The sequence below is a fragment of the Halogeometricum rufum genome, assembly GCF_900112175.1.
Classification (GTDB): domain Archaea; phylum Halobacteriota; class Halobacteria; order Halobacteriales; family Haloferacaceae; genus Halogeometricum; species Halogeometricum rufum.
Map to the genome: position 1 here is coordinate 1,157,425 of NZ_FOYT01000001.1, position 109,176 is coordinate 1,266,600.

Below are 109,176 nucleotides of genomic sequence, written 5' to 3' on the forward strand. Positions count from 1 at the left end.
GAGGTCGAAGAACAGCGCCGTGATCACCACGCCCGTCAGAAAGCCAGCGAGGCGAGCCAATTCGAGCGCCGAGGTGGGATCGTCAGGCATCGGGCATCACCGCCGTCTGAGTGCTTCGCCGACGCCGAGCGTCCCGAGGATGATCGAGACGAACGCCATTACGACGGTCTGTGAGACCTGGAAGTTGCCGTACCGGGCGCCGAGGAACGCGTAGCCAACGAACACCGCGCACATGGCGATGCCGAGCGCGCGTGCGAGAGGATCTTGCTCGTCCATGCATGGTATCAAAGGTCGCTGCGGCGCCGTCGCGCAGGCAACGATTCGGGTACGCGCGGGAGGGGAATCGAACACCCTCACGTCGGGGTGGCCGCGTCGTCGATTGTCTCGACGCTTACAGCGGCGTCCGACGCCCAAGCCAGGCGCGCAAGGCGGGCGGATTTGGGATTGACTACTGGATATGGTCGAACCAGACGATAGTGAAGGACGAACGAGTACGAGGGTCTGCAGGAGCGCGTGAGCGGTCCCATCCACTCACGGACAAGCAAGCGAACTCGCGTCAGTTCCGTCGCCGACGGTAGTGTGCTGACCGCCCGCTCAGAGTCCGGTACAGGTCCCTCGCTCCTCGCTCTCGCAACTCATCAGTCATCGGGACCCGTATCGTGTCACAGTCAGACGTCGATCGTATCGCGATCGAGGACGCGATACGTTTCCCCGCCGACGTCGACGCGGAGTGTCGTCCGGTCGATGTCTGCGATGTCCGGCGTCGGGATCTCGTCGACGACGTCGCCCTCGAGAACGTCGTCGCCGAAGTGAAAGCAGACGCGGCGCTGCTGTGTCGACATGGCTCAGACTAAGGCCGGGTCGTCCGGGAACGGCTCGTCGAACGCGCGTTCGTACAGTTCGGCGACGCGGTCGTGAATTTCCTCGTTCACGCAGCCGTGTTCGCTGGGTGCGGAGGCACAGACCGCCTCCTGGTAGCGGTCGCTCGGGAACTTGACGTCGCTCGTCGAGGCGTATCGGGATTCGCGCGCGCAGACCGGGCACTTCGGCGAGCAGAACTCCCGCATCCACTGGACGTCGAAGCCCTTGGTGGCGAGGCGCTCGGCCAGCGTCAGCCAGACCGACGCGTCGAACGCCCGGTCGTCGGCCGCCTTGATCTTCTTGATCGCGATGTGCGCCCGGCCGACCGACTTCGGGTCGGCGCCGGCTTTCGAGTAGACGCGCTTGTAGTACGTCTGGAGCGCGCTCGCTTCGGAGCGGAGTTCGCCGTTCGTCAGTGCCCCCTCGCGGGTGGCCCAGTCGCCGGCGGCCAGTGGATGTTCGACCGGCGTGCGAACGCGGACGCCGTGGTCGGGGTGCCACGACGAGGCTTCGCTCAGCGGTGCTCCTGACGCTGGATCGAATGCTAAGTCTCCCTTCATGAGCGACGAGAAAGCCGATGCTGTCAGTTCGGGTTGCCCATCATCCCCGCCGTGGGTCGGGCCGCCCGTGCGATCGGAGTTACCCTGTGCTACTGGTTCGAACTACAAAAACTCAACTTCGCTGGTTACTCCTTGCCGGCTGGTGAGAGTCGGTACAGTGGCGTCCGCGTCGCCGTTGGGTTCGCGACGCGTTCTGCCTCGCCGGCGTCGATGAGGTTCTGGATGGCGTTGCGGACTGATCGATCGGGCGTACCGGTCGCGTTGGCGATCTCTCGTCTGGACAGTGGTTCGTCGGCCGTGCGGAGGATGTGGTAGACGAAGCGTGTCGTCGGGCCCTCGTCCTGGACAGTCGGTGGGAGTGGTTGGAGTGTCATGCCGGCTTCCCTCCTGGAAGGTAGCTGTAGTCAATCTCGCGCGGTGCTTTCTCGCAGTCGTACTGAAAGTGCGTATCGTGACGCTGGTTCTCGCCGAACGGTTTCTCACAGAACGGACACGCGGTCATCACGACCGTCCGACCGTTCCGCTGGTTCTGGCGGTACTCGATCGCCATCAGTGATCCTCCAATCGCTGCAGCTGTTCGTAACAGTAGGCGACGACGTCCTTCGGCACAGGGTCCCACTCTACAATCGTGTCGACGATCGTCTGGACGTACTCGACGTCGCCCACGTACGCGTACCACTTCTCGCCGTTCTTTCTCACGCGAATCAGGTCACGCTTTTCCATTCCTCGCGTCAGCGCTGTCTGGAACGCTGAGCGTTCGTTCGGTTTCGAGGCGTGATAGTCCGTGTCTCCACCGCCGAAGCTGAGGAGCATCGCGAGGCGGTCTTCGGCGATGAACGTCGGTTGGTTGTGTACCGTGTTCTTCTCGACCGTCCCGACCACGCGGTCGTACGCCCGCTTCGTATCGATTCCGTCCTCGTCTGTGTTCTCGTTCTCGGTCTCGTTCATCTGAACCGTGGTGTCGGGAACCGCACCTCGTCTCGGGACGCCCGACCACGCCCCTCGTCATCCCCCGCCCCGCTACCACCCACCTTACAGGTGTTGTAAGTAGGGTATTCCACGCCTCTGTTCTTCTAACGCCGAAGACGACGCCGAAGAACGACGTACCTTACAGTAGCGAAGCGAGCTTGTACAAGCTCAGCTTGGTACGTCTCCAAGCGAGGTTTAGTTAGGCGGTGGGATGCCGCGGAAGATTACTGTCGAGAGAGCGTGAGACGGCGGCGGCTGACACCCCACCCCCACGGCCCGCCTTACAACACCTGTAAGGCCGGTGTGAGCCGAGGTCATTCCGCGTTCACCCCGAGCGAGAGCCGATAGACGCCGTCTTTCTTCTTCACCTGCGAGTAGCGGGTGGAGTCAGCGGCCCAGGTGTCGACCTGGTTGAACACGCGCTTCACCTGCGTGGTCTGCAGGGATTCGTTCCGCGCGGTCTCCAGACGGCGCCGGACCTCACCGGCGTGCAGGAGGACGCGAGCGCCGTTCGCGTCGTTCTTGAGCTGTCCCCAGTCGGCGAGATTGTGTAGCAGTAGTTCGGCACGTTCCTTTGTCGCCGAGACATCGTCGACGACGGTCGCGACGCCGTCCTTCACGACCTTCGCGATTTTATCATCGCCGGGGACCGAATCCAGCAGGTCGACACCGGTCTCTTCGGCGACGTGGTTCATCTGCCGCCGGATGCGGGCGACGTCGCGCTTCACCGACTGGTGGTTCGTGATCTGTTTCTCGCGAATGGCGTCGATCTGCTCGGACTGAACGCGGTCGACGAGCGGGTCAGTGCTGTCTGCGCGCTCTTCGACGGACTCGACGACCGTGGGGGAGGGCTGTTCGCCGAACAGGAACTGGTAGAGCGCTTCGCTCTCGTCGCGGCTGTTGTCGAGCATCAGGCCGATCGGGTGATTGCCGATCCAGAGGTTCGCGGGGTTCCCGCCGTTCCCGCGGAACTCGACGGTGGGACGTTCGTGGATGCGTCGGACATGAGCGACGGCGGCGTGGGCGGCGTTCTCCGCGCACTCACGGGCGTCGCGCTCGGCATCGAGTTCGTCCTGGAGGCGCTCGTTCTCGGCCTCCAGGTCCGCGACACGTTGTTCGAGGCGCTCGGTTTTCGATCGCTGGCGGTCGAGTCCGTCCTCGAGGTCGCGAACGCGGTCGAGCACTCGCTGCAGCGTGTGGGTGTCGGTCGCCTGCCGCTCCAGGTCCGGGGTGCTCACGTCCCGTCACCCCCCGTGACGGCGTCCAGTCGGTTGAGTAGCGGAACGAACTCCTCGGCGTCGGCGTCGACGCTGTCGATACGGTCCTGGCCGGTGAGCGCGCGGTTCTGGGCCTTGACCTGCTTGTGGAGCGCCTCGACGAGCGCCCGGAGTTCGTCGACCTCGCTTTCGAGGGCGTCGATGCGTTGCGCGGCGTTGGTGTCGGTTGCCGTCTCGGCGGGCAGGTCGATGTCGGCGGCCGTCCCCTCTTCGAGGTCGGTGGTCGTCGCGACGACCTGACCCGCCGATTCGGTCTGGGCGTGTGGCGGTGTCCGCTTCGACTCGGTGGTATCGTCGTTTGAGGGTTCGGCGTCGAGGCGGTCGGCGGCGGTCGCGAAGTGGTCCATCGTGATCCGGTCGGCGTGCTCGTCGAATGCGACCATGACCGCCTCGCTACAGAGGTCGTCGACGTAGTCTGGCTCGCCGCCGTACTCATCGGCGAGGGCCGCGGCGGTGGTGTCGTCGGCCAGCTTCGCCGAGGCCTCGTCGAGTTTCTGCTCCCAGACGAGTTCGGCGCCGGCGGTCTGGCTCATGCCGCACACCACCCGGTTTCCGCTGCAGAATGTACAGACTTCTCTATCGCGGAATGTGGTTCATTCGACCGAGAAGGGGCGTTTCCCTGGCGTCCACGGGGGTTGAACCGTGGGATTGTCAGGGTTTTAGTTGAAGCCGGTGGAGGGATTTGAACCCTCGGCCTATTCCTTACGAAGGAATCGCTCTGCCAGCTGAGCTACACCGGCGCGGTGGGCTTTCGAACGCATCCTATCGTATTCCGATGACAAAGAAAAGGCTTCCGAATCAGCGCGCAGTGAGCGTCACGTCAACACACACGTTGTGCTCGTGCGGCGCGTACGACCGGACGATCCGCTCGGTGTCCACCCGGACGTCGTACTGCGGTTCTGCCGCCTCCCGGATCGCTTCGATACCGGGGCCGAACGGGTCGTCCTCGTGCTGGATGTCGTAGTAGTGGAGGACGCACTCGTCGCCTGCGAGTCGGACCGCGGTGTCGAGGAAGTCGTCGGCGCTGTGGGGGAGGTTCATCACCAGACGCTCGGCCCAGCCCTCGTAGTCGTCGACCACCTCGCGCACGTCGCCCTGAATCGCGGTCACGCGCTCTGCGACGCCGTTGCGCCGCGCGTTCTCCCGGAGGTAGTCGACGGCGACGGGGTTGAGGTCGCATCCGACCGCCTCCGCGCCGCGCTTGGCCATCGGGACGACGAACGGCCCGACGCCGGCGAACATGTCGAAGACGCGTTCGCCCTCGTGGACCTGTTCGACCACGCGGTGGCGTTCGGTCGCCAGTCGGGGAGAGAAGTAGACCTCGGCGATGTCGAGGAGGAACTCGCAACCGTACTCGCGGTGGACCGTCTCCGTCGCGGTCGAGTGCGCCGAACGGTCGCTCGGCGAGTCGTCCTCCGCGGCGGCGTCCACGAGGACGTCCCAGTCGCGGACCCGGAGTTCACCCTTCACCTTCGAGGCGCGGTTGACGACGGTCCGCGCGCGGAGGTCCGAGGCGGCGATGGCGTCGGCGATACGCCTGGCGCGTTCGGGGTCGTCCTCGTCCAGAATCACCACGTCGCCGAGGCGTTCGTACGTCGGTTCGAAGCCGAGGACGTCTTCGGGCATCGTCTGCGTCTCGCGGGGCGGCGCGTCGAACTCGACCACGTCGTACGCGTCTTCGGCCGCAGTCGCGTCCGTCACGGGGATGTAGAGCGACCCCTCGCGGGCGGTGATCTGGAAGGACTGGTCCACCAGGTCCCGGTCCGCGAGGGCGCGCCGCGTCGCCTCCCCCTCGTCGGTCGAGACGCGGACGCACGGAACGTTCATGCGCGATGCTGACGGTGCGGCGGAGTAAGCGTGACGCTTCGGCGGCCGGCGACTGGCGATTGGCGACGGACGACCGGGCCGCGGCGACGAGGGGGCGTCGGAGGGCGCACGGGGGGCCGTCAGCAGACGACGACCGGTTCGGACGCGCGGCGGCCCTCCTCTACCCGACCCAACCACTCGCTCACGGCGACGGTGTGGCCGCCGCGGACGTGCGGGACCACGTTCGTCAGGACGCCGTCCTCGTAGACGGCGACGACGATGGGCGGCAGATACTGCGCCTCGTGTTCCGGCCCCATCCGTCCCGTCCCGACCGTCGCCTCGCGGTCGAACTCCGGAAGCCTCGCGCTCGTCACCCGCGCCCACTCGCGGAAGTCGGCCACGCGCCGTCGTGCGAGTCGCTTCCGCGGTTCGACCGGTTCGCCGAGGAACACCGTGCGGTCCCACTCGCGGACCACGACCCTGTCGGCGTAGCCGTCGCGTTCGAGACGGCGAATCCGGCCGACGCAGGGATGCTCGCGGTGCGCTTCGTCCGGGGTGTGTCTCGTCCACACCTCGATAGTGCGGCCGTTGGCGGGCACCGCCGTCGCCGGCGTTCGAGTCGTCACCTCCTTCGAATGTTTCATCTCTGACACCTCCTCGTTCGAACCCACGCGCTCGGCGCGCATGAACCGCGTGACCGGTTCCCGCGGCGTGGGAACGGGGCCCGCATCGACCGGGAGGCGGCCGGCCTGCGAGTCACCGCGGCGTTCAAGCCCCGGCCGCCCGTCACGGCCCCTGTGTCACCCACGCGCGTTCGACCGACGACCGCAGACGCACGGACGACGGGGCGGGAGCGATGACGCCGTCGCTCCCCGACGCCCTCGGAATCGGCGACGACTCCGTCCTCGCCGTCGTCGGCGCCGGCGGCAAGAAGACCGCGCTGTACCGCCTCGCGACCGAACTGTCCGACGCGGTACTCACGGCGACGGTCCGCATCCCCATCTTCGACGACCACGTCGAACGCGTCGCCGTCACCGACGACCCCGCGTCGGCCGCGACGGCCGTCGCCGAACGACCGCTCGGTCTGGTCCCCGAACGGGAACGGGCGGACCGCTACCGCGGGTACGACCCGAGCGTCGTCGACGAACTCGCCGCGGCGGGCGAGACGCCGCTTCTGGTGAAAGCCGACGGCGCGAGAAATCGCCTGTTCAAGGCCCCCGGCGAGGGCGAACCGCAGATACCCGACGCCGCGACGGTGGTCGCGCCGGTGGTGTCGGCCCGGGTCGTCGGCGAACCGCTCTCGGCGGAGGCGGTCCACCGGCCGGAACGGGTCGCCGAACTCACCGACTGCGCGCCGGGCGAGACGGTCCGCCCCGCCCACGTCGCCGCGGTGCTCGCCGACGCGACGGGCGGCCTGCGGGGCGTCCCCGACGGCGCGTCGGTCGTGCCCGTCGTGAACATGGCCGACACGCCCGCACTCGAATCGGTCGGCCGGGAGGTGGCGGCGGGCGTCCTCGACCGGGCGCCGGCCGTCTCGCGCGTCCTCGTCACTCGGCTGAACGCCGAGGCGGCCGTCGTCGACGTGGTCGAACGCGACCAGACCGCGTCGTCACTCTAACGCTCGCTCCGCGGCCCGCAACTCCGCTCGCGTGTTGACGTTCTCGAACGTAGCAGGCGCGGCGCGGTCCCTGACCTCCGCTTCGGTCACGGTCACGCACGACGCCAGTTCGTCCACCGCCGCGAGGACCTTCCGGTCCCCGCGGTCGAGCGCGCGTTCGCACGCCGCGACCATCGCCGCGGTCCGGTAGACCGCTTGTGTCGGCTGGTACCACTCGCCGTCGGGGCGCGGGACGGCGGCGTCGTGACCCGCCGCCCGGTCGAACAGGTACGAGACGAACGCGGGGTCGACGAACGGCATGTCGCAGGCGACGACGGCGGCGTACTCGGACTCGACGGCCGACAGGCCGGTGTGGATGCCGGCCATCGGTCCGCGGTCCGGCACGGGGTCGGTGGCGAGGGCGACGGGGACGTCGCAGCCCTCGACGGCCGTCCGGAACGCCGCCCGCTGGTCGTCGCGGCAGTTCACGACGAGTCGGTCGCAGACGCGGGCGAGTCTGTCGGCGACGCGTCGGACGAGGGGACGGCCGGCCAGTTCGGCCAGCGCCTTGTCGCCGTCCCCGAAGCGCGTGGAGTAGCCGCCGCCGAGAATCACTCCCTCGCGCGTCGATGCCTCGCTCATACCTCGTCACTCTCGGCACGCACAGAAAAATCCGGAGGCAGAGTCGGTGGGGGACGCGGCGGCGCTCGGGACTCGACGCCGGTCGGAGCGACCACTCTTGGAAGTGGCGACCGTACCGGAGGTATGGCCTACCGTGCCGTCCTCGCGAACCGCGACATCCGCTGTGAGGGGTACACGATGACCGACCACGGCGTCGAACTGTACGACGAGGAGGAGACGTTCCTGGCGTTCGTCCCGTACGAACACCTGCACTCGCTGTTGGACGAAGAGGCGACGACGGAACCGGACCCGGCGATACTCTGAGTCGGACGCGGAGGGCCGCTCCGCCCCGGACCGTCGCTACGCTCCCGCTTCCGACTCGGCGCTGCCGACGAACGGCGTCGCGTCCCACACTTCGAGCAGTTCCTGATAGCGGTTGCGGATGGTCACTTCGGAGATGTCGGTCACCTCGCTGACCTCGTGTTGGGTCACGTCCTCGTTCGTCAGTTGCGCGGCGGCGTAGAGAGCGGCCGCCGCGAGGCCGACGGGCGACTTGCCGGAGTGGACGTTCGCCTCCTTCGCGTTCTCTATCAGTTCCCGAGCGGTGCGTTCGGTCTCCTTCGGAACGTCGATGTCGGAGGAGAACCGCGGGAGGTACTCCGTCGGGTCGGCGGGCTTGATCTCGAGGCTGAGTTCCCGGACGATGTAGCGATACGCGCGCTCGAACTCGTCCTCGTCGACGCGGGAGACGCGCGCCACCTCGTCGAGCGACCGGGGGACCTGCGCCATGCGCGCGGCGGCGTGTAGCGACGCGGTGGCGATGCCCTCGATGGAGCGGCCGGGGAGCAGGTCGTCCTCCAGTGCGCGCCGGTAGATGACGCTCGACGTCTCGCGGACGTTGTCGGGGAGTCCGAGCGCCGACGCCATCCGGTCTATCTCACCGAGCGCCTGCTTCAGGTTGCGTTCTTTGGAGTCGCGCGTGCGGAACCGCTCGTTCCACGTGCGCAGTCGCTGCATCTTCTGACGCTGGTTCGACGACAGGGAGTTGCCGTAGGCGTCCTTGTCCTGCCAGCCGATGTTCGTCGACAGCCCCTTGTCGTGCATCATGTTCGTCGTCGGCGCGCCGACGCGGGACTTCTCGTCCTTCTCGGTGGCGTTGAACGCGCGCCACTCCGGTCCGCGGTCTATCTCGTCCTCGTCGACGACGAGGCCGCAGTCCTCGCACACCGTCTCGCCCCGGCCGTCGTCCGTGGCGAGGTTCGTCGACCCGCACTCGGGACAGCGAAGCGTCTCCTCGGTCGCCTCCGCGCGTTCGTCCGCCGTCTCGTCGCGTTCGCCTGCCGCCGCCTCGCGTTCGTCCGCCGTCTGCTCGCGGCGGTCTGTCCGACGGTTCTCCGAGTCGGTCTGGACGCGCTGACGCGCGTTCTCGGTAGCGGTGTCACTCATTATTGGGTTCCAGGGCGGGGAGAACGGGTGTCCCGACCCTCGCTCGATATCACGTAACGGCTCCGCGCTCAAAAATGTGTCGCGGTTGTGCCGACATTATTCTCGCTAATCACGTTCGTCACGACAGTTCGTGAGGAATCGGCCGCGTCCTCAGTCGGTCGCGAGGCCGTCGAGGGGGTCGCCGGGCGGCGACTGCGCCCCGACTGCCGCGTCGCCGGCGACGGCCGAGAGCACGTCCGCCGAAGAGACGACGACGCCGCGTTGGCGGAGTCGGTCGTACGCCTCCCGGCCGGCGCGTCCGGCGTAGTTCCGTTCCGCGAACGGCCGTTCCTCGACGAGGACGACGCGGTCGGCGGCCGCGGCGGCGCGGAGGTTCGCGAGGTTGCCGGTGCCCACCTCCACGTCGGCGACGACGACGCAGTCCGCTTCGGCGACGCGCTCCGCGACTCGCTCGCTCGCGTCCTCGCCGACGGCGGAGAAGGGATCCACCGTCACCGCGTCTATCCCGAGGCTCCGGGCCGTCTCGGTGTCGGTGTCGCCCTCGTTCAACGCGCCGACGCTGACCTCGTAGCCGGCGGCCGAGAGGAGATAGAGGTGTCGGGCCGCGGTGCCCCCGCCGCCCACGACGTGGACGCGCCCTCGCGCCTCGTCGGCGTCGGTGGGGCGGTCCGGGAGCGCGGTGACGTACACGGACCCGGTGACCGGGTGGCGCGCGACGACGGCGTTCGCGCCGAACGCCCCCTCCAGGTTCGCCTCGGTGAGGACGGACGCGGGCGGCCCCGTGGCGACGACGCCCCCGCCCGACAGCAGGACGAGTTCGTCGCAGTAGTGCGCGGCGAGGTTCAGGTCGTGGATGGCCGCGACGGCCGTCTTCCCGGCCGAGACGGACTCGCGGACGAGTTCGAGCGTCCGCACCTGGTGGTTGATGTCGAGGCTGGCCGTCGGTTCGTCCAGCAGGAGGACGGGCGTCTCTTGCGCGAGGGCCCGCGCGATGAGTACGCGCTGTCGTTCGCCGCCGGACAGGTCACCCACCGACCGGTCGGCCAACGCGGCCGTCTGCGTCCGTTCGAGGGCGCGTTCGACCGCCGCGTCGTCGCCCTCGCGCCAGCCACCCAGCCGCGAGCGGTGGGGCGTCCGACCCATCCGCACCGTCTGGCGCACGTCGAAGTCGAACGTCAGCGTCGTGTCCTGCGGGACGGTGGCGACGAGGCGACTCGTCTCCTTCGAGGAGAGCGACCCGACGCGTTCGCCCGCGACGACGACGACGCCGCGCGAAGGCGAGAGCGCGCCGTTCATCGCGCGGAGCAGCGTCGTCTTCCCCGCGCCGTTCGGGCCGATGAGCCCGACGAACGACCCCTCGTCGACGGACAGGTTCACGCCGGAGAGAATCGACGCGCCGCCGAGTTCGACGTCGAGGTCCGAGACGCGAATCGTCGGCTCGGCGGCACGGCCGGCGGTGTCGCCGTCGACGCCGTCGTCTCCGGCGTCCCCGGTGACGCCGTTCGCCCCGCTCGGTCGCTCGGTCACAGCCGATGCACCTCCCGCGTGCGGAGGAGGTAGAGGAAGAAGGGGGCGCCGATGGCCGCGGTGACGATGCCGACGGGTATCTCCGTCGCGCCGGACCGCGCGAGCGTGTCCGTGGCGACGAGGAAGGAGGCCCCCGCCAGCGCACTCGTCGGCAGGAGGACGCGGTGGTCCGGGCCGACGAGGAGGCGCATCGCGTGGGGGACGACGAGTCCGACGAAGCCGATGACGCCCGAGACGGCGACGGCCGCCGCGGTGACGACGCTCGACACCGCGAGGAGGACGCGCTTCGTGCGCTCCACCTCGATGCCGAGGCTGTGGGCGTCCGCCTCGCCGAGCAACAGCACGTTCATGTCGTTCGCGTAGCCGAGGAGGACGAGAAACAGCGGCGGGAGGATGGCCGCGACGACGCCCACCTCCCCCCACGTCGTCCCGCTCAGGTGCCCCATCAGCCAGTAGACGACGCGGCGGAGGCTCCACCCGCTCTGGAGCATCATGAAGGAGATGACCGCGCCGAGGAACGTCTGGACGGCGACGCCCGCGAGGAGGAGCGTCGCCGTCGGCGTGTGCCCATCGCGCGTGGCCAGCAGGTAGACGCCGAAGCCGGTGAGCACCGAGGAGACGAACGCCGCCCCCTGCAGTTCGAGTCCGAACGGGAGGGCGAGCGGAAAGACGATGGTTGCGACGGCGCCGACGGCCGCGCCCGAGGAGATGCCGATGATGGAGGGGTCCGCCATCGGGTTGCGGAAGAACCCCTGCATCACGACGCCCGCGGTGGCGAGGGCGAACCCGACGAGGGCGGCGAGCAGAATCCGCGGCAGACGCACGTTGACGACGATGACGCGGTGCGCCTCCGACACCGCGGGGACCACCGCGGGCAGGAGTTCCGCGACGACGGCCCGCGTCACCGTCGCGGGCGGGATGGAGACGGCGCCGACGCCGGCGCTCCCGAGGACGACGGCGACGAGGAGGACGCTCAGGCCGCCCGACCACGCGACGACCCGCGTTCTGACGCTCATGGTTCGTTATCCAATCCAACTTGGATTAGGTAAATACTTGTTGCAATAGTCGCACGGTTGGGCCACATGCGACGCAGCACACTCACGCTCGTGACGCTTCTCCTGGTCGTCGCCGCCCCCCTGGCGGGCGCGACGACGGTCGGAGCGGCGTCGGCACAGGCAGACTCGTGTACGTTTCCCTACTCCGCGACGGACGCGACCGGAACCGAGGTGACGGTGGACTCGGACCCCGAACGCGTCGTCACGCTGAGTCCGAGCGCGGCCCAGACGATGTGGGAGCTAGGGGCGTCGGACGAGGTGGTCGGCGTCTCGCAGTACGCCGCCTACCTCGACGGCGCGGACGAGAAGGCGAACGTCTCGGGCGGCGGCGGTCCGAGCGTCGAACGCGTGCTGGCCGCGAACCCGGACCTCGTCCTCGTCCCGAACTCCACCTACGGGTTCGCCCGGGACCGCGTCGAGCAGATTCGCGCGCAGGGCGTCCCCGTGTTCGTCTTCGGCGCGGGCACGTCCCTGTCGTTCGTCGCGGACAAGACCGAACAGATCGGCCGCCTCACCGGCAACTGCGAGGCGGGGCGCGAGTCGGCGGCAGAGATTCGCACGTCCGTCGACCAGATGCGCGAGGTCCTCGCGGACGAGGAGAAGCCCGTCGGTCTCAACTACTTCTACGGCTACACCTCCGGCGCGAACACGTTCATCGGCGACGTGATGACCACGGGCGGCCTGCGGAACGGGGCCGCGGAGGCCAACATCACGGGCTTCGCGCAGGTGAACACCGAGACGGTGGTCGAGATGAACCCCGAGTACGTCGTCGTCCCCTCCGGCGCGTCCGTCCCGAGCACGGCGGCGTGGAACAGCACCACCGCCGTACAGGAGGGTAACGTCGTCGCGGTGAACGAGAACTACCTCCAGCAACCCGCGCCGCGGTCGGTCGACGCCGCCGAGACCATCATGCAGGCGGTCCACCCCGAGGCGTTCGAGGAGTACCGGGCGATGCAGACCCAGTCGAACGCGACGGCGACGGCGGCCGAGACGGAGATGGCCACCACGACGGGCGACGCGCCCGAGACGACGGCGCAGGCGACGACGACGGTGGCCGTCGACGACACGCCCGCGGCGTCGCAGACGGCCACGGGGACGAGTACGCCCGGATTCGGCGTGCTCCTCACGTTCGTCTCCCTCCTCGCGACGGCCCTGCTGGCGACGCGTCGCTGAACGCGGGAACGGCCGCACCGAGACGCGACACTCTCGTCTGTCGACGGGTCCGTACCGTCTTGTCGCGGCGGCCGAATCGGGAGACATGGACGTTGGAATCCTCGGCACCGGGAGCGTCGGGACCGCACTCGCGACCGGACTCGCGGCGGCCGGTCACGACGTCGTCGTCGGGTCGCGCGACCCCGAGTCGAACCGAATCGAGGGCGTCACGGTCGTCTCGCAGCGTGCGGCGGCCGAACGGGGCGTCGTCGTCCTCGCACTACCGGCCGGCGCGGTCGTCGACGTCGCGTGCGAACTCCGAGACGCACTCGCCGGAAAAACGGTCCTCGACGCGGCGAACGAGTACCCGACCGCTCGGGGAGACGGCTCCCTCGCCGAACGCGTCGCCGACGCCGCGCCCGAGGCGCGCGTCGTGAAGGCGTTCAACACCATCGGGGCGAACCGCATGACGGACCCGGTGGTGGCCGGCGACCCGGCGACCATGTTCGTCGCGGGCGACGACGCCGACGCCGTCGCGGCGGCCGAGACGCTGGCGGCAGACCTCGGCTTCGACCCGGTGGCGGCGGGGGACCTGACGGCGGCGGTCCATCTGGAACACCTCGCGCGGTTCTGGATCCACCTCAGTCGGGAGTACGGCCGCGACGTGGCCGTCCGCTTCCTCCGGGAGGGCGACGGACGGACCTGAGGACGAAGCGACGCGCGTCGCTCTCGGCGTCGCTCCGACGACGAGCGCGGACCACAACCGTATTACGGGCGCGTCGCGGTCGTTCGACTATGGCTGTGGAGAACGTCATCTGGCCCCGCTATCTCGACGCGTCGACGTCGCGGTCGGCGGGCCGACGCGTGCCGCTCGGAGACGCCGTCGAGGAACCGACCGTGGACGAGATAGCCGAAGCGGTCCAGCAGATCGGCTACGACGCCGTCATCGAACGCGACGTGAGACACCCGCAGGAGTGGGACGCGCGCGGCCGCGTCGTCGTCAAGGGAGCCGACGACTCGACGAAGAACGACCTCGTCCAGGCCGTCGCCGCCTACGTCGGCATCCTCCGGGACTGATGGCGATGCAGCGAGTGGGGACCGTCTCGCGGACCGCACAGAACCTCGCCATCGCCCGCTGTGAGGGTGCTGAACACCCGGACATCGGACGCGAAGTGGTCGACGAGTCGCTCTCGTCGGTCGGCCGCGTCGTGGACGTGTTCGGCCCCGTCTCCCGACCGTACGTGGCCATCACCACCTCTGGTAACCCCGCGTCGCTGGTCGGCGAGAAGCTCTACGCGCGCTGAAACACAACCCCCATAGCCTCCCCACCAGAACGTCCGCCCATGCGAACACGCGTCGCCTTCGGCATCGGCCTCGCTACGCTCGTCTTCCTCCTCGTCCAGTTGGGCGCGCTGGCGCTCGTCCCCACGTTCTACGACGCGGGCTACCAGACCGTCGAGGACCCCACCGACCCGACGAACAGCCTCGTCTACATCGGCGCCATCCTCGTCGCCACCGCCGTCATGCTCGCGGCGTTCAAGTACGACTTCGACTGGGCCGTCCGCGCCCTCGTCGTCGTCACCAGCGGGATGCTCTCGTGGTACGTCTTCTCGGTGTTCCTCCCCGGTCTCGTCGCCGTCGGCGCGGCCCTCGTCGTCGCCGGCGCACTGGTCGCGTACCCCGAGTGGTACGTCATCGACACCGCGGGCGTGCTGATGGGCGCCGGCGCGGCGGCCCTGTTCGGCATCAGTTTCGGTCTCCTCCCGGCCGTGGTCCTCCTGACAGTCCTCGCCGTCTACGACGCCATCAGCGTCTACGGCACCGAACACATGCTCGACCTCGCCGAGGGCGTGATGGACCTCAACATCCCCGTCGTCCTCGTCATCCCGACCACGCTGTCGTACTCGCTGCTCGACGACGACTTCGCGGACGCGAACGACGTCCACGAGGACGACGCGGACGCCGCGGCCGCGACCCCCGCCGGTGATTCCGTCGAATCCGCGGCCGGGACGGGCGGCGACGACGAACCCGCGGCCGCCGCCGACGGCGACGCCGCCCCGGACGAGGACGGCGTCCGCGACGCCTTCTTCATCGGACTGGGTGACGCCGTGATGCCCACCGTGATGGTCGCCAGCGCCGCGTTCTTCCTCCCGAAGACGCTCGCCCCGTCGCTGGGCGTCCCCGGACTGCCGGCGCTGACGCTCCCCGCGTTGACCGCGATGCTGGGGACGTTCGCCGGCCTGTTCGCCCTGCTCGCCCTCGTGCTGAAGGGCCGCGCGCACGCCGGCCTCCCCCTCCTGAACGGCGGCACCATCGGCGGCTACCTCATCGGCGCGACGCTCTCGGGCGTGCCGGTGCTGACCGCACTCGGACTGTAATCGGCGGCCGCCGGCGAACCGGCGGGGACGGCCCGCGAAAACGAGTTACCGCTCGCCCGCGCCGTTGCGGACGAACACGGCCATCCCCGTCTCGAAGTCCGCCATCGCGTCGGCGGACAGTTCCGCTCGCCCGACGCCGACGACGTCGTCCTCGGGGGTGACGACGGCCACCTCGTCGCCCGGTCGAACCGCGGGGTCGACCGCTCGGACGAACTTCGCGAAGGCGTTCTTGCCGTCGCGGACGAACGGTTCGCTCTCCTCGCCGACGGTGACGCGGTTCGACGGCGCGGAGAGCGACTCGACCAGTCGGACGCCGCCCTCGACGCCGAGCGTGAACCGGCCGTCGGTGCCGTAGGAGACGATGCGCCCCTCGTCGGCCAGCACCTGTCTCGGTCGACCGCTCGTCGACCGCCGGACGGTCAGGTCGTCGTCGGGGAACAGTGCCGCGCCCGCGCCCGCGCCGAACTGGTAGTCGGCGACGGTTCGGAGGTCCGCGAGCGTCGCGTCGCCCCCGCCCGTCGTCTCGTCGGTGTCGTCGCTCATACCCCGTCTACCCCCGGCGACGTGAAGTCAGTCGCGGTCTGGGACGGCCGGCGCGCGACGCCATCCGCTCCGCGCGGACGTTGTGGGCTGTTAGCACGGTCGTCGCACGAAGAAACGCATAAGTGACGGACGCCTCTCCGAGACGAGTATGTCGATCGACGCGCGGCAGACTGCGGTCGGAACCTCCCTCCTCCTCGCCAGCAGCGTGCTGTTTCTCACGACGGGCGTGGACGGCCGCGTCTCCGTCCTCCTCGCCGCCACCGCCGTCGCCGCCGGTGCCCTCGCCCTCGTCCGCCTCCTCGGGTCGGCCGACGGACGGGCGGCCTGACCGAGGCGCGCCGGCGACGGCCGCCGCCTACCGTGTGTTTTTAACAGGCAGTTGGTCCAATCGGGGGACATGTCAGCTCTCCAGTCGCTCCGCACCGCGGTCGGATCGCTCGGCCGGAACCCCGTCCTGTTCCTCGTCGGTCTCGCGTACGGTCTCGTGACGCTCCCGCAGTCGGCGTTGCAGTTGGCCGGCGTTCCGCTCGCCCCCACGGTGTTGCAGGCGGTCACGTTCTTCGTGACGCCCTTTCTCATCGCGGGCATCATCGGGATGGCGTCCGAGTCGCTCGACGGCGAGACGTCGCTCGAGACGCTCACTCGCGTCGGCCGCGACCGGTACGTCCCGCTCCTGGTCGCCAAGTTCGTCGAACTCGCCATCCTCGTCGGCCTCGGCATCGCGGCGGGCATCGTCGGCGTCGTCGGTGGCCTCGTCGCCTTCGTCGCCCTCGGCAGTCCCGTCGTCGCCGCCATCGTCGGCGGAGTGGTGCTCCTCGCCTTCGTCGTCGTCTTCTTCTTCATCCAGTTCTTCCCCGTCGCCGTCTCGCTCGGCGACGCGGACGCCATCGACAGTTTCCGCGTGAGCATCCGCCTCGTGCGTCAGAACCTCCTCAGCACGCTCGGCTACTCGATAATCGGCTTCGTCGTCAGCACGGTGGCGACGCTCCCCGTCTCCGGTCCCATCTACTTCCGCGTGTTCCAGAACCTCGACCAACTCCAAGACCTGCCGGCGCAGGGACAGGGGATGGCCCCCGGCGCGACGCCGCAGGCGTTCCAGTCGTTCCAGTTCTCCACGCAGGAGGTACTGCTCCTCTCGGCCATCTCGCTGGCCGTGACGATGCTCCTGTTCGCGTTCCGACAGACGTACGCGACGGCGTTCTACCGGGACCACGCGCCGTCGCCGGCGGACGCAGACTTCGACGACGACGCGTTCGACGACGAGACGGGCGGCTTCGACGACAGCGCGTCGACCGGTGACGAGACGACGGGCTTCGGCGACGGTCCGACCGACCGGGACGACGGCGCGTCGGGCGACGACCGGTTCTGACCCGGCCCGCAGGGGCGCTCAGAGCAGGAACGTCTCCTGTCGCTCGGACATGTCGAGGAAGTTGTCCGCCGCCGCCACCAGTTCGTCGGCGGTGGACTCCTGGAACGCGATGACCTCGACGCGGACGCCCTCGTGCCGGAGGTGCGAGCAGAGGCGCGAGAAGTCGCCGTCGCCCGTGCAGAGCACGATGGTGTCGACGTGGTTCGCCAGCGTCACCGCGTCGAGACTCATCCCGACGTCCCAGTCGGCCTTCTTCGACCCGTCGCCGAACGTCTTGATGTCCCGTATCTTCGTCTCGAAGCCGATGTCGACGAGGGCGTCGAAGAAGCTCTCTTCGTCGGGCGAGTCCGCGCGGACGACGTACGCGATGGCGCGCGTCAGGTCCCGACCGGAGACGGCCTTCTCCAGCAGCGACGAGTAGTCGATGTTTCGCGAGTACAGGCTCTGAGCCGAGTGGTAGAGGTTCTGTGCGTCGGCCAGAATGGCCACGCGCTGCCCGGGGTGGATATCGGTCATGTTCGAATCCCCGGGAGCATCCCTTATGAATTGACGTGGCTGGCGCGCCGGTCGGTCGCACGGCGGTTCTTGCGACCGACGTAAGGTATTTGAGCGCGTGGCGCAGTCAGACGAGTGTGACGCACACCACGTCGTCCTCGTCCGGTGGCCGCCGGTCGATAGCGACGCGTGGCGCTCTTCTTCCGAAAAAACGCGCGCCGTAACGCTCTGGGCGGGAGTGGCGACCTCGTCCCGGGCGACTCCCGGACTCGGCGCGCAGGCGACTGACCGACCACGCGATACGCAACACAAATGACGAACTTCGACTTGACAGGGGTTTACCCGGCGATGACGACGCCGTTCGCCCCGGACGGAAGCATCGACCACGAAACGCTCGCAGACGACGCCCGACGCCTCGAAGGCGCCGGCGTCGCCGGCCTCGTTCCCGTCGGCTCCACCGGCGAGAGCGCCACCCTCACCCACGACGAACACGTCGCGGTTGTCGAGACGGTGGTGGACGCCGTCGACGACGTGCCCGTCATCGCGGGTTCGGGGTCGAACTCGACCCGCGAGGCCCTCGAACTCTCCAGACGCTCCGCGGCCGTCGGCGCGGACGGACTCCTCCTCATCTCGCCGTACTACAACAAGCCCGAACAGGAGGGAATCGTCGAACACTACCGAACCGTCGCCGACGAGGTGGACGTTCCGCAGATCGTCTACAACGTCCCCTCGCGCACGGGGAGCAACATCGAACCGGCGACGGTCGAGGCGCTCGCCTCCCACGACAACATCGCGGGCTACAAGGCCGCCAGCGGCGACATCGGCCAGATATCCGAAGTCGTCGAGCGCACCCGCGAGGAGGAGTTCTCGGTGCTGTCCGGCGACGACGCCCTCACGCTGCCCGTCATCTCTGTCGGCGGCGACGGGGTCATCTCCGTCACCGGCAACGTCGAACCCGAGCGCATGGTCGCGCTGGCGGACGCCGCCCTCGGCGGCGAGATGGACCGCGCCCGCGACCTGCACCACGAACTCGGCCCGCTCAACCGCCTGCTGTTCGCCGAGACGAACCCCATCCCGGTGAAGGCGGCCATGGAGATTCGCGGTCACTCCTCGGGGGCGCTCCGCCCGCCGCTGACCGACCTGACGGCGGAGAACCGCCAGGCGCTCGAAGCCGCCCTCGACGAACTCGACGCGACGCGCGAGGAGTCGCTGGGACTCGAACCGGCGGAGGGCGCGTAGATGGGTGACCCCGTCCGCGTCGCGGTCACGGGCGCGGCCGGTCGGATGGGCCGCGAACTCCTCGACGTGGCCGCCGGGCGCGACGACGTGTCGGTGGTCCTCGCGGTGAACCGGAGCCCGGTCGAATCGGTGTCGGGGGTCGACGTCCGCGACGCCGCCGACCTGTCCACCCACCTCGCCGAGACGAACCCCGACGTGTTGGTGGACTTCACCGGCCCCGAGTCGAGCACAGACTACGCCGCCGCCTGCGCCGAGGCGGGCGTCGGCGTCGTCGTCGGCACCACCGGCTTCGACGCGGACGGGCGCGCGGCGCTGGACGAGGCGGCAGAGTCCGTCCCGCTCCTGCACGCGACGAACTTCTCGCGGGGCGTCGCGGCGCTTCGTCGCGCCGTCCGAGAGGCCGTCGCCGCCCTCCCCGACTACGACGTTGAGGTCACCGAGACGCACCACAACGGCAAGCGCGACGCGCCGTCGGGGACGGCGACCACCCTGCTCGACGAGGTAGACGACGTCCGCGGCGCGTCCGACCGCGTCTACGGCCGCGAGGGCGACCAGCCCCGAACCGAGGGCGAGATAGGCGTCCACGCCCGCCGCGCGGGCGGCGTGACCGGCGAACACGAGGTGCTGCTCGCCGACGACCACCAACTGCTCTCCCTGACGCACCGTGCGGGGTCCCGCGGCGTCTTCGCCGCCGGCGCCCTCGACGCTGCCGTCTGGCTCGCCGACCGCGACGCCGGGCGGTACGACTTCGACGAGGTACTCGACGCATGAGCATCCAATCCGAGATAGACGACCTGTGGCAGCGCTACGAAGACGACGAGATAGACGCGGAGACGGCCGGCTCGGAGACGCTGGCGACGCTCGACGCCTTCCTCGTCTCCCTCGAACAGGGCGACGTGCGGGCGGCCGAACAGGTCGGCGACTCCGGCCCGGACGGCTGGGTGGTCAACGAGTGGGTCAAGCGAGGCATCCTGCTGAACTTCGGGCTGCGCGAGACCATCGCCCGCGACTACGGCGGCGTGACGTACTACGACGTGCTCCCCCTCCGCGGCACGGCCGACTTGGGCCAGCGAGGGACGCGAAACACGCCGGACGGCACCACCATCCGCCGGGGGGCGTACCTCGGGTCGGACTGCATCATGATGTCGCCCTCCTTCGTCAACGTCGGCGCGCACGTCGGCGACGGGACCCTCGTGGACTCCTGCGACACCGTCGGCTCCTGCGCGCAACTCGGCGAGAACGTCAAGCTGGGCGCGAACACCCTCGTCGGCGGCGTCCTCGAACCCGTCGAGGACGCGCCCGTGATAATCGAAGACGGCGTCTCGCTCGGTGCGGGCTGTCGGGTCACCTCGGGCTTCCACGTCGGCGAGAATACCGTCGTCGGCGAGAACACGCTCCTGTCGCCGCGCATCCCCGTCTACGACCTCGTCGAGGAGGAGGTGCTGTACGGTCACCTGCCGTCGAACCGCAGAGCGTTCACCCGCTACGTGGAGTCATCGCTCGGCGACCACGACATCTTCGCGGGCGGCGCGTACAAGCCCGCCGTCGTCGCCCTCGACATCGAGGACGACACCCTCGACAAGACGCGGCGCGAGGAGGCACTGCGCGGATGACGCCCGCCGGTGGCGGGGGAGGAGAGGCGGACCCGCGGATTCGACGGCTCTCCGAGTGGGACGGAGACGAACTCCTCGCACTCGCGGAGGAACACGGCACGCCCCTCTACGTCGTCGATTTGGACCGCGTGCGGGAGAACTGCGCTCGTCTCGACGCGGCGTTCCCCGACGCCGAAGTGCGCTACGCGCTGAAGGCCCACACGGGCCGCGCCGTCCTCGAAACCGTCCGCGAGGCGGGACTCGCCGCCGAGTGCGCCTCCGCGGGCGAGGTCGAACGCGCCCTCGCCGCCGGGTACGACGGGAGCGATGTCCAGTACACCGCCGTCAACCCGCCGGGACGTGACCTCGACCACGTCGTGGACCGCTGGCGCGACCATCCGGAACTCACCGTCACCGTCGGCGCGGCGGACACCGTCGACCGCCTGCGCGAACGCGGGTTCGACGGCCGCCTCTGCATCCGCGCCAACCCGGGCGTCGGCGCGGGCCACCACGAGAAGGTCCAGACGGGGGCGAACGCGAAGTTCGGCGTCCCGTACGACGACGTGGCCGAGTTGGCCGAGTCCGTCGCCGACGACTTCGAACTCGTCGGCCTGCACGCCCACGCCGGGAGCGGTATCTCCGGCGACGACCTGTCGAACCACCGCGAACTGGTCCGACGGATGGGCGAACTCGCCCGCGAGGTGGCGTCCCGCGTCGGCCCCCTCGAGTTCGTGGACGTGGGCGGCGGGTTCGGCGTCCCCTACCGCGAGGACGAACCGCCCCTCGACCTCGAGAGCGTCGCCGACGCGACGCGGGAGGCTCTCGGCGACGTCTCCGGCACCCTCGCGGTCGAACCCGGCCGGTACGTCGTCGCCGACGCGGGCGTCCTCCTCACGCGGGTCAACACCGTCAAGGAGGCGCCCGACGCCACCGTCGTCGGCGTGGACGCGGGGATGACCACCCTGCTCCGCCCCGCGATGTACGACGCCTACCACGAGATTCGGAACCTGTCGGCGACCGAGGACGTTCAGGCGATATCTGCCACCGTCGCGGGCCCTATCTGTGAGTCCTCGGATGTGATGTGTGAGAACAGGTTACTCGCCGCTCCCCGTCGAGGACATCTCCTCGCCGTCGGGAACGCGGGTGCCTACGGATACGAGATGGCAAGCACCTACAACTCGCGGCCTCGACCGGCCGAAGTCGCACTCTCGGGCGGCGACGCCCGCGTCGTGCGGCGACGAGAGACCCTGGCTGACCTCACGGAGTTAGAAGAATGAGCGTACTTCACGAACGAATCCCTGTCGCAAAGTATCACGGAACCGGAAACGACTTCATCGTCGTGGACGCGGAGGAGTCGGTCCCCGACCGACCCGCGTTCGCGTCGACGCACTGCAACCGAGACTCGGGCATCGGCGGCGCGGAGGCCGAACGGCGCGGCGCGGACGGCGTCCTCTTTCTCGCACTCGAACGTCGCTACTCGCCGCCCCGCGTCGTGATGACTCTCGTCCAACCCGACGGCTCCGTCGCCGCGATGTGCGGCAACGGCGCGCGGTGCGCCGCCTCGTGGGCCGCCGGGCGGACCGGGTCGTCGGAACTGATGATAGACACGCCCGCCGGCACGCGCCACGCCATCGTCGAGGGCGACCGGGTCACCATCGAGATGGGCGACCCGTCGTTCCGCCCGCGCGACGTCCCCCTCGCCCGGGAGTCCGAACTCGTCGAGGAGGACGTCGAAGGACTGACCGTCACCGCCGTGAACACGGGCGTCCCGCACGCCGTCGCGTTCGTCGACGACGTGGACGACGTCGACCTCGACGCCGTCGCGCCCGCCGTCCGTCACGCCGACGTGTTCCCCGAGGGCGCCAACGTCACCGTCGCCTCTCCGAACGACGACGGGTCGTTCAGTCAGCGCACGTTCGAACGCGGCGTCGAGGGCGAGACGCAGTCCTGCGGCACCGGCGCCGTCGCCGTCGTCGCCGCCGGCAAGCGCGTCGGACTCCTCGACGGCGACGCCGCCGTGACCGTCTCGCCGCCCGGCGGCGACCTCGAAATCACGGTCCCCGACGACGGTCCGGCCACCCTCTCCGGGCCGACCGAACGCGAGTTCGAGACCGAACTCGACGTGGACGTCCGCTCTCCCTGATGGGGTTCGACCCGGTCGCCTTCCTCGAACGGGCCGTCCCCGTCGCCTCGAACGACGGCGTCTCGGAGATGCGGACGCTCCTCGTGGAGACGCTGGCGTCGCACGGCGCGGACCCCGCGGTGGACGACGCGGGCAACGTCGTCGCCGCGAGGGGTGCCGCCGACCCCGAGACGCATCTCGTCTTCAACACGCACATCGACACCGTCTCGCCGCACGTCCCGTTCGAGCGAACGACCGACGCCGGCGACGACGTGATTCGCGGCCGCGGGTCCTGCGACGCGAAAGGTCCCCTCGCCGCCATCCTCGCGGCGTTCTTCGCCGTCGAACCCGCCGACGACGCGCGGGTGACGCTCGCGGTCACGCCCGACGAGGAGGTGCTCTCGACCGGCGCGGCGGCACTCGACCTCGACGCCGACATGTACGTCGTCGGCGAACCGACCGGTCTCGACGTCTGCACCGCCGCCAAGGGTCGGTTTCAGGGCACGCTCACGCTGTCGGGCGTCGCCTCGCACGCCGCCGAACCGCAGTCGGGCGTCAACGCGGTGTTCGCCCTCGAACGGGCCCTCGCGGCGATTCGCGCGTTCGACGACGGGCGCGCCGCCCACCCGCAGTTGGGCGCGGCGACGCTCACGCCGACGACCGTCGAGGGCGGCGCCGCGACGAACCAGGTGCCCGCGACGTGCGAACTCGTCCTCGACCGGCGGAGCGTCCCGCCCGAGACGGCCGCGGCGTTCCGAGACTCGCTGGAGACTGCCGTCCGCGACGCCGTCCCGGACGACGTGGGCGTCGCGTTCGACCTCACCGAGCGACCGACGCCGTTCCTCGAAGCGTTCGCCACCGACGAGGACCACGAACTCGTCCGCACTCTGGCCGCGGCGTCCGACCGCGCGGGCGGGTCCGGGGTCGTCCGGCCGTTCACCGCGGCGACGGAGGCGTCGTACTTCGCGCCCGCCCCCGTCGTCGTCTTCGGCCCCGGCGTCCTCGCGGACGAGACGGGCGCGGTGGCGCACGCCGACCGCGAGTACGTCCGAGTCGCCGACGTGCGCCGCGCCGCGGACGCCCTCACCGACGCCGTCGGCGAACTCGTCGGAGCGAACTGAGCGCCTCGTCCGTTCGACGGCCGCGTCGCCGTCCCGCGGAAGCGTAACTGCCATACACGTCCGCGGAGTCGAGTCGAGTATGTACGAGGCGGTCCACGCGCACCCCGACGGCGACAGCACGGCGGCCCGATTCGCGACGACGGCCGCCCGCTACGGGTACGACGGCGTGGTCGTCCGCGGCGACGACGCGAGCCCCGACTACGAGACGCTTCGCGAGGAGGCGCCGTGCGACGTGGTCGACGCCGTCGAAATCGTCGCCGAGGGACCGGAGCAGGCCAGCGGCGCGGTCGGCAACTACCGCCCGGACCGGACGCTGGTGCTGGTCCGCGGCGGGACGGACCGCCTGAACCGCTTCGCGGTCGAACAGGACCGCGTGGACGTGTTGACTCGGCCGTTCGCCGGCGACGGCGACGTGAACCACGTCCTCGCGAAGGCCGCCGAGCGGAACGGCGTCGCCGTCGAGTTCGACCTCGGGCCGGTCCTCCGTTCGACCGGCGGCCACCGCGTCCAGCATCTCGACTCGCTGCGCAAACTCAAGCGCATCCTCGACCACTACGACGCGCCGTACGTCGTCAGCGCCAACGCCGCCTCCCACTTGACGCTCCGCGCCCCGCGCGAACTCGCGGCCGTCGGCGACGAAATCGGCCTCGGGGCCGAGTGGGTCCGCGACGGACTCGCCGCGTGGGGTGACGTCGCCGCCCGCAACCGGGAGCGCTTGTCCGAGTCGTTCATAGCCCCGGGTGTCGAACGTGGCAGATATGAAGAAGACGATTGAGGAACACGCCGCCCGCTTCTCCGACGCGGCCGCCGACTACGACGAGTCGCAGGACTCGGAAGCGTACCGCGCCTGCGCGAACCTCGTCATCGACCACGCCGAACCGACCGACGAGGACGTCGTCCTCGACCTGGGGACGGGGACGGGCGCGATAGCCCTCGCCCTCGCGCCGACGGCGAAGCGCGTCGTCGGCCGCGACGTCAGCGAGGGGATGCTCGAACGGGCCCGCGAGAAGGCCGAGCGCGAAGGTATCGACGACGTCGAGTTCGGCGAGGGTCGCTTCCGCGACCCGAACTACGACGGCGAGGTGGACACCGGGTCGTCGCAGACGCCCCGAGCCGACGCTCACGGCGCTCGCGTCGACGTCGCAGTCTCGAACTTCGCCATGCACCACCTCTCCGACGAGGAGAAACGCGAGGCCATCTCGGTCGTCGCCGACCTGGACCCCCGCCGGTTCGTCCTCGGCGACCTGATGTTCTTCGGGGAGCCCGACCCCGAGGAGCCGTTCTACAGCCCCGATGTCGACGACCCGGCGACGGTGGGGACGCTCGCTGACGCCCTCACCGACGAGGGGTTCGTCCTCACCGCCGTCGAACGCGTCCACGACCAGGTGGGCGTGCTGGTGGCCGAACGGTTCGGCGACGTTGTCGAGCGAAGCTCGACAGCCCACCAGATGAAATCTGGTGACGCGAGCGACCGACTCCCGGTCGACGAGTAGATGAAACACCTGCCGAAACACCTCCAGCCCCGGTGGCGCTACCTCGCCGTCGAACTGGAGTCGTGGCCCGACGCGTCGTTCGACCGGGGGGACTTCCAGCGCGAACTGTGGTACGCCGCGCAGAACCTGTTCGGCGACAGCGGAAGCGCCGCGGCCGACCTGACGGTGCTGTCGTTCTCCTTCGCCGACGGGGAGGGCGAGACGGTGGTGCGCGCCTACCGCGGCGCGGAGGACCGGGCCCGGGCGGCGCTCACCTGCCTCTCGACGGTCAACGGGTCGCCCGTCGGCGTCCGCGTCGCCGGCGTCTCCGGTACGGTGCGTGCCTGTGAAGAAAGGTATTTAGGACGCCGGGCCGGAACTTCCGAAGAGAGAGACGTCGTGTTCGAGGACGAGTCGCGGCCCGCCGTCATCCGTGATTCACGGGTCGACGTTCGCGGGGCCGACGGGTTCGTCGGCGCGGCGCAACTCGATTTCGAGTGATAACTTATGCAGGGACAAGCCCAACAGCAGGCATACGACCGCGGGATTACCATCTTCTCGCCCGATGGTCGTCTCTACCAGGTAGAGTACGCGCGTGAAGCAGTCAAACGAGGGACGGCGAGCATCGGGGTCCGGACGCCCGAGGGCGTCGTCCTCGCCGCCGACAAGCGCTCCCGGTCGCCACTCATGGAACCGACGAGCGTCGAGAAGATTCACAAGGCGGACGACCACGTCGGCATCGCCTCGGCCGGCCACGTCGCCGACGCGCGCCAACTGATCGACTTCGCCCGCCGGCAGGCGCAGGTCAACCGACTGCGCTACGGCGAACCCATCGGCATCGAGACGCTGACGAAGGAAGTCACCGACCACATCCAGCAGTACACGCAGGTCGGCGGCGCACGCCCGTTCGGCGTCGCCCTCCTCATCGGCGGCATCGAGAACGGCACGCCGCGCTTGTACGAGACGGACCCCTCGGGGACGCCGTACGAGTGGAAGGCCGTCTCCATCGGTGCCGAACGAGGTGACCTCCAGGAGTACCTCGAAGAGAACTACCGCGACGACCTGACTCTCGACGAGGGCATCGGGCTCGCACTCCGCGCCATCGCCTCCACGAACGAGGGCCAACTCGAATCGGGCGGCGTCGACGTGGCCACCGTCACCACCGAGACGGAGGCGTTCGTCGAACTCACCAACGACGAGATAGACGAGTACATCGTCGAGAACGACCTCGAACCGACGGACGAGGACGAGACGGACGAACCGGCCGAGTAGTCCCGCACTCGCTTCCCGCGGACTCTCCTCGACGCTTCGACGCGCAGTTTTCACGGAGTCGCGTCGCCCTCGACTCCGGACGGTCCCGACGCCGTCACCGACGCTCACGAGCGATGCGTCTCGCGGGTCGAAACGACGGCGGTAGGGGCCGCGGACGACGGTGGAGGCCGCGACGGCGGCGGTTCAGTACTCCTCGTACGCGAGGTTCATCAGCCACTGCGAGAAGGCGTTGCTGTTGGCGTTTATCTCCTCCTCGCCGATGAACGGCGACAGCATGTCGCCGGCCATCAGCATCGAGAAGTCGAGGTCGCGCGCGGTCGGTTCGAGGTAGTAGGTGTTGTGTCCGTTGTACACCGTCTCTTCGCGGTTGATGAGGTCGAGCGAGAACAGACGCTCTGCGATACGGCTTCCCTTCCGGGAGGTGATGTCGAGTTCCTTCCAGAAGTCGCTCTGGTGGATGCCGCCGGTCTCTCGGATGAGTTCGAGTCCTGCACGTTCGTCGTCCGAGAGGTCGGCTTCGGCCTCGCCTGCGCTCATATCCCGTGAGTCGTCCGCGTGCCGTTTAAACCTGACTTTCGACGGGTTCGTACGCCGTCTCGCAGGGCGGCCCCGGGGCGAAGGCGTAGTCGGCGTCGCCGTCGGCCCGCAGGGTGACGAGCGACGACGACCGGGTGCCGTACCGGCCCTCGGGGTCGTGGACGCAGACGCCGTAGTCGTGGTCGCGCAGCACCGACGCCGCACGCTCGCGCCACGCGTCGGCGGACTCCCGGTCGGACCGTTCGCGGGGTTCGAGCGCCTCGCGCACGCGTCGGGCGTTGTCCGCCTGTTCCCGCCCCGCCTCGGGCCGGCGCGCGGGTTCGAAGTAGTCGCCGTCGGCCCCCACGTTCACCACGACGTGGACGCCCGGCGTCAGTCGCGTCGTCGACAGCGTCCCGTCCCACTCGAACAGGAAGGCGTCGGCGGCGTCGGCGACGACGAGGTTGAACCCGTCGTACGTGTCCGCCGCGACGGCGGCTTCCACCGTCTCGCGCGCGGCCGCGGCGCTCTCTGCCCGCAGGGCGTCGCGGACGAGTCGGCCGCGCGAGCGTTCGCCGCCGCCCGCCACCTCGACCCAGCGGTTGGTGACGCCGACGAAGACGCCGCGCTCGTTGTATCCGACCCACGTCCCCCCCGCCTCCGCGTCGCGCGGGGCGACGAACGCCGGGTCGCCCTCGACGACGCTCGGCGGTTCAGACGGCCGGTCGGTCAGTTCGTCGCGGTTGGCCGCGACGACGACGGGCGCTTCCTCGAACACCTGCCACGCGATGGTCAGCGTACACACGGGTCGGAGTAGGCGCGGCGGCGAGAAAACGGTTGGGCGCTCGGGCGACGGGCGGGCTACTCCTCGAACCGCACCGCGTCCCGCGTCGCCAGCGCCACGTTCACGGCGGCGACGTTCTCCGGCACGTCGTGGACGCGGACGACGTCCGCACCCCGGTCGGCCGCGAGGGCCGTCGCCGCGAGCGTCGCCGGGAGGTTGTCGCCCGCCTCGCTGCCGACGTGTTCGAACATCGACTTGTGCGAGTGGCCGAACAGGACGGGACAGCCGAGGGCGTCGAACTCGCCGAGTCGGTCCAGAAGCTCGAACTCCTCGGGCTTGGACTTGCCGAACCCGATTCCGGGGTCCACGATGACGTTCTCCCGGGGGACGCCAGCCTGTTCCGCGAGCAGGATTCGCTCGCGGAGTTCGTCTATCACGTCGTCCACCACGTCGTCGTACGTCACGTCCTTGCCGGGGACGACGGGCGCGTCGATGCTGTGCATCACGATGACCGGCACGTCGCGTTCGGCGGCGAGAAAGCGCATCTCGGGGTCTTCGAGCCCGGTCACGTCGTTCAGGATGTCCGCGCCCGCGTCGAGTGCCGCCTCGGCGACGGCCGCCTTGCGCGTGTCCACCGACAGTAACGCGTCCACGTCGGCGAGCGCCTCGATGACGGGGACGGTGCGGCGAATCTCCTCCTCGACGGGCACTTCCTCGGCGCCCGGGCGGGTGGATTCGCCGCCGACGTCGACGATGTCGGCGCCGGCGTCTATCATCGCCTCGGCCTGTTCGAGGGCGGCGTCGGCGTCGAAGAACTCGCCGCCGTCGTGGAAGCTGTCCGGCGTGACGTTGAGGATGCCCATCACCGCCGTCCGGTCGTCCCACGGGTAGTCGTTCGACCGGTCCGCCGTCGCGTCGGCGTCGGTGTCGGCGGTGCCCACGTCAGCGTCGCCGTCGGCGTCGCAGTCGAGGCCGACGCACGCTCGCACGTCCGCGGCGACGGCCGCGAGGCCGTCGGATTCGGCGGCGAGTCGCGTCGTCAGGCGGTCGAACGCCGCGAGCGTCCCCGACAGCACCACGTCCGCGAGTTCGCCGTTGCCCGCGTCGCCGGCGGTGGCGCAGTCGCCGCCGGCGGTCAGCATCGCCTCCGTGACGGTCCGGGCGTCGCGTCGCTGCAGCGACAGGCGGACGACGCGGTGGACGCTCTCCTCGCGCGCCTCGGCGGCGTCCCTGTCGGCGACGTGCGCCCGTTCGAGCAGGTCGGTCGCGTCGGTTCGGTCGCGCACGTCCACCGGCGTCACCGTCCGCGTCCACGTCTGACGCGCCTCGGCGACGAGGAACAGCGAGCCGAGTGCGAGGACGCAGTCGCCCTCGTCGGCGCGTTCGCTCGCCGTCGCGACGGCCGAGGCCACGTCGTCGCCGACGGTCACGTCGTCCGCGCCGGCGTTCTCGAACACGCGCGCCAGCGTCTCGGGGTCCTCCGAGCGCGGGTTGTCCGGGCGGCAGGCGACCACCGAGTCGGGGTCCGGGAGGGCGTCGACCATCGCGCGGTGGTCCTTGTCGTGCATCGCGCCGAAGACGAGGTGCAACGCTCCGAAGTCGAAGTCGTCGAGGACCGTCGCGAGAGACTCGCAGGCGCTGGGGTTGTGCGCGCCGTCGAGGACGACGAACGGGTCCGTCTCCATCACCTCGAACCGGCCGGGCCAGTGGGCGGTCCGCAGGCCGCGTTCGAGCGTCGTCGCGTCCAGCGCCACCCCGAGTTCGTCGGCGACCTGTCGCGCGAGGACGCACGCGATACCGGCGTTCACGGCCTGATAGTCGCCCACAAGCGGGATTCGCCCCTCGACGCGCCAGTCGTCGGCGACGACCGAGACGGCCGACTCCTGGTGGGTGACGCGTTCGCCCGCGCGGACGGTCACGTCGGCGTCGTCGGTTCCGACGGTGACGACGCTCCCGGCGTGGTCGCGGATGGTCGCGAGGGCGTCGCCCGTCGCGCCCGTCACGAGCGGTTGGTTCGCGGGCGCGACGGCGGCCTTCTTCTCGGCTATCTCCGCGACGGTGTCGCCGAGGACGGCCGTGTGTTCGAGCGAGACGTTCGTCACCGCGGCGGCGACGGGGTCGACGACGCTCGTCGCGTCCAGTTTCCCCCCCATACCGACTTCGAGGACGGCCACGTCGGTCTCGGCCTCGGCGAAGTACCAGATGGCCATCGCCGTCACCACCTCGAAGAACGTGAGCGGGTCACCCTCGGCGGCGCGTTCGACCAGCCACGGCTTCGCCCGTTCGACGAACTCGCGGACGGCCGACTCGGGTATCTTTCGCCCGTCCACGCGGGCGCGTTCGCGGACCGTCTCGAAGTGCGGCGACGTGTAGAGTCCGACCGTCAGCCCCGCTTCCCGGAGGACCGCCTCGGTCATCCGCGCCGTACTGCCCTTCCCGTTCGACCCCGCCACCTGCACGAACGTCACGTCCTCGTGGGGGTCGTCGAACTCGGCGAGGAGCGACCGAACGGACTCGGTGCCCGGCTTGACCTGGAACCGGCGGAGGTCGAGGAGGAACCGCACGGCCTCGTGATACTGCATACCAGATGGTCAGGAGGACTGCGCTTAGGAGTGTCGGACCGTGGAGCGACGACGGGGGGTACGCCGGGACTGAAGTTGATTACCCCGGGCGTCGAATCGGGGGACGATGTACGATTCGATTCTGGTTCCGACCGACGGTAGCGAGGGGACGGAGAAGGCGCTCGAACACGCGATGGAGGTCGCGTCGCTCTCGGGGGCGACGATTCACGTCCTCTCGGTGGTGGACCGCCGCCTCTACCTCGCGGCGGGCGAAGACCAGAAGGACGAGTTGCAGGAGTCGCTGCACGAGGACGCCGTGACGGCCGTGGACGGCGTCGCCGAGACGGTCCGCGACGCCGACGTCGACTGCACGACGGCCGTCCGCGACGGCGTCCCCTACCGCTGCATCCTCGACTACGCCGAGGAACACGACGTGGACGTGGTCGTGATGGGGACGCACGGCCGCACCGGTCGCGACAAACTCGCCAGTCTCGGCAGCGTCACCGAACGGGTGGTGCAGAACACGAGTCGCCCCGTCCTCGTCGTGAGCATCGGGCGGGACTGAGGGCGAGAACGGGACCGGTTGGCCGGTTCGAGAAGGGACTCAGCGCGCCGGGAGGACGTTGAGGTTGCTGTCGAGCAGGTTCTCCGGGTCGTAGACGGCCTTCAGTTCGGCGAGGCGGTCGTAGTTGTCGCCGTAGGCCATCCGTCCGCGCGCCTCGCCCTCGACGAACCCGGGGAAGCCGGGGTAGAACGCCGACAGCGTCGCGTCGGCGTCGCGCAGGTCCGACCAGGCGCTCTCGGCCCACGCGAGGTGTGCCTCGTCGTCGGCCGGGTCGCGCCACCCGGCCTCGACGGAGACGAGGAACGCCGCGTCGCGGTGCGCGTACGCCGTGGCGTCGGCCGCCACGTCGCGCACGGCGCCGCCGAGGTGCCAGAGCGTGAGCGACGACTCCGGCCCGGGCCGGGCGGTGCCGTGGGCCGCCAGTCGCGCCAGCAGGTCGTCGGACGCCGCCGTCGCGTACAGCGAGTGCCACGAGTAGCGGTTTCCGGTCGGGAACAGTTCGTTCGCCACCTCGTGGAGCGCGAGGAATGGCATCCGGTCGCTGACGTCCATCGCGGGGTCGCCCATCTCGCGGAGGGGGCGGAGCGCCGCCTCGCCCGCCTCGGGGTCGCCCGCGTAGACGGCGTAGTACATCACGATGGGGGCGCCGTGGAACTCGGGAGGGACGAACGGGAGCGGCGGCACCGAGGTGACGACGGCCATCGACGTGACCTCGTCGGGCGCGTCGGCGGCGTACGCGCGGTAGTCGCGGAGCAGGCGTTCGACGGACGCCGCGTCGGGGGCGGGGTAGGCCACCTGCGCGACGGCCACCTCCGGACCGACGGGGACGCAGTCGAACTCGAAACTCGTGACGACGCCGAAGTTGGCGCCGGCGCCGCGGAGCCCCCAGAACAGGTCGGCGTTCTCGTCGGTGCTGGCGGTCAGTACCTCGCCGTCGACGGTGACCACCTCGGCCGACCGGAGCGAATCGACGCCGAGGCCGTGAGCGCGGCGGAGCCACCCGATGGCCCCGCCGAGCGTCGACCCGGCGACGCCGTTGTGCGCGGCGCTTCCGCAGACCACGGCGAGGCCGTGTTCCTGCGTGACGGCGAGCACGTCGCTCACGCGGCATCCGGCGCCGACGCGGACCGTCCGGCGTTCGGCGTCGAGTTCGACGGCGGTCAGCGACGACAGGTCGACCACCAGACCGCCGTCGACGAGTGCGCTCCCCGTGACGTGGTGGCCGCCGCCGCGGACGGCGAGTCGCAGGTCGTGGTCGCGGGCGAAGCGTACGGCGGCCGCGGCGTCCGCCGTCGAGGCGACGCGGACGACGAACGCCGGGTAGCGGTCGACGCGACCGTTCCAGAGCGTTCGGACGTCGTCGTAGGACGCGTCCGTCGGCGTCACCACGTCGCCGGTGACGGCGGCGCGGAGTTCGGCGACGAGCGACGGGTCGGGGGTGGGTGTGACGGTGCTCACGGGTGGTCGGACTGGTGATTCCCAGTACGTGCCGGGAGGACGCTCGCTCGGGAGATAAAGGTAGATTGACACTCCGTGACCGACGGCGGGACGCCGCCCGCGTCGGACGCCCCCGTCAGTCGTACCCGAACCGCCGTATCACCGCTCTGCGGTGTCGTCCGCGTCGACCACCGCTCGGCCGCGCCCGAACCGCCGCGTCTTCGCTTCGCTCAGATGCGACCGTCCGTCACTAATCGTGACGGAAACACCGCGTCTTCGCTTCGCTCCGACGCGAGCGTCCGTCACTAATCGTGACGGAAGCGCCGAAAGACTCACTCGCGCTCGTCTTTCGAGCTTCAGACACGCTTTCGCTTCGCTCAATCGTGACGGAAGCACCGCCGTCCGGTGAACGCCATCGCGATGCCGCGTTCGTCGGCGGCGGCGACGACGTCCTCGTCGTTCACCGACCCGCCGGGCTGAATCACGGCTTCGATACCGGCCTCGGCGGCCACCTCGATGCCGTCCGGGAACGGGAAGAACGCGTCGGAGGCCATCACGGCGCCCGCCGGTCCCTTCCCCTCCGCGTGCTCTTCGGCCTTCATCGCGGCGAGTTTGACGGCGTCCACGCGGGACACCTGTCCCATGCCGACGCCCACCGTCTCGGTGCCCGCGGCGAACAGGATGCCGTTGGACTTCACGTGCTTCAGCACCTTCCACGCGAACAGCATCGTCTCCAGTTGCTCGTCGGTGGGTTCGGTCTCCGTGACGATTTCGAGGTCGTCCACGGTCGGCGCCCACAGGTCGCGTTCCTGCACGAGGCGGCCGCCGACGAGGGGTTTCTCGGTCAAGCGGTCGGTTCGCTCGCCGAGTTCGCCCACGTCGAGGACGCGGAGGTTCTGTTTCCCGGTGAGGACGTCGAGGGCGGCGTCGGTGTAGCCCGGCGCGACGACGACTTCCTTGAACGAGTCGACTATCTGTTCGGCCGTCTCGGCGTCGCACTCGCGGTTGAGCGCGACGATGCCGCCGAACGCGCTCATCGGGTCCGTCGAGAGCGCTCGCTCGTAGGCCTCCGCGAGGGAGTCGGCGGTGGCACAGCCCGCGGGGTTGGTGTGCTTGATGACCGCCGCGGCGGGTTCGTCGAACTCCTTGACGAGGTTCAGGGCGCCGTCGGCGTCGTTGTAGTTGTTGTACGACAGCGCCTTCGCTCCCTCGTTCAGTTGGGGCGCGCGGACGACGGACGCCTCCTCGCAGGCGTCGTCGGCGTAGACGGCGGCGTCCTGGTGCGGGTTCTCGCCGTACCGCAGTTCGGTCACTCGGTCGTCGGAGACGAGGCGGCGTTCGGGGAAGTCCCCGCCGTCGTCGCCCTCGACGGTCACCGAGTCGTCCGACACGTCGAGGCGGCCCTCGGCGAACCAGCGGACTGCACGGGGGTAGGCCGTGAACTCGGCCTCGTGGAGGACGCGGTCTTTCAGCGACGCCTCGTCGTCGCTCTCGTAGACGGGGACCGACTCCTGCGTGACGATGGGGCCGTCGTCCACCGCCTCGGTGACGACGTGGACGGTACAGCCGGTCATCCGGACGCCGGCGTCGAGCACCTGTTCGTGCGCGTCCGTGCCGGGGAACGAGGGGAGCAGCGACGGGTGGACGTTGAGCGTGGTGGGCGCCTCGTCGACGAACGTCTCCGTCAGGACGCGCATGTAGCCGTCCAGACAGACCAGGTCGAAGTCGTAACTCGACAGGCGGTCGAGGATGCGCCGTTCGTGGGACTCCCGGGACTCCTCGGCCTCGCGTTCGACGACTTCCGTCGGGATGCCCCGTTCGGCCGCCGCGTCGAGGACGGGCGCGCCCTCCTCGTTCGACAGGACGACGGCGAGTTCGGCGCCGCCGGGTGTCCGCTCGTCGATGTGCAGGAGGTTCCGCCCGCGATTGCTCGCCAGACCGGCAATCTTGGTCATGTGAGAACAGCCACGGGCCGGGAGAAAAACAGTTGCGGTATTCGCGGGGTAGATATGCACGTTCGAGGATACAAACGGCGCATTATTCCCGCGAAAACCGACGAGGTATGCACGAGAGTGGGATACGCCATCGATACGCTTTTGGAGCGCCCACGGGCATCCTCGCGCATGGACGACCTCTCCCGCTCGGACCCGCTCGCCGCCGTGTCGCCGCTGGACGGCCGATACGCCGGTCGAACCGCACCCCTCGTCCCGTACGCCAGCGAGGCCGCGTTGATGCGCGCCCGCGTCCGGGTCGAAGCCGAGTATCTCGTCGCTCTCGCGGACCTCGACGCGACGCCGCTCACCCTCTCGGACGCCGAACGCGAGACGGTTCGCGACCTGTACGAGTCGTTCGACGGCGACGACGCCCGCCTCGTCAAGCGCCTCGAAACCGAGGGCGCGGCGGGGTACTCGGCGACGAACCACGACGTGAAGGCCGTCGAGTACTTCGTCCGGACGGAGACGCCCGAACGCGTCCACCCGTGGATTCACTTCGGACTCACGAGCGAGGACGTGAACAACCTCGCACACCGCCTGCTGGTCAAGCCGGCCGTCGAGGATGTTCTCGCCCCCGCCGTCGCGGACGTCAGCGACGAACTCGCGTCGCTGGCGCGCGAGTACCGCGCGACGCCGATGCTCGCGCGCACGCACGGTCAGCCCGCGACGCCGACGACGTTCGGCAAGGAGATGGCCGTCTACGCCGCCCGCCTCGGCCGGCAACTCGGCCGGGTGAAGGAGGCCGCCGCCGGCCTGTCGGGGAAACTCGCGGGCGCGTCGGGGACGTACGCCGCGCACGTCGCCGCGTACCCCGACGTGGACTGGCGCGCGTTCTCCCGGTCGTTCGTCGGCGGACTCGGATTGGAACACACCGCGCTGACGACGCAGGTGAACCCCTGCGACGACCTCGCGGCCCTGTTCGACGCGCTCCGCGGCGTCAACAACGTCCTCCTCGATTTGGACCGCGACGTGTGGCTGTACGTCTCCCAGCGCTACCTCGGGCAGGAGGCCGCCGCGGGCGAGACGGGGTCGTCGACGATGCCGCACAAGGTCAACCCCATCGACTTCGAGAACAGCGAGGGCAACCTCTCGAAGGCGAACGCCGACCTGACGTTCCTCGCGGACTACGTGACGAACTCCCGACTCCAGCGCGACTTGTCGGACTCGACGGTCAAGCGGAACGTCGGCGCGGCGTTCGCTCACTGTCTCATCGGCTACGGGAAGACGGCGGCGGGCCTCGACAAGGTGGTTCCCAACGAGCAGGTGATGCGCGAGGAACTGGACGCCCACCCGGAACTCGTCGGCGAGGCGGTGCAGACAATCCTCCGGCGCGAGGGCGACACGGAGGCCTACGAACGGGTGAAGCAACTCACCCGCGGCCGCGACGTGACGCTCGAAGACTTCCGCGACCTGTTCGACGAACTCGACGTGAGCGAGTCGGTCCGCGACGAACTGCGGGCGCTCTCGCCCGCGACGTACGTGGGCCTGGGCGACGAACTCGTGGACGACCTGTAGACGCGGCTCCCGACTCGAAATCGGGCTACAGACGCGGCTCCGCGGCTTTTCTCTGCCTCTCCGGGGCGAAAACTGGCACGGGTAGCGGTGAGCGCCGACACGTTCGGGCTGGACAGACTGTGATTGAGCGCGTGTACGTCGTGGGCTGGCACGACGGGGCGCTCACCGTGTTCAATGCTTTACTCATGATAGAATAAATCTTTTGGTGGGGTGGGTACTACCGACAGTACATGAGAGCTATCGCAGTGAAGAAGGGGGAGAGACGACCGGTCCTCGTTGACAAGCCGCGGCCGGACCCGTCGGCGGGTCAGGCCCTCGTTCGCACCCTCCGCGTGGGCGTCGACGGAACCGACCACGAGGTCATCTCCGGGGGACACGGGGGGTTCCCCGAGGGAGAGGACCACCTCGTCCTCGGTCACGAGGCCGTCGGGGTCGTCGAGGACCCGAACGGGACCCGCTTCGAGGCCGGCGACGTGGTCGTCCCGACGGTCCGGCGCCCGCCGAACGGCGGCAACGAGTACTTCGAGCGTGGCGAACCCGACATGGCGCCGGAGGGGATGTACCACGAACGCGGAATCGTCGGCGACCACGGCTTCATGGCCGAGTACTTCGTCAGCCACGAGGACTACCTCGTGAAGGTTCCCGAGGCGATGGCGGACCTCGGCTTCCTCGTCGAACCCGTCTCCATCGCCGAGAAGGCAGTCGAACTCGCGTACGCCTCGCGGTCGAGTTTCACGTGGGAGCCCGAGTCGGCCATCGTCCTCGGTAACGGCAGTCTCGGCCTCCTGACGCTGGCGCTTCTGCGCGACAAACTCGACTACGAACGCCTCTACTGCCTCGGCCGCCGGGACCGGCCGGACCCGACCATCGACGTGATGGAGGAACTCGGCGCGACGTACGTCGACTCCCGGCAGACGCCCGTCTCCGCCGTCGCCGACGAGTTCGAACCGATGGACTTCGTCTTCGAGGCGACGGGGTACGCGAAGCACGCCTTCGAGAGCATCTACGCGCTGGCACCGAACGGCGTCGCCGCCCTCCTCGGCGTCCCCGGGTCGTGGGAGTTCGAGGTGGACGGCGGCGAGATACACCGGGAGATAGTGCTGCACAACAAGAGCGTCGTCGGCAGCGTCAACTCCCACGTCAAGCACTTCGAGTCGGCGGTGGACACCCTCGCGGAGTTCCCCGAGTGGTTCACCGACGCACTCGTCACCGGCGTCTACGACTTGGACGAGTTCGCGGCGGCATTCGAAGACGACGACACCACTATAAAAACCGCCGTACAATTCAGCACGTATGAAGAACGTCGATGACCTCATCGCGAGTGCGGCCGAACTCGCGGACCGAGGTCTGTCGAAAGGTGAGATCGCCGACGAACTGAACGTCTCTCGCGAGACGGCGAGTTGGCTCGTGGACCGAAGCGGCGCGTCGAGTCCCGAGCAGACGGACGACGCCGGCGGGACGAGCGGTCCGCAGGACATCCACGTCGACTGGAGCGCCATCGGCCGGGACTCCAAGCGCATGGGGTACATCGCCCACGCGATGGCCGACCTGTTGCAGAAGGAAGGCGAGGACGTGGACCTGACCATCGGCATCGAGAAGGCCGGCGCACCCCTCGCCACCGTCGTCGCGCGGGAACTCGACACGGACCTCGGGTCGTACGCGCCCGCGAAACACCAGTGGGACGAGGGCGACATCGACGAACTCGGCGGGTCGTTCTCGCGCAACTTCGCGCAGATTCGCGACCGGGAGTGCTACGTCGTGGACGACACCGTCACCTCCGGCACGACGATGACGGAGACCATCGACGCCATCCGCGAGGAGGGCGGCGAACCGGTCGCCTGCGTCGTCATCGTGGACAAACAGGGACTCGAAGACATCGACGGCGTCCCCGTCTACTCGCTCATCGACGTGGTCGGCGTCGGCCGCGAGTCGTAGCGCTCCGGCCCTCGCCTCGGCCTCCTGCGACGCAACCCCTTTGTCGCGTCGTCGCCTACCCCGGGACATGACCTTCGAACCCGGGAACGACCTGTCCGAAGCGGACGTTCGAGAGCGAGTCGAGGAACTCATCGAGTCGAACGACGTCGTGTTGTTCATGAAGGGCAACCAGTTGATGCCGCAGTGCGGCTACTCCGCGCGCGCCCTCGAACTCATCGGCAAGCACCGCGAGTCGTTCGAGACGGTGGACGTGCTCCCCGCCCTCGACGCCTACCGCGCGGCCCTGAAGGAACACAGCGGCTGGGAGACCATCCCGCAGACGTACGTGGACGGGGAGTTCGTCGGCGGGAGCGACATCCTCTCGGAACTGGACGAACGCGGCGAACTCGGCGAGACGCTGTCCGCCTGAGACGAGGATTCGACGCCCACGACAGACGCTGAGGCGACCGAAAACACCTTCAGACGCCCCGGAACCGAAGCCCCGTCCGGCGGCGTTCGGAACGACTTCTATTTCGACTCGATACACCGAATCAAAGAGTAGGCCATATATGTTCGCAGGCCCTACATGCACACAGGTATCGACGTCGCGCCGCCGCGCGTCACAGCACTCCGATACTGTTTCCAACAATGTCAGGCCGCGTATACCGACTTCATTCGACGCTCGAACTGCCACTGGAAGATGTCATGGAGTACTTCGAGAACGACCCCGACCTCCCGCCGGAGGTCGAGGACGTAGAGGTGACCCGCCGGAACAACACGCTCATCCTCAAGGCCGTCGCGGCCGACGACAATCTCAGCAAGTACACTCCGACGGCGCAGCTCAAAGCGAGCGTCACGGAGAACCGCGTCTACGAGGAAGAACCTCCGCGTGCGGGTGCCCCGAAGTGGGGCGAAGAGGAGGAGGAGATTCCCTCCGAACTCGTCGAGTTCGCCTGCTTCAAAGGCGACCGCGAGACGGTTCTCCAGAACACCGCCCTCCAGTACCCGATGTTCCTCGTACTCACGGAGATCGCCAAAATCTCCGAGAAAGGGACGCTCACCGCCATCACCGAGGCGGACGGCGACCTGCACGCGACGCGTATCGTCGAGGGGGAAGAACGACCGGCGAGCATCGAGGTCGTCGAGAACCCCTCGAAGGGCGGGTCCGGCGGCGGCGGCGTCAACTGGCGCGACAACAAGTTCATCAGCGACTGACGGGACGTAGGCGCTAAACACTTAGCCACTACAGTTTACGGCCGTGTCTGCTTCTCATACCCTATTCAGTAGTTTGTGCAGATTCTGTTCATTCTCTGCTCTCCTGTTCTCGTAGTGCGACAAAATCGGAAATGAGGTATTCTGCGAAGTATCGTTTGTAGGAATAGGCAGTATAGCCGAATAACAAAGCCCCTGCTATACAGAGTGGAATAACGACTTCCATGAAATCTGCATAACTAGGGAAGTACAGGAGGTACTTCGGTGGTCTGGCAATCGTTCCGTTTTGTCGGAAGTAAAAATGAATGGCGTAAAGAACTGGAAGGCCAGTCAGGAGTACAAACATACTTCGAGCGAAAGAGAAGATCGATTGAAACATTCTTGACCGACCCACCTCACTATTGTAGATGTAGCTCTGAACAAGTGGATACAACTCACTCCACTTCTCTGTGCAAACCTCACTCCCGATATCTATGAAGGCTGGGTCTCTGAACATCAGACTACATTCTTCTTTAAACAAACTGACTACTCGCTGGTCTACATCAGAAATTTGACTTAGAAAGTGGTCCCGGTGACTGCTTGAGAAACGCGTTCTCCCGGCAACGGATTCTAGCCACGCTGCGAACCCATGAAGTGCCTGCCCAAAAACGAACGCAAATACCAGCACTGGTACTATTGCGCCTACAACGCTAATATTGATTGGTTTTGGGAGTAATAAATAAAACCCCATCAGCGTCGCCAGTCCGGGGACAAAGACGCTAAAGAAATCGTAGTGTGAGAACAACCGGAATGGACGAGGCATCGTGACTGTAGAATGATATTATATTCGTTATAGTTGTGTCGCTTTTAAACGTTTCCAGAGCTACGAATCGCCTCTCAGGTTGGCGACTTAATGCCTTCCGTTGGTCGTTCAGAACAGGTGCTTCGCAGACTCCTGAACCACCATTCAATCCGACTTATTACAGTTGAACGTGCAGGATTATTAATGTCGAATCCATGATTCTCATTCGGGATTGCTACCTCATGGCGGTCACTCCCACGGCGTGCGCAGGGCAAAAGACACTTTACCCCGCTAATTAGATGTAATTACTGTATGGCAGAAGGCTTCCCCGACTATCTCGACGTCGACTACAGCGACGGCGAAGGAGAGACTCCCGAAGACTATCCGAGCATCCAGCACAAGATAGAGAAGGCCATCGAAGTCACGAAGAAGGGCCTCGAAGAGTACGAGAACCCCGTCGTGATGTGGACCGGCGGGAAGGACTCGACGCTCTGCCTCTACTTCATCAAAGAGGTCGCCGAGAAACACGGCTACGACGTGCCGCCGGCGGTGTTCATCGACCACTACCAGCACTTCGACGAGATTCACGACTTCGTCGACAAGTGGGCCGACGAGTGGGACCTCGACGTCATCTACGCCCGCAACGAGGACGTGGGCGCGTACGTCGACGAACACGGACTCGAACCGGGCGACGACATCCCGGTCGACGAACTGTCCGAGCACAACCAGCACCACATCCGCAACCTGCTGGAGTACGAGGACGACACGTTCCCGTTCCTGCTGGACACGTACGTCGGCAACCACCTCCTGAAGACGGTGGCGCTGAACGACGCCCTCGAAGAGTACGACGTCGACGGCGTCATCTCCGGCGTCCGCTGGGACGAACAGGAGGCGCGCGCGGACGAGACGTTCTTCTCGCCGCGTCACGACCCCGACATCTACCCGCCGCACGACCGCGTCCAACCCATCCTCCAGTTCGACGAAGCGTCGGTCTGGCAGGCCTTCTGGAACTTCGTCGTGCCGGACACCGTCGAGGACTTCCCCGAGGACGGCTACGTCCCGCAGTCGGCCGAGGACCTGCCGAACGGTCTGACGCAGGACGACATCCCCGTCTCGCCGAAGTACTTCGCCGGCTTCCGGTCGCTCGGCAGCGAAGTCTCGACGGACAAGACCACCGAGGAACCGGCGTGGCTGCAGGATATGGAGAACACGACCGAGCGCGCGGGCCGCGCACAGGACAAAGAGGACCTGATGGAACGCCTGCGCGACCTCGGCTACATGTAACTCGGCGGCACGCTTCCGGCACCCGCCGGCGTCCGTTCGGTCGGACGTGACGTGCGTGCGCCGACTCGCCCGCAGAACAGACGTTCTCGAAGCCCAGACCGTCGCGGTTCGCCGACTGCAGCGACGTGGTCGGTCGATTTTTCTTCGAGAGTCGCGGCCGACGCGACTGACCCGTGCGAACAGATAGCCACGCAAAGGTAGATATCGTGGTCGCGCGATATACGTTCACGATGTCTTCCACGTTCCCCTCGTACGTCTCGCTCGATTACGACGCCGGCCGCGGCGAGAGCGCCGCCGACTACCCGACGCTCGAAGACAAGATTGCCAACGCCGCCGAGGTGACCCGGCAGGCACTCGAACAGTACCGCCGCCCCGCGGTCATGTGGACCGGCGGGAAGGACTCCACCGTCGTCCTCTACGTGGTCCGCGAAGTCGCCGCCGAGATGGGCGTCCCGGTGCCCCCCGTCGTCTTCATCGACCACTTCGAGCACTTCCCCGAGACGGTGGCGTTCGTCGAACGCTGGGCCGAGGAGTGGGACCTCGACCTCGTCTTCGCCCGCAACGAGGACTTCGTCCGCCTCGACGCCAGTCCGGGCGACGAGATTCCCCTCGCGGACCTCTCGGAGACGAACCGCCGCGAACTCGAACGCCTCGACTACGAGGGCGACACGCTCACCCTCGACGCCGACACCTTCGAGGGCAACCACCTCCTGAAGACCGTCGCGCTCAACGACGTCATCGCGGACCGCGGGTTCGACGGCATCTTCTCGGGCGTCCGCTGGGACGAACAGGAGTCCCGCGCCGAGGAGACGTTCTTCTCGCCGCGCCACGACTCCGAGAAGTACCCCCCGCACGACAGAGTCCACCCCATCCTCCAGTTCGAGGAGGCGGACATCTGGGCCGCGTTCTGGGAGTTCATCGTCCCCGACGCCGCGCCGGGCTACCCCGTCGGTCACGTCCCCGAGAGCACCGACGACCTGCCCGAGGGGGTCGCGGCGACGGACATCCCCGTCTCGCCGAAGTACTTCGAGGGCTTCCGGTCGCTCGGCACCGAGTCCGGGTCGGCGAAGTCCGACGACCGGCCCGCGTGGGTCCAGGACCTCGGCGCGAGCACGGAACGCGAGGGGCGCGCGCAGGACAAGGAGGACCTGATGGGCCGCCTCCGGGACTTGGGCTATATGTGACGCTCACGAACAGGCGGCCGTCGCAGGGTCGTACGACCACGCCGGTCCGGTCGGTTCGACGACGGGCGCGCCGCCGCTCGACCGTCCGGACTCTCCCAGCGCGTCGCCGAACGCCACGGCGACGTCGGACCCGACGAACGAGACGGATGACAGCCCGTCGGTGAGTGCCGCGACCCGGTTGTCGGTCGACCCGTCCCGCATGTAGACGACCCACCCGCCTCCGCCCTCAACGGAGACGTTCTCCGCGCAGTTCTCGCTCGACGCGTACAGCCAGAGGTCGCTCGGCGCGTCCAGTACCGGCCGACGTCCGGTCGTTCCGCCGACCCGAACGTCCCGGATGCGGTTCCCGTCCGACCGCACGAGTCCGACGCCCGCGAACTCGTTCCGCTCGGCCACGAGGCCGGTCACCGCGACGCCGTGCGAGTCCATCAGCAGGAGGCCGACGCCGTTCGCCTCCGCGCGGGAGGAGTCGAGAGCGACCCCGTCCGACTCCGCCACGAGCAATCCGTCGCCGTCGTTGCCGCGCGCGCGGACTCGCGTGAGACGACCGTCTTCGACGGATTCGAGGACGACGCCGGCGACCAGACCGTCCTCCACCGTCGTGTCGGCGACGACGACGCCCGTCGAATCTCGGACGACCACGCCGTCTTCGGCGCTCCCGACGACGACCGAGTTGGTCACGAAGACGTCCCCCGACGACGTCACGAGAATTCCCGTGGCGACGTCTTCGGCGCCGACGCCGCTGATACGCACGTTTTCGGCGTTCGAGACGGAGACACCGACGTCGAGGCCGACGAACCGGACGTTCCGCACGGTCACGGCCGCGACGGGACGCCTCGACCCGACGCGGACGCCGACGCCGACGTGGTCGGGCGTCGGCATCGCGAGACGGACGCCCAACTCACGCAGGCCGTCGCTCGGCGTGATTTCGTGGCCGCCGCCGTCGAGGACGACGCCGTCGCTCTCTATCCGGAAGCAGTCGTACCTCTCGCTGACGACGTCCCGCGTGAGTTCGTACTCTCCGGGGTCCGTGATGGCCGTGCACGTCGTCACGAGCGCGGGACCGCGTTCGTAACCCGCCTCTCGCACCGATTCTGTGCCGACGCCGGCGACGAGTACCGACACGGCGAACAGCGCTGCCGCTATCTTGACTGTGAACATCGAATCTCCTCGGACGGTCCCGCGGTTACGAGCGACGCCCTCGGTACGGCCCCTGCGCGCGGTGCGGGAACAGGCCGGGTGGACACCCCTCCGTGCGGGCTTCCGTGCTTCGAGTTACGACCGCTGCGACCATAAGTGACAGCTGAATATTATTTCTGTCTACGAGACGAGTGAAACTCCCTTCAGTTCGAATGCTCACCCGTCGCCGGACTCGACCATCGAGTCGGCGTCGATGGCGAGCGTCTCGTCCGCGACGAGTTCGAGCGTCGCCGCGCCCGCGGTGTAGCGAACGCGGAACGAGAGCGGGCGCGTCGCGCGGAGTTCGGCGTTCGCGTCGACGCGTCGCGGGCGGAGCCAAATCGGAACCTCCTCGAGGTCGACGCCGTTGTCGCGGTGGAACGCCGCGACGCGGTCGTTGTGCGTGAGCAACACGTCGACCCGTTCGGACGCCCACAGGCCGCACACGTCGCACCGGAACCGGACTGCCAGCGCCTCGTACTGGGACGGGTCCGGTTCTCCGGCCCGTCGGTCGGCGTCGTCGTCGACGAGCGACACCGTCCCGTGCCCCGCACAGCGCGGGCACACGTCGTGTACGACCTGTTCGTATATCGGTCGGCTCCGACGGTCGAACGCGACCAGTACCTCCTGCTCCGTCCGATCGACGAACCCGCTCGGTGGAAACGGCGCCATCGAGTACCCGCGGCCGCAGTCGGCGCACTCGACGTAGAACAGTTCGTCCTCGTACCGGGCGCGGAGCGGTCCGCCGCAGTCCTCGCAGTCGCCGGTCGCCGGGAACGTCTTCGACTCGGCACCGGGGGTCAGTTCGCCCGAGACGACCGCCCAGACGACGTTCACACCCGCCATCCTGATGTCGTAGCCGTCGTCGGACTTGGTGACGTACGGTCCGACGAGTCGGTTGAGGTGGTAGGCGAACTGGCCCGGGTCGCGCATCCCGACCCGTGCGCGGAGCGTCGAGAACCCCAGCGGCCGGTCGTCGGACTCCCACAGTTCACGGAGGATTCGGAGCCGCGTCTCGCTCCCGAGGACGGCGAACGCGGCCGCTGGTTCGGGTCCGTCGGCGTCGGTGGTCTCGGGTTCGTCGGACGGCGACACGTCGTTCACCACTGCGAACCGGGACGCGCGCGACGGAGTAAACAGTACCGTCGCCGGGCGGGGCGTTCGCGACGCCCGACGAACCGGAGGCGATATACGAACCAGCGCTGTACGGTCCCCTGATGACCGAATCCGGCGACTGGGTCAGTCTCTTCTCGGGCGGAAAGGACTCCTCGTGGGCGCTGTACCGCGCGCTCGAAGCGGGCCTGAACGTCACTCGACTGCTCACCGTCCACCCCGGCGACGACTCCTACATGTACCACGTCCCGGCGACGCACCTCGCGGCACTCGCCGCCGAGAGCATCGGCATCGAACTCGTCGAGGTGACGCCCGACGACCTGGGGGCGGCGGAGGCGACGGACTCCGGCGACCAGGGCGACGCCGAACTGGAACCGCTCGAAGCGGCACTCGAAGACCTCGCCGCGGAGATGGACCTCGCGGGCGTCACCGCGGGGGCCGTCGAGAGCGAGTACCAGACGAACCGCATCCAGGGCATGTGCGACCGGCTCGGAATCGACCTGTTCGCACCGCTCTGGCAGGAGGACCCCCGCGAACTCGGCGTGGCCATGATAGACGCCGGGTTCGAGATACGCATCGTTCAGGTCGCCGCGCACGGACTGGACGAGTCGTGGCTGGGGCGGACGCTGGACCGCGACGCACTCGACGAGTTGGTCCGACTCAACGAGGAGTACGGCGTCCACGTCCTCGGCGAGGGCGGCGAGTTCGAGACGTTCGTCACCGACGGGCCGCACATGTCCCGCCCCGTCGAACTGGAGTACGAGACGGTGTGGGAGGGGACGCGCGGCCACCTCGAAATCACGGACGCGCGTCTCGGCGAGTAGGGTCGAGAAAGAACCGGGTCGTCGCTCGGCTATTCGAGGTGCGAGTGCGCGCCGATGAGGGCGTTCGAGAGGTCGAGGTTCTCGATGTGCGTGTCCTCGTCGACGATGGTGCCGCGGATGTCGGCGTCGCGGATGATGGAGTCGCGGAAGATGACCGACCGCTCCAGCGTCGAGTGCTCGACGACGCTGTTCTCCATCACGTAGACGTTCTCGCCGAGTTCGGAGTCCGTCACCGTCGCCGTGTCGTGGACGAAGTTCTCGCCGTCGAGGTACCACGACACCGCGTCGAGGTAGCTCTCGGCCGTCCCGATGTCGAACCACGCGCCGTCGAACGTGAACGCGTGCACGTCGCCGCGGTTCTGCAGCCACTGGAGGAACCAGCCGGGTTCGTCGGGGTTGTTGCCGTCTTCGAGGTACTCGTCGAACTTCGGCAGCGTCTCCGCCGGGAACGCGTAGCAGGCGATGGAGACGAGCGTGCTCTTGGGGTCGTCGGGCTTCTCCTGGAAGTCGACGACGCGGTCACCGTCGAGTTCGACCAGTCCGTACGACTTCGCCCGCTCCTTCGACCCCACGTCGTAGGCGGCGAGACACGGCGTCCCCTTCTCCTCGAAGAAGTCCACGAACTCCGCCACGTCGAACGAGAGGAGGTTGTCGCCGGCGATGACGACCATGTCCTCCTCGACGCCCTCGCGGTCGATTAGCTGTTCGAGCGCGCCGACGACGCCGAACTTCTCGTCCTCTGCGACCGTCTCCTCGACGGAGAGCGTCGGCTTCTCGAACGGCGAGTCGGCGAGGTACTCCTCGAACGTCTCCGCGAAGCGCTCGTTGGTGCTGACGAACACTTCGGAGATTCGGTCGTCCTCCTCCAAGTCCTCGAATATCACGTCGATAACCGTCTCTTCGCCCACCGGCAAGAACATCTTCGGCCGGTGCTTGGTGATGGGCCAGAGTCGCGTCGCGTAGCCTCCTGCAAGGACGACAGCCTTCATGCACGGAATGACTTACCGCGGTATCAAGTTCTTTTCCCATCTTCCCCAGTCGGTGATACGTTGTCTCGGATGCTGAAAGCCGTGTGAGAACGGGACACTTCCGGATGCAACCGTTCCCATCCCGAGCGTCCCGGCTCCGACCCATCGGAGGAGAACACATACACGTGATGGGCGCGTACGGCGGTGCATGTCGGAGTCGGACTCGGACGCGACGACGCGGCAGCGAATCGCCGACGCCCTCCGCGACGCCCCGCGGACTGCCTCGGACCTCTCGGAGACGGTCGGTATCCCCCGGTCGTCCGCGTACCACCACCTCAGACACGTCGCTCGGTCCGTCGACTCGGCCGACGACGACGAGCAGTTCCTCGTCGCGCCGCCGGAGTGCCGAGAGTGCGGGTTCTCGGCGTTCGACGACCCGGTGAACTACCCCTCGCGGTGTCCGGACTGTCGGTCCGAACGCATCGAAGAGGCCGTGTTCAAGATAGAGTGACCGACTCGGGGCCGCGTGCCGCCGAGTCGTCGGTACCGCGACTACGCTTCGAGTTCGACGCCCAGTTCTTCGAGTAGCGTCTCCGCGGCGGCGGCCGAGGACCCCGGCCCGCGCGCGGTGACGAGGTCACCGTCCACCGTGACGCTCGCGTCCTGGTCGAGTTCGGCGTCCCAGACGCCGCCGGCGGCCTTCACCTCGTCTTCGACCCAGTAGGGGAGTTTCCGCCCGTCGGGCATCAGGTCGTTCTCGTCGACGATGCCCTCCTCCCACTCGTTCGGGAAGCCGGTGACCTCGCGGTCCTCGACGAGGAAGCTCCCGTCCGCCTCGCGCGTGAACGCGAGGATGCCGACGGCGTGGCAGACGACGAGCGCCTTCCCCCGGTCGCCGCCGACGGCGCTCAGAAGCGCCTGTCGCACGTGGCGGTCCTGATTGACGTCCCACTCGGTACCGTGGCCGCCGGGGAGGACGACGGCGTCGTAGTCGGTGGCGTCCACCGCCGCGACCGGTTCGGGGTCGGCCAGTCGCTCGTCGTTCTCGTGTACCTCCAGCACCTTCTCGGACGTCTCCTCGCCCACCTCGTCGGGGTCAACGGAGCGTTCGTCTACGACGGGCTTTTCGCCCGTCGGCGTCGCGACGGTGACATCGACGCCCGCGTCCGAGAGCGTCGTCAACGGCTCGACGCACTCTTCGCCCCAGTACCCGGCTTCGCTGACGATGAACAGCGCTGTCGTTTCGGACATGCGTCCGCAGTACGGTCGCCCGCCGAAAAAGTGACGCGGCCCCGGCAGTTCGGCGCGGCTTCTCGCCGCCGCGGACGCGGCCGGACTCAGTCGCTCGTCGAGGGCGTCGAGACGGACTGCGTCTCGTCGACGAGGTGGCACGACGCCGTGTGACCGGCGGGCGTCCGTCGGAGTTCCGGCGCCGTCGTCTCGCACACCGTCTCGAACTCCTCGGCGAGGAGGGCCCGCGCCTCCGACTGGTCGCCGTTCGCCAGCAGTCCGAGCGCTTCGGACAGTACGGACTCCGCGCGGGCGTCAGACAGGCTGTCGGGGATGTCGAACTCGCGGCGAACCTCGCGCTCGATTCGCTCCGTCGGGACCGACTCGGGCGACTGGTCGGTCTCGCTGGCGACGAACTCGCGGACCGCCGCCGCGTCGACGCCGTCGCGGGCGAGGCGGCCGCGGAGGTCCATCACCGACCGCCACGCCTCCTGTTCGAACTCGTAGTCGTCCGGCGGGATGACCTCCGGACACCGCGTGTGGAAGCGACACCCCGACGGCGGGTTCGACGGACTCGGCACGTCGCCGGTGAGTTCGATGGCGCTGCCGCGCTTCGTCGGGTCGGGTTGCGGAATCGAGGAGAGCAACGCCCGCGTGTACGGGTGTTGCGGGTTCTCGAACAGGTCCCCCGTCCGGGCGAACTCGACTATCTCGCCGAGGTACATCACGGCCACGCGGTCGCATATCTCGCGGACGACCGAGAGGTCGTGGCTGATGAACAGCATCCCCAGTCCGAACTCCTCCTGCACGTCCTTCATCAGCGAGAGAATCTCGGCCTGAATCGACACGTCCAGCGCCGAGACGGGCTCGTCTGCGACGATGAGTTTCGGGTTCAACACCAGCGCGCGGGCGAGAGCGATGCGCTGTTTCTGCCCGCCGGAGAACTCGTGCGGGTAGCGGTCGATGTCGCCGGCGGAGAGGCCGACGCGTTCCAGCAGGTCCTCGACGATGCGCCGGCGGCGTTCGCGGTCACGCATCCCGTGGACGGTCAGCGGTTCGGCGACGGACTCGCCGATGGACATCCGGGGGTCGAAACTGGACGTCGGGTCCTGGAATATCATCTGCGCCTCGCGGCGGAACCGCTTCAGTTCCGCGTCGTCGTAGCCGGTGATGTCGCGCCCCTCGAACAGCACCTCGCCGTCGGTCGGTTCCTCCAGGCGGAGCAACGACGTGGCCGCCGTGGACTTTCCGCACCCCGACTCGCCGACCAGACCGACCGTCTCGCCGCGGTCGACGGCGAAGCTGATGCCGTCCACGGCGCGGACGTTCCCCACCTGTCGCTTCAGCACGCCCTCGGTGATGGGGTAGTGTTTCTTCAGGTTCCGCACCTCCAGCAGGGGGGCGTCGGCGCTCATCTGTCGTCACCTCCCCGTTCGCGCTCGGTAGCGGGGCCGTCCGCCCCGCCGTCCGCGCGCGCACCGCCGACGGCGTCGGACCCGTCGTCGCCGAGGACGACGGCGGGGTCCGCCCCCGGTTCGAAGTGGACGCACGAGACGGTGTGGTCGCCGCTCTCGACGGCGTACATCGGCGGTTGCTCGCCGGCTTCGCAGTCGCCGACGGCGTGCGGGCACCGGGGGTGGAACCGACAGCCGTCGGGCGGCGACGTGGGGGAGGGAAGCGACCCGCCGATGGCCTCCATCCGTTCGCCGCGGCCGGGCAGACACTCCAGGAGCGCGCGCGTGTACGGGTGCGAGGGATTCTCGAATATCTCGTACACGTCGCCCTCCTCCATCACCTTCCCCGCGTACATGACGACCACGCGGTCCGCGACTTCGGCGACGACGCCCAGGTCGTGGGTTATCATCACGATGCCCGTGTCGAACTCCTCTTGAATCTGGTTCAGGAGGCGGAGAATCTGCATCTGGATGGTCACGTCCAGCGCCGTCGTCGGTTCGTCGGCGATGAGCAGGTCCGGGTTCGACGCCAGCGCCATCGCGATGACGACGCGCTGTTTCATCCCGCCGGAGAACTCGTGCGGGTAGTCGTCGACGCGACTCGTCGCGTCGGGGATGCCGACGCGGTCCAGCAGGTCGATGGTGCGTTCGCGCGCCTCGTCGTTCGTCACCGAGTCGTCGTGGAGTTGGATGGCCTCGCGGACCTGCCAGCCGACGGTGTAGACGGGGTTCAACGCCCCCTGCGGGTTCTGGAAGATGTGGCCGATGCGGCCGCCGCGGAGCGATTCGAGTTCGCGTTCGGACATCGACAGCACGTCCTCGCCGTCGAATCGCACCTCGCCGTCGACGATTTCGCCCGGCGGTTCCGGGACGAGTCGCGTGATGGACTCGGCGGTGACCGTCTTCCCGGACCCGCTCTCGCCGACCACGCACACCGTCTCGCCGCGGTCGACGTCGAGGCTCACGCCGTCCACCGCGCGTACCGTTCCGTCGTCCGTGTGAAAGTGCGTCTTGAGGTTCCGTATCGAGAGTAGTGGTTCCGTCATGTCAGTCCTCCGAGCGCGGGTCGAGCGCGTCGCGCAACGCGTCGCCGACGAAGTTGAGTGCCAGTACGGTCGTGAAGAGGAACACGCCGGGGATGGTCGATATCCACCACGCCGTGTCGATGTCGCTCCGGCCGGCGGCGATGACCTGTCCCCACGAGGGGATGGTCGGGTCGCCGAGGCCGAGGAACGAGAACGCCGCCTCGAACAGGATGAGGCTCGGGATGAGCAGGCTCGCGTTCGTGATGACGGTGTTCGAGACGTTCGGGACGAGATGTTTCCGGATGACCCAGAACTCGCTGGCTCCCGCGGACTGGGCGGCCTGGATGTACTCCTCCTCGCGTCGCTGCAGCGCCTCCGAGCGGACGAGTCGGGCGGTCGACCCCCAACTCGTGATGCCGAAGATGACGATGAGGAGGAACAGCGTGCCCCCGTACAGGTACAAGAGGAGCAGGTAGAGGAAGAACGTCGGGAACGTCAGCTGGATGTCCACGTACCGCATCAGCAGTTCGTCCACGAGACCGCCCGAGTAGGCGGCGACGGTGCCGACGGTGGTCCCGATGAGGACGATGATGAGCGGCGTGACGAGGCCGACTTCGAGGCTGACGCGCATCCCGTAGACGACGCTCTCCATGATGCCCTTCCCCTGTCCGGTCGTGCCGAGCGGGTACTGCCACGTCCCCTGACACATGCCGTCCGCGACGGGGCCGACGCAGGTGCCGACCGTCGACTGCGGCACCGAGAGGAACACCGGCGGCTGGTACGTCGCCAGCACGTTCAGTTCGGGCTTGGCGACGAACAGGGGGCCGACGAGTCCGAGTCCGAAGACGAGGACGAGGTAGACGCCGCTCACCACCGCGGCGCGGTTCTTCCGGAACTCCCGCCAGTAGCGCCGCGTCATCCGCGGGTTGTCGTACAGCGGGTAGGCGGCGTAGAACGTCACCGTGACGAGAGTGGCGACGAGGAGCCAGTCGAGTTGGGTCACGTCCCAGACGAACTCCCAGTCGAACGGCGTCGCCACGCTGACCGTCGGGTCGCCGCCCGAGACGAGGAAGTAGTCGTACGCCAAGACGAGCGCCAGCAGTCCCATCGAGACGAGGAAGCCGGCGCTCTGTGCGGTCAGCACGTCGAACCCCGAGCGCTGCAGGTCGTCCCAGTCGATGTCCTCGAACCGGTCCTGATAGTCTTCGGCCGCCATCACCGATCACCGTAGTCGATGCGGGGGTCCAGCACCGTGTACGCGAGGTCCTGAAACAGGTTGCCGACGATGGCGATGAACGTCGGGATGAGCACCGTCGCGAGGACCAGCGCCACGTCCTGCTGGAGGATGGCCTTGTAGCTCAACTGCCCGAGTCCCGGGATGCCGAACACCACCTCCACGAGGTACGAACTCACGAGGACGATGTTCAGGATGTCGCCGACGAGGATGGTCGAGAGGGGGACCAGCGCGGGCCGGAAGATGTGCCGCGTCACCCGACGCCAACTGTTCGCCCCCTTCGCCTTCGCCGTCTTGACGAACTCCGCGTTGACGTACTCCAGCGCCGTCGCGCGCGAGAAGCGCATCTCGCTGGCGATGGAGGAGAGCGTGACGACGAGCGTCGGGGCGACCAGTTGCCGGGCGTTCTCGAGCGAGAGCCACGGCACGTCGGAGTGGTAGTAGATGGGAATCCACCCCAACCACACCCCGAAGACGAGAATCATCAGGATGGCGAACCAGAAGTCCGGGATGCTGATGCCGAAGAAGGCGAACGCGGACGCCGCGTAGTCCTCCAGCGAGTTCCGGTGCGTCGCGGAGTAGAGGCCGATGGCGACGCCGAGGACGGTGGAGATGATCAGCGCGGGCGTCCCGTACATCACGGAGTACGGCCACGCCTCGGCGATGGCCTGCGTCACCGGCTGTGACCGCGTCTCGGACCACCCCCAGTCCAGCGTCGCCATGCCGACCATGTAGTTCGTGTAGCGCTCCCAGAGCGGTCGGTCCAGCCCTCTGGCCTTCTCGTACGATTCCTGTGCCTGTTCGAAGTCGCCGCCGGTCTGGACCTGTTCGGCGACGTACGACGCGGCCTGCGGGTCCGGAGAGGCCGCCATCAGCCCGAAGGTGAGAGACAGGATGATGAACGTCGCGACGACCGTCCACGCGAGGCGGCGAACGATGTACCACTTCATGGTAGTTTCGTGCTAGTCATTGGCAGAGATATTTCAAAAGAGCGCGCGGTGCGCCTTCGCTTACTGTTCGGCGAGGTACCAGGTCGAACTGTCCCAGCTCTCGAGGTAGTCGTACTCGTCCTCGGCGGGCATGCCCATGTAGTTCTCCGCGTACGCGTTCTTGTAGACGCTGAAGTTGAGGAAGTTCGCGGGCTGTTCCTCGCTCAGCGCACCGAATATCTCGGCGAACGCGTCCTGTCGCGTCTGCTGGTCGGTGGCGGTGCGCGCCTCCGAGTAGAGGTCGGCGATGGGCGCTTCGGGCTCGTAGCCGTAGAAGTTGAAGCCGCCGTCGGGCACCCAGAACACGTTGGAGCCGTCGGGGTTGATGGGGTAGGCGTTCAGCGCGACGCCGTACAGCAGGTCCCACGGCTCCTGCGACGTGGCCTCGGGACCGGCGTTGAAGCTCGGGGACCCCTCGCCGGTGGTGTTCAGCATGTACTTGTTCTGGAGCGTGTTGAACGGGCCGCCGTTCGTCGGCGTGACCGCGATGCCGATCTTGGCCAGTTCCTGCTTGAAGAACTCCGCGACGGTCTGGTTGTTCTGCGACCCCGCGCGGTAGACGAACGTGAGTTCGACCTGTTCGCCGTTCCCGTCGACGAGCGTGTCGCCGTCGTAGCCGTAGTCGGTGCCCGACAGGGCCTCCTCCATCATCGACCGCGCCTGCTCTGCGCCGTAGGAGTCGCCGACGCCGAACTGCTCGACCTGGTCCGTCAGATACCACGGCGACCACTCGGGCTGGAACGTCTGGGCGACGGTGGGGAACCCGCGGTAGATGTTCTCCGCGATGGCCGTCTTCGAGACGGCCGTCGAGAGCGCCCGCCGCACGTCCCGGTTCTGGAGCATCTCCCAGCCGTTGGGACGCTGGTTGTAGTACGTCATCCCGCAGAACGGGTTCGGCGGGAAGCGGAACTTGAGGTGGTCCATCCCCCGGAACTGCTCGACCTTCTGGGAGGGGACGTCTTCGAAGAAGGTGAGGTCGCCCTCCTTCAGCGAGGCGAGTCGCGTGGACTCCTCGGGGATGATCTGGAGTTCGTAGCGCTCGAAGTACGGCGCCTCGGCGAACCGCTCCGGGATGGCCTCGGACCCGGCCACCTCGCGGAGGTAGTAGTCCTCTGCGCGCGTCGCGACGAAGCGGGACTCGCGCTGCCACTCCTCGAAGTCGTACGGCCCGAGGTTCCCGGTGTACGACAGGGAGTTGAGCTCCTCGTCCTGTTTCAGCCCCTCGACGTCCTGATTCTCGACGTACGGTTGGACGAGGTCCTTCGGGAGACAGCGCCCGCCCCAGAACGCGGTGGAGGCGATGAACGCTGGCTCGGGTTCCGGCGTCGTCACCCGAATCGTCAGGTCGCCGGTCTTCTCTATCGTCAGGTCGTTCCAGTCGGAGTACTGGACGACGCCCGCCCAGTTCTCCTTCGTCTCGCTCTCCTCGGGCGACATCGCGCCGTAGAGGTTCTGCGCGGTGTACACCCAGTCCTCGGCGGTCAGCTGCCCGTACGGGTCGCTCCAGCGGAGGTTGTCGCGGAGGGTGAACGTCCACTCCTGCTTGTCCGTCTCGGAGTACGACTCGATCCACATCGGGACGACCTCTCCGATGGCCTTGAACTCGTGGGCGTAGTCCATCGTCGCGTCGACGAACTTCGCCGAGGAGGTGTCGCTGTGAAAGAGGAAGTTGACGGACTTCGCGTCGGTGGAGAGCGCCTCCCGGTACGTCCCGCCGACCGACCGACCGGAGTCGTCGGCCGCCTCGGTGTCGGCGTCCGTCGACTCGCTCGTCTCACCGCCGCCGCCCGTCGTCTCCGTCCCGGTCCCGTCTCCGTTCCCGGAACAGCCGGCGAGGCCCGCGGCGCCCCCCACGCCGAGCGCTTTGAGCCAACTGCGCCGATTGATTCGGTTGTCCGTGTTGTCGGATGGCATAGATTCCAAAAATAACCATCGACGCAAATAGCCTTCGGTTGGAAAAATTCGAAATTCACCCTTCGAACGGTGTTTATCCGGCGGTTTACGGCCGTGGTCGCCACTCCCGACGACTCGCCGCACGCGGCAAAAGAGCGCGGATTTCCCGCGTCAGTCGTCGCCGTCTTCGTCCACGATGACGACCTGACCGTCCTCGACCGTGACGTTGATGAGCGTCTTCACGTGGTGGTCCGTGTCGTCGAGTTCGTTCGGTCCCGCCTTCTTGATGACCGCGACGGTGTCGACGACGTTCGCGCCGGTGGACTTCAACGCGTCGAGGACCGCACACATCGTCCCGCCCGTCGAGAGGACGTCGTCGAGGACGAGCACCCGGTCGCCCTCCTTCACGTCGTTGATGAACATGTCGTTCTCGGAGTACCCGGTTTGCTGGCTCAACGAGACTTCGCCCTCGAGACCGTACTCGCGCTTCCGGATGACCACCAACGGGATGTCGGTCATCAGGGAGACGGCCGTGGAGATGTGGATGCCCATCGCCGCGGGCGTCACTATCTTGTCCACGTCTTCGAGGTCCGCCTTCCGGATGATCTTGATGACTATCTCGCGCAGGAGGCCCGGTTCGAGCATCGGCACCCCGTCGCTGATGGGGTGGACGAAGTACTCGTAGTCTCCCTTCTCGATGATTGGCGCTTCGAGGAGCGACTGCCGCAACTGGTCCATGTCGCCGGTTCATCGGGTCCGAAATAAAAGGTGGCGGTTCTGTCGCCCGTACACAGTCGACCACACGGGGCGTGACAGCGCGTCGCTCGGAGGACGGGACGGTCGCTCAGACGCTGAGCAGGCCCATCACGGCGCGGACGAGCGGTTCTTCGTCTTCGTCGGTGCTCACCACCAGGAGCATCCCGCGGCCGCCGCAGTACACCTGCAGCAGTTTCCGTCCGTCGAGCGTCCCCGATTTGTACTCGACCCGTTCGTGGGTCGGCCGAAGCCCCGCGAACAGTCCGTGGCGGACGAAGTCCTGCCGCATCTCCTCGGCGAGGTCCGAGAGTCGCTCGACGAGTGCGGTCCTGTCGTCGTACGACGCGGAGAGTTCGTCGCTGACGTGGAAGAGGTCGAACGCCGTCGCGCCGTAGACCGCGACGAGGTCGAGTGATTCGTCGGCGACCGACTCCAACGTCTTCACCGCGACGTTCCTGTCGGGACCGGGCCAGTTCGCGCTTTTCATCTGGGCTGGGTTGTGAATCATCCACTCACCCTCCCGTTCCGACGCGGGAGTCTCCCATCCCCCGAATCCACGCCTGGAACATTCATGCGATTCTGAATTAGCAGAATGTCACATAAAGCTATAGGTGATTTTTCACGCGAAGAAAAAACGCCCGCCGCACACCGCCGTGAACGCGCCGTCAGCGGCGGATTCGTCGCAATCGCGTGACGTGTCGCGCGTGCCCGAGCGGTGGTCCTCGCGGGCCCGTTCGCGTGTCCGGTGTTCGCTCACTCGCCGGGGACCTCTCGGGACGGCGGGTCGTCGACCGTCTCCTCGCGGTGGTCGACGCGCGTCCCGTACGCCCCGTCGCGGAGGGTGACGACGGCCCGGTGGAACGTCGCCTCGTAGCGCTTGTAGTGCGTTCCGTCGTCTTCGACGGTGGCGCTCGACGCCACGAGCCCGTGTTCGGCCAGTTTGTCCAGTCGCCGGTACACCGTCGGGAGTGAGAGGCCGTGTTCGTCGCCGAGTTCCTTCGCGGACCGGGGTCGCTCGCTCACCGAAGCGAGGATGTCCCGAGCGTCCCCGTCGCCGAGGACGTCGAGCAGGTGGTCGCCGTCCGTCTCGTCACCCATACAGATAGTCAGGATGGCGGTGACCCTATAGGCGTTTCTGTGGTGTCGCCCGGGTTCGCCCGCCCGTTCGGGCGCCGATTCCCCACGAGCCGTCTCTCTCGCTGACAGAACTGGCGGAGGGAGGCTCGGAACTTACGAGGTGGTTTGACAACACCTAAGTCCGGTCTCACCCGAGTTGGTTCCGTGCAACCGACACCGGAGGTTGTCCTCGCCGTAGTCTTCCTTCCGTTCGTCGCCGCGGCGCTCACCCCGGCCGTCTTCCGGGTTCTCGGAGAGCGAACCGCGTACTTCGCGGCGGCGACGGCGCTGGTCTGTTTCGGACTGGTGTCACAGCTGTATCTGGCGGGGGCACACGGAACCGTCTCGTTCGACTGGATTCCCTCGCTCGGGGTCTCGCTGGCGTTCTACGTGGACGGGTTGGCGCTCCTCATCGCCTTCCTCGCAAGCGGCGTCGGGGTACTCATCCTCACGTACTCCGGCGGCTACATGCACGGCGAACCCGGGCAGGCGAAGTACTACGCGACGCTGCTGGCGTTCATGGGGTCGATGCTCGGCGTCGCCCTCGCGAGCGACCTCGTCTCCCTGTTCGTGTTCTGGGAACTGACGAGTCTGTCGTCGTTCCTCCTCATCGGCCACTACACGAGCGAGGACGCCTCGCAGTACGCCGCGCGGAAGTCGATGCTCATCACCGTCTCGGGCGGCCTGTTCATGCTCGTCGGCTTCCTGCTTCTCGTCTGGGTGTCCGGACAGGTCCTCCCGGAGGCGACGTACAGCCTCCCCGTCCTGCTCGAGAACGCCGGTGCCATCCGCGCGGGTCTGGGCGAGGCGGGCCTCCTGATTCCGGCCCTCGTCCTCCTCGGCCTCGGGGCGGCGACGAAGTCCGCGCAGGTGCCGTTCCACATCTGGCTCCCGAACGCGATGGAGGCACCCACGCCCGTCTCGGCGTTCCTCCACTCCGCGACGATGGTGAAAGCCGGCGTCTACCTCGTCGGCCGGTTCCGACCGCTGTTCCTGAGCGAGGAGGCGGCGTACTTCGGCGAGTGGACGATGCTCTTCGCCGTCCTCGGCCTGCTGACGATGACCGTCGCCGCCGTGCTGGCGGTGGCGTCGACGGACATCAAGGAACTGCTGGCGTACTCCACCGCCTCCCACCTCGGCCTCATCGTCGCCGCGTTCGGCTTCGCCAACGAGTACGGCGCGGAGGCCGGCGCGTTCCACATCCTGAACCACGCGTCGTTCAAGGCGGCGCTGTTCCTCGTCGCGGGCATCGTCGCCCACGAGGCGGGGACGCGGAAGATAGCGGAACTCGGCGGCCTGCGGAAGCATCTGCCCGTGACGGCGGTCATCGCCGTCGTCGCGTCGCTGTCGATGGCGGGCCTCCCGCCGTTCAACGGCTTCTACTCGAAGGAACTGCTGTTCGAAGCGGCGTGGTACGCGGGGACGGACATCGGCGGCCTCGGCTACCTGTTCCCCGTCGTCGCCGTCCTCGGGAGCGTGTTCACGTTCCTCTACTCGCTCAAGTTCGCCTCGCTGTTCTTCGGCGACGAACCCGACGCCCTGGGGCACGTCCACTCGCCGCCGACGGTGATGCTCGTGCCGCCCGCGATACTCGCCCTGCTCGTCCTCGGCATCAGCGCGTCGGCGACGCTCGGACTGGGTCCCGAGACGCCTATCAACGCGTTCGTCGGCCACGTCTACGCGAGCGTCGCCGCCGGCGAGGCGCACGGGTTCTCCATCGGCTTCCCGACGAAGCTGACGCCGTACGTGGTGATGAGCGGACTCACTATCCTCGGCGGCGCCGTCACCTTCCCGTTCTACGACCGCCTGCACGACGGCATCAACGCGGCGCTCCGCGGGCCCGTGCGCGCGAACTGGTGGTACGACAACGGCGTCGAGGGCCTCTCGACGGCGAGCGTTCGGTCGATTCCGCACGCCCAGAACGGGCTGCTCCGCACGTACGCGACGTGGGGGCTCGGCGGCGTCACGGTGCTGGCGCTGGGCGGTTACCTCGCCGCGAGCGTCTCCCTGCCCGCCTTCACCGGGTTCGCCGTCACGCCCGCCATCTTCCTCGTCCTCCTCGTGGCCGTCGTCGGGGCCGTCGCGGTGGACATCGCGCCCTCGCACGTCGCGGGCGTCCTCACGCTCTCCATCCTCGGCTTCATGGTCGCCATCTTCTACATCCTCGCGGACGCGCCGGACCTCGCGCTGACCCAACTGGTCGTCGAGACGCTGGTGCTCGTCATCTTCCTCCTCGTCCTCAACCGCCTGCCGGCGTTCTACGGCGAGGTGAACCCCTCGCGGGCGATACGCGACGGCGTCCTCGCGGTGGCCGTCGGCGCGACGGTGTTCGTCACCGTCCTCGTCACGACGGCCGCCTCGCCCGCCGACCCCATCTCGGGCTTCCTCGCCGAACGCGCGGGCATCCCCGCCGAACACGGGCCGTTCTTCACGGACTACGGCGGCGGCGGCAACATCGTGAACGTCATCCTCGTGGACTTCAGGGCGTTCGACACGATGGGAGAGATTGCGGTCGTCGCGATGGCCGCGCTGGCCATCCTGACGCTCGTCCGTATGCGCGAACGGGGTGAGACGAAATGAGCGGACGCGACGTCGACAGTCGGCCGTACGACTACGAGGCCGACCGGCGAACGACGGTCATCGCGCGGATGGTGACGCGCATCGTCGTGCCGTTCATGCTCGTCACCGCCGTCGCCCTCCTGTTGCAGGGGCACAACCTCCCCGGCGGCGGGTTCATCGGCGGCGTCCTCACGGTGGCGGCGTTCGTCCTCATCTACGTCATCTTCGGCCTCGACTACGTTCAGACGGAGGTGCTGCGGCTGTCGCCCGACGAGAGCGGACACAGCCCCATCGAGACGTACCGCTGGCTGTTCGGCGGCGGGCTCGCGCTCGCCGTCCTGAGCGGCCTCGTCCCCATCCTCTTCGGGTACGAGTTCCTCACGCAGGGCGTGTGGTTCTTCAAGCACGTCCCGCTGTACGAGGAGTTCGAGGTGGCGAGCGCGCTGTTCTTCGACTTCGGCGTGTTCTTCACCGTCGTCGGCGCGCTGCTCACCGTCGCCGCGGAGGTGGGACGGGAATGACGCAGTTCGTCCTCGCGGCCGTCCTCGGCACCCTGTTCGCCCTCGGGACGTACCTCGTCCTGCGCCGGGACGTGGTCCGCGTCATCTGGGGCATCACCATCATCAGCCAGTCCGCCAACGTCTACCTCGTCACGATGGGCGGGCTGTCCGGGCTCGCTCCCATCACCGGCCACGGCGGGTCCGCCGAGTCGGTGAGCGACCCACTCGTGCAGGCCCTCGTCCTGACGGCCATCGTCATCGGCTTCGGGACGACGGCGCTGGCACTCGTCCTGACGTACCGCGTCTACGAGGAACACGGAACAATCGACATGTACGAACTCGGAGGTCACGGCGAATGAGTACGGTCGTCGTCGCACCGCTGTTGGTCGCCCTCGTGACGGCCATCGCGACGCTTCTGACGCGAACGAACGACGGCGTCAACCGGGCGGTGAGCCTGCTCGGCGGCGTCGGCTACCTCGCCGCCGCCGCGCTCCTGTTCCAGCGCGTCGTCCTCCCCCTCGGCTCTCCGGGGCGGACCGTCGTCTACCAGGTGGCCGACTGGCAGGCGCCGTTCGGCATCGTCCTCGTCGCCGACCCCCTGTCGGCGTTCATGGTCGCCCTCTCGGCCGTCGTGTCGCTGTGCGCGCTGACGTACTCCGTCCTCTACGTGGACAGCTTCGGCCAGCGACTCTCCTACCACCCGCTGTACCACTTCATGGTGGTCGGCGTCACCGGCTCGTTCCTGACGGGCGACATCTTCAACCTGTTCGTCTGGTTCGAGGTGATGCTGATGTCGAGCTACATCCTCGTGCTGTTCTACAGCGGTCCCGAACACACCCGCGCGGCGCTGAACTACGTCGTGCTGAACCTCATCGGCAGCGCGGTGATGCTGCTCGCCATCGGCGGCCTGTACGCCACGACTGGGACGCTGAACATGGCCGACCTGGCGCGCAGGCTGGCCGACCCGGCGACGTACGACGTCGCCGTCGCGCCGGTGCTGGGGCTGGCGGCCGTCCTCTTCTCCGTGTTCGCGCTGAAGGCCGGGCTGGTGCCGTTCCAGTTCTGGGTACCGGCGGCCTACCGCGCGGCGCCCGCACCGGTGACGGCGATGCTCGCCGGCGTCGTGAAGAAGGTGGGCGTGTACGCCATCGTCCGCCTCTACTTCACCGTGTTCGCCGCCGCGACGCTGCCGGTGTCGCTCCCGTTCGTCGCCGGCGACTCGATGCTCGCGTTCTTCGGTCCGGTGCTGTTCGTCATGGCCACCGCGAGCATCGTCCTCGGCGGTGTCGGCGCCGTCGGCCGCCCGGACGTCGACGAACTGCTCGCGTACTCCTCCATCAGTCAGGTCGGCTTCATCGTCCTGCCGTTCGCCGTGGCCGCGACGGCCGACTCGACGGCCGTCCGGACGCTCGGCGTCACGGCCGGACTCGTCTACGCGTTCAACCACGGCCTCGCCAAGAGCCTCCTCTTCCTCGCGTCGGGGACGGTACAGGAGGCGGTCGGCACCGCGCAGTTCGACCAACTCGGCGGGCTGGCCCGCCGCGCGCCCGTCCTCGCCGCCGCGTTCTTCCTCGGCGCGTTGACGCTCATCGGCGTACCGCCCCTCTCGGGCTTCTTCGGCAAACTGCTCGTCTTCCAGACGGCGGCCGACGCCCTCGCGGGCGGCGCTGCCGGCGCGAGCGCGGCCATCCTCGTCGCCCTCCTCGGGGCCGTCCTGACCATCGCGTACTACACGCGCGCGTGGAACGACGCCTTCTGGGGGACGCCCGGGTCGGCCGTCGAGGCGGCCATCCCGAGTCGGTGGGCCGGCCCCGTCGAAGTCGAGGCCGAGGAGGGGGCCGTCGCCGCCGGAAGCGGACGGACCGACGGCGGCGACGCCCCCGACGACGGACCGCCGACGAGTTTCGCGCTCACCGTCGAAGTCGTCGTCGTGGCGGCGATGGCCGTCACCGTCGTCGCGTTCGGCCTCGGCTTCGAGGCGGTGTACGTCTCGGCGACGGCCGCGGCCGAAGCGGCCCTCGACACCGGCGGCTACGTCGAGGCGGTCCTCGGGTCGGCCGCGGCGCTCTCGGGGGTGGTCGCGTGACCCGGCGCTGGCCGCTCACGGGACTGCTCTTGGCCGTCCTCTGGATATTCGTCCGCGGGGTCGAACTCGCCCCGCGCGCACTCGCGGAGGAGTTCCTCATCGGACTGCTCGTCGGGATGCTCGTCGCGTACTTCCTGCGCGGCTTCTACACCCCGCAGATCGGTCCCGCCCGCGCGGTGACAGTCGCTCCCTACGCGATTCTGTACCTGCTCGTGTTCGTCAAGGAACTCGTGACCGCCAACTGGGACGTCGCGCGACGGGTACTCGCGCCCTCGATGCCCATCGACCCGCGCGTCATCGAGGTGCCGCTTCGGGTCCGTTCGGACCTCGCCATCACGACCATCGCGAACAGCATCACCCTCACGCCGGGGACGCTCACCATGGACTACAACGCCGAGACGAACACGCTCTACGTGCACAGCATCGACGGCTCCGACCGCGACGCGCTGTTGGACCCGATACGAACGTGGGAGGACTACGCCCTCGTCATCTTCGACGAGGAGCTGAAACCGGGCGACCCGGTGCCGCAGTTGGAACCCGACGGAGGTGAGCGCGGTGGCGACTGAGACGCTCGCCGACGTGTCGCCGACGCTCGACCTCGTCGTGACCGCCGCCCTCGTCGTCAGCGCGGCGCTCACGCTCCTCGTCAGCTACCGCATCATCAAGGGACCGACCGTCCCGGACCGCGTCGTCGCGCTCGACGTCATCGGGACGAACGTCGTCGCCATCGCCGTCCTCTACGCGATGGCGACGCTGCAGGGCTTCTTCATCGACGTGAGCCTCGTGCTCGCCATCATCGGCTTCATGAGCACCGTCACCGTGGCGCGGTACGTCACGGAGGGGGACATCATCGAATGATTCAGTCACTCTCGACAGCGCTGGTTCCACTCGTCGCCGAGAGCGGAGGAGCGACCCACGCCGCCGGCCCGATACGGACGGCGCTCGTCGTCGCCCTCCTCGCCGTCGGGACGTTCTTCCTCATCGTCGGCACCGTCGGACTGCTCCGCCTGCCGAACGTCTACAACCGGATGCACGCCACCACGAAGTCGACGACGCTCGGGGCGGCCAGCATCGCGCTCGGCGGGTTCGTCTTCTACGGCCCGGGCGGCGACGGCCTGATGGCGCTCGTGACGGTACTGTTCCTGTTCCTCACGGCGCCGACCGGCGCGCACATGATATCGCGGGCCGCCCAGCGACTGGGCATCGTCTTCGAGGAGGAGGCGACGTGGCCCGTCGAACCGCCCGAGTCGGGGGCCGAATCCGCGTCCGACGACGCCGGGTCCGACGACGCCGCACCGAGCGACGACTGAACGGCGTTTTCCGACTCCCCGCCTCGGACGCGCGCCGGGGGTCGGTTCCCGAATCGCTTCTCACCCGCGCTCAGAGTTCGGCGGCCAACGCCTCGGCGACCCGTTCTCCGAGTGCGGTCTTCGACCCCGAGAACTCGGCCACGTCGTCCGCGCGGACGAACAGCGTTCTGGTCCGCGCTTCGCCCATCACGGAGGCGTCGTTCGCGACGACGAACGACAGGTTCGCCCGGTCGAGTATCCCTCGCGCGGCCGCGACCATCGCCTCGTCGTCGCCGCTGGTCTCGGCCTTGAACCCGACGATGGCGAGGTCCGGGTGCGCCTCGCGCACGGTGTCGATGAGCTTCGGCGTCGGTTCGAGTTCGAGCGTCCGGGCGTCGCCCGAGCGGAGTTTCTCCGCGGCGGCGTCGACGGTGTAGTCGGAGATGGCCGCCGCCGAGACGAGGGCGTCGGCCCCGTCGGCGGCGTCGAGGACGGCGTCCAGCATCTCCGCGCTCGTCTCCACCGACTCCACGTCGGCGTACGGCACGTCGCCGCCGTCGTGGACGAGGGTCACGTCCGCGCCGCGGACGTAGCACGCGCGGGCGACTTCCCGCCCCGTCCGGCCGGACGACCGGTTCGTCAGCACCCGGACGGGGTCTATCGGTTCGGCGGTGGCGCCGGCGGTGACGACGACGCGTCTGCCCGCCAGCGTCTGTTCCGTCGTCGCCCGGGCCACGTCGGTGACGATGGCCTCCTCGGTGGCTATCTTCGCCTTCCCCTCCTCCAGTCGCGGGTCGACGAACCGGACGCCCCACGACTCGACGCGGTCGATGGCGTCGAGGACGCCCGGGTGGTCGTACATCGGTTCGTGCATCGCGGGCGCGACGACGACGGGCACGTCAGCGCCGAGTGCCGTCGTCGCGCACGTCGTCACCGGCGTGTCGTCCACCGCGCCGGCTATCTTCCCGACGGTGTTCGCCGTCGCGGGCGCGACGAGGAGGACGTCCGCCCACCCGTCCCGTCCGCAGAGTTCGACGTGTTCGACGCGGCCCGTAATCTCGGTCACCACGTCGTTCTCGGTGGCGAACTCGACGGCCCACGGGTGGACGATGCCCCGCGCGCTCTCGGTCATCACGCCGCGCACCGACGCCCCGTGCCGGCGGAGTTCGTGGGCGAGTTCGACCACCTTCACCGCGGCGATACTTCCGGAGACTCCCAACGCGACGTTCACGCCTTCCAGCATCGTCGTGCGGTTCGAGGCGGGGCGGGTAAAACTGCCCGGTGCGGGTGACGGGAGAAGGTTCATATCTTCGTTCGAGAACTACGAACCGATGCCCTCCAGACGGGACCTGCTCAGCGGCGTCGGCGTCGCGGCCCTCGGCGGATTCGCTGGGTGTCTCGGCGGAGACGAGTTCGGCGCGCCCGAGACGCCGACCGACGAGTGGTGGACCGCCCGGCACGACACGCGGAACACGGCCTGTGCGCCGAACGCGACGCCGCCCGACTCGGAACCCGAACGACGCTGGTCGCGGTCGTTCGAGACGGAGACCCCCGTGGGACTTCTCGTCTCGGCCGACTCGGTGTACGCCGTCCGTGAGACCGGAACGGACGCGTTGGGCCGAGACGACGGCGCATGGAAGTGGAACACACACGGAGGAGACCAGACGCCCGCCAGCGGCCTCTCCCGAGTAGCGACGCTCGCGCCCGACACGCTCTACACTGCCGATGGTAGACACGTCCGCGCGTTCGACCGGGACGGGACGGTTCGCTGGCAGACCGCGTATCCGAACACGACCGGGACCACGCGCATCTACGGCGTCCTGCCGACCGACGACGGCGTTCTCCTCGGTGACCACGGCAGACTGCTGGCGTTCGACTCGGACGGGAATCACCGATGGACGTTCGGGACGAACGGGGCTGACGCGACGTACCCCGGCGTCGCGGCCGACGGTGACGGCGGAACGGACCTCCTCCTCGCTGCGCCCGGACCGCTCCAGTCGCTGTCGTCTCCCACGACTATCGACTCGCTCCTCGGGCGAGGCCCGTCCGTGCGGTGGGAGACGAGTGCCCGCGGCCGCCCGACGTGGCCCGTCGTCACCGACGAGTACGTCGTCGTCGGGGACACGGACAGGGCGGGCGGCGCGCGGACCCACGGGGACCTCCACGTCTATCGCCGCGACGGAACGCGCGTCCGGTCGGTGTCGACGGAGGGCGGTCACCCCCACCTCGCGCTCACGTCCGACGAGTCGGCCATCGTCTACGGAACCGGCGTCGGGGGCGACGGCGAGGGAACCGTCACCGCACTCGAACTCGCGTCCGGCGAGACGCGGTGGGCGCGCGACGACTTGGCCGTGGCCGACTGGGGAACCTCGCTCGTCGTCTCGGGTGAGACCTGCCTGTTCGCGGGGGCGACGGACGACCGGTCGTCCCGCGTCCACGCGCTCGACGCCGCGACGGGCGAGACGAAGTGGACGCTGTCGACGGAAGCGGGAACTCCCGAGAGCGTCGTCGCCGCCGGACCCCGAGTGTACGTCGTCACGACGGCGGGCGTCGTCGCGGCTTACGAGTGACGAGTCGTTCGCTTACCCGTCCAGTCGGCCCAGTTCGTCGTCGACCAGACTCGGGTGCGTGCGCTGGGGTTCCTCGTGCGGGTCGGCGAAGAACTCCCGCATCACCTCGCGGGACTCCGCCTCCCGTCGCTCCCGTTCGGCGGCGTCTATCTCCTCGCATCCCGGCGGCACCTCCCGCCCGCGGTCGGTGAAGTAGCCCTCCGGCGTCACCCAGTCGTGGTAGTACGCCACGTCGCTGTCGTGGACCAGGGTCAGGGCGACTTCCGCGCCGTGGCCCGCGGCGACGACGGCCTGGTGGTACTGCTCCGAGATGCGACCCGCGGCGTAGACGCCTTCGACGGACGTGCGGCCCGCCTCGTCCACGTCGACGTAACGCTTGCTCCCCGCGTCGCGTATCGTCACGTCGAGTTCGTCGAGGTAGTCCGCGTCGGCCCACGAGGCGGCGACGACGAACCGACTGCGCACCGTCTCCACCGTCCCGTCGGCGTCGACGGACGCGACGAACCGCGCGCCGTCCGCCGCGGCGCGTTCGACCGAGAGGACGCGGCCCGTCTCGCGGGCGACGCCGTTCCGGTCGGCCTGTTCGCGGAGCAAGTCGCCGAACAGGCGGGCGTTCACGCCCGCGGGGAAGCCGGGGACGTTCTCCAGGTGTGCGTTTCGGTTCAGGATGCTCTCTCCGTCGTTGACGACGAGGGTGTCGAGGCCGGCGCGGGCGGTGAACGTCGCGGCGGTGAGGCCGGCGACGCCGCCCCCGACGACGAGCACGTCGGTCGAGTCTCGCGGCTCCATGCGGAGCGGTACCAGCCTGTCGAGGATGAGTCCGTCGGTTCGGGGTCGAAACGCCTTACAGCCGGTAGTCCGAGTCGTTCAGTCGCCCCTCGTCGGTGGCGTCGAGGCTGACGAGTCCGGTCGGGTTCGCACCCGCCTCCACGCGGAGTCGCCACCGTCCGTCCGCGAGGGGGGTGGCCTCGGTGAACGAGACGGGCCTGTCGGGGAGGCGGCGCACGAGTTCGACCGCTATCGGGAGCGTCGGCAGTCGACCGGTGCGTTCGGCGAGCGCGTAGTCCCCGAACGTCACCTCCCACGCGTCGCCGCCGGGACAGGCGTCGATGTCCGTCTCGTCGACGAACGACGCCTCGCAGAGGCGCGTCGTCGTCGCCCCGAGGGCGGACCGGACCGTCGGTTCCGACAGGCGCGCGCCGCCGTTCGGCCCCGCGAGCAACTCGGCGGCTTCGGCGACGACGACCCGTTGCTCGGCGGCGTCGAGTCGCGCGTCGAGTTCGCTCATCATGCTCCACAGCATCGTGAGACAGAAGTCGTCCCGCTCGGTGACCACCTCGGCCAGCGTCAGGTACGTCTCCATCGCGGCGGACTCGACGCGCCTGTGGCCCGTCGCCGAGAGCGACTCGAAGACCGCTGCGGACACGTCGTGACAGAAGGTGATGTAGCGCGTCCGGCCGTCGGGGTCGGCCGACTCCGGCGCGTCGCGGCGGGGGGACGAGGGGTCGACGCCGGTGTCGTCGGCCACGGCGCGGACCCGGGGTTCGTGGTGCGGCAACTGCGGGTCGTACCGTCGGAGCGCCGACCGGTAGTTCGAGGCGGCTTCGACCGCCTGTTCGGCGTCCTCGCGGGAGCCGAACCGCATCCCCGTCAGCGGGAGCGGTTCGCGTCCGGTTCGGTCGCAGACGACGGCGTACGCGCCCGTCGGCGCGGCGAACCCGCTCACGTGAGAGCGGATATCCCGAAGCGTCCCACCCACCATCTCGATTGGACAACGCTCTGTCACCCAGAAGTAGTTTCTGATGTACCGCTGTCGGTTCCGGCCGGCGTCCGCCCGGCGCGACCCCCACAAGGCTTTGTTCGCGGCCCCCCAACTCGCGTCTCGTGGACGAAATCGTCGTCACCACCGTCGTCTACCTCCCGCGCGAGGAGGTGTACGACTTCCTCGTCGACTTCCCTCGCTACGCGAACTACTCGAAGCACCTGAAGGACGTCACCCAACGCGGCGACGGTGAGGCGGGCACCCGATACGCGTTACACTTCACGTGGTGGAAACTCAACTACACGGCCCACTCGAAGGTGACCGAACTCCACCCGCCGGACCGCATCGAGTGGCGCATCGTGCGGGACTTCCGCGCCCACGGTCGGTGGCGCGTCGAGGAACTGGACGAACTGCCCGACGACGCGCCCGAGGACGCCGAGACGGCCTGCCGGGTCTTCTTCGAGGTGTCGTACGACGCCGAGTCCGCGGACGAGAGTTCGTTCGACCTCCCGCGACTCGTCTCGTTCGGCTGGGTGATAGACAAGCTCAAACCGGTCTTGGAGAAGGAGGCAGAACGCATCGTCGAACGCGTCGTCGAGGACCTGGAGGGGCGGCGGCGCCGGATAGACCTGAGCGTCGACCGCCGGCGCAAGTGAGCGACCGATGAGCGACTGGCCGCCGGACGAACGGCCGCCGGACGAACGGCCGACCAGAGACCGACCGCCGGGTGTCCGACTCGTGCGTGACCGCCCCGCGACCGAGCGGGGAGCGCGAGCCGATGTCGAAAGAAGAATACCGGTTCGCTCGCAAATCGGGGCAGAAATGCAACGTGGAGGCCGCCTCGGATGCGAGTAGTAATCGTCGGTGCGGGGCAGGTCGGGTCGAGCATCGCGGCCGACCTCGGCGACGTTCACGAAGTCGTCGTCGTGGACCGGGACGCCGAACGCGTCGAGGAGATGAACTACTCGCTCGACGTGCTGGGCATCACGGGCGACGGGACCGCGCTGTCGACGCTCGAACAGGCGGGTATCGAGGACGCCGACATGGTCATCGCCTCGACGGACAACGACGAGACGAACATCGTCGTCTGCTCGACGGCGAAGGCCATCAGCGACGCGTTCACCATCGCTCGCGTCAAGAACACCGAGTACCTCCGGACGTGGCAGCGGTCGAAGAAGGCGTTCGGCATCGACTTCATGGTGTGTACGAACCTGCTGGCCGCCGAGTCCATCGTCCGCATCATCGGCCTGCCCGCCGCCCGCGACGTGGACCCGTTCGCCGGCGGGCAGGTGCAGATGGCCGAGTTCGAGGTGGACGACGACAGTCCCATCTCGAACGTCACCGTCCGCGAGGCGGACCGCTTCGAGGCGCTGACGTTCGCCGCCATCCTCCGGAACGGCTCCATCGAGTTGCCGCGCGGCGAGACGGTCATCCAGCCGGGTGACCGCGTCGTCGTCATCGGGACGCCGAGGAGCGTCCAGGATTTCGCGCGCTCCGTCGCCCCCGACGAGTCCCCGGGGGCCGCCGAGGAAGTCGTCGTCGTCGGCGGTTCCGAAGTCGGCTACCACGTCGCCCGACTGCTGGAGGAACGCGGCTTCCGCCCGCGTCTGGTCGAACGCGACCCCGACCGGGCGCGCACACTCGCCGAAGCGCTCCCCGACACCGTCGTGATGGAGTCGGACGCGACGGACATGGAGTTCCTCGAACGCGAACACGTCGGCGAGGCCGACCTGGTGGTCGCGGCGCTGGAGTCCGACGAGAAGAACCTGCTCGTCTCTCTCCTCGCGGCGCGCCTCGGCGTCGAACGCACCGTCGCGGTCATCGACACGACGGAGTACGTGGACCTGTTCGAGGCCGTCGGCGTCGACGTGGGCGTGAGCCCCCGTGAAGTCGTCGCCGAGGAGATTACGCGCTTCACGCGCGAGGGCGGCGCGGAGAACGTCGCCCTCATCGAGTCGGACAAGGCCGAGGTGCTCGAAATCGAAGTGGACGACGCGAGCGTCCTCGCCGGCCGGGAGATTCGCGAGTCGGTCTCCGAACTCCCGGACGGCGTCGTCGTCGGTGCCATCACTCGAAACCGCGAGTTCATCACCCCGCGGGGGGACACCGTCGTCGAGGCGGGCGACCACGTCGTCCTGTTCGTGGACGCCTCCGTCGTCGGCGACGTGACGGCGATGCTGTGACGCCTGCTCCGTTTCCGTAAACTAATACGTCTCGGCGCGTGAGCACGGAGACACGCTCCGATGAAGCTACGTGTCGACTACCGAGCCAGCCTCAGTCTCGTCGGGACCGTCCTCAAGTATCTCGCGGTCCCCCTGTGTCTGCCGCTCCTCGTTGCGCTCTACTACGGCGAGACGACGCTGCCGTTCGTCGTCACCATCGCCCTCACCGTCGCCGTCGGGGCGGGACTGGAGCGCCTCGAACCCGACCCGGACATCCGCGCCCGCGAGGGCTTTCTCATGGTCGCCGTGACGTGGTTCGCCGTCACCCTCGTCGGCGCGGTACCGTACCTCGTGGAGGCGCACGGCCTGCCGCCCGTCGTCCTGCCGTTCCACCCCAACTCGACGCTCGCGAACCCCGCCAACGCGCTGTTCGAGAGCATGAGCGGGTTCACCACGACGGGAGCGACGGTGCTGGGCGACATCTCGTTCGACACGCACAGCCGCGCAGTCATGATGTGGCGACAGCTGACGCAGTGGCTCGGCGGCATGGGTATCGTCGTCCTCGCCGTCGCCATCCTGCCCGAACTCTCCGTCGGCGGCGCGCAGTTGATGGACGCCGAGGCGCCCGGCCCCGGCATCGAGAAACTCACGCCGCGCATCGCCGAGACGGCCCGCGCGCTCTGGGGGGCGTACCTCGGTTTCACCGTCCTCGAAGCGACCCTGCTCTACGGCCTGTTCCTCCTCGGCGTCGACCCGAACATGACGCTCTACAACGCCGTCGCGCACGCGTTGACGACGATGCCGACGGGCGGGTTCTCCCCCGAGGCGCGGAGCATCGAGGCGTTCTCGGCGGCCGCACAGTGGATAATCGTCCCGTTCATGGTCGCCGCCGGGACGAACTTCGCGCTGTTTTGGCACGCGCTCACCGGCAACCCGCGGCGCATCTTCGAGGACAGCGAGTTCCGCTTCTACGTCGGCGCGATGGCGACGTTCACCGCGGTTCTCTCGGTCCTCCTGTTCACGGGCGTCGGCTTCACGCAGACCGTGGTCGGGCAGTCGACGTTCGACGCGGCCTACCTCGGCGAGTTCACGGCGCTCGTCACCGGACAGGTCGAACCCGCGGTGCGGCAGGCGGTGTTCCAGGTGGTCTCCATCGTGACGACGACGGGGTACGCCAGCATGGACTTCAACACGTGGAGTCCGGTCGCGCAGTACGTCCTCCTGTTCGCCATGTTCGTCGGCGGCTCCGCGGGGTCGACCGGCGGCGCGGTGAAGGTCGTCCGCTGGTACGTCATCCTGAAGTCCATCCGCCGGGAACTGTTCACGACCGCACACCCCGACGCGGTCCGCCCCGTCCGCCTCGGCGGCCGCGCGCTCGACGAACGCGCGATTCGCGGCATCTACGCGTTCACCCTCCTCTACATGGTCATCTTCTTCGTCGCAAGCGGGCTCCTCTTCCTCGACGCGGCGCGCTACGGCCTGAACCTCTCGGTGCTGGAGACGATGTCGGCCGTCGCCGCGACCCTCGGCAACGTCGGCCCCGGGTTCGGCGTCGTCGGCCCGATGGGGAGTTACCTCGGGTTCTCGAACGCGGGCAAACTGTTCATGGTCGTCCTGATGTGGATCGGTCGGCTGGAGATTCTGCCCGTCCTCGTCATCCTGACGCCGGAGTACTGGCGGCGGTAGTCGCGTCGCGTCCTGCGACGACGGTGGCCGTCGAAGCCCGCGGTTGCAGGGCCCCCCGACCGCCGGCGGAAGACCTTTCGGGCGGTCGGCCGTCTACCGCCCATGAAATTCGGTGTCCTGAGCACCGCGGGTATCGCTCGCAAGTCGCTGATTCCGGCCATCCACGCGAGCGACCACGAGGTGACGGCCGTCGCCTCGCGGGACGCCGAGACGGCGGCGACGTTCGCCGCGAACAACGGGATTCCGGAGTCCTACGGGAGCTACGAGCGACTCCTCTCGGCCGACGTGGACGCGGTGTACAACCCGCTCCCGAACGCGTTGCACGCCGAGTGGACCCGCCGGGCCGCCGACGCCGGACTGGACGTGCTCTGCGAGAAGCCGCTGACGACCGACGCCGAGAGCGCCGCCGACCTGTTCGACTACTGCGAAGACGCCGACGTGACGCTCATGGAGGCGTTCATGTACCACTTCCACCCGCGGACCGTCCGCGCCCGTGAGATAGCGTCCGAGGAACTCGGCGCGGTGCGGTCCGTCGAGGCGGCGTTCAAGTTCCGGCTCGACGACCCCGCGGACATCCGCCTGAACCCCGAACTCGGCGGCGGGTCGCTGTTCGACGTGGGGAGCTACGCCGTCAGCGCGGCGCGGAACTTCCTCGGCGAACCCGACCGGGCGTACGCCCACCTCGCCGACACCCGCGACAGCGGCGTCGACACCGAGGCGGCGGGAGTGCTGGAGTACGCCGACGGACGCACCGCCCGCGTCGCCTCGGGGTTCGACACGACGCACGTCGAACGCTACCGCGTCGAAGCGGTCGACGGCTATCTGGAGGCGACGGACTGCTTCGGACCCGGCCGGACGTCGGTCGGCCTCACCTACGGCGTCGACGGGCGCGAGGTGACCGAGACGTTCGACGCGGTGGACCAGTACCGCCTGCAGGTCGACCACTTCGCCGAGGCGGCCGCGGCCGGGACGACGCCCCGAGTCGACCGCGCGGAGACGGTGGCGAACATGCGCGCAATCGACGCCCTGCGAGCGAGCGCGGCCGAGGGGCGACCGGTCCCGGTCGGCCGGGACGGCGAGTGACGGGCGTCGGGGACCGCCGAACTCGACCGACGCAGACACCGACGCGACTCGCGTCCGGTCGGGCGGTCCGACCGTCGCGAGCGGAAACGCTCATGGGACTGGTGGCTCACTCGTCCGTATGAACCGCAGACGAGGAGGAAGCACGTGCGCGTCGTAATCGTCGGCGCCGGTGAGGTCGGATCGAACATCGCCGCCAGCCTCGCGGACTCGCACGACGTGGTGGTGGTGGACGTCGACCCCGAACGGGTCGAGGAGGTGAAGTATTCGCTGGACGTGCTCGCGATAGAGGGCGACGGGGCGTCTATCGACACGTTGGAGGAGGCCGGCGTCGCCGACGCCGACCTCCTCATCGCCAGCACGGACGACGACGAGACCAACCTCGCCACCTGCGGGACGGCCAAAGCGCTCGGCGACCCGTTCACCATCGCCCGCGTCAAGCAGGTGGGGTTCCTCCGGACGTGGGAGCGGTCCCGCGGCGCGTTCGACGTCGACTTCATGGTCTGTTCGAACCTCGTCGCCGCCGAGGACATCGTTCAGGTCATCGGCCTCCCCGCCGCCGTCAACGTCGAGCAGTTCGCGCAGGGACTCGTCCAGATGGCGGAGTTCGAGATCGGCGAGTCGAGTTCCGTCGCCGGGCAGACGGTCAGCGAGGCCGACCAGTACGAACTGCTCACGTTCGCCGCGATTCTCCGCGACGACGACGTCGAGATACCAGACGGCGACAGCCGAATCGAAGCCGGCGACCGCGTCGTCGTCATCGGGATGCCGAAGGCCGTCCACGAGTTCGCGCTGACGGCCGCCCCGACGCGGATGCCGAACGACGCGACGAACGTGTTCGTCGTGGGCGGCGGCGAAATCGGCTTTCAGACCGCGCAGTTGCTCCAGGAGCGCGGTCTCTCGCCGCGACTGGTCGAACGCGACCCCGAACGGGCGCGCGAACTGGCCGAACAGCTCTCGGAGACGGTCGTCCTCCAGATGGACGCGACCGACACGGACGCGCTCGAACGGGAGAACGTCGGCACCGCCGACGTCGTCGTCGCCGCCCTCGACTCCGACCAGAACAGCCTCTTCGCCGCGCTGGTCGCGAAGCGACTCGGCGCGAAGCGGGCCGTCGCGGTGGTCGAGGACGGAGACCACCGGGACCTGTTCGAGACGGTCGGCGTGGACGCGGCGGTCAACCCGCGCGTCGTGACCGCGGAGGAGATTACGCGAATCACGCGCGAGGAGACGGCCGAGAAACTCACGTTCATCGAGGACGACCGCGCCGAGGTGTTCGAAGTGGAGGTGGACGGCGACAGCGTGCTCGCGGGGCGACCGATTCGGGAGTCCGTCGCCGACCTCCCGCGGGGCGTCGTCGTCGGCTCGATAGTGCGGGACCGGGAGTTGGTCTCGCCGCGCGGCGATACGGTCGTCGAAGTCGGCGACCACGTCGTCCTCTTCGTCGACTCGTCCGTGGCGGAGGAAGTCACCGCCGCCGTGTGAGGTCGGCGGCTCGCCGCTACCCGCCGACGCCGTCGCTCACGCGCGCCAGTACGACGGCGTGAACACGATGAGGACGGACAGAATCTCCAGTCGGCCGATCCACATCAGGACGACCATGTAGAGCTTCGAGAACGGCGAGAACGGCAGGAAGTTGTTCATCGGCCCGACGACGCCGACGCCCGGGCCGATGTTCCCGAGGGTGGCGATGGAGGCGCTCACGGCTTCGATGGCGCTGAGTTCGAGGCCGACGCGGAGGCTGTCGAGGTAGAGGACGACCGTCGAGAGGGCGAAGATGGTGACGAACGTCATCGTGAAGACGAACAGGCCGCGGACGGTCCGCTCGTCTATCACCTCGTCGGCCAGTCGGACCGGTCGCACCGCGTCGGGGTGGACCGAGGTGAACAGCTCTCGGCGGATGGTCTTCTGGACGAGGTACCAGCGGATTATCTTGACCGACCCGGCCGCCGACCCGGCGGACCCGCCGAGGAACATGGCGAACAGGAGGATGAGCTGCGCCGACTGGTCCCACGTGTTGAAGTCCATGCTGGCGTACCCCGTCGTGGTGACCACCGCCGCCGTCTGGAAGGCGGCCTGTCGGAGCGCGTGTTCGAGGTGCCCCGGAATCGGCGCGACGTTCGACGGCGACACGTCGAGGCCGAGACCCGTGAACAACAGGACGACGAAGACGCCCGTGACGGCCAGCATCGCCGCCAAGTACGCCCGGAACTCGGCGTTCCCCGTCAGCCGCCTCGGTTCGCCCATCAGGACGTACCAGAACAGCGCGAAGTTCGTCCCCGCGACGACCATGAACAGGGTGATGGCCCACTGAATCGCCGGCGAGAACGCCTCCGCGCTCCGCGCTTCGGGGGAGAACCCGCCGGTCGGCATCGTCGTCAACGCGTGCGCGACGGCGTTGTAGAGGTCCATGTTCGGCGCGACGCCGGCGAGGTGGAGGCCGTAGTAGACGACCATCGCCGCCACGGTGAACCCGATGTAGATGCGCCAGAGCGCGCTGGCCGTGTCCCGAATCCGCGGTGTCAGCTTCTCTATCGACAGTCCGGGTGCCTCCTCGTCGATGACCTGAGCGCCGCCGACGGAGAGTTCGGGCAGGATGGCGACCATCAGGACGATGATGCCCATCCCGCCGAGCCACTGGGTGACCTGCCGCCACATGAGTATCGACCGCGTGTGCCGGTCGAACGATATCTCGCCGAGCACGGTCGACCCCGTCGTCGTGAACCCGCTCATGCTCTCGAACAGCGCGTTCACCGGGTGCGCGACGGTCCCCTGCCCGGCGACGAGGTAGGGAATCGTCCCCAGGAGGGGGACCACGAACCACGTCATGCTCACGAGGAGGAACGCCTCCCTGTGGCCGAGGTCCGGCGTCGTTCGGAGTCGTTCGAGTCCCACCCCGGCGGTCACCATCACGACCATGGCGACGACGAAGGGGAGCGGGCTCTCGCCGTAGTAGAGGGCGACGCCCAGCGGGAGGGTGAGCGGGATAGCCATGTACTTGAGAACGGAACCGAGAAAGCCTACGCTCGTCCGGTAGTCCACGTAGGCGTCGATATTTGCGTTCATCACACTCTGAACGGAACCAAGAGCAGCAGTCATTTCACTCTGTAGGTATCGCTCGGGCGTTGACGTGGGGTGGTGACGCACGACAGCTCACCCGCCTCGCCCGAGAGCGGACGGATACAGTGGTGTGGTGACGCGCCACACGACCCTCCGGCCGCGGCGGTCGGAGCGGACGCGAGGCCGGCCGTGAGTCACGCTGGTGAACGCGAATCGACGGTCAGCCCCGGTCCGGTAGACGCGACGATGGTCGGTATCGGGGCGGGCATCTTCGTCCCTGTTCGGCGCGGGCGTCTACGTCCTGCTCGGAGCCTCATCGTCGTCGACTATCAGGGGAACCGCCTCGGCGGGCCCGACACCGTCATCGAACCGGGTCACCGCTACGTCGTCGCCGTCGAGTCGGGCGCGACGGACGAGGTGATGATCCTCCTCAGGGGCTGACGCCGGCGGGCCGGGCTACCGGAACCGGGCGTACCCCGCCACCGCGGCGAGGGCGGCGAGGGCGGCGACGAGGCCGAATCCGGGCGTCGACGCGCCGGTTCCGTCTCCGGTCGCCGAAGCGTCGGCCGTCGACGACGCGTCGCCGGTGAGCGTCTCGCCGGGCGCCAGCACCACACCCTCGGACTCGGCCACCGTCTCGCCGCCGCGGACGACGGTCACCGCGAACGTGTCACCGCTCGCCTGTTCGGAGAAGTCGAACGGGGCGGCGAACGACCCGTTCTCGGCGACGGTCACCGTCTGCGTCTTGAGGAACTGCGGTTGGGTGTCCCCCGCGGACTGGATGCGGAGCGTCAGGTTCGACCCCGCGTCGAGGTCCGACGTGCCGGTTATCGTCGCGTCCTCGGCCGCATGGACGACGACGCGTCCGTCCTGCGTCGCCAACTCGACAGACGACTCTTGGGCGACGACGACGCCCGTCGCGCCCGCGACGAGGCCGACGACGAGGAAGACTGTGACGAGACCACTCGTGGGAGGGAGAGACCAATCGGGCATTGCGTTCGAATCGAGTCGCGGCACCGTAGAAGACCCACCGAATGCTCAAACGGCGCTTTGAACGGACGCCGGCGGCCGCGCGAGCCCCGCGATCGGCGAACACTTTTTTCTAACTGAGGCGAGTCGAACAAAACATGAAGACATCCACCATCGTGATACTCGTCGGCGTCGTGTTCCTGTTCATCCCGATTCCGCCCATCGCCACCATCATCGGCATCCTGACCATCCTCGCCGGCGTCGCGTTCCGGGCGCTGGGCGGCAGTTAGAACCGCGTTTCGGGCGTCGGTTCGCTCCCACCTTTTCGTCGCTCCCTGACGGTCGCTCGAAACGTTGGATCAAAAACCGCTCAGTTCTCGACGGCCGACGCCGCCCGAATCATCGTGTTCCCACCTTTTCGTCGCTCCCTGACGGTCGCTCGAAAAGCTGGACCAAAAACCGCTCAGTTCTCGACGGCCGACGCCGCCCGAATCATCGTCTCTTCACCGAACTTCGGTCCGATTAGCTGGAGGCCGACCGGGAGGCCCTCCGCCTCGCCCGCCGGGACGGAGATGGCGGGGAGGTTCGCGAGGTTCACGGGGACGGTGTTGGCGTCCATCAGATACAGTTGCAGGGGGTCCGAGAGGCTCTCGCCGAGTTTCGGCGGGAGGACGGGCATCGTCGGCGTGGCGAGGACGTCCGCCTCGGCGAACGCCTCGTCGAAGTCCTGTTTTATCCACGCCCGGGCGTCTTGGGCCTTCTTGTAGTACTTGTCGTGGTAGCCCGCCGAGAGGGCGTACGTGCCGAGGAGGATGCGGCGCTTGACCTCCGCGCCGAACCCCTCCTCGCGGGTGTCGGCGTACACGTCGTTCCAGTTGCCCTCCTTGCCCGTCGAGAGGCCGTAGCGCACGCCGTCGTAGCGCGCGAGGTTCGAGGAGGCCTCGGACGTGGCGATGACGTAGTACGCCTGCACCGCGTGTTCGAGGGAGTCGAGGCTGACTTCGACCACGTCCGCGCCCTGCGCTTCGAGGTCCGCGACGGCCGCCTCGAACGTCTCGACGACGCGTTCGTCCGCGCCCTCGAGGAGGTCCGTGATGACGCCGACGGTCAGACCGTCGACGTCGCCGTCCGCGGCGGCCGCGTAGTCGGCGCCGTCGGCCGGGTGGCCGTCCGTCTCCGCGGACTGGTCGAACCGCGTCGTCGCGTCGCGTTCGTCCGCGCCCGAGATGACGTCCAGGAGGGCGGCGGCGTCCTCGACGGTGGACCCGATGGGGCCGACCTGTTCGAGGGAGTTCGCGTAGGCGACGAGTCCGTACCGAGAGACGAGTCCGTAGGTGGGCTTGATGCCGACGACGCCGCAGAAGGCGGCCGGGTTGCGCACCGACCCGCCGGTGTCCGTGCCGAGTGCGAGGTCCGCCTCGCCCGCGGCGACGGCGGCGGCCGACCCGCCCGAGGACCCCCCGGGCACGCGTTCGGTGTCAACGGGGTTCTCCGTCGGGCCGAACGCCGAGGTTTCGGTCGTGCCGCCCATCCCGAACTCGTCCATGTTCGTCTTGCCGACGATGGTCGCGCCGGCGGCTTTCAGGCGTTCGACCACCGTGGCGTCGTACGGCGGGACGTACGATTCGAGCATCGCGGACCCGCACGTCGTGCGGACGCCGTCGGTGCTGATGTTGTCCTTGACGGCGACGGTCCGCCCGGCGAGTGGGCCGTCGTCGTCGCCGTCGATGGTCTCCTCGGTGATGAAGATGTTCGCGCTCATCTACGACACCCGCGGTCCCTTGAAGAAGCCGTCTTCGGACTCGGGGGCGTTCCCCAGTGCCTCCTCCTGGTCGAGACAGTCCTCCACCTCGTCGGTTCGCATCACGTTCACGAGGTCGGGTTCCGACTCGACCTCGGGCACCTCGTCGAGGGCGTCGAAGTAGTCGAGGATGTCGGCGAACTGGGCGGCGAACTCCTCCACTTCGTCCTCCGCGAGGTTCACCCGCGCCAACTCCGCGACGTGACGCACCTCCTCGGCGTCCACGGGCGTATCGCTCATGTTCGTCACGAACCGGGGGCCGGGAGTAAGGGTTTCGGTGTGGGTGAACGGGGGTCTGCGACGGAGTGACAGCCCGCCGACCCGATTCCGTCCTCGGCGGGCCATCAAATATATTATCGTTCCGTCCGTGGAGACGGTACGGAGAACCCTCCGGCCCATTTTCTCCGCCCAACAAAATGACTGAAAGCGCCCGAAGTTACCGAACGCGGAGTGCGCGCGCGCGTGAGGACACCGGCGAACGAGAGGAGGAAGACGCCGTGGAAGACGAGGAGACGCTTCGCTGTCCCGAGTGCGGGTCGACGAACCTCGCCGCCGACGACGGACGGGGCGAGACGGTGTGTGAGGACTGCGGCCTCGTCGTCGAGGAGGACGAGATAGACCACGGTCCAGAGTGGCGAGCGTTCGACTCGGCCGAGAAGGACGAGAAGTCCCGCGTCGGCGCGCCGACGACGAACATGATGCACGACAAGGGGTTGTCGACGAACATCGGCTGGCAGGACAAGGACGCCTACGGCAACTCCCTGTCGTCCAATCAGCGCCAGAAGATGCAGCGACTGCGCACGTGGAACGAGCGCTTCCGCACGCGAGACTCCAAAGAGCGCAACCTGAAGCAGGCGCTCGGCGAGATAGACCGGATGGCGTCGGCGCTCGGACTCCCCGACAACGTCCGCGAGACGGCCTCGGTCATCTACCGCCGTGCGCTGGACGACGACCTGCTCCCCGGCCGGTCCATCGAGGGCGTCGCCACCTCGGCCCTGTACGCCGCCGCGCGCATGGCCGGCACGCCCCGGTCGCTCGACGAGATTACGGTGGTGTCCCGCGTCGACAAAGACGAGATATCGCGGACGTACCGCTACGTCGTCCGCGAACTCGGCCTCGAAATCGAACCCGCGGACCCCGAGCAGTACGTCCCGCGGTTCGCCTCGGAACTCGGCCTCACCGACGAGTCCGAACGCCACGCCCGCCAACTGCTGAAGACGGCCAAAGAACAGGGCATCCACTCCGGGAAGTCGCCCGTCGGCCTCGCCGCCGCGGCCATCTACGCCGCCTCCCTGCTCGCCAACGAGAAGGTGACGCAGAGCGAGGTGAGCGAGGTGGCCAACATCTCGGAAGTGACTATCCGCAACCGCTACCACGAACTGCTCGAGGCCGAAGAAGGCCTGACGGCCTGACCGACTCCTGCTTCTCCGCGGCCGCGACGGAAACAGCCAACCGCTCCCGCTTCGAACGGCGGTGCATGGAGACGACGCGACACTTCACTGCGACCGTCTACATCGTCAACGAGGGGGCCGTCGCCCTCCACCAGCACGAACGACTCGGCATCGAGATTCCGCCGGGCGGCCACGTCGACAGGGACGAACTCCCGCACGAGGCGGGCCTGCGCGAGGTGGCCGAAGAGACCGGTCTCGACGCCGAGTTACTGGACGACACCGACCCGGTGGACGCGCCGGACGGCGAACGCCTGCCGGACCCGCGACACCAGATGCTGTACGACATCAACGTCCACGGCGACGGCGGCGTCGGCCACCAGCACATCGACCACATCTACTACGCGACGGTATCGTCCCGCGACATCGACCCGAACGGCGACGACGAGGCGGACCCGGAGGTGTGGACGTGGTACGACGCCGCCGCCCTCCGCGAGTCCGACCTCGACCCCGACACCGTCCAGTTCTCCCTCGAAGCCATCGGCGTCGCCGCGTCGGCCGACTGAGCGACCGGCCGTACGTCTCGCCGCCTCACTCCTCGACGAGCGACCGGACGTACTTCTCGACGTGGTCGTCCATCCGGCGCTTGTAGCCCGCCCGCCGCGCCAGTCGGTCGAGTTCCCGCGACGCGTACGTCCCGTACTGGACGGCCTTCTTGTCCGCCGCGGCCACGTCGGCGGGGACGAGTCCGCGCGCCACCTCGCGGAGGGCGACTTTCCGGCGGCCGTCGGCGACGAGCAACTCTCCCGGTAGCGGAAGCGCGGCGGCCACCACGTCGTCGTGGAGGAGGGGAGCCACGGGTTCGACGCCCGCCGCGCGGAGGGCGAGCACGTCGCGTTCCAACTGGTCGGGGAGCGTCCGAATCAGTTCGGTCGCCGCGCCGCGGACCGTCTCCGCCTCGACGCGCGGGTCGTCTGGTGCCTTCGCCACCTTCGCGTACCCGCCGAACAGTTCGTCCGCGCCCTGCCCGACGGCGAGTCGGTCGAAGCCGTCCGCGGCGACGCGCTTGCCGACGAGGTAGAGCGGCAGGACTATCTGCAGGTCCATCGGGTTCGTCCGGCCGAGAATCGAGACGAGTTCGGGGACGGCCTCGCGGAGTGCGTCGTGGGTCAACTCGACGACGCGCACCTCGCGGTCCATCGCCGCGGCGGCGTCGCGCGCCGCGGCCACGTCGTGGCTCCCCTCGAACCCGGCGACGTAACAGGGTGCCGCCGGCACGCCGGCGGCGACGACGGCGGAGTCGACGCCGCCGGAGAACGCCACCGCCAAGTCGTCCGGGTCGACGCCGCGCACGGCGGCCGTGACGGCGTCGTCGACGGCGGCGAGGGCGGCGGTCCGGTCCGTCTCGGGGGCCGGCGTCGGCAGCGTCCACAGGCGTTCGTCCGCCCCCCCTCTCTCGCTGTCGTCTCCATCGCCGTCGACGGGCCGCCGCGTTCCCGCCGGCACGCGGACGGGGGCGGCGAGTTCGCGGCGGTCGAACGCCCACGTCGTGGGGTCGTCGCGTTCGATAAACAGGGGTTGGCGGCCGAGGACGTCGCGGACGAGTGCGCCGTCCAGTTCGCCGGCGAAGCCGGCGGTGCCGGGAAGCGGGTCGGCCGTCTCGACGGCGGCGCGGACCGTCGACTCGTCGGCCCCGCGGAGCATCAGAGCAACTCGGTGACGCCGCGTCTCACGCGGCGCGTGACGCCGCCGCCGAACTGCCTGAACGAGATGCGCCACGGCGTCTTGCTGCCGACGACGCTCGTCTCGCCGGCCGTGACGGCGTCGAGGACGCCGTCGACGGAGCGGTCGTCCGTGGCGACTTCGGTGACGGCCTGTCCGACCATCTCGCTGATGTGGGCGTCGCTGCCGGCGGTCTTCGGCAGGTCGCGGGCCGTGGCGAACCGCTCGGCCTTCCGGTTCGACCGGCCGGTGAACAGCCGGGAGTTGTACACCTCGATGGCGTCCGCCTCGGCGAGTTGCGTGCGGGTGATGTGCGGGGCGACGCCGTGCCGCGAGGACTGGAACGGGTGCGGGACGACGGCGATGCCGCCCTGGTCGCGGATGGCCGAGAGCGTCTCGTCGTAGGAGAGACCGGCCGGAATCAGTTCGTCGATGCCGAGTGCGAGCACGTGACCCGCCGCGGACGTGACCTCCATCCCCGGGATGCCGACCAGTCCGTACTCCTCGGCGACGTCGGCGGCGCGGAGACTCGCGTCTATCTCGTCGTGGTCGGTGACCGCGAGGGCGTCCAGACCGACCGCCTCCGCCTGTTCGAGGAGGAGTTCTATCGGGTCACGGCCGTCGTACGAGAGCGCCGAATGCGCGTGCAACTCGACCGATAACACAGGCGTGGATAGTCGCCCCGGTTAGAAAAACCGCGCGGTCCGACCCGGCGCGTATCTGGTCACGTTCGTGCACATAGAAAGAACTTACCCCCTGCGTTCTGACCACGTCAATGAATGAGTCTTTCCGACGCGGACCGCGAACTCGTCGTGGCCGAACTCGGACGCGACCCGACGCCGGCGGAGACGGTGCTCTTCGAGAACCTCTGGAGCGAACACTGCGCGTACCGGTCCTCGCGCCCCCTCCTCTCGGCGTTCTCGTCGGAGGGCGACCAGGTCGTCGTCGGCCCCGGGGACGACGCGGCCGTGGTCCGCCTGCCGACGTCCGACGGTGCGGAGACGACCGACGGCGAGACGTACGTTACGATGGGCATCGAGAGCCACAACCACCCCTCGTACGTCGACCCCTACGACGGCGCGGCGACGGGCGTCGGCGGCATCGTCCGCGACACGCTGTCGATGGGCGCCTACCCCATCGCGCTGGCCGACAGCCTCTACTTCGGCGACTTCGACCGCGAGCACTCCCGCTACCTGCTGGAGGGCGTCGTCGAGGGCATCGCCGACTACGGCAACGCCATCGGCGTCCCCACCGTCGCCGGGAGCGTCGAGTTCCACGAGGACTACGAGGGTAACCCGCTGGTGAACGTCGCCTGCGTCGGCCTCCTCGACGCGGACCGCCTCGTCACCGCCGAGGCCCAGTCGGCCGGCAACAAACTCGTCCTCGTCGGCAACGCGACGGGACGCGACGGCCTCGGCGGCGCCTCCTTCGCCAGCGAGGACCTCGCCGAGGACGCCGAGACCGAGGACCGCCCCGCCGTGCAGGTGGGAGACCCCTACTCGGAGAAACTGCTCGTCGAGGCGAACGAGGAACTCGTCACCGACGGCCTCGTCGAGTCGGCGCGTGACCTCGGGGCCGCGGGCCTCGGCGGCGCGTCGTCCGAACTCGTCGCGAAGGGCGGGTTCGGCGCGGAGATTGCGCTGGACCGCGTCCACCAGCGCGAACCGAACATGAGCGCCCTCGAAATCCTCCTCGCGGAGTCCCAAGAGCGCATGTGCTACGAGGTGCGCCCGGAGCACGTCGACCGCGTGGCCGAGATCGCCGAGAAGTACGACCTCGGTTGCTCGGTCATCGGCGAGGTGACCGAGGGCAACTACGTCTGCACGTTCGAGGGAAGCGAGGGGAACCAGCGAGAGACCGTCGTTGACGTGCCCCCGGAGTTCCTCGCGGAGGGCGCGCCGATGAACGACCTCGACTCGGTCGCACCCGAGCAACCCGACCGCGACCTGCCGGACGCCGACCTCACCGCGGCGTTCGAGGCCGTCGTCGGGTCGCCGAACACGGCGTCGAAGCGCTGGGTGTACCGGCAGTACGACCACGAGGTCGGCCTGCGGACGGCCGTCCGCCCCGGCGACGACGCCGCGGTGATGGCCATCCGCGACGCGGGCGTCGGCCTCGCAATCTCCGCGGGCGCGAACCCCAACTGGACGACGTGCGCACCGTACGACGGCGCGCGCGCCGTCGCCCTCGAGAACGCGACGAACCTCGCTACGAAGGGTGCCACCCCGCTGGCGGCCGTCGACTGCCTCAACGGCGGTAACCCGGAGAAGCCGGACGTGTACGGCGGCTTCGAGGCCGTCGTCGACGGCCTCGCCGACATGTGCCGGGCGCTCTCGGTGCCCGTCGTCGGCGGGAACGTCTCGCTCTACAACGACTCCGTCGCCGGGCCCATCCCGCCGACGCCGACGCTCGCCGTCGTCGGGACGAAGGCGGGCTACGAGGCGCCGCCCGCGGCGTTCGCGGGCGAGGGCGAACTGCTCCTCGTCGGGGACTCCGGCGGCGCGCTCGGCGGGTCGGAGTACCTCGCGCGGATGGGCGGGTCCGACGCTTTCCCCGAACTCCCCGCGGACGCCGGCGACGTGCTGACGACGCTGGCCGACGTGGCCGACGCCGAGACGACGCTTGCGGTCCACGACGTGAGCCACGGCGGCCTCGCCGTCTCCCTCGCGGAGATGGTCACCGCCGACGCGGGCGCGGACGTCGCACTCGACAGTGTGTTCACGCTGTTCGACGAGACGCCCGGCCGCGCCGTCGTCGAGACGACGGACGCCGACGCGGTCCGCGAGGCGTTCGACGGCGTCGCCCCCGTGACGACGCTCGGCGCTGCGACGGACGACGGCCGCCTGTCGCTGTCGGTCGCCGACGAGACGCTCGACTACGGCGTCAACGAGATAGTCGACCTGCGCGACGTCATCGCGCGCGAACTCGATTAAAACACACCGGCGCTCGACTCCCCGGACGGGCGGCCGACGACTCAGTTCTGTTCGACCGACCGGTTGCGGACGCGTTCGACGCCTTCGCGTTCGACCTCGACCGGAATCTCGATCGACTCGTCCGACTCGTACGCGCCGAACGGGAGCGACTCCTCGATGCCGTCGTCCCCCTGCCCCGGGGTGGCCGCCGACGTCTCGACCGAGACGAAGTAGAGCGTGCGCGTGCTTCCCGACCCACTCACGTGTCCGTAGTGCAGGTGGACCGCCGTGTCGGATTCGACGAGGTGCAGCACGTCGTCGTAGTCCTCCAGGTCGAAGTACGCCCACACCGAGACGCCACCCTCACCGCCGACGTTGGAGACGACGCCCGTCTCCGTCCGATTCGTCGTGAAGAGGAGCGTCGCCTCGTCGCGCCCGCCGTCCTCCTCCGGACCCCGGAGGACGATACGACGCTCGATGGGACTCCACGGTTCGACCGCCACGTCGTAGTCTGCGACTTCGAACTCGACAGTTGGCATACGCCCGATAGGAGCGGAGTCCGGAAAAATCTGCTAGCCGTCCACTCGGCCGATGCCGGGACGCGTCCGGACTCGGAGCGACGCGCTACGGTTCGAGGACGACTTTCCCGACGCTCTGTCGGTTCTCGAGGTACTCCTGCGCCGCCTTCGCGTCTTCGAGGGGGAACGTCTCGCCGACGACGACGTCGAGTTCGCCCTGCACGAGGAGGCGTTGCAGGTCGTTGACCGCGCCGAGGACGCGCGCGGGGTCGTTCTCGATGGCGTTGCCGAGGTGGAAGCCGACGACCGACTTGTTCTCGAACAGCAGTCGAGTGGTGTCGGCCGACGCGACGTCGCCGGAGGCGGCGCCGTAGACGACGACGCGCCCGAACGGCGAGAGGACGTCGAGACTCCGGTCGAACGTCTCGCCGTTCACGCCGTCCAACACGAGGTCCACGCCGTCGCCGTCCGTCTCCTCGTCGACGACGTCGCGGAAGTCCGACTCCTCGTAGTTGATGCCACGGTCCAGACCGAGGTCCGCCGCGAGGTCCAGTTTCTCCTGCGTGCTGGCGGTACCGAACGACTCCGCACCGGCGTGGTCGGCCAACTGGACGGCCGCCGTCCCGACGCCGCCCGCCGCGGCGTGTATCAAGACGCGGTCGTGCGCGGTGACGTCGCCCCAGTTGTGGAGGCAGTTGTACGCGGTGAGAAACTGGACGGGAAAGCCCGCCGCCTCGGCGAACGACATCCCCTCCGGCACGTCGAACAGCGACTGTTCGGACGCGGTGGCGTACTCGGCGTACGCCTCGTCGGTGAGTGCGACCACGCTGTCGCCGACGTCGCGTTCGACGCCCTCACCGACCGCGTCGACGGTGCCGGCGGCCTCCAGACCGGGGACGAACGGCGGTTCCGGACCGCCGCGGTAGTGACCGCGACGTTGCATCACGTCCGCGAAGTTGAGGCCCACGGCGGCCACGTCGATTCGGACCTCCCCCGGACCGGGTTCCGGCGTCTCGGTCTCCCGCACTTCGAGGACGTCGCTGCTCCCGAACTCGGTGACGACGATAGATTTCACAGTCGTCGTTGCACCGCTGGCATCAAAACCGGCGGGGAACCGGAACCTCGTACCGCTTGCCGGTTCTCAGAGGAGAAGCGGGAGTCCGAAGACGACGACGAGACCGACGACGAGGACGACGAAACCGGTCGCCGCCTTGCCCGTCGAGAACTCCTGCATCGGGGAGGTGACGCGGCCGGGGTCCGACGAGTGGTGGGCGTCGTCGTACTGGTCGTGGTCGCTCTCGTACTGGTCGCTCGGATTCTGCATGGGTTCGTCGGTCATAGCCGGCGATTGGAACCCCCGGATAAAAGAACAACCGAATCCCGCGGCGGCCACCGGAGCCTAAGTGAGTCACCGCCGAGGGTACCGTATGACCTTCGAGACGGACGCCGCCGGCGAGCGACTCCCGAACGGCGAGCGTCGTCGGTGGTGGAAGGAAGCGGTCGTCTATCAGGTGTACCCCCGGTCGTTCGCCGACTCCGACGGCGACGGCGTCGGTGACATCCGCGGTATCGTGGACCGGGTCGGCCACCTCGACGACCTGGGCGTCGACGTCGTGTGGCTCAACCCCGTCTACGAGTCGCCGCAGGCGGACAACGGCTACGACATCGCCGACTACCGCGCCATCGACGAGCAGTACGGGACGATGGCCGACTGGGAGGAACTACTCGACACGCTCCACGACCACGACATCCGCCTCATCATGGACCTCGTGGTGAACCACACGTCGGACGAACACGACTGGTTCCAGAACGCGCTCACGTCGCGCGACGCCGACTACCGCGACTACTACGTCTGGCGCGAGGGGCGCGACGCGGCCGAAGTCGACGAAACGTACGACGTCGGCCCCGACGGCGAGGTACCGCCGAACGACTGGGAGTCGTTCTTCGGCGGGCCGGCGTGGGCGTACCACGAGGCGACGGGCGAGTGGTACCTCCACCTGTTCGACCGCAAGCAACCCGACCTGAACTGGGAGAACCCGGACGTCCGCGACGACGTGTTCGAGATGATGAACTGGTGGATAGAGAAGGGCATCGACGGCTTCCGGATGGACGTCATCAACCTCGTCTCCAAACCGGAGGGGTTGCCGAGCACCGACCCCGAGGCGGGAATTCGCACCATCGACCGGGTGACGAACGGGCCGCGCGTCCACGAGTTCCTCGGGGAGATGCGCGACCGAGTGCTCGACAGGGGGTTCCTGACCGTCGGCGAGATGATCGGCGACCCCCTTCCGGTCGAACACGCGCGACGGTACGTCTCGCCCGGACCGGACGGCGACGGCCTCTCGATGCTGTTCCACTTCGAGCACGTCCTCTTGGACCGCGGCGAGCGCATCTGGGAGACGGCCGACTGGGACCTCACCGACCTGAAGGCGGTGTTCGACCGCTGGCAGGCCGCCTTCGCCGACGAGGGCTGGAACTCGCTGTACCTGAACAACCACGACCAACCTCGCATGGTGTCGCGGTTCGGGAACGACGGCGAGTACCGACGGGAGTCGGCGAAACTGCTCGGCACGCTCCTGCACACCCTGCGCGGGACGCCGTACGTCTACCAGGGCGAGGAGTTGGGGATGACGAACTACCCGTTCGAGTCGCTGGACGACTTCCGCGACGTGGGGACGCTCAACCCCGTCCGGACCGCCCTGGACCGGGGAGTCGTCGAGTCGTTCGACGCGGTGAAGGAGGCGCTCCGAGCGAACAGTCGGGACAACGCGCGGACGCCGGTACAGTGGTCCGACGAGGAGCACGCCGGGTTCTCGGACGCGGAGCCGTGGATTTCGGTCAACCCGAACTACGGCGAGGTGAACGCCGAGGCCGAACGCGCCGACGAGGACTCCGTCTACCACTACTACCGCCGACTCGTCGAGTTCCGACACGAGAACGACGTGGTCGTCTACGGCGACTACGACCCGCTCACACCGGACCACGAGTCGCTGTGGGCCTACACGCGGACGCTCGGCGACGAGCGACTGTTCGTCGTCCTCAACTTCGCCGACGAGGCGACGACGTACGACGCGCCGGCGGAACTGGTCGGCGACGCGACGCTGGCACTCGGGAACTACGACGCCGACGACGGCGTGGACGAGACGCTGGACCTCCGCCCGTGGGAGGCGCGCGTCTACCGGGCGCGGTGAGGACCGGGGCCGGAGGAACCGAGGGGCGAACAGGCGACACGGTCGTTCACGGCGCGGCGTGTCGCACACCCGCGGCCCGCGCCGTGGTCGGGGTCAGGTCACGGCGGGAGTGGCCGCGGGTTCGCACTTGAAACCTCGTCCGGCGACGCCCGTCGTCTCCGGGTGCAAGAACCACGACAGTCGAAACGGTCAAACGGCCCATGCGCGAACGTTCCGGTAGCGAATGCTCACGAAGCGCATCATCCCCTGTATCGACGTCGACTTGGACGAGGACGGGAATCCCGCCGTCTACACCGGCGTCAACTTCGAGGACCTGCAGTACACCGGTGACCCGGTGGAGATGGCCAAACTGTACAACGAGGCGGGCGCGGACGAGTTCGTCTTCCTCGACATCACCGCCTCCGCCGAGGGGCGCGCGACGATGCTCGACACCGTCTCGCGCGTCGCCGACGAGGTGTTCATCCCGCTCACCGTCGGCGGCGGCATCCGAACCCGCGAGGACATCAAAGAGACGCTTCGCGCGGGGGCCGACAAGGTGTCCATCAACACCGCGGCGCTCCAGAACCCCGACCTGGTGAACGAGGGCGCGAAGGCGTTCGGTTCGCAGTGCATCGTCATCTCCGTGGACGCCCGTCGTCGCTACGACGAGCAGGGCGAGTTCTACGCCGAGGCCGACGGCGAGTCCTGCTGGTTCGAGTGCACGGTCAAGGGCGGCCGCGAGGGAACCGGCGTCGACGTGGTCGAGTGGGCCAGCGAAGCCGAGTCCCGCGGCGCGGGCGAACTGTTCGTCAACTCCATCGACGCCGACGGGACCAAGGACGGCTACGACATCCCCCTCACCAAGGCCGTCTGCGACGAAGTCTCGACGCCGGTCATCGCCTCCTCCGGGTGCGGCGGCCCCGAGGACATGTACGAGGTGTTCACCGAGGCGAACGCCGACGCCGGCTTGGCCGCCTCCATCTTCCACTTCGACGAGTACTCGATTCGAGACGTCAAGGAGTACCTCGCCGAACGCGACGTGCCCGTCCGACTCTGAGTCGTCCCCGGGTCAGCGCTTCGCCCGCCCGGCGTCTCCGCCCGTCGCCGCTGGCACCGTCCGGCGCGCCGCTTCCATCCGGTCGTGTGACGGACGCGCAGGCGACGCCGACGTTCAAGTCGTTCGACGGCGTACTGACGGGTATGAGTTCGCTCGACACCGACGCGTGGCGCGAAGCGCTGCTGACCCACCGCGCGCACAAGGACGAGTTCTTCGCCGACGACCCGCACTCGCCGCTCCCACCGGCCGAACGCGAGTCGTTCGACGGTCTGGACTACTTCGACCCCGACCCCTCCTACCGCGTCGTCGTCGAACTCGACGAGTACGAGGAGAAGGAGACCATCACCGTCGAGACGACGACCGAGGGCGAACGCGACTACCTCGTCTGGGGGTCGTTCGCGTTCGAGGTGAACGGCGAGACGGTGAGCCTCGACGCCTACCGCTCGGAACCGGAGGAGATGCGCCTGTGGGTGCCGTTCCGCGACGCGACGAGCGGTGACGAGACGTACGGCGCCGGGCGCTATCTGGACCTCGAAGACCCCGACGACAGGGAGGGCGACGCGTGGGTGCTCGACTTCAACTACGCCTACAACCCGTTCTGCGCGTACAACGAACAGTACGAGTGTCCGCTCGTCCCGATGGAGAACTGGCTCGAAGTGCCGATTCGCGCCGGCGAGAAGACGTACGAGTGACCGCTACAGCGCCGCTTCGAACGCGGACGTGAAGTTCGTCGACAGTTCCTGCACGCGGCGGGAGGCGTCGCCGAGGGCGTCGAGGGGGTCGGTGCCCGGTTCCGTCTTCACCGAGAGAATCGGGTCGGTCTGACCGCCCGACTGCTCGGGGTTCATGTCGTACGTCGCCGCGGCGACGCCGGGCGTCTCCAGCAGTGCGCCCTTGATGACGTTCATGAAGGTGTGGTCCTCACCGGCGATTTCGAGGCGGAGTTCCTCGTCCGTCTTGTCGATGACCCGCAGTTCCATGCCCTCCTCTTTCCGGTCGCGGCGTTTCAGTATTTCGTCTTGGGGAACAGCGCGGCGACGTCCGGGTCGTCGTCCACGAGGCGGTACTCGTCGCCGTCGCGGGCGGCCACGCCGGCCTCGACGAGGTGGTCCAGGTGGGCCCACGCCTCGCCGGGCCCGTGGAGGATGTGGATGTTCTCCAACTCGCCGAACAGGCGCGCGCTCACCGTCCACGCGTCGGCCGGGCCGTGGTCCCGCAGGACGTTCACGACGCGGTCGGTCCGGTCGCGGTGGTGGTCGAGGATGGTCGCGGCGCGGGCCGTCGGGTCGGCGATGGGGTCGCGGTGACCGGGCCACGCGCGGTCGAAGTCGCGTTCGATGATGGCGGCGAGGCTCTCGACGTACGTCGCCAGCGGTCGCTCGACGCGGAGGTCCGCACCGCCGACGTTCGGCGTGTACTTCGGGAGGATGGCGTCGCCGACGAACGCCTGTTCGCCGCCGTCCGCCTCGAAGACGAACCCGACCAGACCGGCGGCGTGGCCGGGCAGGTGGACGACTTCGAGTTCGCCGTCGCCGGCGGCGACTCGGTCGCCGTCGGTCATCGACACCGCGTCCACCGGGTCGCCCTGCAGGTCGCCCAGAATCTCCAGATACGAGTTCAGTTCCGCGCGCTTGTCGGCGGGGATACCCCACTCCTCGAAGCGGCGAAGCCGAACGTCGCGTTCGGCGTCGAGGGCGGCGGCGTCGCCCGCGACGAGGGGTGCGTCGGCCTCGTGGACGCGCACGACCGCACCGCTCTCGGCCTGGAGTTCGCCCGCGAGGCCGGCGTGGTCGGCGTGGTGGTGGGTGAGCAGAATCTGGTCGATGTCGCTCACGCCGACTCCGGCCTCGTCGAGTCCGGCGTGCAGGTCGTCCCGAATCGCGTCCTGCGACGCCCCCACGTCCACGAGTGTGGTCACGTCGCCGGTGAGGAGGTAGGCGTTGTTCCGACCCTCGAACACCGTGTTCCCGAGTCGGATTCGGTGGAGGTCCATGTCTCCCGCGTCGGTATGAACGATGATGAGGGTTGCTATCTCGGAGGGCGGCGTCGCACCGGCGGACGCCGTTCCCCCGCGGCGCGCCGCGGTATCGGCGGACTGCGCCTCGGTCGGTAGCGTTTCGTCCGTCGAGGCCGGACTGTCAGGCATGGCCGACTACCGACCCGGTGCGTGCAACATCGGCGAGGCGGAACAGCGGCGTCGGTACGCGCTGGGGGCCGTCGCCGCCGTCGCCACGCTCGGACTCGTGACGTGGGTGTTCGGATTCGGCGGCCCGGCGTGGGCGCTCGTCCTCGCCGCCGTCCCATTGTTCGGCGCCGCGGAGGGCTACTTCCAGGGCAAGTACCAGTTCTGTACCGGGTTCGCCGCGCTGGGAATCTACGACGTGTCCGCCGACGGTGACACCCGCCGACAGGTGACCGACGAGGCGAACCGTCGGGCCGACCTGCGGCGCGCGTGGCAGATTCACGCCTACGCCGCCGCCGTGGCCGTCGGCGGCGCAGTCCTCCTGTACGTCCTCGAACTGTTCGTATCGTCGAGCTGACCCGTCGGACCCGGTACATTCAAATCGCGGGATTTCGTACCGCAGTTCGACCGAATGGACGACTTCTACGACCTCCTGGAGGTCCCCGAGGACGCCACGCAGGCCGACGTCAAGCGAGCGTGGCGCGAGAAGGCCCGCGAGTACCATCCGGACGTGAACGACGACGCGCGTGCCAGCGGCCAGTTCAAGACCCTCCGAGTGGCGTACGAGGTGCTCTCCGACGAGACGAAGCGCGAGGCGTACGACCGGATGGGACACGCGACCTACGTGAACCGTCGACTGGACGGCCTCCCGACCACGGGCGTGCCGACGGAGAGCGACGCCGCCCGCGGCGGGCGCTGGGACGACTCGTCGCGGAACGCTCGCGGCGGTTCCGCCACGTCGAACCGGTCCCGTTCGACCGGGTCGAGTACGAACCGAACAGGGTCGTCCTCGCGCAGTCGCTCCCGCACGGGCGCGACGAACGGGTCGTCGTCCAACCAGTCTTCGTCGCGTCGGAACTCGTCCCGCCAGTCTTCGTCGCGTCGGAACTCGTCCAACCAGTCCGCCTCTCACCGGTCCTCTTCCAGTGGGTCCTCCGCCCACCGAAACGCCTCCCGTCAGTCTTCGTCTCGACGGTCTTCGGGCGGCCGAGCGGAGTCGGGCCGAACGCACGCGGAGGCGGCGTCGCCGCAGGAGGGAGACGCCGACGCGGGGTTCGTTCCGGCGAACCTGAAGCGACGGTGGTACACCTTCCTCGCGGTGTTTCTCGCCGGCCTGGCCTACCTCGGCGGCCTCGCCGTCTACCTCCGCGCGAACGCCGATTCGGTGTCCGCGTTCGCCGCCGCGGCCCGAACGGCCCCGAGAACGGCGGTGACCGCAGACTACGGGCTCTCGCCGCCGGGGGCGTTCGCGCTCGCCGCGGCCGACGCCGACCCCGGACTCGCCCTCGCCTTCCCCGCGGCGACGGTACTGCTCGCCGTCGTCTTCCTCGTCGTTCTCAGGGAGATGCCGAGCGTGAACCGGTGGCGGAACTACTACCTCTACCTCTACCCCCTCGCGGGCCTCCTCCCCCTCGCCTCGCTGGCGTTGGGGACGGTCGTGACCGCGGGCGCGACGAGCCTCTCGCTCGCACTCGTCCTCCTCCCTCTCGTCTCGACGACGGCGTACCTCGCCGACCTGGGCTGGTACCTCGTCGAGCGGTGGCGCTGACGGACCGACTTTTGTGACGGCGCACCGAAGGGAGACCATGACACTCGAACCGGGTGCGGTTCGTCGGTTTCGCTGTCGCGGCGTGAACGCGTACCTCGTCGACGACGACGGCACCGTGACGCTCGTGGACGCCGGGACGCCGTGGGACGGCGACCGGATGCGCAGGATGCTCTCGGAGTCGGGCCTCTCGCCCGCGGACGTCGACAGAGTCCTGCTCACCCACTACGACCTGGACCACGTCGGGACGCTCGCGACGCTCGGACTCGACCCCGCGGTGCCCGTCTACGCGGCCGAACCGGACGCCTCGTTCCTCCTCGGCGACGCCGACCCGCCGTTGGGGAACCACAAGGGGGCGTTCCAACGCGCCGCCCGACTCTTCCTCGACGTCCCGGACAACGAGGTCCGCCGCGTCAACGACGGCGACGAGATAGGCGGGTTCGTCGCCCACCGCGCGCCGGGCCACACGCCCGGACACGTCGTCTACCACCACGCCGACCACGGCGCGGCGTTCCTCGGCGACCTCGTCACGGAGTCCGGCGGGCGACTGTCGCCGTCGCCGTGGGCCATCTGCTACGACGTCGAACGGAACCGGGCGAGTCTGGCCGACGTGGCGGACCGAATCGACCCGTTCGAGGCGGCGTGCGTGGGCCACGGCGAGCCGTTGCGGACGGGCGGGTACGACGCGCTGCGTCGCGCGGCCGCCGAACTCTGAGAGCGAGTGTCAGAGGGGATTCTTGTCGTGTGCTGCACATGTAGTGGGTATGAGAACCACATCGCCACGAGGCACGAGTCGTCGTCAGTTGCTCGCAGCGACCGGAGCGGGAATCGTCGGGCTCCTCGCCGGGTGTAGCGCGCCGGGACTGGAGACGCGCACCGAGGAGTCGTTCGAAGTGACGCCCGAGGGAGCGACGAGCGCTCGGATTCTGAACCGGAACGGCGGCGTGACCGTGCGCACCGGCTCCGGGGACGCCGTCAGCGTCGCGGTGACCAAACGCGGGTTCGGCGTCGACGAGGGCGTCCTCGACCGCATCTCGGTGAACCGCTCGGTCAGCGACGGCGTCCTGACGCTCGAAGTCGTCTACCCGTCGGACGTCTCGCGCGTCTCGACGGACCTGCGCGTCGAACTGCCCGACTCGATGTCGCTCACGCTCGCGGAGGTGGCGAACGGCGGCGTCGACGTGCGCGGCGTCGACGGCGACGCGACGCTTCGCGCCGGCAACGGCGGCGTCGTCGCCGAGGACATGCCGGGCTTTCTGACGCTTCAGGCGGGTAACGGCGGCATCGAGGCGCGCGACGTGGGCGGCATCGACGGCGTCACCGCCGGGAACGGGAGTATCAGCGTGGACATCCCGGCGATACGCGGCGACACGGAGGTCAGCGCGTCCAACGGCGGCATCGACGCCGCCATCTCGCCGGACGTCGACGCGGCGTTCGAGGCGCGCGTGACGAACGGCGCGGTGGACGTGTCTGGTCTCGAACTCACCGAGGCGAGCATCTCGCCGTCGCGCGTCGCCGGAACGCTGGGCGAGGGCGGGCCGTCGCTGACGCTTCGCGCCGGCAACGGCGGCATCGACGTGCGGCGTCTCGACTGAGTAGAGCGCGGCCGCTGTGACGGTTCGGTTCGCGTCGAGAAGGAAGCAGGGACCGCGGCAAGCGCGGACCCCGGACTGACCAAGCCACTGCGAAGAGCACCAGTCTCGCAGTTCCTTACCTGACGCGCCCGGTGGAGTCGTACCACGCGCGTCACTACCCCGTTTGACGGTTGTGGTAAAAAAACCTGCGTTGGTGCCAATTCCTTCTCCGGCTCTCCGGAGTACCGTTCAAATGGTGGGTATCCGTCCCGCTAACGGTGAGAAAAGCAAAAATACGTTCAATTGTAATGGTTTTTGTTACGTAATTGAACGGCGTTTTCGGGTCGAATCGGGGAATTCCGAAAGTAAGGGCCCCCTACCGTGAGAATTGGACGCATGAGGGTCGCTACCGAACGAGGTAGGGGTCGCCGCCGGCGGTGAACCGCCCGAGGTCGGTCTCCCGGCGGAAGTCGGTCGACGTGAGCACGTCGATGGCCTCCACGAGGCGGTCGTGGTGCGTCTCGTCCCAGTCGTGGGGTTCCGCGACGGGGAGGACGAGGAAGCCGCTTCCGCGTATCTCTCTGCCGTGGAGCGCCTCCATGTCGACGGTTATCTTCCGCGCCTGTGCGGTGTAGTGCTCGAGGACCTGCCGCGTCGCCCGCGCGCCCACCGGGAGGAGGACGTGCGCGGCGATGGCGCGCAACTCCGCGTCGAAGAAGCGCTCCATGTCGTCGTAGTCGCCCTGCGACGGCGTGTCCTCGGCGACGCACATGTGCAGGTACGAGAGGAACGTCTTCCTCACGGCGGGTTGGTCGCCCGTCGTCTCCAGCAATCCCGCCTCGGCCAACGCGGCCTGCAGGCGAATCCCCGGTTCGTTGGTGAACGGGACGCCGGTGACTTCGCCGCCGTGCACGCCGGGGTGGTCACCCACGACGTGGAAGTCGGCGTTGGCGTCGCCGTATCCCGGGACGAACCGTTCGCACGGGGGTCGCATCCCGAACGGGTTACTCGTGCGGTCGGTTACGTTCTCCACGGCGAGTGGTAGCGAGGAGAGCGTTATAGGCCGTGCGGTTTCGGCTCTGTCGCCGTCTCACCGTCGAAAAAGTCGTCTCAGAGTTCGACGCCGGACGGGATGAGACTGTGGCCGCGAAGCAGGTTTCCGTCGGCGTCGTAGACGAGGAACGTTCGTTTCTCGTAGACGACGGTGTCGCCGTCGTCTGTCCGTATCTCCACTCGATACTGTCCGTCCTCGTCGTCCGCCTCGGACTTCCCGTACTCTCGCGCCGCGCGGATGAACCGGAGTACGTCGTCGGCGTCTTCGTTCAGTTCGAGGACGAAGTCTCCCGTGATTCGGTTCGTGACGCTCACGACGCCCGTCGCGTCGGGGGCGTTCACGTCGCCCTGCAGGCGGAAGGCGACGTCCGTCTCGCCGTCCTCTAAGAGTTCCCCGTCGGCATCGGTGAGACGGTCCGTGAGCGTTTCCTCTGGACCGTGAAAGTCGATGCGGACCAACGGCTTCTGGGGTGGCTCGTCCGCCTCGACCCAGTCGATGTGGTCGACATCCAATTCGAAGTAGTCGCGCCTCATTCCGTGCTCCGAAGTTGGAGGTCACCGTGTATGAACGTAACGCCTCTCCCAACGCTGTGCGACTACGGCCCCGTCCGCGCCAGTTCCGCCCTCGCGGCGACGCCGAGGTGCTGCGCCGCGGACAGTCGGTAGCTTTTACCGGGTCGGTTTCGCCCATCCGGCATGGTCTGGGTCCGGTCGGAGTACGCGGGACCACTCGCCGTCGTCCTGACGCTCCTCTCGACGCTGCTTCCGTGGAACGTGACGTACTCGGGGAACGTCTCCGGCGGGTCGGTGCTGTTCGTGCGCTTCCCGTTCTTCCAGATTCGCTACGCCTTCGGCGTCCCGTTCGCCGACGCGGTTCGCGTCTCCGACCCCCTCTCGGCCGTCGCGTTTCAGGCGGGCAACTCGATTCAGGTCGCCTACGAGGCGTGGACCGTCGGCGCGGCGGTTCTGGGCGTCGCCCTCCTCGTCGCCGTCGCCTACTACGCCCGCGAGGACGCCGTCGAGTCCGGCCCCGTGGACCCTGTGCGCCTCCTCGGCGGCCTCCTCGGCCTCGCCGGTGCCGTCCTCGCCGTCGCCACCTACCTCCTCGCCACCCGCGGGTTCCCCGGCGTCCCGATTCCCGTCGGCGTCGCCTTCCTCCTCGCGTTCGCCGTCCTCCTCCTGACGGTCGACCGGACGTGAGACCGAGCGCCGCGTCCGACGTCCACCCATTATGTTAAGTCACTCCGACCGGAAGGACCGACAACGTATCGGAACGTGGACGCAATGTCAGAGACGGAATTCCACTCGGGGGAGGGGGAACAGACGGACGCGCCGTCGGACGGGGACGACGGGGCGACCGACGGGAGCGTGACCGACGAGGACGGCCGCCTGTGGGGTGTCGAGGCGGCGTTCGCCGACCTGCGGCGACGCCTCCGACGGACGGCGGAGGTGCTTCGCGGGTCGACCCTCGACGTCCGCCCGTTTCGCCCCTCCGACGGCGTCCTCGGCACGTTCGGGGTGCCGCGGGGCGAGGACGTCGTCGACCGGTACTGGGTGAACGCGCCGTACGCCTACGTGGTCGTGACGTACGACGACGCGGCCAGCAAACACTGTTACTACGCGGTCGAACCGGACCTCGACGACTTCGAACGCGACCTCCTCGAACGCGTCCGCGAGGACATCCGCGACCCCCTGCTGTACGGCGCGGAGACGGACCCCTCCGACGAGACGACGATTCGCCGCGAGTTGCGCGCGTTGCTCGAACAGTACGGTCTCGAGGTGGAGATGGACACGTTCTACACGCTGCTCTACTACCTCCTGCGGGACTTCCGCGGGTACGGCCGCATCGACCCGTTGATGTCCGACCCGCACATCGAGGACATCTCCTGCGACGGCTACGACCTCCCCATCTTCGCGTACCACGACGACTACACCGACATCGAGACGAACGTCTCCTTCGGCGAGGAGCAGTTGGACAACTTCGTCGTCCGACTGGCTCAACGGTCGGGCCGGCACATCAGCGTCGGCGACCCCGTCGTCGGGACGACGCTCCCGGACGGGTCGCGGGCCGAACTCGCCCTCGGCGAGGAGGTGACGCCCCACGGGTCGGCGTTCACCATCCGGATGTACGCCGACGACCCGTTCACGCCCGTGGACCTCGTGGAGTACGGGACGTTCTCCATCGAGCAGATGGCGTACCTGTGGCTCTGCATCGAACACAACAAGAGCCTCATCTTCGCGGGCGGGACGGCGTCGGGCAAGACCACCTCGATGAACGCGGTGTCGATGTTCGTGCCGCCGCGGTCGAAGGTGCTCACCATCGAAGACACCCGCGAACTCTCGCTGCACCACGACAACTGGCTCTCCTCGGTCACGCGGAGTCGGATGCACGAGGGGACGGACATCGACATGTACGACCTTCTGCGCTCCGCGCTCCGACACCGCCCCGAGTTCATCGTCGTCGGCGAGGTGCGCGGCGAGGAGGCCGTGACGCTGTTTCAGGCGATGAACACGGGACACACGACGTTCTCGACGATGCACGCCGACAGCATCGAGACGGTCATCAACCGTCTGGAGAACGAACCCATCAACGTCCCCCGGGCGATGGTGCAGTCGCTGGACCTGCTCTGCGTCCAGACGCTCACTCGGTCGGACGGCGAACGGGTCCGACGCTCCCGCTCCATCGGCGAAATCGGCGGCATCGACCAGCGGACCGGCGAACTCGACTACTCGCGGGCGTTCTCGTGGGACGCGGAGACGGACACGTTCGAACAGCGCAACTCGTCGCTGCTGGCGGAGATTCAGGGCGAACGCGGGTGGACGCGCGCGGAACTCAACCGGGAGGTGCGACGGCGCGAGCGGTTCCTCTGGTACCTGCTCGAACTCGACATCTCCGACTACCGGCAGTTCACCGCCCTCGTCAACGAGTACTACGCCGACCCGGACCGCGTGATGGACCGCCTCGCGGCCGACGCCGACGCGGCGGCACCGCCCGAACACGAGGAACGGGACGGCCTGACCGTCGGCGCGGGCCCCGGAGCGCAGGCCGCCGACCGCGCGGCGTCCGAGGCGTCGGCAGACGACCCCGCGGCGACCGACCTTCCGTCCGACGAGGGCACCGACGACGGGCCGGCGAGGTAACATGGTCGTCGGCTTCCTCCCCCTCGGACTCGCCCTCGCGCTCTGTCTCCCGGTGGTGCTGTCGCCGGTGAGTCGCCACGCTGACCTGCTCGTCACCCGCGTCTCGCTCCCGTTGTTCGGGCGGTACGTGACGACCGGGTCGCGGCGGCGGCGGCAGGAGTCCTCGCTCCGGTCGGCGTTCGTCGGCGTGAGTCACCGCGTGTACGCCTCGAAGACGCTCCTGATGGCCGCCGTGTTCGGCGTCGCGGGGAGCGTCTTCGGCGTCTACCTCGCCGCAGTCGTCGTCCAGACGTTCGCCATCTCGGCGGCGGCGCTCCGAGAACTGCTGCCGGGTCCGCTCGGGTTCGTCGCGAACGTCGCGGCGATGCCCGCCCTGACGGTGTTCGAACTGTTCGGGCTCCTCCTCGTCTCCGGGGCCACAGTCGGCGCGGCGTCGGCCGTCGGGACGTACCTCGTTCGCTGGAAGTACCTCGACCAACGGGCGCGCGCCCGTCGCATCCAGATAGACGCGACGCTCCCGCAGACCATCGCCTTCGTCTACGCGCTCTCCCGGTCGGGGATGCCGTTCCAGAAGGTGCTGGCGACGCTGACGGAGAACCAGCACGTGTACGGCGAGGCGGCCCGCGAGTTCGGCGTCGCCGTCCGCGACGTGCGGGGGTTCGGGACGGACCTGCCGACCGCGCTCCAGCGGATGGGCGAACGGACGCCGAGTCAGCGACTCGACGACTTCACCGAGAACCTCACGAGCGTCCTCGCCAGCGGGCAGAGCCTCTCGACGTTCCTCCGCGAGCAGTACGACCGGTTCCAGACCGAGTCCGAGGCCCAGCAGCGACAGTACCTCGAACTGCTGGCGACGTTCGCCGAGGTGTACGTCACCGTCCTCGTCGCCGGGCCGCTCTTTTTCATCACAATCCTCGTCGTCGTCGGGTTGGTCATCCAAGACACGCTTCCCCTCCTCCGACTCGTGACGTACGTCGCCATTCCGCTGGCGAGCGTCGGGTTCGTCGTCTACGTGGACAGCGTCACCGAGTCGCTCCGGGGGCCGGGGCGCTCCGGGTCCGCGGCCGACGCCACCGACGCGTCGGCGGCGGACGACGCCGCGACGACGGCGGCGGACCTCGACGCCGACGCCGGGGCGGTCAGCGCCGACGGCGGCGTCGTCGCGGACGACCCCTGGCGGGCGAACCGGGAGCGACTGACCGTCTACGACCGCGTCTCGTCGGCGACTCGGGTGCTCGCCCGACCGGGACGGAGCATGCTCGAGAACCCGCTCTACACGCTGGGCGTGACCGTTCCACTCGGTCTCGTCTGGCTCGTCGCGACGCTGGACGGCGGGGCGGCGGTCGAGGCGCTCCGCGCCGCTCTGCTCCCGGGCGTCGAGGGTGACTGGACGGAGTTCGCCGCCGTCGTCGACGGCACCGTGGTCGAACTGACGCTGCTCGTCGCGTTCGGCGTCACCGTCGCGTACGAGGTTCGGAAGCGCCGACTGAAGGCGATACAGCGCGAGATGCCCGACTTCCTCGACCGGATGGCGAGCGTCAACGAGGCGGGCGTCACCGTCGTACAGAGCCTCGAACGACTCGCGCGCAGCGACCTCGGACCCATCAGCGAGGAACTCCGGCGGACGTGGCGCGACGTGCAGTGGGGCGCCTCGCTCCGAGAGGCGCTCCACGGGTTCGAGCGACGGGCGCAGGCGCCGATGGTCTCCCGAGCGGTGACGCTCGTGACGAACGCCGTCGCCGCCAGCGGCGACATCTCGCCCGTCCTCCGCATCGCCGCGAACGAGGCCCAGGACAGCCGTCGGCTGGTCCGCGAGCGCAGACAGGAGATGCTGACGTACCTCGTCGTCATCTACATCTCCTTCGTCGTCTTCCTCGGCATCGTCGTCGCCCTGACGCTCGCGTTCATCCCGGCCGTCGAGGCGGCGAGTCAGTCCTCGGCCATCGGGAGCGGCGAGGTGCGCGGCGTCTCGACGGGCGTGTTCTCCGGGCTCAGCACCGTCGACACCGCCGCCTACGAACTGCTGTTCTTCCACACCGCCTCGATTCAGGCGGTCTGTTCGGGCCTCGTCGCCGGGCAACTCGGCGAGGGTCGGGTGTTCGACGGACTGAAACACGTCGTCGTCCTCCTCGCCGCCTCGTACGCGCTGTTCGCGTTTCTCTGAGCGCGCGCCCCGGTCGCTCGGCCCCGTCGCGCCGGCTCGATTCGTGGCGGCTTTGTAGGCGGCCCGTCTTCGAGGCGCATGGCCCGCGACGACCGGCCGCCACTCGACGACGCGGAGACGCCCCGCGCGACGTACGACCGCATCGCCGAACACTTCTCGTCGACGCGGGAGTATCCGTGGCCCGAAGTCGAGTCGTTCCTCGACGACTACGCCGCGGCGGCGAGCGAGGCGGCCAGTGCGGACGCGGGGGGACCGGCGCGGGGACTCGACGTCGGGTGTGGCAACGGCCGGCACGCCGAGGCGATGGCCGACCACGTCCCCCGCGTCGTCGGCCTCGACGCGAGTCGCGGACTCCTCGAACAGGCCCGCGAACGGTCCGCCGAACGCGGGTTCGACGCGGCGTTGGTGCAGGGGGACGCGTCGTCGCTCCCCCTGTGCGACGACAGCGTCGCCGTCGCCGTCTACGTGGCGACGCTACACCACCTCCGCCCTCGGACGGCGCGCGTGGCGAGCCTGTCCGAACTCGCGCGCGTCCTCGCGCCGGGCGGCCGGGCACTCGTCAGCGCGTGGTCCGTCGAACACGACCGGTTCGACGCCGACGAGGGGTTCGACACCACCGTCGACTGGACGCTCCCCGGCGGCGAACGCGTCCCGCGCTACTACCACATCTACGACACCGACGAGTTCGCCGCCGACCTCGAGGCGTCGGCGCTCTCCGTCGTCGAGTCGTTCGTCTCCAGCGGCAACTGCTACGCCGTCGTCGGCCCGGCCGACGAGACGGCGGCGGGCGACGCGTCGTAGCTCGCTGCCCGAACCGTGTTGCGTGTTACCACGAGACGGCTGGTCGGTTCCGCCGCACTCGGGCTTTGCGTTTATGAATGCGCGGCGGTAACAGACGGGCAAGATGACTGAGATCGGCGACGCGGAGGAGTACGAAGTCGTAGTCGTGGGCGGCGGTCCGGCCGGCCTGCAGACGGCGCTCTACACGGCCCGACTGGGCCACGACACGGCGGTCGTCGACCGCGGCGGCGGCCGCGCGGCGATGATGGTGGACACGCACAACGTCATCGGCGTCACCGAGGACGTTTCCGGCAACGAGTTCCTCCGGACCGCACAGGAGCAGGTGGAGGAGTACGGCGCGGACGTCCACCGTGACCTCGTGACGGAGGTGACCCGTCTGGACGACGGCCGGTTCCACCTCGTCGGCAACGACGGCGAGTTCGTCGCCGACCGGGTCGTGTTCGGCGTGGGCTTCAACGACGAACGGCCGAAGCCGCCGCTTCCGCGGACGGGCAAGGGCCTGCACTACTGCCTGCACTGCGACGCCTACATGTTCATCGACCGGCCGGTGTTCGTGATGGGCACCGGCGAGGCCGCCGCCCACGTGGCGATGATCATGCTCAACTTCACCGACGAGGTGGACGTCCTCCTCCGCGGCGAGCAACGCGAGTGGAGCGACGAGACGGACGAGCGACTCCGCGCACACCCCGTCGACGTGGTCGAAGAGGAGATTACGGGCATGCGGAAGTCCGACGACGGGTGGCTGGAGGCGTTCGAGTTCGACGACGGCACCGTCCGCAACTACCGCGGCGGCTTCCCGATGTACGGGTCGAACTACAACACCAACCTCGCCGAGCAACTCGGCTGCGAAATCAACGACGACGGTACCGTCGCCGTCGCCGAGGACGGCGAGACGAGCGTCGAGGGGGTCTACGCCGTCGGCGACATCACGCCCGGTCACAACCAGATTCCCGTCGCCATGGGGAAGGGCGCGCAGGCGGGCATCGCCATCCACTACGAACTGCGCGAGTTCCCGCGGAGTCTGGAGGACGTGCGCGAGAACGGCCCCGTCGGCGCGGACGAGGTGCCCGGACTGGGCGCCCGCATCCGCGCCGCCGCCGAGGAGTTCGAGGAGGCGCGCGCGCCGCCCATCGAGTCGGCGTCGCCCGAAGCCGAACCGACGGCAGACGACGACTGACCTCGCGGGTCCAAAGAGTAACACCCTTATTCCGGCGTCGAAAAGAGAGGAGTGAACGTCGTTCGACTCCGTCTTCGGCGGGGTGAGCGCCAGTGTCACCATCGAACGAAGCGAGGTGGTTACTCGGCGCGCGAGTGAACGACGTGAACGACGCGCGCCGGTGGTCTAGTGGCAGGACCTGAGCCTTCCAAGCTCATGGCCCGGGTTCAAATCCCGGCCGGCGCATTTTCCCGAACACCGCGAGCGAGGAGCGGTAGCGACGAGCGAGCCGTGAGAGAAATGCAACTCGACGGGATTTGAATCAGGGAGCAAATCTTCGATTTGCGACCGTGGTTCACAATCCCGGCCGGCGCATCTTCTCGCTGAATCACGGCGCGGATCTCTGTCTCCGCGCGACTCGATTCGAGAGTGATGCGGGACAGAGGGGTTTGAATCAGGGAGCGTCGCGAGCGAAGCGAGCAGAGCGACCGTGGTTCCAAATCCCGACCGGCGCATCCGCTGCCGACTTGACCCGCGAGAGACACCTCCTTCCTATCTCTGCAGCGACACACGGCCGGGAGAACTGTGAACCCGAGAGGCCCGCGAGCGGAGTCGACGAGAGCTGACGGTGTCGGCAAACTGGTCGATCTGCCGATAGTTCAATGTAACAGTAGTTCGACACGGTTCTCGATGGAGCAGGAGTTCTCGGCGGACGCGTTCGACGGCCTGCAGTTCGTCTCGCAGTCGCCGGTGAGAGTCACGTTCATGCTGGAGCTTTCCGAAAACGGCCCGATGAGCCGGTGCGACCTCCGCGAGACGGTCGACGCGTCTCGTACCACCGTCTCGCGGAACCTCGACGCACTCGTAGCGCGCGGGTGGGTCGACGAGGCGGGAGCGACGTACCGGGTGACGCCCGGCGGCGAACTCCGGGCGTCGGCGCTCGAATCGTACCTCTCGACGGCCGAGGCGGCCGACCGACTGGAACCGTTCTTCCGGTGGTTCCCGATGGACGGCGTCGAGGTGGAGTGGGAGTGGTTCCTCGACGCGGCCGTCTATCCCTCGACGTCCGCGGACCCCTACGCTCCCGTCGACAGACACGCCGAGCGGTTGGAGACGGCGGAGCGACTGCACGCCCTCCTCCCGGAGGTCGGACTCCGACCGATGCAGTCCATCGGGCGAGAGCGCGACGACTTCGAACACGAACTGGTCGTCTCCCCGTCCGTCGCGGAGACGCTTCGGAGCGAACGGAAGTACGTCGAGGAACGGGCCGCTCTCGACGAACGCGGGCGAGTGTCGTTCTACGTGAGCGAGGAGCCGATTCGAACCTACGTCGGCCTGTTCGAGGACGACGTGCAGATCGGCGTCAGCGACGGGGACGGCGTCCCGCGCGCACTGGTGGAGACGGACGACGAACGCGTCCGTCGGTGGGCGCGCGAGACGTACGACCGTCACCGGAGCGACGCCGAACTCCTCTGCTGACGGCGCGGGACCGCGTTCGACCCCTGCAGCGCGTGCACGGCGTGCACAGCGTTCGACGAATACACTGACACGGGCACGACCGAAACTCTCCGTCGGGGGGAGCAAAGCGACCGATGCGCTCGGTCGTGCGACACACTCGCACCCGTACGTCGGACTCGCTGGGGTGCCTGAGTCGACGTGCGGAGCGACTGACTGCGACGAAGCGGGTGCCTCACTCGACGAATGGGGTGTCTCGGTCCCGACGGCGACTCCCGACGGGCGGTGGCTTCGGGGCCGCGCCCGTCAGGAGTCCCGGTTCGCTCTCGTTTCTGACCGCCGCCGTTCCTCGCGGAGGCGTTCGTCCCACTCGTCGAACAGGCCGTAGTCCCGCATCGTCGTCATCCCGGCGAGTGCCGCGCGGAGTTTGATGCCGACGAGCGGGATGTCGGCCACGCTGACGACGATGTCGGCGTCGAGGACGGCACCCTCTTCGAGGAGGACGTCCACGAGGTCGACGACCGCGTCGTCGTCCGTTGGCGGGTCAGGCTCCATCGTGGGAGTCCGGAGTCGTCGCGTGAGACGGTTCGTCGGACTCGTCGTCCCCGGTCGGGGCGCACGCGTCCGGGGCGAACGTGTACGGCGGCCACGGACCCGTGTACCGGACGGACGCGCCGTCCTCGTCGGCTATCGTGTCGAGGAAGTCGCCGACGGCGTCGCGTTCGTCCTCGTCCGCGAGGACGGCGAAGCGCGCCGTCGGGGCCGACGACGACTCGGTCAGCGGCGTCTGCGGCGCGTCGCCGAGTTCCTCCGCCTGGTCGGTCGTCCGTTCGAGTTCCGCGGCGAGTTCGGCCGTTCGCCGTCGCCGGCGCTCCGCGGCGAGTTTCGACACCCGGCGCTCGTACTGTTTCTCGAGGAGGAACGCGGTGCCGTCGCTGGCGTCGGACAGCCGTTCGTTCAGGTCGGCGAGTTCCTCGTCCTCGTCGGCGAGTGCCTCCGCGAGGGCGTCGCGGTCCCACTCGACTTCGACGCGGTACTCCCACCGGCCGGACAGGTCGGCGAGCGCTTCGGTGAGAGCGTCCGCGTTCGCCGAGAGCCACGTCCGAATCGTCTCGTCGTCGCCGCGGACGACGGTGTCGAACCGGAACGGCACGGGCGTTCCGAACGCCTCACCGGCCGCTTCGACGGCCGCCTGATGGTCGTACAGCCACTCGCGCACCTCTCCGGGCGCGTCGGACTCGTACGGTTCGGCTCGGTCGTGGACGACGGCGGAGAGCGACTCGACCGAGACGACGGAGAGGTCGGCACCGGCCACGCCGTCGGCGTCGAAGGCCGCCGCCGCGTCGTCGTCGCGGGGGACGACGCAGTAGACGTAGCGACCGGTGTCGTCGCCGCTGATGGTCTCGTCGTCGGTGATGGTGTCGTCGCCGTCGTCTGTCCGCCGGCGCTCTCCGGCGTCGTTCATCGCTGCTCACCTCGCTCGTCCACGGCCGTCTCTCCCCGTTCGTCCCGCTCGACCTGCCGAATCGCGTCGGTGACGAGCGAATCGAGGTCGCCGCGGAGTTGGTCCACCTGCTCGTCCACCTCTTGGTCCTCTTTCAGACGTTCCAGGTCCGCCTCGAGGGCGGCGAGGTGGCTCCCGAGCCGTTCGACCTCCTCGTCGGAGAGTCGCCCGGACTCCATCCGCCTGACGGCCTCGCGTTCGAGCGCGTCGACCAGTATCTCGACGACGGCGACGACGACGGCGGTGAGACCGTTCGCGCCGCTCTCGTCCACCTCGACGGTCGTCATCCGTCTCCCTCCTCGTCCTGCGCCCGTGGCGTCGATTTCTCGCTCGATTGGGCCGACTCGGACTCGTCCCCAGAGGACTCGGCTGCGTCGTCGTCCTTCGACGCGTCACCGTCCTCCGAGGCGTCGTCGTTCCCGCCGGTCGTCCCGTCGCTCTCGCCGGGTGCTTCCTCGCTCCCGTCGGACTCTTCGTCGACTTCGGAGTAGTCGCCGGTGGGCGACAGTTCCGGGTTCGCCGCCGGCGTCACCTGCCGGTTCCGACGGCGTTCGCTCGCCGCCTCGACGGCCTCCATGTCGGTGCCGGACGGGAACTCCAGCCCGTACTGGGACGCCGTCTCGAACGACGCGATGGCCGCCCGGAGCTTGATGCCCAGCAACTCCGTCTCGCCGACGGAGACGACGATGTCGGCGTTGATGACGACCCCCTTGTCGAGGAGCAGTTCGACCACGTCGGCCAGGCTGTCGGAGTCCCGCCCCGGTTGGACCGGGTCAGGCATCGTCACCCTCGTACTCGTCGAACCGGCTCCCGTAGACGCGCGTTCGGTTCGGCGCGGAGGAGTACTTCGTCTCCCGTGGGACCGTCGAGTACTTCACGTCGACGGAACTCCGCGTCTCCGTCGAGGCCAGCGTCGAGGCGGCCGTCGGGTTCCGCGAACTCGGCTGCTCGGCCGATTCGGTGCGCCGTTCGTTCTCCTCGCGCATGCGAGCGAGTTGGTGGTGGACTTCGATCAGTCCCCGTCGGAACTGTTCGACGCTGTCTGCGAGTTGGGACTGAATCGCCGTTTCGTAGGCTTGGTCGGGTACGTTCACGTCGTCGTCACCTGTATCGAGCGTCTGCTCCGCGCCGAAGTCGACGTCGAAGTCGTCGTCCTCCTCGTCGTCGTCGGTCAGGTCCGAGACGAGGCCGTCGTCGTCTCCGTCCCCGTCGTCGTCGCCGACGTCGTCCACCGCGTCTTCGAGTTCGCGCTTGTTGCGCCACGCGTCGCGAACGTCGACGGACCCCCAGAGTTCGGCGAGGTCGACGACGGCGAGGAGTTTCCGGAGTCGAATCGCCTCGTCGGGATCGCCGTTTACGACCGCTTCGGGGAGGTTCTCCTCGACGACGAGTTCGTCCAACTCGTCTTCGTCTATCGCCGCGGGGAGTTCCGAGAGGTCCATCGTCTCCAGCAGTTCTATCGCCTCCTCGGCCACGGTCTGGATGTCGGCTATCAGTTCCTCCAGGTCGGTGTCCGGGTCGTCCCCGGCGAGGTAGTCGAGGGCGTCCTCGCTCGCCCGGAGCGAATCCACGACCAGCGCCGAGACGGCGTCGTCGGAGTCGTCGCTCATCGCTGCACGACCACCTTGTCGCTGAGGCGTTCGCGGGCGCGTTCGGCCGCCTCCAGTTCGGCTTCGAGTTCGGCCCGCCGACGTTCGTACTCCTCGTCGGACAGTTCGCCCAGTTCGTACAGCAGTTGGTTCTCCTTGATGTCGCTCCGGACGGATTCGGGGTCGTACATCTCTTGGACGGCCAGCGAGTGCAGGACGTCCACGACGTTTCGGAACGGCCAGAGGAAGATATCGTCGAGGAGGAACATCGTCACTGGGCCTCTATCTCGATGTCGACGAAGTTGTACGGCGCCCACGGACCCGTGTAGTCGACCGTCACGTCGGGATACTGGTCTTCGAGGTCGGCGACGGCGTCGCCGAACGCGTCCCGTTCGTCGGCGTCGACGAGGTACGACCGGTTGAACAGGAGGCGGTCGGAGTAGAGGTCGTTCTCCGCCTCGCTCTCGCTCACCGCGGTCAGTTGGCCGGAGACGTCGTCAGCGACGGTCTCTCGGTCGAGCGTCGAGTCCTCGTCGACGACGAGTTTCACACCCAGTTCGACGGAGTCGTCGACGTCCATGAGCGCTTTGCGGAAGGCGCGCCGGCCGCCGCGCATGACGCTCTTCAGCGTCCGTGCGCTCTTGAACGTCATCCCGAACTGCATCGGGACGACCGCCCGGCCGTCGCCCTCGGTCATCACCGCTCTGAGCACCTCGTCGTGTGCCCGCGAGTTCTCGTCCGTCTGCTCGACGTCCATGTCGTCGATCGGGGTCACGACCGCCGAGAGCGACCGGTACGTCACGGTCTCGACCGGACTCTCACCCTCGACGCCCTCCATCTCCAACTCGAAGTCCTCCGCGTCGACGACACCGTACACGTACAACTGAGTGCTCATAATGAGGGTTGACGGACGATTCGACCGAGATAATTGTATAGCTTGTGGCTCTTCGAACAAACTTCCGAACGTATCGAATCGACTGAAATTAATTTTTTATTTCTCGATGGCCGAATGATTAAATAACGTCACCCAACGACTCGGTTACGATGCCAGCAGATAGTCCGGATGGCTCTAGTTTGGCGGACGTACTGGACAGAATCCTCGACAAGGGTATCGTCATCGACATTTGGGCGCGCGTGTCGGTGGTCGGTATCGAGATACTGACCGTCGAGGCACGAATCGTGGCCGCCTCTGTCGACACCTTCCTGACCTACGCGTCAGAGATGGCGAAGATAGAGAAGGCCAGTCAGGGGGACCTCGAAGATCTCAAGGAGATCGAGATCGGGACCGCGAACCCCCGCCTGACCGAGCAGAACCCCTCGTAACTGAGGTCACACCGTGTCCGATCAGTGTAGGGCCGTCACGGACGACGGCGAGCGATGTTCGCGGCCGGCCGAGGAGGACGGCTTCTGTCACCAGCACGGTCCCGAAGACGAGACGGTGGACGAAGCAGAGGCCGACGCCGACGCCGAGGCCGAGTCGACTGCAGACGAGGAAGACGAATCGGAGGGCACCACGATGGACGAGACCGACGATACGCAAACCGACGGCGACGACGAGCAGCGAGAACGGGACGAAGACGACCAGTCAGCGGAGGCGGAGGAGCGACCGGCGGACGCGGACGCCCGAGAGAGCGAGTCGGACGACGACGGCGACGACAAAGCAGACATCGTGGCCGTCCGCAACACGGTACAGCAGGACGTCCCCGCCCTCATCGACCGCGAACTGGACGGCGTCACGAGCGTCGTCCGGGACGAGGACGGCTGGATGGCGACGGTCGAGATGGTCGAGCGACACTCCGTCCCCGACACGCAGGACATCCTCGGCCACTACGAGGTGTCGCTGAACGGGGCCGCCGACATCGACGGCTACCGGCGCATCGAGACGTATCGGCGCGCCGAGGGCCGGCCGTACGAGGGGTAACCCTCCGCACGCCCTTCTCCGGACGTTCGACACCCCGCACTTGCAGTTGCCTGAGTGACAAGTTGATAACGACCGGCGGCGTACGAGTGGCGATGACGCTCACGCTCGTCCCGTTGTTCCCCGGCGTCCCCGGCGGACCCGAACTGTTCATCGTCCTCCTCATCGTCGTCCTCCTGTTCGGCGCGAACAAACTGCCCCAACTGGCCCGTTCGAGCGGACAGGCGATGGGCGAGTTCCGCCGCGGCCGCGAGGAGATAGAGTCCGAACTCCGGAGCGTCGCGACCGGCGAATCAGGCGACGAGACGGCGATGGAACCCGACGGAGAGACCGACGACGTCGACGGGAGGCCGGCGGCCTGACCCGGCGCGGTCCGCTTCGACCGCCGCGCTTCTCTCGACGACCCTCGACGCGGAGTCGCGACGCCGTCGTCGGGGCCGTCAGTCGCCGCCGACCGGGTTCGGAGCCGTCACGTCGGCGGTCCGATAGTACGTCACGAGGAAGACGCCGGTGGCGACGACGATGAACGCCGCCGCCGTGAGGAAGGCGGCCGTCGTCGAGACGAAGTCCTTGATGGTGCCGACGAGGACCGGGCCGGCGACCTGTCCGACCTTCCACGAGATAGAGCGCAACGACATGCTCGACGCCACGGAGTCGAACCGCTCGCCCTCCTCGACGAACAGCGCCATGCTCGCGGGGAGGCGGATGCTGTCGGCGACGCCGAGGATGCCGTACGCGGCGAACAGCGCGAAGAACGCGCCGCCGAGCGCCTGCGACCGACCGAAGGCGTGGAACTGGAG

At 68.5% G+C, this 109,176-nt stretch carries 121 protein-coding genes, 2 tRNA genes and 1 pseudogene (2 of these 124 cut by a window edge); 65 read left to right on the top strand and 59 right to left on the bottom strand.

Annotation, left to right across the window (positions count from 1 at the left end; genetic code table 11):
* Positions 1–90 carry the beginning of a hypothetical protein gene (locus tag BM310_RS06050; protein WP_089805582.1) on the bottom strand. It extends 207 nt beyond the left edge of the window, so 90 of the gene's 297 nt are visible here — the first part of the coding sequence; it begins with the start codon at positions 88–90; its stop codon lies off the left edge, out of view.
* Between the two features lie 6 nt (positions 91–96).
* Entirely contained in the window at positions 97–276 is a 180-nt protein-coding gene (locus BM310_RS06055; protein ID WP_089805584.1) for a hypothetical protein, read from the bottom strand.
* Positions 277–659: 383 nt separating this feature from the next.
* Here BM310_RS06055 and BM310_RS20875 point away from each other — a divergent pair, with 383 nt between their 5' ends.
* On the top strand, positions 660–854 hold the full coding sequence (locus BM310_RS20875) for a hypothetical protein (protein WP_143105115.1): 195 nt from the start codon (positions 660–662) through the stop codon (positions 852–854).
* On the opposite strand, the gene BM310_RS06060 is transcribed toward BM310_RS20875, so the two are convergent.
* From BM310_RS06060 to BM310_RS06100, 9 genes are all read right to left on the bottom strand, one after another.
* Positions 846–1,421: a hypothetical protein gene (locus tag BM310_RS06060; protein ID WP_089805586.1), complete on the bottom strand. Its 576-nt coding sequence runs from the start codon at positions 1,419–1,421 to the stop codon at positions 846–848. The genes BM310_RS20875 and BM310_RS06060 overlap by 9 nt on opposite strands.
* A gap of 125 nt (positions 1,422–1,546) precedes the next feature.
* Positions 1,547–1,795: an ATP-binding protein gene (locus tag BM310_RS06065; protein ID WP_089805588.1), complete on the bottom strand. Its 249-nt coding sequence runs from the start codon at positions 1,793–1,795 to the stop codon at positions 1,547–1,549.
* Positions 1,792–1,971 (bottom strand): hypothetical protein, encoded by a 180-nt coding sequence (locus BM310_RS06070; protein WP_089805590.1) that lies wholly within the window; start codon positions 1,969–1,971, stop codon positions 1,792–1,794. The genes BM310_RS06065 and BM310_RS06070 overlap by 4 nt, the downstream gene beginning before the upstream one ends.
* Positions 1,971–2,369: a hypothetical protein gene (locus BM310_RS06075; RefSeq protein ID WP_089805592.1), complete on the bottom strand. Its 399-nt coding sequence runs from the start codon at positions 2,367–2,369 to the stop codon at positions 1,971–1,973. The genes BM310_RS06070 and BM310_RS06075 overlap by 1 nt, the downstream gene beginning before the upstream one ends.
* 335 nt (positions 2,370–2,704) lie before the next feature.
* On the bottom strand, positions 2,705–3,628 hold the full coding sequence (locus tag BM310_RS06080) for a hypothetical protein (protein WP_089805594.1): 924 nt from the start codon (positions 3,626–3,628) through the stop codon (positions 2,705–2,707).
* Positions 3,625–4,200: a hypothetical protein gene (locus BM310_RS06085; RefSeq protein ID WP_089805596.1), complete on the bottom strand. Its 576-nt coding sequence runs from the start codon at positions 4,198–4,200 to the stop codon at positions 3,625–3,627. The genes BM310_RS06080 and BM310_RS06085 overlap by 4 nt, the downstream gene beginning before the upstream one ends.
* A 134-nt stretch (positions 4,201–4,334) precedes the next feature.
* Positions 4,335–4,407: transfer RNA gene (locus tag BM310_RS06090), tRNA-Thr, on the bottom strand.
* 58 nt (positions 4,408–4,465) lie between these two features.
* The gene (locus BM310_RS06095; RefSeq protein ID WP_089805598.1) at positions 4,466–5,494 is read right to left on the bottom strand and encodes a class I SAM-dependent methyltransferase; all 1,029 of its coding nucleotides are present in this window, start codon (positions 5,492–5,494) and stop codon (positions 4,466–4,468) included.
* Between the two features lie 119 nt (positions 5,495–5,613).
* Positions 5,614–6,117 carry an HTH domain-containing protein gene (locus BM310_RS06100; RefSeq protein ID WP_143105116.1) on the bottom strand — a complete coding sequence of 168 codons (504 nt, stop codon included), beginning with the start codon at positions 6,115–6,117 and terminating at the stop codon, positions 5,614–5,616.
* A 212-nt stretch (positions 6,118–6,329) separates the two neighbouring features.
* Here BM310_RS06100 and yqeC point away from each other — a divergent pair, with 212 nt between their 5' ends.
* Entirely contained in the window at positions 6,330–7,091 is a 762-nt protein-coding gene (gene yqeC, locus BM310_RS06105; RefSeq protein WP_089805602.1) for a selenium cofactor biosynthesis protein YqeC, read from the top strand.
* On the opposite strand, the gene BM310_RS06110 is transcribed toward yqeC, so the two are convergent.
* Entirely contained in the window at positions 7,083–7,712 is a 630-nt protein-coding gene (locus BM310_RS06110; protein ID WP_089805604.1) for a molybdenum cofactor guanylyltransferase, read from the bottom strand. The genes yqeC and BM310_RS06110 overlap by 9 nt on opposite strands.
* Before the next feature lie 123 nt (positions 7,713–7,835).
* Between BM310_RS06110 and BM310_RS06115 the strand changes: the two genes are divergently transcribed.
* Positions 7,836–8,015 carry a hypothetical protein gene (locus BM310_RS06115; protein ID WP_089805606.1) on the top strand — a complete coding sequence of 60 codons (180 nt, stop codon included), beginning with the start codon at positions 7,836–7,838 and terminating at the stop codon, positions 8,013–8,015.
* A 36-nt stretch (positions 8,016–8,051) separates the two neighbouring features.
* Here BM310_RS06115 and BM310_RS06120 read toward each other — a convergent pair whose 3' ends face one another.
* From BM310_RS06120 to btuC, 3 genes are all read right to left on the bottom strand, one after another.
* On the bottom strand, positions 8,052–9,137 hold the full coding sequence (locus BM310_RS06120) for a transcription initiation factor IIB (protein WP_089805608.1): 1,086 nt from the start codon (positions 9,135–9,137) through the stop codon (positions 8,052–8,054).
* A gap of 150 nt (positions 9,138–9,287) precedes the next feature.
* Positions 9,288–10,664: an ATP-binding cassette domain-containing protein gene (locus BM310_RS06125; protein ID WP_177232542.1), complete on the bottom strand. Its 1,377-nt coding sequence runs from the start codon at positions 10,662–10,664 to the stop codon at positions 9,288–9,290.
* Positions 10,661–11,680 (bottom strand): vitamin B12 ABC transporter permease BtuC, encoded by a 1,020-nt coding sequence (gene btuC, locus BM310_RS06130; protein ID WP_089805610.1) that lies wholly within the window; start codon positions 11,678–11,680, stop codon positions 10,661–10,663. Before btuC ends, BM310_RS06125 begins: the two co-directional genes overlap by 4 nt.
* Positions 11,681–11,746: 66 nt before the next feature.
* On the opposite strand from btuC, the gene BM310_RS06135 reads away from it, so the two are divergent.
* From BM310_RS06135 to BM310_RS06155, 5 genes are all read left to right on the top strand, one after another.
* Complete coding sequence (locus tag BM310_RS06135) at positions 11,747–12,892, top strand: PGF-CTERM-anchored ABC transporter substrate-binding protein (protein WP_089805612.1); 1,146 nt, start codon at positions 11,747–11,749, stop codon at positions 12,890–12,892.
* Positions 12,893–12,977: 85 nt separating this feature from the next.
* The gene (locus BM310_RS06140) at positions 12,978–13,577 is read left to right on the top strand and encodes an NADPH-dependent F420 reductase (RefSeq protein ID WP_089805614.1); all 600 of its coding nucleotides are present in this window, start codon (positions 12,978–12,980) and stop codon (positions 13,575–13,577) included.
* Between the two features lie 89 nt (positions 13,578–13,666).
* On the top strand, positions 13,667–13,948 hold the full coding sequence (srp19, locus tag BM310_RS06145; RefSeq protein WP_089805616.1) for a signal recognition particle subunit SRP19: 282 nt from the start codon (positions 13,667–13,669) through the stop codon (positions 13,946–13,948).
* Between the two features lie 5 nt (positions 13,949–13,953).
* The gene (locus BM310_RS06150) at positions 13,954–14,175 is read left to right on the top strand and encodes an H/ACA ribonucleoprotein complex subunit GAR1 (protein WP_089805617.1); all 222 of its coding nucleotides are present in this window, start codon (positions 13,954–13,956) and stop codon (positions 14,173–14,175) included.
* Between the two features lie 39 nt (positions 14,176–14,214).
* On the top strand, positions 14,215–15,249 hold the full coding sequence (locus BM310_RS06155) for a presenilin family intramembrane aspartyl protease PSH (protein ID WP_089805619.1): 1,035 nt from the start codon (positions 14,215–14,217) through the stop codon (positions 15,247–15,249).
* 45 nt (positions 15,250–15,294) lie between these two features.
* Here BM310_RS06155 and BM310_RS06160 read toward each other — a convergent pair whose 3' ends face one another.
* A complete protein-coding gene (locus tag BM310_RS06160; RefSeq protein ID WP_089805621.1) occupies positions 15,295–15,792 on the bottom strand; it encodes a PUA domain-containing protein in 498 nt (165 codons plus the stop codon).
* A gap of 148 nt (positions 15,793–15,940) precedes the next feature.
* Here BM310_RS06160 and BM310_RS06165 point away from each other — a divergent pair, with 148 nt between their 5' ends.
* Together BM310_RS06165 and BM310_RS06170 are read left to right on the top strand one after the other, a co-directional pair.
* Complete coding sequence (locus tag BM310_RS06165) at positions 15,941–16,120, top strand: hypothetical protein (protein ID WP_089805622.1); 180 nt, start codon at positions 15,941–15,943, stop codon at positions 16,118–16,120.
* Between the two features lie 69 nt (positions 16,121–16,189).
* Entirely contained in the window at positions 16,190–17,161 is a 972-nt protein-coding gene (locus BM310_RS06170; protein ID WP_089805624.1) for a DUF7847 domain-containing protein, read from the top strand.
* 18 nt (positions 17,162–17,179) lie between these two features.
* Here the strand turns inward: BM310_RS06170 and BM310_RS06175 are convergent, their stop codons facing one another.
* The gene (locus BM310_RS06175) at positions 17,180–17,677 is read right to left on the bottom strand and encodes a LabA-like NYN domain-containing protein (RefSeq protein ID WP_089805626.1); all 498 of its coding nucleotides are present in this window, start codon (positions 17,675–17,677) and stop codon (positions 17,180–17,182) included.
* Positions 17,678–17,968: 291 nt separating this feature from the next.
* Here BM310_RS06175 and dapA point away from each other — a divergent pair, with 291 nt between their 5' ends.
* The 10 genes from dapA (at position 17,969) to psmA (ending at position 26,474) form a co-directional block, all read left to right on the top strand.
* Entirely contained in the window at positions 17,969–18,895 is a 927-nt protein-coding gene (gene dapA, locus BM310_RS06180; RefSeq protein ID WP_089805628.1) for a 4-hydroxy-tetrahydrodipicolinate synthase, read from the top strand.
* Positions 18,896–19,666 (top strand): 4-hydroxy-tetrahydrodipicolinate reductase, encoded by a 771-nt coding sequence (gene dapB / locus BM310_RS06185; protein ID WP_089805630.1) that lies wholly within the window; start codon positions 18,896–18,898, stop codon positions 19,664–19,666.
* The gene (locus BM310_RS06190) at positions 19,663–20,508 is read left to right on the top strand and encodes a 2,3,4,5-tetrahydropyridine-2,6-dicarboxylate N-succinyltransferase (protein ID WP_089805632.1); all 846 of its coding nucleotides are present in this window, start codon (positions 19,663–19,665) and stop codon (positions 20,506–20,508) included. The genes dapB and BM310_RS06190 overlap by 4 nt, the downstream gene beginning before the upstream one ends.
* Positions 20,505–21,764, top strand: a complete 1,260-nt coding sequence (lysA, locus tag BM310_RS06195) for a diaminopimelate decarboxylase (protein ID WP_089805634.1) — start codon at positions 20,505–20,507, stop codon at positions 21,762–21,764. The genes BM310_RS06190 and lysA overlap by 4 nt, the downstream gene beginning before the upstream one ends.
* The gene (gene dapF / locus BM310_RS06200) at positions 21,761–22,630 is read left to right on the top strand and encodes a diaminopimelate epimerase (RefSeq protein ID WP_089805636.1); all 870 of its coding nucleotides are present in this window, start codon (positions 21,761–21,763) and stop codon (positions 22,628–22,630) included. The genes lysA and dapF overlap by 4 nt, the downstream gene beginning before the upstream one ends.
* Positions 22,630–23,730, top strand: a complete 1,101-nt coding sequence (locus BM310_RS06205) for a M20 family metallopeptidase (protein WP_177232543.1) — start codon at positions 22,630–22,632, stop codon at positions 23,728–23,730. Before dapF ends, BM310_RS06205 begins: the two co-directional genes overlap by 1 nt.
* Before the next feature lie 79 nt (positions 23,731–23,809).
* On the top strand, positions 23,810–24,505 hold the full coding sequence (locus BM310_RS06210; protein ID WP_089805638.1) for an RNase P subunit p30 family protein: 696 nt from the start codon (positions 23,810–23,812) through the stop codon (positions 24,503–24,505).
* A complete protein-coding gene (locus tag BM310_RS06215; protein WP_089805639.1) occupies positions 24,489–25,223 on the top strand; it encodes a class I SAM-dependent methyltransferase in 735 nt (244 codons plus the stop codon). The genes BM310_RS06210 and BM310_RS06215 overlap by 17 nt, the downstream gene beginning before the upstream one ends.
* Positions 25,224–25,703 carry an Rpp14/Pop5 family protein gene (locus BM310_RS06220; RefSeq protein WP_089805641.1) on the top strand — a complete coding sequence of 160 codons (480 nt, stop codon included), beginning with the start codon at positions 25,224–25,226 and terminating at the stop codon, positions 25,701–25,703.
* Positions 25,704–25,709: 6 nt separating this feature from the next.
* Positions 25,710–26,474 carry an archaeal proteasome endopeptidase complex subunit alpha gene (psmA, locus tag BM310_RS06225; protein ID WP_089805643.1) on the top strand — a complete coding sequence of 255 codons (765 nt, stop codon included), beginning with the start codon at positions 25,710–25,712 and terminating at the stop codon, positions 26,472–26,474.
* A gap of 183 nt (positions 26,475–26,657) precedes the next feature.
* Here the strand turns inward: psmA and BM310_RS06230 are convergent, their stop codons facing one another.
* Genes BM310_RS06230 through folP form a run of 3 tightly spaced genes read right to left on the bottom strand, consistent with a single transcriptional unit; the run spans position 26,658 to position 30,356 of the window.
* Positions 26,658–27,011, bottom strand: a complete 354-nt coding sequence (locus BM310_RS06230; RefSeq protein ID WP_089805645.1) for a helix-turn-helix transcriptional regulator — start codon at positions 27,009–27,011, stop codon at positions 26,658–26,660.
* A gap of 25 nt (positions 27,012–27,036) precedes the next feature.
* The gene (locus BM310_RS06235; protein ID WP_089805647.1) at positions 27,037–27,795 is read right to left on the bottom strand and encodes an NRDE family protein; all 759 of its coding nucleotides are present in this window, start codon (positions 27,793–27,795) and stop codon (positions 27,037–27,039) included.
* 56 nt (positions 27,796–27,851) lie between these two features.
* Positions 27,852–30,356: a dihydropteroate synthase gene (gene folP, locus BM310_RS06240; RefSeq protein WP_089805649.1), complete on the bottom strand. Its 2,505-nt coding sequence runs from the start codon at positions 30,354–30,356 to the stop codon at positions 27,852–27,854.
* A 106-nt stretch (positions 30,357–30,462) separates the two neighbouring features.
* On the opposite strand from folP, the gene BM310_RS06245 reads away from it, so the two are divergent.
* Positions 30,463–30,900 (top strand): universal stress protein, encoded by a 438-nt coding sequence (locus BM310_RS06245; protein ID WP_089805651.1) that lies wholly within the window; start codon positions 30,463–30,465, stop codon positions 30,898–30,900.
* A 39-nt stretch (positions 30,901–30,939) separates the two neighbouring features.
* On the opposite strand, the gene BM310_RS06250 is transcribed toward BM310_RS06245, so the two are convergent.
* Together BM310_RS06250 and purH are read right to left on the bottom strand one after the other, a co-directional pair.
* Positions 30,940–32,358, bottom strand: a complete 1,419-nt coding sequence (locus BM310_RS06250; protein ID WP_089805653.1) for an FAD-binding oxidoreductase — start codon at positions 32,356–32,358, stop codon at positions 30,940–30,942.
* Positions 32,359–32,714: 356 nt separating this feature from the next.
* Entirely contained in the window at positions 32,715–34,292 is a 1,578-nt protein-coding gene (purH, locus tag BM310_RS06255; RefSeq protein WP_089805654.1) for a bifunctional phosphoribosylaminoimidazolecarboxamide formyltransferase/IMP cyclohydrolase, read from the bottom strand.
* Between the two features lie 168 nt (positions 34,293–34,460).
* On the opposite strand from purH, the gene purB reads away from it, so the two are divergent.
* From purB to BM310_RS06280, 5 genes are all read left to right on the top strand, one after another.
* Positions 34,461–35,846, top strand: a complete 1,386-nt coding sequence (gene purB / locus BM310_RS06260; RefSeq protein WP_089805656.1) for an adenylosuccinate lyase — start codon at positions 34,461–34,463, stop codon at positions 35,844–35,846.
* A 230-nt stretch (positions 35,847–36,076) separates the two neighbouring features.
* A complete protein-coding gene (locus BM310_RS06265; protein ID WP_089805658.1) occupies positions 36,077–37,156 on the top strand; it encodes a glucose 1-dehydrogenase in 1,080 nt (359 codons plus the stop codon).
* Complete coding sequence (gene gfcR, locus BM310_RS06270) at positions 37,140–37,781, top strand: transcriptional regulator GfcR (RefSeq protein WP_089805660.1); 642 nt, start codon at positions 37,140–37,142, stop codon at positions 37,779–37,781. The genes BM310_RS06265 and gfcR overlap by 17 nt, the downstream gene beginning before the upstream one ends.
* 67 nt (positions 37,782–37,848) lie before the next feature.
* The gene (locus BM310_RS06275) at positions 37,849–38,190 is read left to right on the top strand and encodes a glutaredoxin family protein (RefSeq protein WP_089805663.1); all 342 of its coding nucleotides are present in this window, start codon (positions 37,849–37,851) and stop codon (positions 38,188–38,190) included.
* Positions 38,191–38,408: 218 nt separating this feature from the next.
* On the top strand, positions 38,409–38,975 hold the full coding sequence (locus BM310_RS06280; RefSeq protein ID WP_089805665.1) for a DUF7110 family protein: 567 nt from the start codon (positions 38,409–38,411) through the stop codon (positions 38,973–38,975).
* Positions 38,976–39,063: 88 nt separating this feature from the next.
* On the opposite strand, the gene BM310_RS20880 is transcribed toward BM310_RS06280, so the two are convergent.
* Complete coding sequence (locus BM310_RS20880) at positions 39,064–39,468, bottom strand: hypothetical protein (protein WP_143105117.1); 405 nt, start codon at positions 39,466–39,468, stop codon at positions 39,064–39,066.
* Between the two features lie 597 nt (positions 39,469–40,065).
* Between BM310_RS20880 and BM310_RS06285 the strand changes: the two genes are divergently transcribed.
* Together BM310_RS06285 and BM310_RS06290 are read left to right on the top strand one after the other, a co-directional pair.
* Positions 40,066–41,037 (top strand): phosphoadenosine phosphosulfate reductase family protein, encoded by a 972-nt coding sequence (locus BM310_RS06285; protein WP_089805667.1) that lies wholly within the window; start codon positions 40,066–40,068, stop codon positions 41,035–41,037.
* 230 nt (positions 41,038–41,267) lie between these two features.
* Entirely contained in the window at positions 41,268–42,221 is a 954-nt protein-coding gene (locus BM310_RS06290) for a phosphoadenosine phosphosulfate reductase family protein (protein WP_089805669.1), read from the top strand.
* A 3-nt stretch (positions 42,222–42,224) separates the two neighbouring features.
* Here BM310_RS06290 and BM310_RS06295 read toward each other — a convergent pair whose 3' ends face one another.
* Together BM310_RS06295 and BM310_RS06300 are read right to left on the bottom strand one after the other, a co-directional pair.
* On the bottom strand, positions 42,225–43,382 hold the full coding sequence (locus BM310_RS06295; RefSeq protein WP_089805670.1) for a right-handed parallel beta-helix repeat-containing protein: 1,158 nt from the start codon (positions 43,380–43,382) through the stop codon (positions 42,225–42,227).
* Between the two features lie 195 nt (positions 43,383–43,577).
* Positions 43,578–44,507: a winged helix-turn-helix domain-containing protein gene (locus tag BM310_RS06300; RefSeq protein ID WP_089805672.1), complete on the bottom strand. Its 930-nt coding sequence runs from the start codon at positions 44,505–44,507 to the stop codon at positions 43,578–43,580.
* Between the two features lie 110 nt (positions 44,508–44,617).
* Here BM310_RS06300 and BM310_RS06305 point away from each other — a divergent pair, with 110 nt between their 5' ends.
* The gene (locus BM310_RS06305) at positions 44,618–45,337 is read left to right on the top strand and encodes a diphthine--ammonia ligase (RefSeq protein ID WP_089805674.1); all 720 of its coding nucleotides are present in this window, start codon (positions 44,618–44,620) and stop codon (positions 45,335–45,337) included.
* A gap of 29 nt (positions 45,338–45,366) precedes the next feature.
* Here the strand turns inward: BM310_RS06305 and BM310_RS06310 are convergent, their stop codons facing one another.
* A complete protein-coding gene (locus BM310_RS06310) occupies positions 45,367–46,326 on the bottom strand; it encodes a sugar phosphate nucleotidyltransferase (protein WP_089805676.1) in 960 nt (319 codons plus the stop codon).
* A 187-nt stretch (positions 46,327–46,513) separates the two neighbouring features.
* Here BM310_RS06310 and BM310_RS06315 point away from each other — a divergent pair, with 187 nt between their 5' ends.
* Entirely contained in the window at positions 46,514–46,816 is a 303-nt protein-coding gene (locus BM310_RS06315) for a transcriptional regulator (protein WP_089805678.1), read from the top strand.
* A gap of 41 nt (positions 46,817–46,857) precedes the next feature.
* Here the strand turns inward: BM310_RS06315 and BM310_RS06320 are convergent, their stop codons facing one another.
* The 9 genes from BM310_RS06320 to BM310_RS06360 form a co-directional block, all read right to left on the bottom strand.
* Positions 46,858–47,556 (bottom strand): type 1 glutamine amidotransferase domain-containing protein, encoded by a 699-nt coding sequence (locus BM310_RS06320; protein WP_089805680.1) that lies wholly within the window; start codon positions 47,554–47,556, stop codon positions 46,858–46,860.
* 86 nt (positions 47,557–47,642) lie between these two features.
* Positions 47,643–48,950 (bottom strand): ABC transporter ATP-binding protein, encoded by a 1,308-nt coding sequence (locus tag BM310_RS06325; RefSeq protein ID WP_089805682.1) that lies wholly within the window; start codon positions 48,948–48,950, stop codon positions 47,643–47,645.
* Positions 48,947–50,035: an ABC transporter ATP-binding protein gene (locus BM310_RS06330; protein WP_089805684.1), complete on the bottom strand. Its 1,089-nt coding sequence runs from the start codon at positions 50,033–50,035 to the stop codon at positions 48,947–48,949. Before BM310_RS06330 ends, BM310_RS06325 begins: the two co-directional genes overlap by 4 nt.
* Position 50,036: 1 nt before the next feature.
* Positions 50,037–51,230, bottom strand: a complete 1,194-nt coding sequence (locus BM310_RS06335) for an ABC transporter permease (RefSeq protein WP_089805686.1) — start codon at positions 51,228–51,230, stop codon at positions 50,037–50,039.
* On the bottom strand, positions 51,230–52,198 hold the full coding sequence (locus BM310_RS06340) for an ABC transporter permease (RefSeq protein WP_089805689.1): 969 nt from the start codon (positions 52,196–52,198) through the stop codon (positions 51,230–51,232). Before BM310_RS06340 ends, BM310_RS06335 begins: the two co-directional genes overlap by 1 nt.
* Before the next feature lie 60 nt (positions 52,199–52,258).
* Positions 52,259–54,151: an ABC transporter substrate-binding protein gene (locus BM310_RS06345; RefSeq protein ID WP_089805690.1), complete on the bottom strand. Its 1,893-nt coding sequence runs from the start codon at positions 54,149–54,151 to the stop codon at positions 52,259–52,261.
* Between the two features lie 150 nt (positions 54,152–54,301).
* Complete coding sequence (gene hpt / locus BM310_RS06350) at positions 54,302–54,868, bottom strand: hypoxanthine/guanine phosphoribosyltransferase (RefSeq protein ID WP_089805692.1); 567 nt, start codon at positions 54,866–54,868, stop codon at positions 54,302–54,304.
* A 106-nt stretch (positions 54,869–54,974) separates the two neighbouring features.
* A complete protein-coding gene (locus BM310_RS06355) occupies positions 54,975–55,373 on the bottom strand; it encodes a hypothetical protein (RefSeq protein WP_089805694.1) in 399 nt (132 codons plus the stop codon).
* 266 nt (positions 55,374–55,639) lie between these two features.
* Positions 55,640–55,984 (bottom strand): ArsR/SmtB family transcription factor, encoded by a 345-nt coding sequence (locus BM310_RS06360; protein ID WP_089805697.1) that lies wholly within the window; start codon positions 55,982–55,984, stop codon positions 55,640–55,642.
* Positions 55,985–56,167: 183 nt separating this feature from the next.
* Between BM310_RS06360 and mbhE the strand changes: the two genes are divergently transcribed.
* From mbhE to mnhG, 7 genes are read left to right on the top strand one after another with little or no spacing between them, the layout of a single operon-like run.
* Positions 56,168–58,582 (top strand): hydrogen gas-evolving membrane-bound hydrogenase subunit E, encoded by a 2,415-nt coding sequence (mbhE, locus tag BM310_RS06365; protein WP_089805698.1) that lies wholly within the window; start codon positions 56,168–56,170, stop codon positions 58,580–58,582.
* On the top strand, positions 58,579–59,082 hold the full coding sequence (locus BM310_RS06370) for an MnhB domain-containing protein (protein ID WP_089805700.1): 504 nt from the start codon (positions 58,579–58,581) through the stop codon (positions 59,080–59,082). Before mbhE ends, BM310_RS06370 begins: the two co-directional genes overlap by 4 nt.
* Complete coding sequence (locus tag BM310_RS06375) at positions 59,079–59,420, top strand: sodium:proton antiporter (RefSeq protein ID WP_089805702.1); 342 nt, start codon at positions 59,079–59,081, stop codon at positions 59,418–59,420. The genes BM310_RS06370 and BM310_RS06375 overlap by 4 nt, the downstream gene beginning before the upstream one ends.
* On the top strand, positions 59,417–61,147 hold the full coding sequence (locus BM310_RS06380) for a complex I subunit 5 family protein (protein ID WP_089805704.1): 1,731 nt from the start codon (positions 59,417–59,419) through the stop codon (positions 61,145–61,147). Before BM310_RS06375 ends, BM310_RS06380 begins: the two co-directional genes overlap by 4 nt.
* On the top strand, positions 61,144–61,713 hold the full coding sequence (locus BM310_RS06385; RefSeq protein ID WP_089805706.1) for a Na+/H+ antiporter subunit E: 570 nt from the start codon (positions 61,144–61,146) through the stop codon (positions 61,711–61,713). The genes BM310_RS06380 and BM310_RS06385 overlap by 4 nt, the downstream gene beginning before the upstream one ends.
* Positions 61,703–62,005, top strand: a complete 303-nt coding sequence (locus BM310_RS06390) for a monovalent cation/H+ antiporter complex subunit F (protein ID WP_089805709.1) — start codon at positions 61,703–61,705, stop codon at positions 62,003–62,005. The genes BM310_RS06385 and BM310_RS06390 overlap by 11 nt, the downstream gene beginning before the upstream one ends.
* The gene (gene mnhG, locus BM310_RS06395) at positions 62,002–62,457 is read left to right on the top strand and encodes a monovalent cation/H(+) antiporter subunit G (protein WP_177232544.1); all 456 of its coding nucleotides are present in this window, start codon (positions 62,002–62,004) and stop codon (positions 62,455–62,457) included. Before BM310_RS06390 ends, mnhG begins: the two co-directional genes overlap by 4 nt.
* Positions 62,458–62,527: 70 nt before the next feature.
* Here mnhG and coaBC read toward each other — a convergent pair whose 3' ends face one another.
* The gene (gene coaBC / locus BM310_RS06400) at positions 62,528–63,679 is read right to left on the bottom strand and encodes a bifunctional phosphopantothenoylcysteine decarboxylase/phosphopantothenate--cysteine ligase CoaBC (protein ID WP_089805711.1); all 1,152 of its coding nucleotides are present in this window, start codon (positions 63,677–63,679) and stop codon (positions 62,528–62,530) included.
* Between the two features lie 88 nt (positions 63,680–63,767).
* On the opposite strand from coaBC, the gene BM310_RS06405 reads away from it, so the two are divergent.
* Positions 63,768–65,006 (top strand): outer membrane protein assembly factor BamB family protein, encoded by a 1,239-nt coding sequence (locus BM310_RS06405; RefSeq protein WP_089805713.1) that lies wholly within the window; start codon positions 63,768–63,770, stop codon positions 65,004–65,006.
* A 12-nt stretch (positions 65,007–65,018) separates the two neighbouring features.
* On the opposite strand, the gene BM310_RS06410 is transcribed toward BM310_RS06405, so the two are convergent.
* Both BM310_RS06410 and BM310_RS06415 read right to left on the bottom strand, forming a co-directional pair.
* The gene (locus BM310_RS06410; RefSeq protein WP_089805714.1) at positions 65,019–65,795 is read right to left on the bottom strand and encodes an FAD-dependent oxidoreductase; all 777 of its coding nucleotides are present in this window, start codon (positions 65,793–65,795) and stop codon (positions 65,019–65,021) included.
* Positions 65,796–65,850: 55 nt separating this feature from the next.
* Positions 65,851–66,768, bottom strand: a complete 918-nt coding sequence (locus tag BM310_RS06415) for a DUF7551 domain-containing protein (protein WP_089805716.1) — start codon at positions 66,766–66,768, stop codon at positions 65,851–65,853.
* A 122-nt stretch (positions 66,769–66,890) separates the two neighbouring features.
* On the opposite strand from BM310_RS06415, the gene BM310_RS06420 reads away from it, so the two are divergent.
* The 5 genes and pseudogenes from BM310_RS06420 (at position 66,891) to trkA (BM310_RS06440) (ending at position 73,181) form a co-directional block, all read left to right on the top strand.
* The gene (locus tag BM310_RS06420) at positions 66,891–67,424 is read left to right on the top strand and encodes a type II toxin-antitoxin system RatA family toxin (protein ID WP_089805718.1); all 534 of its coding nucleotides are present in this window, start codon (positions 66,891–66,893) and stop codon (positions 67,422–67,424) included.
* A gap of 102 nt (positions 67,425–67,526) precedes the next feature.
* Positions 67,527–68,951: pseudogene (gene trkA / locus BM310_RS06425) on the top strand (Trk system potassium transporter TrkA); the annotation flags it as partial.
* 60 nt (positions 68,952–69,011) lie between these two features.
* Positions 69,012–70,616: a TrkH family potassium uptake protein gene (locus BM310_RS06430; RefSeq protein ID WP_089805721.1), complete on the top strand. Its 1,605-nt coding sequence runs from the start codon at positions 69,012–69,014 to the stop codon at positions 70,614–70,616.
* 102 nt (positions 70,617–70,718) lie between these two features.
* Positions 70,719–71,699, top strand: coding sequence for a Gfo/Idh/MocA family protein (locus BM310_RS06435; protein WP_089805723.1), 981 nt, complete (start codon positions 70,719–70,721; stop codon positions 71,697–71,699).
* Positions 71,700–71,843: 144 nt separating this feature from the next.
* On the top strand, positions 71,844–73,181 hold the full coding sequence (gene trkA / locus BM310_RS06440; RefSeq protein WP_089805725.1) for a Trk system potassium transporter TrkA: 1,338 nt from the start codon (positions 71,844–71,846) through the stop codon (positions 73,179–73,181).
* Between the two features lie 36 nt (positions 73,182–73,217).
* Here the strand turns inward: trkA (BM310_RS06440) and BM310_RS06445 are convergent, their stop codons facing one another.
* A complete protein-coding gene (locus tag BM310_RS06445) occupies positions 73,218–74,762 on the bottom strand; it encodes a TrkH family potassium uptake protein (protein ID WP_089805727.1) in 1,545 nt (514 codons plus the stop codon).
* A 183-nt stretch (positions 74,763–74,945) separates the two neighbouring features.
* On the opposite strand from BM310_RS06445, the gene BM310_RS21280 reads away from it, so the two are divergent.
* A complete protein-coding gene (locus BM310_RS21280; RefSeq protein ID WP_177232545.1) occupies positions 74,946–75,197 on the top strand; it encodes a hypothetical protein in 252 nt (83 codons plus the stop codon).
* Between the two features lie 15 nt (positions 75,198–75,212).
* Here the strand turns inward: BM310_RS21280 and BM310_RS21830 are convergent, their stop codons facing one another.
* On the bottom strand, positions 75,213–75,749 hold the full coding sequence (locus BM310_RS21830; RefSeq protein ID WP_089805729.1) for a BGTF surface domain-containing protein: 537 nt from the start codon (positions 75,747–75,749) through the stop codon (positions 75,213–75,215).
* Between the two features lie 134 nt (positions 75,750–75,883).
* Between BM310_RS21830 and BM310_RS06460 the strand changes: the two genes are divergently transcribed.
* Positions 75,884–76,015, top strand: a complete 132-nt coding sequence (locus BM310_RS06460; RefSeq protein ID WP_089805731.1) for a transporter — start codon at positions 75,884–75,886, stop codon at positions 76,013–76,015.
* 173 nt (positions 76,016–76,188) lie between these two features.
* Here BM310_RS06460 and gatA read toward each other — a convergent pair whose 3' ends face one another.
* Entirely contained in the window at positions 76,189–77,487 is a 1,299-nt protein-coding gene (gene gatA, locus BM310_RS06465) for an Asp-tRNA(Asn)/Glu-tRNA(Gln) amidotransferase subunit GatA (protein WP_089805732.1), read from the bottom strand.
* Positions 77,488–77,766, bottom strand: a complete 279-nt coding sequence (gatC, locus tag BM310_RS06470; RefSeq protein ID WP_089805734.1) for an Asp-tRNA(Asn)/Glu-tRNA(Gln) amidotransferase subunit GatC — start codon at positions 77,764–77,766, stop codon at positions 77,488–77,490.
* Positions 77,767–77,942: 176 nt separating this feature from the next.
* On the opposite strand from gatC, the gene BM310_RS06475 reads away from it, so the two are divergent.
* Together BM310_RS06475 and BM310_RS06480 are read left to right on the top strand one after the other, a co-directional pair.
* Positions 77,943–78,938 carry a transcription initiation factor IIB gene (locus BM310_RS06475; RefSeq protein WP_089805735.1) on the top strand — a complete coding sequence of 332 codons (996 nt, stop codon included), beginning with the start codon at positions 77,943–77,945 and terminating at the stop codon, positions 78,936–78,938.
* 65 nt (positions 78,939–79,003) lie between these two features.
* On the top strand, positions 79,004–79,480 hold the full coding sequence (locus BM310_RS06480) for an NUDIX hydrolase (protein ID WP_089805737.1): 477 nt from the start codon (positions 79,004–79,006) through the stop codon (positions 79,478–79,480).
* Between the two features lie 25 nt (positions 79,481–79,505).
* On the opposite strand, the gene BM310_RS06485 is transcribed toward BM310_RS06480, so the two are convergent.
* Both BM310_RS06485 and BM310_RS06490 read right to left on the bottom strand, forming a co-directional pair.
* The gene (locus BM310_RS06485) at positions 79,506–80,618 is read right to left on the bottom strand and encodes an asparagine synthase C-terminal domain-containing protein (RefSeq protein WP_089805739.1); all 1,113 of its coding nucleotides are present in this window, start codon (positions 80,616–80,618) and stop codon (positions 79,506–79,508) included.
* A complete protein-coding gene (locus tag BM310_RS06490; RefSeq protein ID WP_089805741.1) occupies positions 80,618–81,301 on the bottom strand; it encodes a PHP domain-containing protein in 684 nt (227 codons plus the stop codon). The genes BM310_RS06485 and BM310_RS06490 overlap by 1 nt, the downstream gene beginning before the upstream one ends.
* A gap of 114 nt (positions 81,302–81,415) precedes the next feature.
* On the opposite strand from BM310_RS06490, the gene purL reads away from it, so the two are divergent.
* Complete coding sequence (gene purL / locus BM310_RS06495; RefSeq protein ID WP_089805743.1) at positions 81,416–83,569, top strand: phosphoribosylformylglycinamidine synthase subunit PurL; 2,154 nt, start codon at positions 81,416–81,418, stop codon at positions 83,567–83,569.
* 41 nt (positions 83,570–83,610) lie between these two features.
* On the opposite strand, the gene BM310_RS06500 is transcribed toward purL, so the two are convergent.
* From BM310_RS06500 to BM310_RS06510, 3 genes are all read right to left on the bottom strand, one after another.
* On the bottom strand, positions 83,611–84,087 hold the full coding sequence (locus BM310_RS06500) for a hypothetical protein (protein WP_089805745.1): 477 nt from the start codon (positions 84,085–84,087) through the stop codon (positions 83,611–83,613).
* An 85-nt stretch (positions 84,088–84,172) separates the two neighbouring features.
* Positions 84,173–85,141, bottom strand: a complete 969-nt coding sequence (locus BM310_RS06505; protein WP_089805747.1) for a quinone oxidoreductase family protein — start codon at positions 85,139–85,141, stop codon at positions 84,173–84,175.
* 66 nt (positions 85,142–85,207) lie between these two features.
* Positions 85,208–85,405 (bottom strand): DUF7550 family protein, encoded by a 198-nt coding sequence (locus tag BM310_RS06510; RefSeq protein ID WP_089805750.1) that lies wholly within the window; start codon positions 85,403–85,405, stop codon positions 85,208–85,210.
* A gap of 88 nt (positions 85,406–85,493) precedes the next feature.
* On the opposite strand from BM310_RS06510, the gene BM310_RS06515 reads away from it, so the two are divergent.
* The 3 genes from BM310_RS06515 (at position 85,494) to BM310_RS06525 (ending at position 88,985) form a co-directional block, all read left to right on the top strand.
* A complete protein-coding gene (locus BM310_RS06515; RefSeq protein ID WP_089805752.1) occupies positions 85,494–87,257 on the top strand; it encodes a glycoside hydrolase family 13 protein in 1,764 nt (587 codons plus the stop codon).
* Between the two features lie 223 nt (positions 87,258–87,480).
* Positions 87,481–88,293 carry an imidazole glycerol phosphate synthase subunit HisF gene (gene hisF / locus BM310_RS06520; protein ID WP_089805754.1) on the top strand — a complete coding sequence of 271 codons (813 nt, stop codon included), beginning with the start codon at positions 87,481–87,483 and terminating at the stop codon, positions 88,291–88,293.
* Between the two features lie 143 nt (positions 88,294–88,436).
* Complete coding sequence (locus tag BM310_RS06525) at positions 88,437–88,985, top strand: DUF1684 domain-containing protein (RefSeq protein WP_089807055.1); 549 nt, start codon at positions 88,437–88,439, stop codon at positions 88,983–88,985.
* A gap of 3 nt (positions 88,986–88,988) precedes the next feature.
* Here BM310_RS06525 and BM310_RS06530 read toward each other — a convergent pair whose 3' ends face one another.
* Together BM310_RS06530 and BM310_RS06535 are read right to left on the bottom strand one after the other, a co-directional pair.
* Positions 88,989–89,273, bottom strand: a complete 285-nt coding sequence (locus BM310_RS06530) for a DNA-directed RNA polymerase subunit L (protein ID WP_089805756.1) — start codon at positions 89,271–89,273, stop codon at positions 88,989–88,991.
* A gap of 26 nt (positions 89,274–89,299) precedes the next feature.
* Positions 89,300–90,286 (bottom strand): MBL fold metallo-hydrolase, encoded by a 987-nt coding sequence (locus BM310_RS06535; protein ID WP_089807057.1) that lies wholly within the window; start codon positions 90,284–90,286, stop codon positions 89,300–89,302.
* A 151-nt stretch (positions 90,287–90,437) separates the two neighbouring features.
* On the opposite strand from BM310_RS06535, the gene BM310_RS06540 reads away from it, so the two are divergent.
* Genes BM310_RS06540 through BM310_RS06555 form a run of 4 tightly spaced genes read left to right on the top strand, consistent with a single transcriptional unit; the run spans position 90,438 to position 93,616 of the window.
* Positions 90,438–90,833, top strand: coding sequence for a hypothetical protein (locus BM310_RS06540; RefSeq protein ID WP_089805758.1), 396 nt, complete (start codon positions 90,438–90,440; stop codon positions 90,831–90,833).
* A gap of 54 nt (positions 90,834–90,887) precedes the next feature.
* Positions 90,888–92,024, top strand: coding sequence for a DnaJ domain-containing protein (locus BM310_RS06545; protein ID WP_089805760.1), 1,137 nt, complete (start codon positions 90,888–90,890; stop codon positions 92,022–92,024).
* A gap of 37 nt (positions 92,025–92,061) precedes the next feature.
* Entirely contained in the window at positions 92,062–92,736 is a 675-nt protein-coding gene (locus tag BM310_RS06550) for an MBL fold metallo-hydrolase (protein ID WP_089805763.1), read from the top strand.
* 49 nt (positions 92,737–92,785) lie between these two features.
* Positions 92,786–93,616, top strand: coding sequence for a DUF4097 family beta strand repeat-containing protein (locus BM310_RS06555; protein ID WP_245778435.1), 831 nt, complete (start codon positions 92,786–92,788; stop codon positions 93,614–93,616).
* Between the two features lie 385 nt (positions 93,617–94,001).
* On the opposite strand, the gene BM310_RS06560 is transcribed toward BM310_RS06555, so the two are convergent.
* The gene (locus tag BM310_RS06560) at positions 94,002–94,628 is read right to left on the bottom strand and encodes a uracil-DNA glycosylase family protein (RefSeq protein ID WP_089805765.1); all 627 of its coding nucleotides are present in this window, start codon (positions 94,626–94,628) and stop codon (positions 94,002–94,004) included.
* A 77-nt stretch (positions 94,629–94,705) separates the two neighbouring features.
* On the bottom strand, positions 94,706–95,182 hold the full coding sequence (locus tag BM310_RS06565) for a DUF5793 family protein (RefSeq protein WP_089805767.1): 477 nt from the start codon (positions 95,180–95,182) through the stop codon (positions 94,706–94,708).
* Between the two features lie 162 nt (positions 95,183–95,344).
* Between BM310_RS06565 and BM310_RS06570 the strand changes: the two genes are divergently transcribed.
* The 7 genes from BM310_RS06570 to BM310_RS06600 all read left to right on the top strand — a co-directional run bounded on the left by BM310_RS06570 (position 95,345) and on the right by BM310_RS06600 (position 103,389).
* Entirely contained in the window at positions 95,345–95,848 is a 504-nt protein-coding gene (locus BM310_RS06570; protein ID WP_089805769.1) for a DUF7549 family protein, read from the top strand.
* Positions 95,849–95,932: 84 nt separating this feature from the next.
* A complete protein-coding gene (locus BM310_RS06575; protein WP_089805771.1) occupies positions 95,933–97,789 on the top strand; it encodes a type II/IV secretion system ATPase subunit in 1,857 nt (618 codons plus the stop codon).
* Between the two features lies 1 nt (position 97,790).
* A complete protein-coding gene (locus BM310_RS06580; protein WP_089805773.1) occupies positions 97,791–99,953 on the top strand; it encodes a type II secretion system F family protein in 2,163 nt (720 codons plus the stop codon).
* 78 nt (positions 99,954–100,031) lie between these two features.
* The gene (locus BM310_RS06585; protein WP_089805775.1) at positions 100,032–100,754 is read left to right on the top strand and encodes a class I SAM-dependent methyltransferase; all 723 of its coding nucleotides are present in this window, start codon (positions 100,032–100,034) and stop codon (positions 100,752–100,754) included.
* Between the two features lie 103 nt (positions 100,755–100,857).
* Entirely contained in the window at positions 100,858–101,931 is a 1,074-nt protein-coding gene (locus BM310_RS06590; protein WP_089805777.1) for an NAD(P)/FAD-dependent oxidoreductase, read from the top strand.
* A 154-nt stretch (positions 101,932–102,085) separates the two neighbouring features.
* Positions 102,086–102,156: transfer RNA gene (locus BM310_RS06595), tRNA-Gly, on the top strand.
* Positions 102,157–102,600: 444 nt separating this feature from the next.
* A complete protein-coding gene (locus tag BM310_RS06600; RefSeq protein WP_089805779.1) occupies positions 102,601–103,389 on the top strand; it encodes a helix-turn-helix transcriptional regulator in 789 nt (262 codons plus the stop codon).
* Between the two features lie 282 nt (positions 103,390–103,671).
* Here the strand turns inward: BM310_RS06600 and gvpM are convergent, their stop codons facing one another.
* From gvpM to BM310_RS06635, 7 genes are read right to left on the bottom strand one after another with little or no spacing between them, the layout of a single operon-like run.
* Entirely contained in the window at positions 103,672–103,920 is a 249-nt protein-coding gene (gene gvpM / locus BM310_RS06605; RefSeq protein WP_089805780.1) for a gas vesicle protein GvpM, read from the bottom strand.
* Complete coding sequence (gene gvpL, locus BM310_RS06610; protein WP_089805782.1) at positions 103,910–104,830, bottom strand: gas vesicle protein GvpL; 921 nt, start codon at positions 104,828–104,830, stop codon at positions 103,910–103,912. The genes gvpM and gvpL overlap by 11 nt, the downstream gene beginning before the upstream one ends.
* A complete protein-coding gene (gene gvpK / locus BM310_RS06615; RefSeq protein ID WP_089805784.1) occupies positions 104,827–105,156 on the bottom strand; it encodes a gas vesicle protein GvpK in 330 nt (109 codons plus the stop codon). The genes gvpL and gvpK overlap by 4 nt, the downstream gene beginning before the upstream one ends.
* The gene (gene gvpJ / locus BM310_RS21925; protein WP_089807061.1) at positions 105,153–105,650 is read right to left on the bottom strand and encodes a gas vesicle protein GvpJ; all 498 of its coding nucleotides are present in this window, start codon (positions 105,648–105,650) and stop codon (positions 105,153–105,155) included. Before gvpJ ends, gvpK begins: the two co-directional genes overlap by 4 nt.
* On the bottom strand, positions 105,643–106,479 hold the full coding sequence (locus tag BM310_RS06625; RefSeq protein ID WP_089805786.1) for a hypothetical protein: 837 nt from the start codon (positions 106,477–106,479) through the stop codon (positions 105,643–105,645). Before BM310_RS06625 ends, gvpJ begins: the two co-directional genes overlap by 8 nt.
* Positions 106,476–106,727 carry a gas vesicle protein GvpG gene (gene gvpG, locus BM310_RS06630; protein WP_089805788.1) on the bottom strand — a complete coding sequence of 84 codons (252 nt, stop codon included), beginning with the start codon at positions 106,725–106,727 and terminating at the stop codon, positions 106,476–106,478. The genes BM310_RS06625 and gvpG overlap by 4 nt, the downstream gene beginning before the upstream one ends.
* A gap of 2 nt (positions 106,728–106,729) precedes the next feature.
* Entirely contained in the window at positions 106,730–107,353 is a 624-nt protein-coding gene (locus BM310_RS06635) for a GvpL/GvpF family gas vesicle protein (RefSeq protein WP_089805790.1), read from the bottom strand.
* Positions 107,354–107,502: 149 nt separating this feature from the next.
* Between BM310_RS06635 and gvpA the strand changes: the two genes are divergently transcribed.
* The 3 genes from gvpA to BM310_RS06650 all read left to right on the top strand — a co-directional run bounded on the left by gvpA (position 107,503) and on the right by BM310_RS06650 (position 108,738).
* Entirely contained in the window at positions 107,503–107,781 is a 279-nt protein-coding gene (gene gvpA, locus BM310_RS06640; RefSeq protein ID WP_089805792.1) for a gas vesicle protein GvpA, read from the top strand.
* 13 nt (positions 107,782–107,794) lie between these two features.
* A complete protein-coding gene (gene gvpO, locus BM310_RS06645; RefSeq protein ID WP_089805794.1) occupies positions 107,795–108,379 on the top strand; it encodes a gas vesicle protein GvpO, halophile-type in 585 nt (194 codons plus the stop codon).
* A 92-nt stretch (positions 108,380–108,471) separates the two neighbouring features.
* Entirely contained in the window at positions 108,472–108,738 is a 267-nt protein-coding gene (locus BM310_RS06650) for a Sec-independent protein translocase subunit TatA/TatB (protein WP_394328046.1), read from the top strand.
* A gap of 78 nt (positions 108,739–108,816) precedes the next feature.
* On the opposite strand, the gene BM310_RS06655 is transcribed toward BM310_RS06650, so the two are convergent.
* Positions 108,817–109,176 carry the end of an MFS transporter gene (locus BM310_RS06655; protein ID WP_089805795.1) on the bottom strand. Its footprint extends 936 nt past the window's final position, so the window shows 360 of its 1,296 coding nt (coding positions 937–1,296); its start codon lies off the right edge, out of view; it ends in the stop codon at positions 108,817–108,819.

Excerpts from the sequence above, each read along its gene's own strand:
- BM310_RS06055 (WP_089805584.1), bottom strand. The coding sequence starts at position 276 with ATGGACGAGCAAGATCCTCTCGCACGCGCGCTCGGCATCGCCATGTGC.
- BM310_RS06060 (WP_089805586.1), bottom strand. The coding sequence starts at position 1,421 with ATGAAGGGAGACTTAGCATTCGATCCAGCGTCAGGAGCACCGCTGAGC.
- BM310_RS06065 (WP_089805588.1), bottom strand. The coding sequence starts at position 1,795 with ATGACACTCCAACCACTCCCACCGACTGTCCAGGACGAGGGCCCGACG.
- BM310_RS06070 (WP_089805590.1), bottom strand. The coding sequence starts at position 1,971 with ATGGCGATCGAGTACCGCCAGAACCAGCGGAACGGTCGGACGGTCGTG.
- BM310_RS06075 (WP_089805592.1), bottom strand. The coding sequence starts at position 2,369 with ATGAACGAGACCGAGAACGAGAACACAGACGAGGACGGAATCGATACG.
- BM310_RS06085 (WP_089805596.1), bottom strand. The coding sequence starts at position 4,200 with ATGAGCCAGACCGCCGGCGCCGAACTCGTCTGGGAGCAGAAACTCGAC.
- BM310_RS06095 (WP_089805598.1), bottom strand. The coding sequence starts at position 5,494 with ATGAACGTTCCGTGCGTCCGCGTCTCGACCGACGAGGGGGAGGCGACG.
- BM310_RS06100 (WP_143105116.1), bottom strand. The coding sequence starts at position 6,117 with ATGAAACATTCGAAGGAGGTGACGACTCGAACGCCGGCGACGGCGGTG.
- yqeC (WP_089805602.1), top strand. The coding sequence starts at position 6,330 with ATGACGCCGTCGCTCCCCGACGCCCTCGGAATCGGCGACGACTCCGTC.
- BM310_RS06110 (WP_089805604.1), bottom strand. The coding sequence starts at position 7,712 with ATGAGCGAGGCATCGACGCGCGAGGGAGTGATTCTCGGCGGCGGCTAC.
- BM310_RS06115 (WP_089805606.1), top strand. The coding sequence starts at position 7,836 with ATGGCCTACCGTGCCGTCCTCGCGAACCGCGACATCCGCTGTGAGGGG.
- BM310_RS06120 (WP_089805608.1), bottom strand. The coding sequence starts at position 9,137 with ATGAGTGACACCGCTACCGAGAACGCGCGTCAGCGCGTCCAGACCGAC.
- btuC (WP_089805610.1), bottom strand. The coding sequence starts at position 11,680 with ATGAGCGTCAGAACGCGGGTCGTCGCGTGGTCGGGCGGCCTGAGCGTC.
- BM310_RS06135 (WP_089805612.1), top strand. The coding sequence starts at position 11,747 with ATGCGACGCAGCACACTCACGCTCGTGACGCTTCTCCTGGTCGTCGCC.
- BM310_RS06140 (WP_089805614.1), top strand. The coding sequence starts at position 12,978 with ATGGACGTTGGAATCCTCGGCACCGGGAGCGTCGGGACCGCACTCGCG.
- srp19 (WP_089805616.1), top strand. The coding sequence starts at position 13,667 with ATGGCTGTGGAGAACGTCATCTGGCCCCGCTATCTCGACGCGTCGACG.
- BM310_RS06150 (WP_089805617.1), top strand. The coding sequence starts at position 13,954 with ATGCAGCGAGTGGGGACCGTCTCGCGGACCGCACAGAACCTCGCCATC.
- BM310_RS06155 (WP_089805619.1), top strand. The coding sequence starts at position 14,215 with ATGCGAACACGCGTCGCCTTCGGCATCGGCCTCGCTACGCTCGTCTTC.
- BM310_RS06160 (WP_089805621.1), bottom strand. The coding sequence starts at position 15,792 with ATGAGCGACGACACCGACGAGACGACGGGCGGGGGCGACGCGACGCTC.
- BM310_RS06165 (WP_089805622.1), top strand. The coding sequence starts at position 15,941 with ATGTCGATCGACGCGCGGCAGACTGCGGTCGGAACCTCCCTCCTCCTC.
- BM310_RS06170 (WP_089805624.1), top strand. The coding sequence starts at position 16,190 with ATGTCAGCTCTCCAGTCGCTCCGCACCGCGGTCGGATCGCTCGGCCGG.
- BM310_RS06175 (WP_089805626.1), bottom strand. The coding sequence starts at position 17,677 with ATGACCGATATCCACCCCGGGCAGCGCGTGGCCATTCTGGCCGACGCA.
- dapA (WP_089805628.1), top strand. The coding sequence starts at position 17,969 with ATGACGAACTTCGACTTGACAGGGGTTTACCCGGCGATGACGACGCCG.
- dapB (WP_089805630.1), top strand. The coding sequence starts at position 18,896 with ATGGGTGACCCCGTCCGCGTCGCGGTCACGGGCGCGGCCGGTCGGATG.
- BM310_RS06190 (WP_089805632.1), top strand. The coding sequence starts at position 19,663 with ATGAGCATCCAATCCGAGATAGACGACCTGTGGCAGCGCTACGAAGAC.
- lysA (WP_089805634.1), top strand. The coding sequence starts at position 20,505 with ATGACGCCCGCCGGTGGCGGGGGAGGAGAGGCGGACCCGCGGATTCGA.
- dapF (WP_089805636.1), top strand. The coding sequence starts at position 21,761 with ATGAGCGTACTTCACGAACGAATCCCTGTCGCAAAGTATCACGGAACC.
- BM310_RS06205 (WP_177232543.1), top strand. The coding sequence starts at position 22,630 with ATGGGGTTCGACCCGGTCGCCTTCCTCGAACGGGCCGTCCCCGTCGCC.
- BM310_RS06210 (WP_089805638.1), top strand. The coding sequence starts at position 23,810 with ATGTACGAGGCGGTCCACGCGCACCCCGACGGCGACAGCACGGCGGCC.
- BM310_RS06215 (WP_089805639.1), top strand. The coding sequence starts at position 24,489 with ATGAAGAAGACGATTGAGGAACACGCCGCCCGCTTCTCCGACGCGGCC.
- BM310_RS06220 (WP_089805641.1), top strand. The coding sequence starts at position 25,224 with ATGAAACACCTGCCGAAACACCTCCAGCCCCGGTGGCGCTACCTCGCC.
- psmA (WP_089805643.1), top strand. The coding sequence starts at position 25,710 with ATGCAGGGACAAGCCCAACAGCAGGCATACGACCGCGGGATTACCATC.
- BM310_RS06230 (WP_089805645.1), bottom strand. The coding sequence starts at position 27,011 with ATGAGCGCAGGCGAGGCCGAAGCCGACCTCTCGGACGACGAACGTGCA.
- folP (WP_089805649.1), bottom strand. The coding sequence starts at position 30,356 with ATGCAGTATCACGAGGCCGTGCGGTTCCTCCTCGACCTCCGCCGGTTC.
- BM310_RS06245 (WP_089805651.1), top strand. The coding sequence starts at position 30,463 with ATGTACGATTCGATTCTGGTTCCGACCGACGGTAGCGAGGGGACGGAG.
- purH (WP_089805654.1), bottom strand. The coding sequence starts at position 34,292 with ATGACCAAGATTGCCGGTCTGGCGAGCAATCGCGGGCGGAACCTCCTG.
- purB (WP_089805656.1), top strand. The coding sequence starts at position 34,461 with ATGGACGACCTCTCCCGCTCGGACCCGCTCGCCGCCGTGTCGCCGCTG.
- BM310_RS06265 (WP_089805658.1), top strand. The coding sequence starts at position 36,077 with ATGAGAGCTATCGCAGTGAAGAAGGGGGAGAGACGACCGGTCCTCGTT.
- gfcR (WP_089805660.1), top strand. The coding sequence starts at position 37,140 with ATGAAGAACGTCGATGACCTCATCGCGAGTGCGGCCGAACTCGCGGAC.
- BM310_RS06275 (WP_089805663.1), top strand. The coding sequence starts at position 37,849 with ATGACCTTCGAACCCGGGAACGACCTGTCCGAAGCGGACGTTCGAGAG.
- BM310_RS06280 (WP_089805665.1), top strand. The coding sequence starts at position 38,409 with ATGTCAGGCCGCGTATACCGACTTCATTCGACGCTCGAACTGCCACTG.
- BM310_RS20880 (WP_143105117.1), bottom strand. The coding sequence starts at position 39,468 with ATGTTCAGAGACCCAGCCTTCATAGATATCGGGAGTGAGGTTTGCACA.
- BM310_RS06285 (WP_089805667.1), top strand. The coding sequence starts at position 40,066 with ATGGCAGAAGGCTTCCCCGACTATCTCGACGTCGACTACAGCGACGGC.
- BM310_RS06290 (WP_089805669.1), top strand. The coding sequence starts at position 41,268 with ATGTCTTCCACGTTCCCCTCGTACGTCTCGCTCGATTACGACGCCGGC.
- BM310_RS06295 (WP_089805670.1), bottom strand. The coding sequence starts at position 43,382 with ATGTTCACAGTCAAGATAGCGGCAGCGCTGTTCGCCGTGTCGGTACTC.
- BM310_RS06305 (WP_089805674.1), top strand. The coding sequence starts at position 44,618 with ATGACCGAATCCGGCGACTGGGTCAGTCTCTTCTCGGGCGGAAAGGAC.
- BM310_RS06310 (WP_089805676.1), bottom strand. The coding sequence starts at position 46,326 with ATGAAGGCTGTCGTCCTTGCAGGAGGCTACGCGACGCGACTCTGGCCC.
- BM310_RS06315 (WP_089805678.1), top strand. The coding sequence starts at position 46,514 with ATGTCGGAGTCGGACTCGGACGCGACGACGCGGCAGCGAATCGCCGAC.
- BM310_RS06320 (WP_089805680.1), bottom strand. The coding sequence starts at position 47,556 with ATGTCCGAAACGACAGCGCTGTTCATCGTCAGCGAAGCCGGGTACTGG.
- BM310_RS06325 (WP_089805682.1), bottom strand. The coding sequence starts at position 48,950 with ATGAGCGCCGACGCCCCCCTGCTGGAGGTGCGGAACCTGAAGAAACAC.
- BM310_RS06330 (WP_089805684.1), bottom strand. The coding sequence starts at position 50,035 with ATGACGGAACCACTACTCTCGATACGGAACCTCAAGACGCACTTTCAC.
- BM310_RS06335 (WP_089805686.1), bottom strand. The coding sequence starts at position 51,230 with ATGGCGGCCGAAGACTATCAGGACCGGTTCGAGGACATCGACTGGGAC.
- BM310_RS06340 (WP_089805689.1), bottom strand. The coding sequence starts at position 52,198 with ATGAAGTGGTACATCGTTCGCCGCCTCGCGTGGACGGTCGTCGCGACG.
- BM310_RS06345 (WP_089805690.1), bottom strand. The coding sequence starts at position 54,151 with ATGCCATCCGACAACACGGACAACCGAATCAATCGGCGCAGTTGGCTC.
- hpt (WP_089805692.1), bottom strand. The coding sequence starts at position 54,868 with ATGGACCAGTTGCGGCAGTCGCTCCTCGAAGCGCCAATCATCGAGAAG.
- BM310_RS06355 (WP_089805694.1), bottom strand. The coding sequence starts at position 55,373 with ATGAAAAGCGCGAACTGGCCCGGTCCCGACAGGAACGTCGCGGTGAAG.
- BM310_RS06360 (WP_089805697.1), bottom strand. The coding sequence starts at position 55,984 with ATGGGTGACGAGACGGACGGCGACCACCTGCTCGACGTCCTCGGCGAC.
- BM310_RS06370 (WP_089805700.1), top strand. The coding sequence starts at position 58,579 with ATGAGCGGACGCGACGTCGACAGTCGGCCGTACGACTACGAGGCCGAC.
- BM310_RS06375 (WP_089805702.1), top strand. The coding sequence starts at position 59,079 with ATGACGCAGTTCGTCCTCGCGGCCGTCCTCGGCACCCTGTTCGCCCTC.
- BM310_RS06380 (WP_089805704.1), top strand. The coding sequence starts at position 59,417 with ATGAGTACGGTCGTCGTCGCACCGCTGTTGGTCGCCCTCGTGACGGCC.
- mnhG (WP_177232544.1), top strand. The coding sequence starts at position 62,002 with ATGATTCAGTCACTCTCGACAGCGCTGGTTCCACTCGTCGCCGAGAGC.
- coaBC (WP_089805711.1), bottom strand. The coding sequence starts at position 63,679 with ATGCTGGAAGGCGTGAACGTCGCGTTGGGAGTCTCCGGAAGTATCGCC.
- BM310_RS06405 (WP_089805713.1), top strand. The coding sequence starts at position 63,768 with ATGCCCTCCAGACGGGACCTGCTCAGCGGCGTCGGCGTCGCGGCCCTC.
- BM310_RS06410 (WP_089805714.1), bottom strand. The coding sequence starts at position 65,795 with ATGGAGCCGCGAGACTCGACCGACGTGCTCGTCGTCGGGGGCGGCGTC.
- BM310_RS06415 (WP_089805716.1), bottom strand. The coding sequence starts at position 66,768 with ATGGTGGGTGGGACGCTTCGGGATATCCGCTCTCACGTGAGCGGGTTC.
- BM310_RS06430 (WP_089805721.1), top strand. The coding sequence starts at position 69,012 with ATGAAGCTACGTGTCGACTACCGAGCCAGCCTCAGTCTCGTCGGGACC.
- BM310_RS06435 (WP_089805723.1), top strand. The coding sequence starts at position 70,719 with ATGAAATTCGGTGTCCTGAGCACCGCGGGTATCGCTCGCAAGTCGCTG.
- BM310_RS06445 (WP_089805727.1), bottom strand. The coding sequence starts at position 74,762 with ATGAACGCAAATATCGACGCCTACGTGGACTACCGGACGAGCGTAGGC.
- BM310_RS21830 (WP_089805729.1), bottom strand. The coding sequence starts at position 75,749 with ATGCCCGATTGGTCTCTCCCTCCCACGAGTGGTCTCGTCACAGTCTTC.
- BM310_RS06460 (WP_089805731.1), top strand. The coding sequence starts at position 75,884 with ATGAAGACATCCACCATCGTGATACTCGTCGGCGTCGTGTTCCTGTTC.
- gatA (WP_089805732.1), bottom strand. The coding sequence starts at position 77,487 with ATGAGCGCGAACATCTTCATCACCGAGGAGACCATCGACGGCGACGAC.
- gatC (WP_089805734.1), bottom strand. The coding sequence starts at position 77,766 with ATGAGCGATACGCCCGTGGACGCCGAGGAGGTGCGTCACGTCGCGGAG.
- BM310_RS06475 (WP_089805735.1), top strand. The coding sequence starts at position 77,943 with ATGACTGAAAGCGCCCGAAGTTACCGAACGCGGAGTGCGCGCGCGCGT.
- BM310_RS06480 (WP_089805737.1), top strand. The coding sequence starts at position 79,004 with ATGGAGACGACGCGACACTTCACTGCGACCGTCTACATCGTCAACGAG.
- BM310_RS06485 (WP_089805739.1), bottom strand. The coding sequence starts at position 80,618 with ATGCTCCGCGGGGCCGACGAGTCGACGGTCCGCGCCGCCGTCGAGACG.
- purL (WP_089805743.1), top strand. The coding sequence starts at position 81,416 with ATGAGTCTTTCCGACGCGGACCGCGAACTCGTCGTGGCCGAACTCGGA.
- BM310_RS06500 (WP_089805745.1), bottom strand. The coding sequence starts at position 84,087 with ATGCCAACTGTCGAGTTCGAAGTCGCAGACTACGACGTGGCGGTCGAA.
- BM310_RS06510 (WP_089805750.1), bottom strand. The coding sequence starts at position 85,405 with ATGACCGACGAACCCATGCAGAATCCGAGCGACCAGTACGAGAGCGAC.
- BM310_RS06515 (WP_089805752.1), top strand. The coding sequence starts at position 85,494 with ATGACCTTCGAGACGGACGCCGCCGGCGAGCGACTCCCGAACGGCGAG.
- hisF (WP_089805754.1), top strand. The coding sequence starts at position 87,481 with ATGCTCACGAAGCGCATCATCCCCTGTATCGACGTCGACTTGGACGAG.
- BM310_RS06525 (WP_089807055.1), top strand. The coding sequence starts at position 88,437 with ATGAGTTCGCTCGACACCGACGCGTGGCGCGAAGCGCTGCTGACCCAC.
- BM310_RS06530 (WP_089805756.1), bottom strand. The coding sequence starts at position 89,273 with ATGGAACTGCGGGTCATCGACAAGACGGACGAGGAACTCCGCCTCGAA.
- BM310_RS06535 (WP_089807057.1), bottom strand. The coding sequence starts at position 90,286 with ATGGACCTCCACCGAATCCGACTCGGGAACACGGTGTTCGAGGGTCGG.
- BM310_RS06540 (WP_089805758.1), top strand. The coding sequence starts at position 90,438 with ATGGCCGACTACCGACCCGGTGCGTGCAACATCGGCGAGGCGGAACAG.
- BM310_RS06545 (WP_089805760.1), top strand. The coding sequence starts at position 90,888 with ATGGACGACTTCTACGACCTCCTGGAGGTCCCCGAGGACGCCACGCAG.
- BM310_RS06550 (WP_089805763.1), top strand. The coding sequence starts at position 92,062 with ATGACACTCGAACCGGGTGCGGTTCGTCGGTTTCGCTGTCGCGGCGTG.
- BM310_RS06555 (WP_245778435.1), top strand. The coding sequence starts at position 92,786 with ATGAGAACCACATCGCCACGAGGCACGAGTCGTCGTCAGTTGCTCGCA.
- BM310_RS06565 (WP_089805767.1), bottom strand. The coding sequence starts at position 95,182 with ATGAGGCGCGACTACTTCGAATTGGATGTCGACCACATCGACTGGGTC.
- BM310_RS06570 (WP_089805769.1), top strand. The coding sequence starts at position 95,345 with ATGGTCTGGGTCCGGTCGGAGTACGCGGGACCACTCGCCGTCGTCCTG.
- BM310_RS06575 (WP_089805771.1), top strand. The coding sequence starts at position 95,933 with ATGTCAGAGACGGAATTCCACTCGGGGGAGGGGGAACAGACGGACGCG.
- BM310_RS06580 (WP_089805773.1), top strand. The coding sequence starts at position 97,791 with ATGGTCGTCGGCTTCCTCCCCCTCGGACTCGCCCTCGCGCTCTGTCTC.
- BM310_RS06585 (WP_089805775.1), top strand. The coding sequence starts at position 100,032 with ATGGCCCGCGACGACCGGCCGCCACTCGACGACGCGGAGACGCCCCGC.
- BM310_RS06590 (WP_089805777.1), top strand. The coding sequence starts at position 100,858 with ATGACTGAGATCGGCGACGCGGAGGAGTACGAAGTCGTAGTCGTGGGC.
- BM310_RS06600 (WP_089805779.1), top strand. The coding sequence starts at position 102,601 with ATGGAGCAGGAGTTCTCGGCGGACGCGTTCGACGGCCTGCAGTTCGTC.
- gvpM (WP_089805780.1), bottom strand. The coding sequence starts at position 103,920 with ATGGAGCCTGACCCGCCAACGGACGACGACGCGGTCGTCGACCTCGTG.
- gvpL (WP_089805782.1), bottom strand. The coding sequence starts at position 104,830 with ATGAACGACGCCGGAGAGCGCCGGCGGACAGACGACGGCGACGACACC.
- gvpK (WP_089805784.1), bottom strand. The coding sequence starts at position 105,156 with ATGACGACCGTCGAGGTGGACGAGAGCGGCGCGAACGGTCTCACCGCC.
- gvpJ (WP_089807061.1), bottom strand. The coding sequence starts at position 105,650 with ATGCCTGACCCGGTCCAACCGGGGCGGGACTCCGACAGCCTGGCCGAC.
- BM310_RS06625 (WP_089805786.1), bottom strand. The coding sequence starts at position 106,479 with ATGAGCGACGACTCCGACGACGCCGTCTCGGCGCTGGTCGTGGATTCG.
- gvpG (WP_089805788.1), bottom strand. The coding sequence starts at position 106,727 with ATGTTCCTCCTCGACGATATCTTCCTCTGGCCGTTCCGAAACGTCGTG.
- BM310_RS06635 (WP_089805790.1), bottom strand. The coding sequence starts at position 107,353 with ATGAGCACTCAGTTGTACGTGTACGGTGTCGTCGACGCGGAGGACTTC.
- gvpA (WP_089805792.1), top strand. The coding sequence starts at position 107,503 with ATGCCAGCAGATAGTCCGGATGGCTCTAGTTTGGCGGACGTACTGGAC.
- BM310_RS06650 (WP_394328046.1), top strand. The coding sequence starts at position 108,472 with ATGACGCTCACGCTCGTCCCGTTGTTCCCCGGCGTCCCCGGCGGACCC.